The organism is Streptococcus oricebi (assembly GCF_017883985.1).
Taxonomy (GTDB): Bacteria; Bacillota; Bacilli; order Lactobacillales; family Streptococcaceae; genus Streptococcus; species Streptococcus oricebi.
This window is the reverse complement of the sequence record NZ_PRDG01000002.1, coordinates 114,734-230,076: the sequence shown is the minus strand read 5'-3', so window position 1 is coordinate 230,076 and position 115,343 is coordinate 114,734. Positions and strand designations below refer to the sequence as shown.

Genomic DNA, 115,343 nt, shown 5'->3' with positions numbered 1-115,343 from the left:
TAGACAATTTTAAGGTTTCTGTATAAAAATAGATAGCAAATAGGATACTATTAGATTTTAAGGAGGAAATCATGAAAAACATTTCTAAACTATCCTTAGTGGCTCTCCCACTTCTTTCCCTTTCCCTTCTAGCTGCTTGTGGTTCACAAAGCAGTAAGACCGAGCAATCGTCTTCTGAATCAAGCTCTAGCGTTTCTTCTTCATCTAGCTCAAGCTCAAGTAGCAAGAAGGATGCTTCCGTTAAGGTTGACGGCAATGGTGTTGAGGTCAATGCTGGAGACAGCGACAAGGATGCAAGCACTAGCACTAATGGCAACGGTGTCGATGTTAATGCTGGAGACACCAACGTTACCGCAAACGATGAAGGTGTGAATGTCAACGCCGGCGATACTAGCGTCAAGGTTGGTAGTGACGGTACTGTTGATGTCAATACTGGTCAATAAGCCTCATTTTCGATAAAACTAGAAAAAATTCCGTTAAATCAGTGATTTAACGGAATTTTTCTCTTTATTTTTCCTGACCCAATCAGGCTAGTAGCTGATGAACTTGGGACTTCTAGTCGTCAAGTTAGTTACTCTTTTTCTAAGTCCCAGTAGGTTTTTGCCCTTAGAAAAAGAGACTGACTAAGGTTAGAATGGCCAGGCCCCCTTGTTTAAGTAAAATCTTCGGATCACTGGTCCAGGCTCCATAGGCGGCCACAAGGATGATGTAGGCCATCAATAGGCCCAGCCAGATGGGATTGGGCTGGATGTAGAGGGCAATCAAGATCAGCAGGCCCAGAAGGCCATTATAGACCCCTTGATTTTTAAAGAGAGTATTGAGTGATTTTCTCTCTAGCTCGCTTTGCTCCATCCCAAAGACACGCGCTGTCGTCGCAGAGGCTGTGGCAAAGGTTTCCAAGTATAAAATATAGAAAAATTCTAAGGCGACCAAGGTCCCCAAAATAATGGTAAATAGTGACATATCTTCCTCCTAAAAACTTACCTGCCCAGTATAGCATATTTTTCTTTTGGCTGTCGAAAATCTTGCTCACAATCGGTCTTTAAGCCCCTTGAAATAGGGCCGTAGCAAAATCATGCATTTCCTTTTCATCTATGATAGAATCGTTAGTAGATGGAGGTATTTATGTTAAAATATGATTTAATCGTTATCGGCTTTGGAAAAGCTGGTAAAACCCTGGCAGCCAAAATGGCCACACTCGGCAAAAAGGTCGCCCTAGTTGAACGTAGCAAGGCCATGTATGGGGGAACCTGTATCAATATCGGTTGTCTGCCAACCAAGAGTCTCTATGTCTCTGCTGAAAGAGGACTTTCTTTTGAAGAGGCCATGAGCGAGAAAGATGCCATGACTAGCCGGCTCAACGCCAAAAACTATGGAGCAGTTACTGGGGCAACTGTCGATGTAATCGATGCCCAAGCCTCCTTTATTTCCAATAAGGTCCTAGAACTAAGGGCTGGTGATGAAGTCCAGCAAGCAAGCGCAGAAACTATCCTAATCAATACAGGAGCTGTTTCTAATCTTTTGCCAATTCCGGGTCTGGCTGACTCTAAAAATGTCTTTGACTCGACTGGTATTCAAAATCTAGACCAAGCACCGAAACGTCTGGGTATCCTGGGTGGGGGAAATATCGGTTTGGAATTTGCCGGTATTTATAACCAACTAGGAAGTCAAGTAACCGTCTTAGACGCCCTAGATGTCTTTTTACCTCGGGCAGAAGAGTCTATTGCCAGTCTAGCTAAACAATATCTAGAAGAAGATGGTATCGAAATCCGCCAAGGGATTCGGACCAAGCAAATCAAAAATGAGGGCGATGAGGTAGTCGTTGAGACCGAGACAGAAACCTTCCGCTTTGATGCCCTCCTGTATGCGACAGGTCGCAAGCCAAATGTTGAGCCCCTACACCTTGAAAATACAGATATTCAACTAAGCGAACGGGGAGCCATTCAGGTAGATGAGCACCTTGAAACATCTGTTCCTGGTGTCTTTGCTGCGGGAGATGTAAATGGTGGCTTGCAATTCACCTACATCTCCCTAGACGACTTTAGAATCCTCTTTAGCTATCTGGCTGGTGATGGCAGCTACACTCTCAAGGAAAGGAAAAATGTTCCTACGACCATGTTCCTCAATCCGCCACTGGCTCAAATCGGCTTGACCGAAAAGCAGGCACAGGAAGCTGGCCTACCTTATGCAGCCAAGGAAATCCCAGTAGCTGCTATGCCTCGAGGGCATGTCAATGCTGATTTGCGGGGAGCTTTCAAGGCTATTGTCAATACCGAAACCAAGGAAATTATCGGTGCAACTATTTTCTCTCAGGGGGCAGAGGAAATCATCAATATCATCACCGTAGCCATGGATAATCAGATTCCTTATACCTACTTTACTAAGCAAATCTTCACTCACCCTACCCTGGCTGAGAACCTCAACGATTTGTTTGCTATTTAAGATTTTTATAGAGAAGCGGGTCAGAAGTTATTTCTGACCTACTCTTTTTTACCTTCTTTTCCTGGAAAATTCGTTAACTTCCTAAAGAAAGTTCTACTAGGCTTAGAAGGGAAATTTAGTCTAAGAAAAACCAAGCAAAATAACAAAAAGTCAATTCTGACCTAGCTCCACCATAAAATTCTTCTAGCTTAATTTTATAGCTTATATTTATATATAATGCGCATTGGAAAGTTATTTGGGGAAATTCTTTGATTTTCTTGTCTTTGGGGGCTGTATTTAGCCTAATTTATGATAAAATAGGGCTAGCTTATTTTTTAATTGGAGAATCTTATGTCTGAACTATATGATATTACCATTATTGGCGGGGGGCCTGTCGGACTCTTTGCTACTTTTTATGCCCACCTCCGTCAAGCCAAGGTCAAGTTGATTGACTCCCTGCCCCAGCTAGGAGGCCAACCGGCTATTCTCTATCCCGAAAAGACGATTTTGGATATCCCTGCCTTTCCCCAGCTGACCGGCCAGGAATTAACCGAGCGCCTATTGGAGCAAATCAGTCAATTCGACACCAGCATCTGCCTCAATGAAACGGTCCTCCAACTGGAAAAAAAGGAAGACCACTTTATCATCAGTACAAACAAGGGCCAGCATTTCTCAAAAACCCTTATTATTGCTATGGGGGGCGGAGCCTTTAAGCCCCGACCCTTAGAACTAGAGGGAGCGGAAGGCTTCAGCAATATCCACTATCATGTCGCCAATATCCAGCAGTATGCCGGCCAAGAAATCCTTATCCTAGGGGGAGGAGACTCGGCTGTAGACTGGGCCTTGGCCTTTGAAAAGATTGCTCCGACCCATTTGATTCACCGCCGGGATAACTTTCGTGCCCTAGAGCATAGTGTAGAGGCCCTAAAGCAGTCCTCTGTCCAGCTACATACTCCCTACCTGCCTAGTCGCCTAGAAGGGCAAGGAGACCACGCCAGCCACTTGGAGATTAGTAGGGCCAAAAGCGGGGAAAGTCAAAGCTTGGCCTTTGACCACCTCTTTGTCAATTACGGCTTCAAATCCTCTGTCGGTAATCTAAAAAAATGGGGGCTGGAACTAGAACGCCATAAAATCAAGGTCAATAGCAAGCAGGAAAGTTCTGTGAGCGGAATCTATGCTATCGGTGACTGCTGTACCTATGAGGGCAAGATTGACTTGATTGCGACCGGCCTGGGTGAGGCTCCCACTGCTGTCAATCATGCCATCAACCAAATCTATCCCGATAAAAAAGTCCAGCCCAAGCATTCGACCAGCTTATAGGCTGATCTCAAAGCCAAGAAAAAGGAAACTAGTTACTTACCCTAGTTTCCTTTTAATTTTTAGATAATATAAGTAGGCTTAATCTTGTCTAAGGCATTGGCTCTCTGCCCTGAGCCTAGCTTGGGGCTCTGCCTTTTCAAACCTATATAAAAATGGTAAGGGCCAGCCAGTCTTTCTTTTCAGAAATAAGTCCTGGCCTCTTCCCATCTGTTTGAGGAGGTTGGGAGCTATCCTAAGCTCCTCCTTCTTTTTATCTACTTTTAGTTGAAAATGCTGGTCCGGTAATCATCGGTCAACTCTTGGTATTCCTGGAGCAGGGCCATTTTCAGTGAATTAACTCGAGAATTGCCCTGGGTGATGGTATTTGCTTCAAGGTCTTTCTTGACGGCCTGATCCATCAGATTTTGAATATCTTGATAAGAGCTGATCTGGTGGTCCTGGCCTTCCCAACGGATGTTAATAGCTTTGAGCGGTGTTTGACTAAAGCGCTCATAATGCTCCTGCATCAGGGCCTTCTTATAGGCGGTCAGGCTATTGTATTGGCCCTGGGTAATTTTTGAGACGATATAGTTGTCATTAAGCTCTTGCCCGGCCTCTTTGGCCTCCTTATAGTACTGGTTGGATACATAAGGAAGGAAGCCACCTTCATAACCCTTGGCTGCTAGGAGTTCAAAGGCCATACGCTTGAAGAGGAGGCCACCTGGTGAACCTGTCGCATTTTCACCTGAGGCATAGATTGGGGCCAGCATGCTGACCTGATTATAGACATTGCGGCCAATTTCTTTTTGCTCACCATAGTAGCGTTTGACAACTACTCCTTGCTCAATCAGATCGGCAACTGTCTGAAGATTGAGCTTGGACCATTCTTCCTCACTAAATGGTCTGAGGCGATTCTTAACATGGCGGCCATCTGCCAGGTCTTCTAGCTTATTAAACCAGCGCTTTTGGGCCTCCTTGCCACTATCAATCACACTCTTACCTTCGGCATAATCCAGCAGGTAAAGGAGGTCAAAGCGGCCTGCGAAATAAGTCTGCAAATCTGCTTGATTTTGGAAGCGATCATTGGACTTGTTGTGGATGCGCTTGGCCTGCTTACTCCAGTCCAAGATACTATTGAAGCCAAATTCTTGTTGGTTATGGCCCCAAGAGGACTGGAGCATACCTTGGGCAAACTCCTCGGCTCCTTCGCTATCCCGCCGACCATAGTTATTGAAATAGAAGCGTCCGTCGTAGTTGTGGACCATTTCATGGGTCCAGACAGAGGCATCATAGTCAGAGAGGATGTCTCCAACAATCATATTGACCCGGGAGCCCGTAGCATAGGCCTGGGCCCCATTAGGCTTGAAGTACTGGCTGATAGGGCCGAAGAACTCGCGGATAGACATGGCTGGTTGGTCTGGATTTTTGCCGTTTTGGCCAAATTCCCCATACCAGTTGTAGCCTGAATTTGGAATAACGTAGCCTCCCCAGGTTGGCAGGGCGCTGGTCTTGACCAGCTTTTCCTTGCTAGCAGCTGGTGCTAGGCGGTACCACATGTCCATGTGACTTTGTTGGCGGTCTGCCAAAAGCTTAATCCGTTCACGATAGGCCGTCTCACTCAAGTCACTATGCCTTTCTCGCATGCTAAAGGTGATGGTGGACATATTTGAAGTGATAAAGACCTGGCCCTTGTCCAGGGTCAAAAGCGGTAGAATGTAGGCTTGATAGGCTGAATCTTGCAAGCGATCATAGACCTTATAAGGAGCGTCAGCGACTTCCTTGGACGGCCGTTCTTCTTGGATTAGGTGGTCCTTGGTAGCTTCCCTGAACCAACTATAGGCATCCTGCTGGCTAAAGAGCTGGCGGTTATAGTCTAGGAAGGCCAGGAGGTCTTTTTGGCCAGTCACATCACTCAAATACCGCTGGTAGCCAGCAGGATTATTCTTAATCAAGAGATCTTGATACTTGCCCGAACCCAGCTCTACCAAGTAAGAAATCGGATCCTGCCCCTTGCCATAAAAGGCTGCCAAGTGGTTGGTGACCAGAGGACGGATATTGATTGGGCCAAATTGTAGGCGATAGAGGCGGTTGAGGTAGGTCAAGCCTAGAAGGAACTGGACCTTGTTTTCCTTGAGGTAGCTGACTAGGGCTTGGTCTAGCAGGGGATTATCCTGGGGCCGAGCACTAGAGGCATGGAGGAGCTCTTTGAGATAGTTGGCTAGCTGGGTCTTACTATCTGCGAATTGTTCATCTAGATAGAGGCGCTTTAGCTTGTCCTCCCGCTCCTTATCATTAGCCAGACCTAGACTTGCTGCTACTTGGTCCGAGTAAAGGTCCACACTAGTCAATTCTGGTAAGACTTGGTTGATAATCTGATTAAAGTCCTGGATAAACTGGTTAGGAGTGTAGAGTAGGTCAGTTCCCTTAATCTGGTATTCTTGCAGATTATCGGGTTTGTGGGCTTCTTTTTTGGTCAAATCAAGATAGTCGACTGTCTGGTCCTTATAGTGGAGGAGCAGGCGGTTGATATCCTTTTGCAAATCAGAAACGATTTCCTGGTCCTTCATGGGTAAAACTGAGATAAGTTCGGTCTGATAGAGCTTGCTGGACTTGTCTACTTTATTTCCATAATGGACTAGATACTCCTTGTTATAGAAAGGTAGGAGCTTTTCCATATTTGCATAGGCAATAGCCCGATCTGCCTGATAGGCTGGCAGGAGACTGTAATCTGTATCATGACGATTAGGGTCTAGCAGCTGGCTAGCTGTATCGGCCAAGCTGACCTTGATTCCCATAGCAGCAATCCGCTCCTGACTTTCTGCAGCAGTCAAAGCTTTTGGTGTCCAGTGTTGCTCAACCTTACCGCTAGCTTCTGGAGTCAGGGCCACATCGACCAAATCTCCACGAACAAAGGCCTCACCTAGGGCACCTGGGTCTCCATAAGCCTTAAAGCCATTTTGTACCTCAACTGCACTGACAACATTTTTCAGGCGACCATAGGTCCAGCTACTTGCTAGAATACCAGCTGTATAGCCTCCACTACCGCTATTTGTTACCCTACCCTTGACATAGGAATCAGAGATAATGGAGCGGGTCTTATAATCCGAGCTGGCTCCTCCAACCAAACCACCGGTCCGGTAGTTGTTATTATTAGGCTGATTGACCTGAATATCAATATCGGCAAAAGAATGGCTGACACTGCTGTTGGACTCTAGCTGGCCAATCAGACCCCCAACCGTTGAAGAACCTCCGGTATTAGCCGCTGCATCCAGCTTACCTGTAAAGGAGGCCTGGTCAATCCTAGTCTGGTCACTGGCCTTGAAAATCAAACCAGCCAGATTGCGGACAGCCTTGAGTTGCCCCTGGGCTGCAACATTGCTGATTTTTGCCCCACTTGCCTTTTGGGCCAGACTGGCTAGATTTTCCTGTCCCTTGATGTCCACCTCTTTCAGGGCCAAGTCGGTCACGCTCCCTCCCTTGATGTGGGCAAAGAGCGGAGCCTTGAGGCCAAAGATAGCATAGTTCTGTCCCTGATGTTGACCAGACAGGCTACCTGTAAAATCACTGGTGATATAGCTAGTTTGACCAGCTGGCAGAGCAAGGCTGGAGGCATCTAGATTGGCGGCTAGTTTAAAGTTACCGGCTGGATTGGCAGTAATCGCCTTGACTAGTTCAGAAAAGTTAGAATAGGCATTATCGACCGGAGCCAGGACCCGTTCGATATAGAAACGATGGGAACTTTGGTATTTTTTCCGCTCATTTTCCTGGACCAATTCAGCCAGACCAGCGGTTATTTGGAAGAACTGGCGACCATCTTTTTCAATTTCTTGAATGGCTGTAACCGGCAGCAAGACGTCCTTGAATCGATCGGCCTTGACCCGCACATAATAGTTGGACAAATCAGTTGGTGCCTGCTCTAGATTTGGTTGGCGGACAAACTGGTCCCCTTCCTTGCTGTAGAGCTCAACTCCCTTGACTTCCTTTAGCTCAATTTTCTTGTATTCCAAGTTGAAGTCTGGACCTGCCACCTGCTCCTCTACTGGGCCTTGCCCTAAATCATAGCTGATAAGGGCAGCTAACTGATAGTCTATAAAATAGTCTAGCCCATCTAGCAGGATTTCCTTTTGCTCCTTATCCAAGGTCAGCTCTCTAAGAAGCTGGCCAGCCTGATAGAGACGGAGCTTGATGGAAGTAAGGCTTTGATCCTTATCTACTAGCTGATAAGATAGGCGGACCTGGCGATTGTCTGGATCCTTGATGACCTGGATAAAGCTCAGACTTGGTTTGCCTTTTAGCTTACCGTCCAGGGCCTGCCGGGCGCTTTTCACTTGCTCAAGGGCTTGATTGATGTCAGCCTGCTGGGCTTGAGGGTCGTCTAAAAGCAACTGAGCAGCAGCCAAGGCCTGGTTGTAAGCCTCTTTCTTGGCCGAATCGGCCAGGCGGTAAGAGTCGCCCGTCTGAACCTGGTTTTTTAAGCCGAGCTCTGTTTCTAGGGCTGTCTTATCTACTACTCCGTCTAATTGGGCCTTGGCCTCTTGAATAGCCGCCACCAATTTATCTACCTGGGCTTGGTCTGTCAAAGACGCCTCTAACAAGGCTTGACCAGCCTGAAGAGCCTCATCATAGGCCTCCCTATCTTCTGACTTGTCCTGCAAGTAGCGGTTGGAAGCCTTGATTTGGTCGGCCTGGGCTAGTTCTTCTAGTAGGGCATCCAGCTTAAGGCTATCCTTACTTGGCTCAACTGGAGCATCCTTGGGTACAAAATCAGTCTGCTGAGCTCGTCCTACCTTAACGATTTCGGCCTGGGCTGGACGAACGACCTTGCTAGAAACTTCCTCGGTCTTTAGTAGTTGTCCCTCGGCCCAGTATTCCTGGCTCACAATCAAACGCTCACCAGCCTGACCGGTTTGAATGACTTGCTCAACTCCTAGGGGTAGATCATCACTAGGCACTTCCTGGCGCTCAAAGGCGATGGACTCTGTCCGGCTGACCTCCTTGATGTCCAGTTTGAGCTCTGGCTTTGGCTCTTCAACGGGAGCATCCTTGGGTACAAATTCTGTCTGCTGGCCCCGGCCTACCTTGACAATTTCAGCCTGGGCTGGACGGACGACCTTGCTAGCAACTTCTTCGGTCCTTAGTAGTTGCCCCTGGGACCAGTACTCCTTCATTTGAATCAGTCTCTCACCAGCCTGACCGGCTTGAATAACTTGCTCAACTCCTAGGGGTAGGTCATCACTAGGCACTTCCTGACGCTCAAAGGCGATGGACTCTGTCCGGCTAAGCTCTTTTACCTCCTCTTTGGCAGGTGGGGTAACTGGAAGACTAGGTTTTGGCTCCTCCTTACCCGCTTCCCTTGCTGACTCCTTGCTAGTGCTTTGAGCTAGGGCTAGTTGCTGGATTTGACTGCCCTTTAGGTAGCCCAGATATTGATAGTTTTCAATACTAGCTGGGGCAGGCAAGGAACTGCCAGGGGACAAATCAAAGCTTTGATTAAAGGCTGCCAAGGTCTGATTGCTGATGGCTAGGGCTGATGGTGATAGAAAGTAGGCCCCTGTTCCGGTCAAAACTAGGAAAGTAAGAGCCTTTTTGCCTCCCTTTTTCCCCTTGGCTAGAAAGACAATGAGGAGGGCTGCCCCCGATAGGGTCAAGAGGGAAGGTAAGAGTTTGGCCTCCCCGGTTTGAGGGAGTTGCTTGCCCTGATTGCTCCTAGCACTAGTGCTGAGCACTTGAGAAGAGCTTCCCTTAGGACGATAAATCAGGTAATAGGTCTCTTCCTTATCCCCCAAGTCCTGGGGCAGGCCATGGACTAGGAGGTCTTTTTCTGCCTGCGACAGTTCATCCTCTGCTACATATTTGTAGTGGATAGAAGGACTAGCTTGGTCGGCTGCAACTATTTCTGCTCCCGCTCCTCCCAAGACAAAAAAGGCTGCTATCGTTGTTGATACAAGCCCGACTGCTAATTTACGGAAAGCAAAAACCTGCTTTTTTTCCTTAAAACTTTTCATTTTAATCCCCTTTTAATTTCTAAAAACTCCTACTCTCATTGTACTCGATTATAGTATAATATTCAACTATTTCCGACATTTTTTTACTCAAAAATGTGTTTTTTCTATTCTGAAGGGAAAATTTCCTGCTTTTATGATAGACTAGACTTAATGAAAGCCAAGAATGGAGGAAACTATGGATATCAAAGTAATTGCGACCGATATGGATGGAACCTTTCTTAACTCCAAAAACGACTACCAACGCCAACGCTTTGCCCAGCTCTTTGTTAGATTAAAAGACAAACAGATTAAGTTTGTCCCCATCAGTGGCAACCAATACTACCAGATTCGCTCCTTCTTTCCCCAGCTAGACGAGCAAATGACTATTGTCGGTGAGAATGGAGCCTATATCGTCGAGGAAGGGCGCTTTATCAAGAGCTATCGCCTGCCCTTAAAGCTGGTCCGTATCATCCTGGACTACCTGATTTCCCATGGCCTTGAAAGGGAAATGATTCTCTGTGGTGAGAGAGCCTCCTATATCCTCAAAGATGTTCAGCCAAAGGCTCGGGACTTCTTTGCCATCTACTGCCAGCGCTTGGAGGATGTGGCTAGTTTCGACCAACTCCCCCAAGACCACTTCCTCAAATTTTCCTTCAATACACCACTAGATATTACCCAAAAGGTCATTGACGACCTCCACCAGGTCCTAGGCCAAGAAATCGAAGCCGTCACGACCGGTCATGGAAATATTGATATAATCGCGCGAGGGACCCATAAGGGCCGGGCCCTGTCCTATCTTTTAAAAAGGTGGGGCTATGGCCCTCAAAATCTGATGGCCTTTGGCGACAGCAATAATGACCTGCAAATGCTGGAGTTAGCTGATTATAGCTATGCCATGGCCAATGCTGACCCAGCCGCCCTAGCGACCGCTAAATTCCAAACAGCCAGCAATGACCAGGCAGGCGTGCTGGAAGCTATCGAAGCCTATCTAGATAGGCTAGAAAAAGATAAATCTTAAACATCAAACAAACTCCCCCTCTAGTCAGCAGACAAGGAGCCTGCAAACTAGAAGGGGAGTTTGTTTATTTAAAACTTAGGGTTCAAAATCCCAAATCAAGCCCAGCAAGGATTAGACTGGAGAGGCTTAGTACATGCTTCTCCCCGACTTGGTCTCTTCCACTTGCTGGATAGAGTCCCAGTGCTCGACGATTTTTCCCTCTTCATCAAAGCGGAAAAAATCCATGGTGACATATTCTCGATTATCAGGTGCACCCCAGACCTGGTGGGTATGGAGGGCTACCAAATCATCCTCAGCAATCGCTCGAACAAAATCGACCGACTTATCGGGGTATTCGCGCTGCATGCGCTCAAAATACGCTATAAACCCAGCCTTGCCATCCTCTACAACTGGATTGTGCTGGAGATAGCTATCACCAACATAGAGTTCTACTGCTTTTCTGGGGTTTCCCTCAAAAGCCGTTCTGTAAAATGCAATTGCTCTTTGCTTGTTTTGCTCTAATTTACTCATCATCTTTATCTTCCTTTTCTAAAACGACAACCACTTTTCCCTTAGTTTGCCCCGATTCAATGAGGGCATGGGCTTGGGGTACTTCTTTCAGTGAAAAAACATGGGCTGGTGCTACTGGCACCTGGTATTTATCAATATAAGCAAACATTTCATTTATTTTTTCCTGCGAGACATTACCAGAATAAAAAGTCGTCAGATAGACATTATTTGCCAGCTCAACGATGGGGTCGAATTCGTCCAAATACCATTGTCCACCCAGCTGGCCAACACTACAAAGAATCCCTTCTTCTTCCAAATGCTGGAGCGAATTTTTTATCGTTTTTGGTCCAACTAGTTCGAGAATTTTGGTAAAAGTTTGCTCTGTTTGTAGCTGACCATCTTTATCAAGTACCACTTGGCTATAGCCTGCTGACAAAAGCTGTTCTTCCTTTGCTTGATTTTGTGTGCTAGCCACCAGCACGAGGTCAGGAAAGCAGGCGCGCAAGAGCCTGACAAAAGTCATACCCGCCGCACTTGTCGCCGCTCGAACTAAAACACGGTCATCTTCTTTGATATGTAGATTCTTCATGGAGCCGTAGACCGTATAAAAACTCTCTGGCACCGCCGCCAAATCCGCCCAAGACAAATTGGTCTCCACAGGATAAATTTGGTGGTCAGGTAGAAGGACATATTCTGCATAGCTACCGTCAAAAGCCCGTCCCATTTCTCCCATGATAGAGACAATGGTCTGCTCCTTTGGAAAATGCTCGCTTTCAACGATTTCGCCCACACATTCAATCCCCAAAATACGGGGAAACTTCACTGAGGGCGACAATCCTTGACGAGTAAAAATTTCTGAACGATTGAGCCCAAAGCCTTTTACTTTAACCAAGGACCAACCTTTTTTCATGCTGGGAAGGGCAAGCTCTTTATACTCTAATACTTCTGGACCACCAGCCTGCGATACAAGAATAGCTTTCATAATCTTTCTTCTCTCATTTCTTCAATAAACCCTGCTTAGTCAGATACTCACGCGCAACTTTCTCGGCTGACTTCCCCTCAACCTTGACTTGGTAGTTCATCTCGCTCATCTGGCTAGCTGTGATTTTTCCAGCTAGCTTATTGAGAATTTTCTTCAACTCGGGGTGCTTTTTCAGCGTTTCTTGACGCAAAAGCGGTGCCCCTTGATAAGGAGGAAACAGCTGCTTGTCGTCTTCCAGTACCACCAAGTCGTATTGGCGCAACTCACTATCGGTCGAATAAGCGTCCGTAATCTGAATATCGCCCTTTTGAATAGCTTGATAGCGCAAGGCTGGCTCCATCGTCTTGGCTTCTAACTGCAAATGGTACTTGCTGAGCAAGCCCTTATTTCCGTCTTCACGGTCGTTAAATTCTAGCGTAAAACCAGCAGTCACTGTATTTTCTACTTTTTTCAAGTCGGAAATAGTTTTGAGACCCTGCTTTTCAGCAAAATCACGCTTGACCGCCACCGCATAGGTATTTTGATAGTCCATAGGCTGAAGTAGCGCCAGCTTATCTTGCTCTAAAATTCCCTCACGCGCCGCCTCATAGACCTGCTCCGGATTGTTGGAAACTTGCGGTGGTTTTTTAAGTAAGCTCGACGTTACCGTCCCCGTAAACTCGGGATAGATGTCAATGTCGCCCTTTTTCAAAGCCTCATAGAGAAAGCTAGTCTTACCAAAATTAGGTTTGGTCTCCACCGTCAAGTTTGAATTTTCCTCGATAAGGAGCTTGTACATATTGATAAGAATTTCAGGCTCGGGACCGAGCTTGCCTGCCACGACTAGCTTTTCCTTTTGCATATTTTGGAAAAGGGCTGGCGCGAAAGAGCCAGTAAGCCCCAATACCAAGACCAGAAAGGCAAGCAGAATTTGCTTGAGCCTAGCTTTTTCCAAAAACTTGATACCATAGTTAAAAAGAAGAGCCAGAGCGGCTGAAGACAGGGCCCCAATCAAAATCAGACTGCTATTATTGCGGTCAATTCCCAAAAGAATAAAGGAGCCCAAGCCTCCTGCCCCAATCAAGGCAGCCAGGGTGGCCGTTCCGATAATCATAACCGCCGCCGTCCGAATGCCCGACACGATGACCGGCAGGGCCAAAGCAAGCTCAAACTTTTTCAAACGCTCCCAACGGGTCATACCAAAGGCGGTTGCCGCCTCTATCAGATTGGGGTCAATTTGCCCTAGTCCTGTTACTGTATTTTGCAAAATAGGAAAGAGGGCATAGATGACCAGCGCCGTAATGGCTGGCGCAGCACCAATTCCCATGAAAGGAATGAGCAAGCCTAAGATAGCTAGGGAAGGTAAGGTTTGAAAAATTCCTGTCAGCTGCAAAACCACCTCTGACAAACGCTTGGAGCGATGCAGCCAGATACCCAAAGGCAGAGCGATGAGCATGGCAATTAACAGAGCTGCAAGAGAAAGCTGCAAATGCTGGAGCAGGGCTGCCCACCAGTCGCTTGAGCGCTCCTCAAAGGTGCTTAGTAAATCTTTCATCGGACTTCCTCCCCTTCAAATAAACTCTCAACAAAGGCATTCTTAGGCGCTTCCTTGATAGCGTCTGGCTTGTCACACTGAATCATCTGTCCCTGCGACAAAATGCAAATGCGGTCTGCCAAAGTCAGCGCTTCTTTCATATCATGAGTCACAAAAACAATGGTCAAACCTAATTTTTGATGCAGATCCTTGGTCAAGTCCTGCAACTGGCGCCGCGAAATCGGATCCAAGGCCGAAAAAGGCTCGTCCATTAAAAGAACTCTGGGCTGGGCAATGATGGCCCGCAGGATACCAATTCGCTGCTGCTCTCCACCCGAAAGCTCGCGCGGATAGCGATGCAGATATTTGGCCGGCTCTAGCCCAACCTGCTCCAACAAAAGCTTGGCCTCAGCCACACGCTTATCCTTGGTCCAACCCTTAAGCTCCGGGATGAGGGTGATATTTTCCTGGACTGTCAGATTGGGAAAGAGGGCGATTTGCTGGAGGACATAGCCGGTATTGAGGCGTAAATTTCGCAAGTCTTCCTGCTTAAGCTCCTGATTATCCAGCAAAATCTGTCCCTCACTCGGCTCAATCAAACGATTAAGCATTTTTAAGAGGGTAGTCTTCCCGCTACCACTAGGCCCAACCAGGACAAAAAACTCTCCGTCCTCAATGGTCAGCGATAGGGGAGCTAGGACCTGATTATCCCCATAATTTTTACTCACTTTTTCAAAGGTAATCATCGCTTTTTCCACCTTTCACTCTCTTCCACCTCCTGCAAATTCTGCAAGATTCGCTTCAAGTAGCCATCTACTTCTCTTTTTTCAGTCTCTGAAAAGCCCTTATAAAAAATACTATCCAAGAGCTGGCTAACATCCTGACCTACCTGCTGCTGGCTTTGCCCCAGCTCGGTCAAATCAATCAAACGCTTGCGCCGATCCTTGGGATGGGGGTAACAATAAACCAAGCCCTGCTCCTCAAGGCGCTTGAGCATGGCTGTCAAACTATTATTGGCTAGGCCAGTCCTCAAGGCCAAATCGGTCACAGTTAGGGGCCTTTCTAGCCACAGACTGGATAAAATCTTGCCCTGCTCAGCCGAGTAGAGGGCCCGCCCATCGGCGGCTAAGAGTCGATTAAAAAGGCGACCATTTAGCAGACGGATTTGCAGGGTCAGATAACCCCCATTTTCAAACTTCTCTTTCATCAACATCTCTTTCTATATAGAAATAATTCACTAACAATATTACCATATGGAAGTAATTTTTGCAAAAAAAAGAAGCCAGGTAAAATAACTGATGGACAGTCATTCTAGCTAGCTCCTTAACTCATTCGCTTTATAAATTATTTATCCAGGCTAAAGTATCGACTGGCCTTGAGATTTTTCATGGTCCAAAGAGCCAGAAAACTCAGGAGATAGAGGCCTGAAAGAAAGATCATTACCATGGAAGCACCCGATAAATCAAGGATTTTCCCGATAATAACCGAAGAAAAACCACCGATAGCCCTTCCCACATTTAAAATCACATTATTGGCTGTGGAGCGGATATGATGGGGATAAAGCCGGGTAATCATGGCCCCATAGCCAGCAAACATTCCGTTGACAAAGAAGCCGACAATGGCCCCGCCGACCAACATGGTCGTCATCGAATTTGCATATTGGAAAAGGAAAACGCAGACCGAAGAGGCCAAGAGGAAAATAGAATAAACCAGACGGGGACCCCACTTATCCAAAATCTGACCAAAGACCAACATCCCCAAACACATGCCCAAAATAGTTGAAACCATCCAAAGGGAAGAATCCTTGACCGAAATATGAAGACTGGTCTGCACAATAGTTGGCAGCCAATTCATCATTCCGAAATAACCGGCAATCTGGACCGTTGTCATAACCATCAGGGCCAGGGTCTGGGCTGCTAGGGCAGGACGATTAAAGAGCTGACTAATCTTGACCGGCTGACTGGTTTCCTCGGGGTCTTCTGGCCGACCAGACCGATCCCAAATCTGCTGATCATCAATAGCCAGCACCATCCAGATAACCAAAAGAATCGGGGCCAAACCAAAAAGATAGAGTCCTCGCCAGCCCAGGGCCGGAGCCAACCAACCAGCCAAAACAGCTGAACTAATGGCCCCAATCTGCCCGGCAATTCCATTTAAGGAAGAAATCTTACCCATCTTATCAGCCGGCACGATACCCGCCATGATGGCAATGGCTACCCCGTATTCACCACCGACTCCCATACCAGCGATAAAACGCAGTAAATAAAGATAGTAGATATTTTGAGTAAAATAAATCAAGCCCGTTGCCAGCGAGAAGATGAGAATGGTCCACTTAAAGACCTTGAATTTATGATAGCGGTCCGCTAGCAAACCAAAAATCAAACCACCAGCCAGCATACCTAGATTGGTAAAGGTCCCAATCCAACCCCCTGCTGTACTGGAAATCTCCAGGTCCTTGATGATGGACGACATAGAAAAGGCCAGAAACATCACATTTAAGTCATCTGTTCCTGAAGCGACAATCGCAGCGGTCAAGGTCCGCCAGTTATTCTTGTCTAAAGACAATTTTGACATAAGTTCCTCCTTAAGGGCAGCTCACAGACTGCCATTATTATTGAATACCCTTTAAAATCAAAAACTCAGAGCCAAGGCCCTGAGCTAAAAGTCTATAGCAAAATGAGAGGTTAGTCCAACTATCCCCAATTTTTCTGACTTTCATGCCTCACAGGACACGTTTAAAGCAATATTAACTGATATAAGTATAGAGGAGAAAGGAGCATTTGTCAAGAGCCTTGATAGCTTCAAAGCCCTGCTTGCTCCATTTTGAACCCTTCCGCCCTTTAAAGCTTCAATCCAAAACCTTCTCCCACTGCTTAATCCAGACTGAAAAGAACAAAATCCCCTGAGCTTCTGCTCAGGGGATGGATAGCCTTGACCATTAAATTAGGATTTATTTCTGATTTTTTTGACATTACGGTTCATCAAGTGCCTAGCAAGATGGCGATAAAATAAGGATTTAATGGGAGACAGTTCCTGCTGGTGCTCTTTTAGTAAATCATCTGGACAAGCATAAATACCAAAATCCTGATTGATTCCCTCACTTTGAATATAGGTATTATTTCTTTCAAAATCAATCACCGGATGATGAAAATCTTTGACAGCCATGCCATAACCACAAAAGGCACCCGAACAGCTAGCATTCGTCGCTTGAAGTTGCGAAAGATACTTTTTGTCTAAAATAAAGGCTTCTAACTCATACCAAACTCCATCCAAATCTACTTCTACCCAGCTGTGAAAAATATTTTGAGGAGCATTTTTATAGACAAAACCAGTCATCGCACCTTTTTGCAATTCCTTGTCAATGGTAAAGCCATGTATGCGACAGGGAATACCGACCCCACGAAGCAGTGCCATAAAAAGAGTTCCCTTGGTATTGCATTGTCCATAACCATCCGCCAATACTTTCGATGCTGAAATACTGTCATCAACATTATAACCAAAGAGAATCTCGTCACGAACAAAATTGTATATTTGCTGGATACGATTGTATTCATCCAGCATTTTCCACTGCCTATCATTTATCAGCTTTTGGATACTTGTAGCAGAAAAATCTAGCATAGGTGTTTCAAGTAAGTATTGTTGCATTCGCTCTTAACCTCACACATTCAAAGATTATGCCAGCTGCGTCCGTTCATGCCCCCACATGAAAGACTTGTCTTTCAAATTCTAGCTCAGGCATGGCTGCTTTTAAGTCAGCACCAATTCTTTCCAATGCCGCAAGCCGCATATCAACAGAAGTCTGGGCATTGCCCTGAATGACAAAGAGGGCGTTTTTGCTGGTTTCATCTAGCTTGTAATGCTCCGAGTCTCGGACATCCAACCAAGCCATAATGCCTTTTTGGTCCCGATAAACAAAGTCGGTCTCTGCCACATGCTTAGCATTGGAAGAAATGGGATAAAAAGTGTCTTCTTTTCCACAAAGGGTGACCGTCAGCGGAAAGGCTACCTTATCAAAGTCATGGGCCCCTATGGCAAGCAGAGAAGTCAGGGACTCCACATTATAAATATCCACGATACTATTGATACGAGGAAGGCTACCCCTGCGCTTGATATTTTTAATCAGGGCCAGGGCCGTCGGAGAATTTTTCTTGACACTTCGACCTACTTGGGCAATCATCTCCTGATAGCCCTCAATGGTCGGGTTAAGCTCCACATCTTCCAAGTTTACATTTAGCGCCCACTGCTCTTTTTCCTCTAGTTTTTGCTCAAATGTTTGGGGTAATTCGGTTTCTGGGTCAAGGTTTCTGGCAATCCCAAGCACTACATCCGTAACACCCAGCTCTGCCATACTCTTATCAAGCAAAAATTCCATGATAAAAGCCTCCTTTTTTTATTTAATTATAACATATTTGTTATATTTATTCACTCGAAAACAAATTACTAGACTAGGAAAGCTTAGATCTTCTCCAAGACTCCTACATTAGAAACACAAGTAGGCTATAACTGCAATGATTTCTCACTGTAGCCACAGCCTATTTTCTACTATACAGTTATAGTTTTACTTCTATTCCTATCCTTTCAAAAAATCGAACGCTGACTCCTTCCTTACTAACAATCAGAAATAATAGTCGTCATCATAGTTATCCCACTCATCATAATCTGGATAATTATACTCAAACTCTTTTAAAAGGGCCTTTATTAATTCTTCTCTGATCTGGTCATCACTTAAGCTCTTCACATAGGCAGTGACTTCATCGACCTTTTTCTGTCGGAACATGGTATAATCAGCTTCCCATTGCTGATAGCGCTCTTCTTTTTCACGTTCCTCCTCTTCCCATTCTGCAAGAACAGCATCTGCTTGTTCAGGGAAATGATAAAAATATAAGGCAACCATATGTTTACAAATCACTCGCCTACCTGCCGCAAATGGGCAAGTACAACTTGACTTTCTAGGATGGTTGATATTGATGACAACATTGTAAATATTGTCTTGCGAACCACTAACTTGCCCCTTACAAACACCAACCTCACTCTCTTCTCCACTTAGCACTGCCTTGCTTTGATAATAGCCCAATCCTCTACTAAAAGAAGCATTACTAGCTAAGTGAACCAGTTTTAAGTCATCCCAAATACTCATATAACGTCCTCCATTTATCCATTAATCTTCAAAAACTCTCGCTGCTAGAAGCCCAATAATTTTTGTATGGACTGACGGCAAACCACAGCCTTGCATCAAGGATTTTTAGTCCTCTCTCTCCAACACCCCTATACATTCCACATGATGTGTTTGCGGGAAGAGGTCAACGGGTTGGATTTTGCGGAGCTGGTAGCCCAGTTCTTGGTAGAGTTTGAGGTCGCGCGCCATGGTGGTGACATTGCAGGAAATGTAGGTGATTTTCTTAGGCGCCATCTCAACGCTGGCTCTGATAAAGCTCTCGGTCAAGCCTTTTCGCGGTGGGTCAACGATGATGACATCCGGCTGGATGCCTTGCTTTTGCCAGTCCTTCATGGCACTTTCTGCGCTGGCGCAAACATAATGGGCGTTGGTGATGCCGTTAAGTTCTGCATTACGCTGGCTATTTTTTACAGCCTCAGCCACCACTTCCACGCCATAGACCGCCTTGACCTGCTTGGCCAGAGACAGCCCGATGGTCCCGATACCCGAGTAGGCATCAAGGACCACACTATCTGCGGTCAAGTCTGAAAAGTCAATGGCCACCTGATAAAGCTGCTCTGCCATTTGAGTATTAACCTGGTAAAAGGCTGGCGCAGCAATCTCAAACTCATTGCCCAGCATGCTATCGGTGATAAAATCCTGCCCGTAAAGGGTACGAAATTCCTTACCAAAAATGGCATTGCCTGCTTGGTCGTTGATGTTTTGCATGACCGACTTAATGGTCGGAAATTGCTCCACTAGGCGCTCAATCAGCTGCTCCACGCGGAAAATCTTGGGACGGGTCGTCACCAAAATCAGCATCATTTCCCCGCTATAATACCCGCGCCTGACAACGATATTACGAATGAGCCCCGAGCGCTCTTTTTCATCGTAAGGCTTGAGGTCAAAGCGGCGCAAGAGGTCGCGTACTGCTAGAATAAGTGCATCAATTTCTGGCTGCTGGATATAGAAATCCTCAATTGGCAAGAGGTCATGGGAGTTCTTGCGAAAGAAACCCGTTTCCAGCTGACCCTGAACACGACGAACAGGCACCTGGGCCTTGTTGCGATAGTGAAAGGGTTGAGCCATACCCAGGGTTGGAGCGACTTCCACATCAGAAATCCCTGCAATTTTATAGAGGCTATCTGCCACCTGCTTTTGCTTAAACTTGAGTTGCTCTTCATAGGCTAGATGGCCCAAATCAGCAATCCCTGTCCGCAAATAAGCCACATCAAGGTTTTCCTTGCGATGGGGCGATTTTTTTAGCCATTCTTCTACCCTTCCGTAGGCAATCTTTTTATTGACCTTGAGTATCCGCATAAGGATTTTTTCCCCAGGCAGGGCATTTTCAATAAAAAAGACCAGACCCTGGGCCTTAGCAATTCCCAGACCTTCGTGACTCAAGTCAACAATTTCTACCTCCAAGAGGTCATTTTTTTTCAACATGATGGTGCTTCTTTCTAACTTTAATCCTATCCCTATTATACTTGATTTGTCGAATTTTACAAAGAATATTTTTTCTCGACAAAAGGATTGTTTTTACAAGCAGAGTCTGCTATACTAGATTTGAAAAGTTACAATCATGTTACAAAAAGGGAGAAAAAAATGTTTGATCATGAAAAGTTACAAAGGAGACGTCTGGCCTTAAACCTGAGGCCCAAGGATATTTATCTCATTTTAGGAATTAGTGCAGCCACCTACTCCTCCTGGGAGAGCGGGGCCCATGACCCTGATGAGAGCGAAATCCGAAAGTTGGAGTTGATTTTTGATGTGGAGCGGGATTATTTTATTGACAAGACCCACATTATCGGTGTATTTCCCAAGCTCACAGAGAAAAATAAAAAGCTGGTTCAGGACTATGCTTATCAACTCTATCTCAAGCAGGAAGAGGCCGAAACGTTGAAGCCTTAACCAGCCAAAAAGCCCACAAGTTCTTAACTTGTGGGCTTTTTCATGCTTATTTATCTTCTTACTTTTAACGCAGACCTAGCTGGGCTAGTTTATTCTTATAGGCCTCAAAGTCGACCAAGAGTCCTTGTCCACCGTACATATCAAAATCATCAACCCAGTCGCCATATTCGGGAACGGTTACCCGTTCAATCCCGTTTTTAGCGCTGGTAATGGTTGAGAGACCGTTGGTTAAAAGGAAGGTATAGGGAATGTTGGTCGAGGTCAGGCCAAAGACCTTACCCAGGGCTTCCGATCCGGTAAAGAGCTTGGTTGGATCCTTGACCTGCTGCAAGACAGCAGTCATGACCTCTTGCTGGCGCCGAGTCCGACCAAAGTCTCCCTCATCGTCCTTCCGGAAGCGGGCATAGTTGAGGAGGGTCCGGCCATCCATACGTTGCTGGCCAACCTTGATGGTTTGGTTGGGCACTACCCCGTCCTTCATATTGAGGTCATCAGGAACTTCTACCTCACTGACCGGCTCGCCATCAATGGTTGAGAATTTGGCATCCATGGCGACCCCGTTTGGAAAGAGGGTATCAATGGCTGTCGCAAAGGTTGAGAAGTCGACCATAGCATAGTATTTGATGTCAATATCAAAATTATCCTTGAGCATTTCGCGGACCAACTCTGCCCCCTGCTGCTTATTCTGCTCCCCGATGGTATAGGCAGAATTAAGCTTTTGGTCATAATAGGTATTGTAGCTATCTTCCTGGCTGACACCGTCAATATGGACTAGGGTATCCCGCATAAAGCTGACCATTTTAATCTTCTTATCCTTATTGCCGACATTGACCACCATAATGGTATCGGTCCTAGTTTCATCGGAAGTCTGACCAATCCGGCCATCCGTTCCCAAGATTAAAATATTAACCCCGTCCTTGGTATCTTGTCCATTGAAGGTCTCGACCTGGGCTGGTTTGGCATTGGGATTACTTGTGACCGAAAGCAGACCCTTGAGGAACATAAAGAGCATGCCCCCTAAGACTAGGAGTAAAAAGAGGCCGACCCATTTGAGGATTCGTTTGAGATTCCACTTCTTTTTTTTGCGCGGTCCTTGAGGTTTAGCGCCAAGCGGCTCCTGCTCCTTTTTAAGCGAGGTCTTGCGCCTAGCCTGACTCCTAGACTGGCGCTCAGGATACTTGGGAAGGCCCTCGTCTGTCAGTCCTGGCTGCTTTTTCAGCTGCTCCTTAGGGCTGGCTGGCCTAGCTGTTCTCGAAGAGCTAGTTGGGCCAATCTTGCCTTCTTTTTTTCTTAGTAGATAGTCGTATTCTTGTTTTTCACGATCATTTAGGTAATGATAATTTTTGTAAAGATAGTCAAGGCGTAGTTCCTCATGATGACTAAGGTTACCTGAATTTTTTGTCATATTTCCCCCAATATCTATGAAATGAGATAGACATCATATTGGCCGAGTACCTTATAGGAAATGCCGATGGTCTCTAGCTCCGCAAAGGCATACTGGACCAGCTCGGCTTGGCTATTATTGATGTCAATAATGAAAAAATATTCGCCCAAGGCCGTTTTTAAAGGCCGGCTTTCGATTTTCGTCAGGTCAATCCCCCGCCAGGCAAAGGTTGATAGGGCCTTATAGAGGGCCCCAGGTAGATTATTGGGCAGGGTCAAGGCCAGGGTAATCTTCCTCTCCTCCAAGGACAAGTCAAACGGTCTCTGTTCATGTCCCAATATCCAAAAGCGGGTGAAATTTTCAGCCATCTCCTGGATATCCTGGGCAATAACCTCTAGGCCATACTCCTCGGCTGCCGAATGGGGCGCAATGGCCGCATAAGGCTCCTCGGCATGCTCTGCTACAAAGCGGGCCGCATAGGCCGTACTGGCGGTAATTTCTAACTTGGCCTGGGGATAATGTTCCTCGATGTACTTCTTTCCCTGGGCCAGGGCTTGTGGGTGAGAAAAGACCCGTTCAATCTTTTTTTTAGGGCTAGTCGCCAGCAGTTGCTGCTTAATGGGCTGAACGATTTCAGCAATCGATTGAATTTCGGCCTGGTGAAAGAGATAGTCCAAGGTCTCATGGACACTCCCTTCAATCGAATTTTCCACTGGGACTACTGCATAGTCCACCTGGCCTGCCTCATAGGCCTTGATAACCTCAGTAATATTAGGGCAGGCCTTGAGCTCTCCTTGCGGAAAAGCCTTTTGGGCCACCTGGTGGGAAAAAGAGCCCTTGGGCCCTAAAAATGCTACAAACATTGAATCATCTCCGCTATTTCTTGAGGACTCTTATCAAGTACCTCAATAGTATGGGTTGCCACAGCCTCATAGAGGGCCTGGCGTTCCTCAAAAATCTTTTGAAATTCCTGCCGACTATGGTTTAAAAAGAGGGGACGTTTGGCTTCTTGATCTGCCTGCAAACGTTGATAGAGCCGGTCAAAGTCCAGCTTTAGAAAAATATTGCAGTCATTTTGGGCCAATAGTTGTCGGTTATAAGGAGCAAGAACAACCCCACCCCCTGTCGAAATGACTGGCACTTGTTGCTCCAGCAAATCCTGCAAGAGCTGGCTTTCGAGCCTGCGAAAGGCGGTCTCTCCCTCTTGAGCGAAAAAATCCTGTATGGGCTGGCCAATCTGCTCAGTCAGTAGGGCGTCCATGTCAGAAAAGTCAGGGTCTAACAGGTGCCCCAAGGTGGTCTTTCCGGCTCCCATAAAGCCTAACAGCACTTTAGTCATGCTTATTTAACCCTTCTAAATCTGTAAAGAAGCTAGGGTAGCTCGTGTTGATAGCCTCTGCCCGTTCTAAGTCCACCTCTCCCTCCTTGACCAAGAGGGCAGCAATGGCTGTCATCATACCGATTCGGTGGTCACCAAAGGTATTGACCCGAGCCCCATGCAGGGGAGTCTTGCCCTCGATAATCATTCCGTCAGCTGTAGGAGTAATCTTAGCTCCCATGGCATTTAGGGCGTCGGCCACCACCTGAATCCGGTCGGTTTCCTTGACCTTGAGTTCTTCTGCATCAGCAATTACCGTTTCGCCACTTGCCTGCGTAGCTAAGAGAGCAATAATCGGTAGCTCATCAATCAGGCGGGGAATAATTTCCCCCTTGATAAGAGTTCCCTTGAGCTCAGATGTCTCCACAGTGATACGGGCTGACTTGGCTACGGGGTCAATCTGGTCTAGGCTGATTTTGCCCCCCATGGCCTTAATCACATCTAAAATCCCTGTCCTGGTCTCGTTAATACCGACATTTTCTAGGACAATCTTAGAATGAGGGACAATCAAGCCAGCTACCAACCAAAAGGCTGCGCTGGAAATATCCCCTGGCACTCTTACCTCTTGGGCCTGGAAGGTCTGGCCTCCGCGAATCCGAATTTCCTTGCCAGAGACAGAAATCTGACCACCAAACTGCTGAATCATATCTTCTGTATGGTTGCGGGTCAGTTCCTTTTCTAAGATGACCGACTCTCCCTCTGTCTGCAAGGCCGCAAAAATCAGGGCTGACTTGACCTGGGCCGAGGCTACCGGTAGTTGGTAGTGAATGGGCTCTAGCTTTTTCTTCCCCCGCAATTTCAAAGGAGGAAGGTCTCGCTCGGTTTGTCCAGCTATCTCTGCCCCCATCTGTCTGAGGGGAATCGTCACCCTATCCATGGGCCGCTTGGATAGACTGTCATCACCGAACATCTCCACTGCAAAGTCCTGACCGGCCAAAAGGCCTGAAATTAAGCGAATCGACGTTCCTGAATTACCCATATCAAGAGGATTTTTAGGTGCCTTAAGACCAGAAAAGCCCCGGCCCTCAATCCTTACCACCTGACCGTCATCCTGAATATCCACACCTAGGTCCCGAAAGACCTGCATGGTAGAGAGGACATCTTCCCCCCGTAAAATATCATAAACCCTTGTTTCACCCTCAGCCAAACTTCCAAAAATAATGGAGCGATGACTGATTGACTTATCACCTGGAACCTTAAGGCGACCTTGAAGGCCCCTACTATTTGTCTGTAATTTCATGGAAAACCTCATCAATCGTATTGCTACTATTTTACCATAAAAATACATTTCCTGCTTAAAAGAAATGGAAGAGGGGATTATGACTATTCTTATGGTTGATTGGCTATGAAAATACTTCAACTCCTTGACATTATATATATATATATATAATAGAAGTATAAAAGTTTTAGGAGGCTTATTATGAAAAAGCTAAAAATTATTGCCCTTTTCTTATCTATCTTGTCTATCTTTATAATGAGTGCTTGCACCAATTATAAGACAGATAATTCAACTTCAACAAGTTCCCAATCTCAAAATGAGAAAAAGGAACAAAAAACATGGACTTATAGAGGAGTTAAATTCTCTGTTCCTGAGGATTGGGAGCATAAAGAATCCGATGACAAAGATACTAACTGGTTTTATCCTAGTTATGGAATGTTACAAATTCAAGCCAAAGAATTTGATGGAAACTTTGAAAGTGCTTTTGTAAGGCAGATCTTTAAAACGGGGCTAGAGTCGCATGAACGTATAATTACACGCATTTCAAACGAAAAAGAGACATCTATAAATGGTAAAACTTTCTTTATTTATGACTTTACTTATAAAGATGATAAAGATGCTAAAATGACTGGTAAAATGTTCGTCTTCACCCATAATCATCATTTATTTTCTTTTATGCTAGGAGCATATGATGACACAAACAAAGATTATTTGGAAGATTTTGAAACCTTATTTGATTCGATAACGCTTGAAAAAGCTGAAACAAACACTTCCTCCTCATCTTGGGAAAGTTCATCAGAAAGTAAAACAAAAAAAGAAAAAGCAAGTCCTTGGAATAAGGATACTATGACTTTGACTACCAGTGAAGGTATTTTAAAAATTGATAGAATTGAGAGAGCGAGCGATTATGAAGGTAAACCAACTATAAAGGTTTATTTCACTTTAACTAACAAATCCTCAAGAGAACAGTATGCTCAATTATTATACCTAAAAATGGTTAATGTTAAACAACTATCTGAAAATACATCAAATGATTTACAATATGCTATTTCATCATTTGATGACCAAGAAGATAACCACCTTCAAGACAATATCTTACCCAACGGAACAATATCTGGAGTTTATTCTTACAATTTAGAAGATGAGACGCATCCTGTAGTCTTTCAATTTGAAGAAAATTATAGTGCGGTTGCTCTATATACATATGATTTGCAATAGTCTATCGAATATTTTAGACTCCTCATATTCCGGTATTCTATTCAACTCTAAAAATCAAAGAAGTAGGCCACAGCCTACTTCTTTTAAATTCATCTAAATATTTTTTAATCCTAATTCAACAACTCATGCACAGGGTCAAAGATAATGCGCTCGATGTCCGACAAATAAATAGAAAGCTGTTGCTGCTTGGCAAAGAAGTCGGATAATACCGCATTGGCTTGGATTTTTTCACCGAAAGCCTGCATTTTTTCCTGCAATTCTGGCGTTGGCATTTGTCCTGTCTGGGCCATGACTTGTAGCTCACCTTGAAAGGCTAGGTAGTCGTCCAAGATTTGCTTGGCCTCACTATCTGCATCCACCGCTTTCTTGCTTTCAGCGACTGCTTGGTATTCTGGTAGCTCACGCAAACCACGCGCCAATTCATTGGCTAAATCATAAACATTTGACATCGTTTCCTCCTCAGTCTAAAAAGACTTGATATTTTGTATTTTCTCTTACTATTTTAGCAGATTTTTCTAAATCTTCACGGTTTTTAAAGGTAATTTGTAAAATTCCGTTGATGTCTTCCCGATTTTCCTCGTTGATTCGGATATTGACAATCGAAGTTCCTCTTAGTAACTCCAAAATTCCCAGGATAGCATCTTCTTCATCGGGAACATTGATAAAGATGTCGTAGAAACTATCCACACCAGCCCTTTTATGGATTTCCATGGCCTTGCGCAATTCCCGTCCATGATTGAAAAATTGCCAAATGGCCTCTTCATCTCCTCTTTGCAAAAGCTGGGCAACCTGGTCCAGGCGATTTTTAAAATCTTCCATCCGCTCAAGAATGGCTGCGCGATTGGTCAAGAGAATACTGGTCCACATGCCGGGCTCACTCTCGGCAATCCTGGTCATATCCCGAAAACCACCGGCTGCAAAATGCTGGGTCATGGGATGATCCTTACGATAGTGGCCGGCCTGCTCCATCAGGCTGGAAGCGAGGATATGAGGAAAATGACTAATCTGGCTAGTAACCAGGTCATGCTCGCCGGCCTCAAGCTCAATAAAGCGGGCCTTGAGACCTACTAGGACCTCCTTCATCTCCTCAATGGTTCCCGGCTGGGTCAAACTTGAAGGGCTAAAGATATAATAGGCATTTTCAAACAGGGTCACATCGGCTGCGATGGCACCCGATTTATGGCTCCCTGCCATGGGATGACCTCCCACAAAGCGGACTGGCCTATCCTGCAAGCAAGCCTCGGCCTCAGCTACAATCTGAGCCTTGGTCGAGCCCGCATCAGTAATCAAAACCTTATCCTTGAGCTCCAGCTGGGACAGGACCTCTAAAAAGTCCAGGGTCTGCTGGATGGGCAGGGCCAAAATGATGACATCAGCCAAGGGGGCAAAGGCCGCAAAATCGTCTGTCACAGCATGAACCATGCCCTCTTTAAGGGCGATGTCTCTGGACTCTTGACTCCGATTATAGGCCAGAATCTCATAGTCTGGCTGGCCCCTTTTAATAGCTAGGGCTAGGGAGGAACCAATCAAGCCTAGACCAGCAATATAAATGACTTTTTTGGGCATAATCCCTCCTTACTTGGGCTCCACAATAAAAGCTAGGACAATCGAAATGAGGATGATAAGGAGGACCAGGGCTGTAAAGCCCATATAGGTCTGGTCCTTAGTCTTAAAAAAGATAAAAAAGGTAGACAGAACACGAAAAATCGGGGTTAAAATCAGGATAAAAAGTCCCAGTAGCATCAGAGAAAGCCCGTCAAAAAGACCATGGCTGGTCAGATAAAGCAAGGGATTAAAAGCATCCAGGTCTTCCAGCTTAAGGGGAGCTTGATTACCCAAGAAAAAGATGGACAAGCCCACTAGCATCAAGACCAGGCTAAGGATAATCCCATTGCGCAGGATTTTTCCCATGACTAGCTCCAGTTGGTCCTTTTCTTCTTCCAAGAATTTATCTGTCATCGCATACCTCGCATAAACATCTGTAGGCCAGTCACCAGGAGAACCAGTAAGAAAATCCAGCGTAAAAGCTTGACTGGTAGATGGGGCATCAAGCGACTTCCTAGTAGGGAGCCTGCAAGCACCCCTAGGGCAATAGGAGTGACTAGAACCGGGTTAATCTGACCGATAAATAGGTAGAAAATAGCTGAGGCTGTGGCTGTAACTCCCATCATAAAGTTAGAGGTGGCCGAGCTAGCCTTGAGGGGCATTTTCATAACCGTATCTAAGGCCAAGACCTTAAAGGCACCAGCTCCAATTCCAAGCAGGGCCGACACGACCCCAGCAAAAAACATGACTGTCGAACCAGCTGCCACACGATCCACCTGATAGTCGACCTTCTGCCCCAGACCCTTATCATAGTAGGAAGCTGCTAGCTTGAGCTTTTGAGCCCAGGGGTCGGCCTTATGGTTGATGTCTGTCTCGGCTTTGGAGCGAATCTTCTGATACATATTAAAGGCCTGAAAAAGCATGAGGGCCCCATAGAGTAAAAAGAGAATCTGGGCATTGGTCACAACCGATAGCATGGCTCCTACAAAGGCGCCCAGGGTCGTGAAAATCTCTAGAAACATGGCTATCCGTAAATTGAGCATGTCGTCCTTGAGATAGGCCAAGGCAGAGCCCGAGCTAGTAGCCAGAACAGCGATAATCGAAGCCCCGACCGCATACTTAATGTCAACTCCAAAGGCCAGGGTCAGGACTGGTGTAATGACAATCCCGCCTCCCAGGCCCAAAAGCGAACCCAAGAGGCCCGCAAAAAGGCCGACCAGAAGCATGGTTAAGATATAGGTCCCCATCTAAAAGTCCTTTGTATAAGCCCGGTGGGCTTCCACCGCTGCCTTTAATTCCTCTAGATTATCAGAAGAAAACTTGTCTAAGATTTCGGTAGCCAGCACTGTAGCCACCACGCTCTCCATGACCACTCCTGCTGCTGGCAGGGCCGTAGGATCACTGCGTTCCACAGTCGCCTTATAGGGCTCATGACTCTCAATATCCACACTCATCAAGGGTTTGTAAAGGGTCGGAATCGGCTTCATTACGCCCCGAACGATAATCGGTTCACCGTTGGTCATCCCGCCCTCAAAGCCACCGAGATTATTGGTGCGACGGGTAAAGCCAGCCTCCTTGGACCAGAGAATCTCATCCATTACCTGGCTACCCTTGAGCGAGCCAACCTTGAAGCCCAGGCCAAATTCTACTCCCTTAAAAGCATTGATGGAGACGACCCCTTGGGCCAACTTAGCATCCAATTTTCTATCCCACTGGACAAAGGAGCCTAGACCGACAGGAACACCCCCGACAATGGTTTCAATCACCCCACCGATGGTGTCTCCATCCTTTTTAATCTGATCAATATAGGCCTTGATTTCTTCTTCCTGGTCGGGATTAACAATGGCTACTTGAGATTTTCTAGCTGCTTCCTTGATTTGAGCAATGCTAAGTCCGTCCTTAATCTCAATATCAATTCCCCCAAAGCGGACGATGTGGCTGGCCACTTCAAGACCGAGTTCTTCCAAGAGACGCTTGGCCACTGCTCCGACAGCCACCCGCATGGTTGTTTCCCGCGCGCTAGAACGCTCCAAGGAATTGCGCAGATCAGAAAAGCGGTATTTAATCCCGCCAACCAAGTCAGCATGACCAGGTCGAGGCTTGGTAATCTTACGCAGATTTTTCTTCTTTTCCTCAACGTCAGCCACATTCATGATTTCCAGCCATTTTTGATGGTCAAGATTGGTGACATTGAGGGTAATAGGTCCCCCCATGGTCAGACCATGACGGACACCCGAGGTAATCTCGACCTGATCGCTTTCAATCTTCATTCTGGCACCACGACCATAGCCACCTTGACGCCTTTTTAATTCGGCATTGATGTAGTCAGCTGTAAGAGGGAGTCCAGCTGGAACTCCCTCGATAATAGCGGTCAAGCGGGGGCCGTGCGACTCACCTGCTGTTAAATATCTCATTTTATCTCTCCAAATATTCTTTCATTTCTGTTAGGGGAAGTTGATGGATTTTGACTGAACCGATTTCAGGCACCAAAACTAGCTTGATGCTATTTCCCCGCGCCTTCTTATCATGGACTAGGGCCTGATAAAGGGCCTGGCTGTCCCAGGAATCATAGCTGACAGGGAGCTGAAATTTCTGACACATACGGACAATCTGGTCGGTCAGACCAGAACGGACCAAGCCCTTCTTTTCGGCAATCCGAGACACCTGGACCATACCTAGGGCTACTGCCTCTCCGTGCATGACCTGGCCATAACCAACTGAAGCCTCAATCGCATGGCCGATGGTATGACCGAAGTTTAGGTAGAGACGAACACCATTATCCAGCTCGTCTTCAACCACAAGTTTGCGCTTGACTTCACAGGAACGATAAATCAACTCTTCTGCCCGATCCAAGATGGACTCTGGGCTACCATCCATCTCCTCTAGCTCCTTCCAGAGTAAGACATCATCAATCAGACCATACTTGACGACCTCACCCATACCCTCGATAAGTTCTCGCTTGCCTAGAGTCGAAAGGACCTGCGGGTCAATCAAGACCCCATCTGGCTGGGCGAAGGTTCCAACCATGTTTTTAGCCCAAGGGGTATTGACCCCGGTCTTACCTCCAATGGAGGAGTCCACCTGGGCAGTTAGGCTGGTTGGAATCTGGACAAAGTGAAGGCCCCGCATATAGGTTGAAGCGACAAAACCGGCCAAATCACCGACCACACCGCCACCTAGGGCCAAAATGCCGTCACTTCTGGTTAGGCCGACCTTGACCAAAAATTCATAGACCTTATTGACAACCTTGAGGTTCTTACTGGCCTCTCCTTCTAAAAAGTCAAAAACATAGGTTTCAAAGCCTGCATCCTCCAAGCTCAACTTGACCTTTTCAGCATAAAGACTGGCTACATGGTTATCTGTGATAATCACGACCTTCTGGGGCTGCCATAGGCCAGCCAACCACTGACCAGCCTGGGCTAATGAATCCTTTTTAATGATAATATCATAGGGATGGTGGGGTAGATTTACAGTTAACTTCATAGGGGCTAGTCCCTCTCATTTCTCTTGATATTTTTTGCTTAATTCCTGCCAGATAAGTTGGGTCGGCATGGCTTGTCCCGTCCAGAGCTCAAAAGCACTGGCCGCCTGATAGAGCAGCATGCCCAGACCATTGACTGTTTTTAAACCTTGGGCCTTGGCCAGGCTCAAAAAGGGTGTTTCAAAGGGTTGGTAAATCACATCTGCCACTAGGAGTCCTTTGGGTAAGATTAAGTCGGAAGGAATGGGAAGGCTCCGGCCATCCATTCCTAGACTGGTCGCATTGACCAATAGCTGGGCTGAGGCTAATTCATCCTCTAGGTCTGCCCTATTCTCTATCGACTTTAGATGGATAGGAACTCCAGTTTCTTCTGCTATGGCGGTATATCTAGCTGCCATTCTCTCTAGAGAAGCTGACCGGCCAAAGACAGTGATGGCTCCGGCCCCATCTAAGGCTGCCTGGGCAATGATGGCGGTCGCTGCTCCTCCTGTTCCCAAAATCAGCATCTTCTGCTGCTGGATGGAAAAGTCAGCCAGGCTCCTAAAGAAGCCCCGACCGTCAGTGTTATGGCCAAGCAAGAGTCCGTCACGATTGATGACCGTATTGACCGCCCCAATCATGCGGGCTTCCGGACTGAGTTCATCTAAAAAAGGGATGACCGCCTGTTTATAGGGCATGGATAGATTGATTCCATACATATCATAGCGGCGAATATTGGCCACCGTCTGGGCCAGGTCTTGCTTCTCAATCTCCCAGGCCAGATAAACACCATTTATCCCCAGCCTCTCAAAGGCTAGATTATGGATAAAGGGGGAAATGCTGTGCTTGATTGGTTGAGCCACGACAGCCGCCAGACGAGTATGACCATCAATCCTCATCACTTAGAATCTCCTGAATTTTTTTCATATTGCTGAGGGACAGTTGGCCCGGAGCACTGGCCTCATCGAGGCTGGCAAAGGTCCAGCTAGAGCCAGTCAAGTCACCAACCAGGCGCGAATAGCGGCCCAGAGAGCCCATCGATACCGTCACATACTCTTGCTGGGGATTGAGGGTCTTAAAGCCTAGAGTGTAGTTCATCAAGTCCAGCACATCCTGCTCATTTTGAGCCAAAACGGAAACCTTGACCACCTTAGGTGTCAGACTGGTCAATTCGGATAGAATCTCCATCAAATCCTCTGGGGTCTCCTCAAAATTATGGTAGCTCAAAATCAGATTGGAAAATTCCAACATCTGCTCAAAGACCTGCTTATGAGAAAAATATTCAAAATCGATATAATCAGGCTGGTAGAGACTAGCAATTTCCTTGATGGTGCTGACATACTCTTCATCTGTCAACTGGATATGCCCCCCCTCCTTGCGAGAGCGAAGCGTAAAAATCAATTCCCACCCAGCAAACTTTTCAAAGATGGCCGGTGCAACGGTTAAAATATCTTCCTTGGCTAAATAGTCGGCCCTCCATTCAATCAAGTCCGCCTCTGCATAACGACTGGCGTCAATCTGCTGGACTTCTTCTAAACTTTTGGGCATGACAGGAACTACTAATCTCATTGGTTTACCTTAATTGTAAATACTTTTAAGTAATTACTACTTTCGTCTTTTTTATTGTAAGTGAAATCTGCTGGCAAGCCCCATTCCACAAGGAAATGATACTTGACTCCTGCAAATCCCTTATCGAGTTCTTTTTTAAACTTCTGGCGGGAGAGATTGGCGGCATTGGTACTAGCCACAATCAAGCCCCCTTCCGCTAAAATATCTAAAGCTTGGGCAATGAGCCGGTGGTAATCTTTGGCGACCGAAAAGGTCTCTTTCTTATTGCGAGCGAAGCTCGGAGGGTCCAGAATGATCAAATCATAAACCAGACCATGACGTTTGGCATACTTAAAGTAGGCAAAGACATCCATAACCACAAATTGATGATGATCAAGGCTGAGCCCATTTTCTAGAAAATGAGCCTGGGATAGGTCCCGACTACGCTTGGCCAAATCAACCGAAGTCGTCTCAAGGGCTCCCCCCATGGCTGCTGCCACAGAAAAGGCCGCCGTATAAGAAAACATATTGAGGACTCTTTTGCCAGTTGCCAGACCCTGACTTAGACTGGCCCGCACATCATGCTGGTCTAGAAAAATTCCAGTCATCAAACCGTCATTTAAAAAGACCGAATAGCGGATGCCATTTTCTAAAATCGTAAAAGATTCAGGGGCCGCTTGGCCGTATAAGTGGGCCGATTCATAAGCAGGCCCCTTAAAACGAATCTTTTCATAAGCTCCCAAAACTTCTGGGAAAACTGCACGAAAAGCTTGACTAATCTTTTCCCTTTGCTCAAAGACAAAGAGATTGTACCAGGAAAAGAGGGCATAGTCACCATAAAGATCCACGCTGAAACCTGCAAAGCCATCTCCCTCCTGATTAAAGAGGCGGTAGGCTGTTGTTCCCGCATCATCTCGGTAGGACTGGCGCTTGGCCTTGGCCTGCTCAAAGAGGGCCCTAAAAAAGGCTACATCCAAATCCAAGGCCTGCTTGGCAAAGACCCAGCCCACCCCCTTGTTTTGGGGAGACAGATAGGCCCGAGCCAGAAACTGACCCCTTTGGTCCATTAAATCAACCAGCTGATGGTCCAAGTCTAGGTGGGGAAAGTCCTTTTTTTCCAAAAGGAGCTGGCCCTTTTTAATCTTTTTTTCGGTGGCCAAACTGACCCTAAGCTTTTTCATAGTTCATATTATATCAAATATTTAGAATTATCTCAAAAAAATGACGACCCACTTCTTAATTTACCTATTCAATTAAAAATGTGATATACTTAGGAGAGAAAATTTTAGGAAATAAGACAAGGAAGTAGTTCTGTGAAAAAAATCGCTCGGAATTTACTCAATTTTATGAGTACAAGACTAGGGTTTGTCTTGACCTTACTAGTGGTCTACTGGCTAAAAACCATGTGGGCCTATGCCATTGATTTTAATTTAGACATTCAAGGTTTATACCAAGTATTTTTAGCCTTTATCAACCCCCTTCCCCTGGGCCTCCTTTTGATTGGACTCGCCCTTTACTTCAAACGTAGCAAGCTCTTTTATAGCGTCGCCATCCTCATCTATTTGCTCCTTTTTATCTGGCTGATTTCAAACGCCATTTACTATCGGGAGTTCAGTGACTTTGTGACGGTCAATACCATGCTAGCCTCCAGCAGTGTTTCAGCTGGCTTGGGCGAAGCCGCCCTAGAGCTCTTTCGTCCCTGGGATATCATCTACTTAATTGATATTCCCATCCTGGTTTACCTCTTTTATAAGAAGCAAATCCGTTTCGACCAAAGACCCTTCAACAAGCGGGCTAGCTTTGCCATTACTGCCCTATCAACCATGCTCTTTACGGCCAACCTCTTTCTAGCAGAAATTGACCGGCCCCAGCTCCTGACCCGCGGTTTCTCCAACTACTATGTTGTCCGAGCTTTGGGTCTTCCTGCCTTTTTAGGTTATAGCGGTAACCAAACCTACCAGGCCAATAAAGAACGCTCCAAGGCTTCAGCCGAGGATTTGAAACCTGTCGAAGACTATGTTAAGAGCCACTATGCAGCCCCTGACAAAAACTACTTTGGTATCGCCAAGGGCCGCAATGTCATCTACCTACATCTAGAGAGCTTCCAGCAGTTCCTGATTGACTATAAGCTCAAGGCCCAGGACAAGGAATATGAAGTGACCCCCTTTCTCAACTCACTCTACCATTCCAACTCGACCCTGGCCTTCTCCAATATCTTCAACCAGGTCAAGGCCGGTAAGACCTCTGATGCCGAAACCATGTTAGAAACCGGGCTTTTCGGGCTCAACCAAGGTTCCTTTATGGTCAACTACGGGGGAACCAATACCCAACAGGCGGCTCCCTTCATCCTCTCCAAGCAAGGTTATACCTCTGCGGTTTTCCATGGAAATGCAGGTAGCTTCTGGAATCGGAATACCACCTATAAACAATGGGGCTACAACTATTTCTTCGATCAGTCCTACTTCTCTAAACTAACCAGTCAAAACTCCTTCCAATATGGACTCAATGACAAGATTATGTTTAAGGACTCCATCAAGTATCTGGAACACTTGCAGCAGCCCTTCTATGCCAAGTACATCACCGTTTCCAACCACTATCCTTATACAACCAGCCTGATTGGAGATGAGATTGGTTTCCCTCAGGCGACTACCAAGGATGAAACCATCAACGGCTACTTCGCCACTGCCAATTACCTAGACTCTGCTGTCAAGTCCTTCTTTGACTATCTCAAGGCAGCCGGACTCTATGAAAATTCGATTATCGTGCTCTATGGGGACCATTATGGTATCTCTAACTCCCGCAATCCGGCTCTAGCCCCTTTACTAGGTAAGGATTCAGAGACCTGGTCAAGCTATGACAATGCCATGCTCCAGCGGGTGCCTTATATGGTAGTCGTCCCTGGCATGAACTCTGGTAAAATCATCGATACCTTTGGCGGACAAATCGATATTCTTCCAACCTTGGAACACCTCCTAGGTATCGACTCTAGCAAGTACCTCCAGGTCGGGCAAGACCTCCTTTCAGCCCAACACCAGCAGATTGTAACCTTCCGCTCAACCAATAATTTTGTGACACCCAAATATACTAGTTACAGCGGACGAATCTACAATACCCAGACTGGAGCTGAAATTACCAATCCTGATCCAACGACCCAAAAGGAACTCGAAGATGCCAGAAACGCAGCTAATAATCAGCTCAAAATGAGCGATACTGTCCAGACCGGCGATTTAATCCGCTTCTACCAGGGCAACGATTTGGGCAAGGTCAATTCCAAAGACTACTCCTACACCCATTCGCTCAAGGCCGAAGAAAAAATCGAAAAACAAAAAGGAGACCAGTCAACTAGCCTCTATAGCAAACGAGGAAATGTCTCAACCGCAGACCTCTTTGACTCTCCAAGCTACCGCGCCCTTCACCCCGAACAGTTTGAAACGACCAGTTCCCAAGAAGGCCAAGCAGACAGTAGCTCATCGAGCTCTTCAAGCTCCAGTCAAGAAAAGGCTGGCCCTTGATAGACTAAGTCCAATACAGAAGAACCAGAAGTTACAGTCCCCAGACTTGGCCTCAAAAAGCCAAGCTAGCAGGGTAGACCCGTTAACTGCTGGTTTTTCTTTTAACTTTCTTTCCTCTTTCTAACCATAACTTCAAGCCCGCCTTAGTAAAAAATCGGCTAATTTGAAATTTTTTCAAATTAAGGCTTGACATGGAACGCGTTCCAGCTGTTATTCTATTGATAGAAAAGAAGAAAGAGGTCATTTTGATGAAGATTAAACGTGTATTTTTAGATATGGACGGTACCCTACTAAATAGCCAGGGCCAGGTAAGCAAGAGAAATGCTAGACTGATTCGTCGGGCTAATTTACCAGTCACCCTGATTTCCGCTCGGGCTCCTATGGAAATGAGCCAAGCCATTGATACATTAGACTTGACGGATTTACAGGTCGGCTTTAATGGCGGACTAATCTATCGCCTAGAAAAAGGAAGAGTCCAACCCATCTACAGCCAGGTAATGGCCCAAAAGGATGTCCAATACCTGCTCAACTACATTCGCCAGCATTTCCCCCAGGTAAGCCTATCTTATTATGACCTAAATAACTGGTATTGTGATAAAATAGATGAAGGTATTCGTTACGAACACAGCTTGACCGGGCAAGGACCCACCTTTATCCAAGACGAAGCCCGCTTTCTCAAGGCTCCTATCAATATTTTTAAAATCATGATGATTTCCTTTGACCAAGAAGAAATTCAAGCCCTAGAAAGAACCTTGAGACAATTAGGAATGGCTAGCGTCAGCATTCAACGCTCCGGCAAGGCCTACCTCGAGATTACTCACATCAAGGCCAAAAAATCCGCTGGGCTGACCTATATCTTTGAAAAAGAAAAACTAAGTAAGGAAAACACTGCAGCCTTTGGTGACGGTCATAACGATCTTCCCATGTTAAATCGTGTAGCCTATCCAATCGTCATGAACAATGCCCTAGCTGAGATTAAAAAGGTAGCCTATCGGGTGACCAAGTCCAACGATGAGGACGGAGTCGGCTACGGTATCCAGAAATACCTCGTCAAAATCTAAGCTCTAGAAAGAAAGGAGGACCGCTCATGGCCAGTATCCGAGAAATTGCCAAACGGGCAGGAGTCGCTGTCGCCACAGTGTCTCGGGTCATCAATCATCATCCTCATGTAGCGGACGAGACCAGAAGCAAGGTCCAGGCAGTCATCGATAAACTGGGCTATGTACCCAACCAGATTGCAAGAGACCTCAGTCTTGGAAAAACCTATAAGATTGGTGTGGTCATTCCTCATACCCGCCACCCCTACTTTAACCACCTCATCGAGGGCCTCTTAGATGCAGCCAAGGATAGCGACTATCAACTAGTCTTTATGCCTTCTAATTATAGCGAGGAGCTTGAAAAAAGCTATCTGGGACAGCTCAGACGGCGGGCGATTGATGGTCTCATCTTTACCTCTCATGCCTTGAGCCTAGAGCAAATCGCTCACTATCACGACTACGGCCAAATCGTGATGACTGAGCCCCTGAATAAGGAAAGTCCCCTATCTAGCGCCTATATCGAACGCCTATCTGCCTATACCTCCCTATTTCAATCTTTTAAGAGCCAGGGATATGGGGAAGTCGTCCTCCTCTTTTCACGGAATAGTCCTATCTCTGCAACCTATCAAGAAGGCATCGCAGCCTACCAAGCTGTCTATGACAAGCAAGTTCCCAGAACTTTTGGAAAAATTGATAACTATCAAGACGGATACAGGCTAGCTCAAGAGCTTATCAAGACTTCCCAGACCCAGCTTATCTTGGCCACCAGCGATGATGTAGCTGCCGGTATCCAGCAAGCTTATTTGGACCAGAAGGCTCCCTTACCCAGCCTAATCGGTCAAGAAAATATGTTGACTAGCCAACTCTTGAAAATCCCCACCATTGACCACAAGGGCTATCAATTAGGAAAAATCCTTTTTGAGACCGCCCTATCCCAAGAGCGCCAAGAAACCAAACTAAGCTCCGAAATCATCTGGCGCTAAATTAAAAGAGCCGGCCCCAAGGGCTGGCCTTTTCATACCCCAGTCGCTCCAGTAGAAAGTCTCTTGTCAATAAGGATAAATTTTCTTTTAGTTTAAGCCCACTTTTTGGCTTGAGGAACAAGCTAGTTTGAGAGCCTACTCCTACCAATTCTGGACCCTAGATAAACCAAACTCATTGACAAAAAAGGGCTTTCATGCTATATTGGGAATAGGGATGATTATTTGTAATTAGAGGTCCCAAACTTCTAATTGCAAAATTAAAATATAAGGGGAGAATTATGGAAAAGTTTAAAGTTTTTGTCCTAGTCCTTCTGGGAGTAGCTATTTTGATTGCGGGTTTACCTGTCTTGGTGAAAAGTTCCCATATTCAAAAATATGAAAAAAGAGTTGAGAAAAAAATCCAACTCCTTAAGACTAACAAATACTTAGATATAAAACATAAGAGCTGAGAAATTCTCAGCTCTTATTTTCTTGTGGGGTTGGGGCCACCCCTTGGGATAGAAGTCATTATTCCCTCCCTTTATCACATTCTAATATTTTACAGTTTACCCTTTTTCCTGCTCTTTAGCAAGAAAAAACGGGACTGGAACAGAACTCATTCCTAAAAAGGAATCGTTCTTAGTCCCAATCTCGTTCTTGGCATATTTTATTTTACAATTTCAAAGACGCTGGCAGTTAGGTCTTCTACATAGAAGGGACGCTTGGTCCGGCTATTGCCGGCAATCAAGCGGAGCTTGTCTGCTTCTTCTAGATAGTAGGGAAGGCCTGACGCATTGAAAATGACTAGGTAGTCCCTTTCGTCTCTGATTTCAAAGATAACTAGGCCGCTATTGGTTTGGGCCGAGCGTACATAGACATGCTGGTAGATTTCTTCATAGGTCGGGTAGGAAAATTCCTTCCTACTGGTCTTGAGCTGGATGATTTGCCGGATAAAGTCCTTGCTGGCCTGGTTGGGTCCCAAGAGGTCCCAGTCGACCTGGTTGACTGCATCCGGTGCATTATAGCTGTTCATGGCCCGTGTCTTGTCTGCTTCTGTAAGCTGACCTTCTGGTCCAGTTGCTACTAGCTTGGTCCGCAGAAATTCTTGGCCGAGCTCGATAAAGGCCAGTCCTTGCATGAGGATATTCATGGCTGTTGCTAGCTCAACTCGCTTGGTCCTAGTGACTAGATCGTCATAGGGATGAAGCTCAGCTAGAAGGTCATGCAGGTTGTAGTTATCATGAGCTTCGACATAGTTGACCACCTGATTAGGCATCAGATAACTACCTAGCTCGCCGCTACCTAGAATGGCCTTGGCAATAATATTCTCGGTTCCCTGGCCACTGACAAAGCCTGCTTTGAGGCCACCAAAAACCTCGGCCCCCTTAATGGCATCCCGCTGATTATCATTGAAAAAGCCGATATCTAGCAGCTGGTAGGCATTGTCTTTTTTAGCCTTGTCTTGGGGCAAGAGACCACTACCCATATCCCAACCCTCGCCATAGGTCAGAATACGGGGATCAATCTTATCTAGCTGGTCGCGAATCATCTGCATGGTTTCAACATCGTGAATGCCCATCAAGTCAAAGCGGAAACCATCGACATTGTACTCCTCTACCCAGTAAAGGAGGGAGTCAATCATATACTTGCGGAACATCTCATGTTCGCTAGCTGTCTCACTACCAACACCGGTCCCATTTTGAAAGGAACCATCCAGATTCATCCGGTAATAATAGTCGGGAACAGTAGCCTGGAAAGGAGAATCGAAAGTCGAATAACTGTGATTATAGACAACATCTAAAATCACTCCAATCCCAGCATCGTGGTAGGCTTGAACCAGGGTTTTAAAGTCTCTGACTACTTGGCCTGGATCATCAACTTGACTGGAAAAGCTACTTTCGACCACATTATAATTTTGTGGATCATAGCCCCAGTTATAGGTGACCTGGCCATTCTCATCATAGTCCTTATGGCGATCAGCGACGGGCTGGAGCTGGATGTAGTTGACTCCTAGTTCCTTGATGTAGTCAAAGGTTGTCGCCTGACCAGCCTTATTTTTCGTCCCTTTTTGACAGGCCCCAAGAATGGTCCCTCTCAGTTGAGGATCAACTCCAGAAGTCTCGGATTGGCTAAAGTCACGCAGATGCATTTCATAAATAACCGCCTGGCAAGGGTTGTCCAAGCGCCAGGGAGCATCTGTTCCATGCTTGACCTGAAAACCGTCTAGCTCTCTGTCTTTAGGACTTAGAATGACTGAGCGTTTCCCATCGGCTGTAGCCGCATCACTATAAGGATCGCGACTGATGACCTCCTCATAGTCAAAGGTGAGACGATACTGGTAAGCCCGACCCTTTAAATCTTCCTGGACGGTCTTAGACCAGACTCCGATAGTATTATTTTTATGATAATAAGAGAAAATTTGTCCCCGCTCCAAGGGATAAACCTTCCAGATAGGGGCATTTTTGCTGCTATCCTTGTAGAGCAAGAGTTCTACCTTACTGGCTGTTGGAGCCCATAGTTTAAAGCTGGTCTCCTTTTCTTGATAGCGGTAGCCCAGCCAGTCCTGGTAGGCCCAATGGCGATCAAAATCCCGATAATGGAGGGCCATATCAAAGGCATGAGGATTGCGATGATAGTAAGCATGACTGGTCATAGCGGCCTGCTTGGAATAATAGACCTGGTCATCTCCTTCAATCAACCAAACCTCTGTTACCAGGTGGGCTGGCAATAAACGAATGGTATAGTCTACCGATTGGCTGGACCAGTCGGTCTTTTTCACAATCAAATGAACATAGTCCAAGGGGTGCTCACTCTGATAGGACAGGGTCCCACTCCGACCAAAATAGTCAAATTGGGCGAATTGGACTTCTCGCCCCAATTCGTCCTTCTGCCACTGCCACATATCATAGGGTTGATAATCCCCGGCATGATTGTGATAGTGGACTAAGACGCGATAGTTTAACATGTCATTTCTCCGCCTCCTTTATTTGTTTCCACTAGCCTGACCGTACTCCAAGGAAAGAGCGTCAGTGCTAATCTCCTCAACATTGGCAAAAAATTCCAGGTGATGGTGAAGCACTTCCAGTTCGACCGGAGTATCTCCCCCATACTCACCGTCCAAGTTGAGCATAAAAGGTGCCTTCTTATCTAAAATTTCTAGTTTTATTTTGCTGGTTTTTAAGTATTCAACATTGACATCTGTCACATGCTGGCCGCCCTTAAGGGCCTGAATCAAAAGACCTAGCATATCAAAAAGCTTGGCTGTCTTGACCAGGATAAGGGTAAATTTACCATCATCTAACTTAGCATCAGGGGCCAGCTTTTCAAAGCCGCCAATCGAGTTGGTTAAGGCCACAAAGACCAGGGAGACCCGACCTTCAAAGACTCCATGGTCATGGCTGACCCGAACCTTACGAAACTGTGAGCGGGGAAGCATTTCTGCCCCCTTGGCCACATAGGCAAAGTAGCCCAGCCGGGTCTTGACCTCACTGGGAACACTATAGGTCAACTCTGTCAAGGTCCCTGCCGCTGCAATATTGATAAAATACTTATGACCGTAGGCCCGACCAATATCCATGCGAATCCGTTGATCCTTAGCAATAATCTTGGCCGCTTCAATGGGATTGCCCATGGGAATTTTTAGGGCCCGAGCATAATCATTGGTGGTGCCGACTGGGATAAAGGCCAACTTGGGTCTAACCTCCAGGGGGGCAATGCCGTTGACCACCTCATTGATGGTCCCGTCTCCCCCTGCAGCAATGACTAAGTCAAAACCAGCCTGAGCGGCCCTGGCTGCCTCATTTCTAGCAGAAAAAGGCTCTGGGGTCGTTTGATAGGCAGAGGTTTCATAGCCGACATCTTCTAAGACATCCAGCACCTCAGCAATATTTTTCTTCATAATTTCCTGACCAGAGGTCGGGTTATAAATGAGCCTTGCTCTCTTTCTTACTTCCTTCATTGTCAATCCTTACAGGCTCTCCAGCCAAGCTTCGTCTCGAATCTCTAGTCCCAACTCTTGGGCCTTGCTTAATTTACTTCCGGCATCGGCCCCAGCGATAACGATATCTGTCTTTTTGGAAACACTGGAGGCGACATTGGCCCCTAGACTTTGGAGTTTTTCCTTGGCCTGGGCCCGGGTTAAATTCTCTAATTTTCCTGTTAAAACAAGGGTCTTGCCAGATAGGAGGGCATCTTCAGCCACCTTTTCACCCAGATAGGCTAGATTGACTCCTGCTTCCACTAGTTCAGCCAGCAAAATCTTTGAACCTTCCTGACTAAAGTAGGTCGCTAAACTCTCCGCAATCACTAGCCCCAAGCTGTCAATGGCTGCAATCTCTTCCGGCTTGGCCTGGGCTAACTTCTCTATATCGTGAAATTTTTCCAGCAAAATCCGACTGGCCTTGCTACCTACATGGCGAATCCCTAGACCAAAGAGGAGCCGCTCAGCCGAATTTTCCTTGGAGGCCTGAATGGCCTGATAGAGCTTGCTGGCAGACTTTTCCTTGAAGCCCTCTAATTGCAGGAGGTCGTCTGGGGTCAAGCGATAAATGCCAGCCACATCCTTGACCAAATTTTGGGCAAAGAGCTTTTCAACCACTGCTGGGCCTAGACCCGTAATATTCATAGCATCGCGACTGGCAAAATGAGTCAGCCCCTCCTTGATTTGAGCTGGACACAAGGGATTGATACAGCGAAGAGCTACCTCATCTTCAAAATGTATGAGCTCCTCTTGACAGCTAGGACAGGTCTTGGGAATGCTTAGCTTTTCCTGGGAAACTCGTTTACTTTCAACTACTCGCAAGACAGCAGGAATAATATCACCGGCCTTGTAAACAATCACCGTATCCTGCATGCGAATATCCTTTTCTGCGATATAGTCCACATTATGCAGAGTGGCCCGACTGACCCTTGTGCCAGCTAATTGGACAGGTGTCAAGTTGGCTGTCGGTGTCACCACTCCTGTCCGACCAACCGTCCAGTCAACGGATAAGAGTTGGGCTTCTTTTTCCTCAGCAGGAAACTTGTAGGCAATCGCCCACTTAGGAGCCTTTACGGTAAAGCCCAGCTCCTCTTGAATGGCCAAGTCATTAACCTTAATCACAATCCCGTCAATATCATAAGGGAGCTGGGGACGCAGAGCCTCAATCTCTTGGATAAAGTCCCAAACCTGGTCCATAGACTGGGCTAGGATATAGCGGTCATTGACCTGAAAACCTAGACTAGTCAAATGCTCTAAGACCCCTTCTTGACTTTCCTCGCTAGAAGGACTGGCCACCTGGTAGAGGAAGGTGGCTAAATTACGCTGGGCCACCACTCCAGTATCTAGCTGCCGCAAGGTCCCTGCCGCAGCATTGCGCGGATTGGCAAACTCTGCCTCTCCTTGCTCCTGGCGATAGCGATTGACAGCCTCAAAAGAGGAACGAGGCATATAGCACTCTCCTCTGACAGTCAGGTTGCTTGTTTCTGCTAGGGTCAGGGGAATGTCCTTGACCCGCTTGAGATTTTCTGTAATATTTTCACCGACTGAACCATCTCCTCGAGTGGCTCCGGCCACCAAGACCCCATTTTCATAGGTCAAAGAAATGGACAAACCATCAATCTTTAATTCACACAAGTAGGAAAGGTGAGGAAAATCCTTGCGGACGCGCCGATCAAAGTCCTCCAGCTCTTGACGTGAAAAAGCATCCTGCAAACTATAGAGCGGATACTGGTGTTGGTATTTTTCAAAACCTTCTAAAACCTTTCCCCCAACACGATGGGTCGGGCTGTCTGGTAAAATATCTTGCGGATAAGTAGCCTCTAGTTGAACGAGTTCTCGATAAAGCTGATCGTAGTCACTATCTGATACACTTGGAGCATCACTAGTATAGTATTCATAGGCGTAGCGATTGAGCAAAGCCACCAATTCGGACATTCTATCTTTCATAATATTATTGTATCATAAAAACTAAAAATCTTCTGCTTTTCTCTCTTCATTTAAGGAAAAAAAGCTGAGAAAATCCCAGCTTCATTTTGCTTCTATTTTTAATAAAAATTAAATCAGAACAAGACCTCCCAACCCTACTGGACCGGACTCTTATCCCTTACAAACTTCATTCTTTGAGTAGTTTAAGCTGCCTTGCAATTCGCTCCATCAGGAAACCACCAACCATTAGCGAAGCAAATTCACCCAGACCTGTCGTGAACCAGGTCAAAAGAAAAGGAAGCTTGCTTATGATATGCAATTCTAAAGCAATCGTAAACATGGATAGGGAAAAGAAAATCGCAAAGTAAAAGAAGGCCTTGTTAATCAGTCCATTAAAGAGATAGTCCTTCATATACCGTCTAAAGAGGAAGACTCCCAAAGATAGAAAGACCAAGGTCGAAGCCCCACCCACAAAAACATCTATCAGGCCAAAACTAAAAAAGTTGGCCAGCATACAACCCAAAGTCACCCCGATGATGTACTTGGGCCGATAAAAAGCCGTAAAATTCATCATCTCGGACACCCGAAACTGGTAGGCCCCAAAACTAAGAGCATTCAGGGGAGGGGTCAAGGTTAAAACCACATAAATCGCTGCTACAAGAGCAATCTGGGTCAAATCACGAACAGTAAAATTTTTCATTTTTTCTCCTTTAGCGGTCCTACCGCTTGTAATATGCTTGACGAAAGAAGCAAAGCGCCAAGGGCTAATTAAGATACAAAGGGCGTTAAGAAATCCGTATAAAAATAGGGAGCGCGACGCTGCTTCGATGAAGCAAGGCAAGCGAGTCTTTTTTACTAGGATTTTAGCCCGTGTTCAATTAACAAGATACAAAGCCCGTTAAGAAAGTCTCAGCAAAAATAGGAGATGGGACGAAGGAACTCCAGTTCCTAGGAGCATCTATCTTTTTTGCCAGACTTTTAGGGCGTGTTCGATTATTAAGATACAAAGGGCGTTCGCAGTCGCAATCAGTATCGGGAGGTAAACTCCTCGCTACTGAACGAAAATTCCTATGAGAATTTTCTATGCGCTGCATTAGCTCGAATTTCAAAAATTATCGTTTTGAAATTCTCACGTCAAAAAGCGACTAGAATTTTAGGAAACTTGACGAAGGTTCCCTAGAACCTAGGAAAGTTTATCTAAATTCCGAGCTTTTAGCCCGTGTTCAATTACAAGATACAAAGCCCTTTCACTGCCCTCTTATCTTGAACCTTAAATCTTAATTAGCTTTTTCAGTATAGCACAAAAAATCTAAAAAGTGGTAATATTGATGTTATAGTAATTTAAAGAGGAGTAGCAAGCAAGAGAAAAAACCTCTACGGGGCTTCTGGGGCGTTCTAGTGTAGGTAGCGAAAAAACACGCCTTAGCGTGCTTTATATATTTCTTTTCTATGTCCTACCTCTAGGGCTAAGATAAGCAGTTCTTCGTCTCGTATATCGCAAATTAAGCGATAACTACCGATACGGTAGCGCCATTCATTACTTCTGTCCCCAGTCAGACCTTTTCCATGTTGTCTAGGATTGTCAGTGTTTGCTATGTTTTTTTCAATCCAGGCAATAATAAGCCGTTGAATGCTCTTGTCTAGCTTTTTTATTTGCTTTTGCGCTCGCTTAGAAAGTTCTAGCTTATACATATCAAAGCCCTAGCTCTTTCTTAAAGTCATCAAAAGAAACGGTTTGAGGGTCTGCCTCATGCTCTGCTAGTGCCTCATGATATAGTTTTAAGTCTAGTTCGTTTTCTATCTGTTCAGCTAAAGCAGTCTTGAAAAGTTCTGATAAGGTCTTACCTGTTAGCCCGGCATAGCCCCTAAAAAATTCTTCTTCTTGTTGATTAAGCCTTAATGATATTGTAGCCATGTTTTTATACCTCACTTTCTATTCACCCTTTATGTACTACATTGTAGCACAATCGAAGTTGAAAAGTCAATACCTTGCTATAACCTAACCAAAATCTAGCCGTATTCTTGCCCTACTCCCTATAAGCACCTATAAAAGCATTTCTAGCGCCCTAGAGACCCTTAAAAGATACCTAAAGGCTTTTGCTCTCCCCCCTCTTTGATTTCCATGCTTTCCGCTACTTAAAAGCTACTCTAGCGTAAAAAGGGAAAATATGGTAGACTGAATTTATGAAAAAATACATTAAGAGTTTTTTTGACAATGAGGTTTTGTCCTACCTCTTTTTCGGGGTAGCGACGACTGGAGTTGCTATTGTCACGCGCTTGCTGGCTTATGAAGTAACCAGCGAGGAAATCTTCTCAACTATCTTGGGTAATGTCGCTGGAATCCTCTTTGCCTTTGCAACTAACGATACCATCGTTTTCAAACAAAAAAGACAGGGTTGGTTTGCCCGCCTCATCAAATTTACCACCGCCCGCTTGACCACTCTCTTTCTCGATGTCGCTTTGACTTTCGTTTTCGTAAAGACCTTTCCGGGTCTAATCGGCCAGTTCGTCAATAATGATATAAAAAAGGTCAACACCATCGAAACTTTTATTGCCCAAATTCTCATCATCGTCCTCAACTATGTTTTCAGTAAATTATTCGTTTTCAAAAATGACAAAAAAGAGCCCAAATGAGCTCTTTTTTTCTTACAGTTCTAAGCTTGGATTTTCCTTGGTCAAATGAGTAATTTCTCCTGTCAAACCAAAATAAGCTTGCAGGAGGTCCTGCATTTCTAGCATGGCTGCTTGGGCACGCTGGCCTTGCTCCTCATTGATAGCCTCAATCACCAGCACCGCCTCCTTGGTCTCCTCAGTCAGCATGGTTCTTTGGGCCTCCCGCCAATTCAAACAGCGACAAACCGCCCCAGCTTCATCATAATAAATAATTTCCTCTGGCAAGGCTGGCGCATCACTGTCAGCCCCTAGGGGAAAGAAAGGCTCGCCACCTTGGGCCTTGCCCAGATAGAGACCAGCTTGAATCTTGGCAAGATCCTCACCCCCACAAGGCACCGCATAAGACAGAGAAACGCTATTATAAATATCTACCAAAGGATTGATAGGGTGGAACTCCCGCTCCTGACTGACCCGCTTGAGTAGGGCCTCAATAGATGAACGCGCCCCCTTTTTGGTTTTGAACTTAGCAAAGGCCTGACGCCATTCTTGAATGACCTGGTTTTGCGTAAAAGGCTCCTCAGAAATAAAATCCTGGGCCCTCTTTGCCCCCTTAGCCAACAAGTCCTTAAAATAAGGGTCCTTACTTTCATCGACACGATTGTCCAAGCCCTTAACAATCAGCAAACTAATCTGCGCTTCCGGAAACAAAGCCCAGAAGTCTTGCTCGATTGTGATGTTCATGTTGCTACCTCTTCATATTTTCTTTTTTGTCCTTTTTTGACTCGCTCCCAGTCGCTGGTGACGTTTTCTCTGACTTTGGCTAGCATGCCCTCTATTAAAAATTTCAACTTATTCATCAAAGTTTACTTTAGAAGTGTCCCTGAACTCCTTACATAGTTTTCGTCAATATACATTATAATTTCACAAATTTTTGAAAGTAATTCACTATCCTTATGCGTTGATGTGAGCTCTTTTTGAATTTTTTTTAAAGAGCTGTAAATATAATCTAATTTATATAATTCCTTATGCAATCCCAATATTGAACTACATTCTTCTGCCAACCTTTTTTGTTTTTCATTTAATGCATTATTTGTAACTATTGCACCTGATTTATTTCTATAAAATAATTTGGAAAATTCTTTCGATAATGGATCTAAATTTTTAGGAAGTTCTTTCTCCTGCTTAGTCTTATTACAAATTGGACAAGCCAAAGCTAAATTTTTATAATTATCTCTTTCAAGAGGAAAGTTTTTCTGACTTTTTATATGTTCAATATGAAAAGGTTCACTAGTGTAGCTTGAACAACTCCAACCACAATAAACACATTGTCCTTTAAAATCTTTGATTAAAGTTTCTTTTAATAAAGAACGCTCACTTTCTTTTGAATATTGATATGTTATATCATCGCTTCTAACAGGAACCTTTTCATAACCTCTATAATCTTTTTTATACAGTTGCCTTATGTTTATCATTTATTTTATCCTTCGCTATAATTATCAATAATTTCATAAGCTTTCTTGATGAGTTCATTTAATTCTTTAGAAACTTCATCAGGTAATTCTCGAGAAGCTACAATTGAGAACTGGTCTTCTATCCTTCTTTCATTTTCCAAAACTTCAACTGAAAAGGTTTGGTCTGATTTTAATATATTGTTTACATCCGTTCTTTGCTTAATTATAGCTAGTCCTAATTCAATTTGCTCCTTCATATATTTCAACATTTCTTCAATTTCAGATTCATTCCCTTTTGAAAAAATCTTTTCACAACCCTTTAATTGACTGACATCCTGTTTATGAGAAGTATATATACACATAGGAAATAATGAGTTATGACTCTTAATTTTTTTCCATAACGCATTCGCATCAGCATATATATTACTTTGCTTTAAATCAAAATCAAGTATAATCCCACAGATTTTATTTGAAGCTAATTCTTTCAGAAATATCTCCTCAGATTCTTTATTGATTATTGAAAAGAACTCAACGCAGTACTGAGCATCTTCAAATTTTTTCCTTAATTTAGTATAAGAAGCTGCATATCGTGCTTCATCTTCATCATCAATAAAATAAATTTTTCTTACATTCATTATTTATCCTCCTCCCCCCGGAAGTATTAGTTCGATTTGAAAACCTCTTTCACCAACTTCAGAAAGTATCTTCTTATCCCCCTTTAAATTTGATAATACAGTAGCTAAAATCCACATTCCCATACCTGTACCTTCGTTGCTATACGTTATATATGGATTGAAAATAGAATTTTTATCCTCTATCTCACTACTTAAACCATTCCCATTATCTGAGTATAGTAACCGAATTCCTCTTTCATAAATTTCAAAATCCACACTGATTTTACAGTCACGTATATTTCGTGGCTTTTTGAAATTTTTAAAAGAATTTGTAATTAAATTCAAAAAAATACTATCTAATTGAGTTTCACTAGCTTTTATATATATTTTTTGTAAATCTGTACTTAAATTACTAAAATCCTTTTCTCCATTTATTAGGTATTCATAATTATTGAAATTATCTTTAACCGAATTGTCCCACCATTTAAATATTTTGGTTAAATATGCTACTAAATTTATATTTGTCTTTTTATCTCTAGTCGGATTATTTACGCTACTGTCAATAAAACCCAATATACTACTATTTTTGCTTTCTATAGCTTTAGAATAACTGTATAAATTATAGTCTTCTGGAAGTTCGTTAAAATTATATTTAAAATTATTTGAATAGTAATCTCCTATATCTATTAACACGCTAGGAATATTTTCAAAAAAAGATCTATCGTTTTTTATCTGATGAACAAATGTAGACATAACTATTCCTTGCGTCGCCATAGTTCTTAGCATATCACTCTCGCTAATTAAAGAATCTTTTTCTTCAATTGAAGTATCAGATAAAGAATATAATTCTAGAACTGTCTGCGGGTTTATAAGTTTTGTAAATTCGTTATCCTCAAATAGCGCTTTCTGATTTCCTTGATGTTTTTGTAAAAGTGTATCTATCTTTTTCTTTAGTTTTTTTCCTTGTTGACTGTTATATTTTATATCTGCAACTTCTTTTAGATATTCATTATACAAAATATGAAGATTGGAGCGAATACTTGAAAATTTTTTTATTATTTGTAAAATAATTTTTTCTAAATATATAAATTCTGTACTATTTTTTAATCCCTCTCTATTAGATTGATCCTCAAAAATTCCATTTTTGGCCTTAGTTATATTTATATATCCGTTCAATTGATTAGCCTGCATCATATAACTTGGGCGAGTAACTCCAGCAGGATTTTTTACACGCTCACTTTCGATGCCTAGCCAATCAAAACCTATCGTATCTACTTCACCATAAGGTCTGACTCTAAATCCATCTCTATATAATAATATTCCTGGCTCATATTCATTTTTATTTATATTCAATAACGGATCTTTTATAAACGGAGCCTTAGAACCACCCTTTCTTTGTTTGGTAAAGTAAATCACCCCATCAAAGTCTCCTATTGGTTTTTGAGGAATTTCATCATGAATAAATTCAGAAACTTTAATCTCTTCTTCAAAATAATAACGATTACGTTTCTTGTTCCCGTCAAAAATATGCTCTTTTATCTCATTAAATTTAGCCATTACAAAATCTGGTGGCAGTTGGTCAATATCTACTTCATCAAAAAAACCATCAAAAATTAACAAATCGTTTTCATGAGAATATGAAAATTCAATAGATGCATCTGTTTTAATATCTGATATAGAAGAAATGACTTCCTCTTCTTCACCAAAATAATGAAGTATGATATCAAAATCACCAGTGTCCAAAAGTTTCATTGGATTTTTAAGTTTAGCAAGACTTAATTTTAATAATGAATAATTTGTCCCTGATAACAGCTTATCTGATAGTAACCATTCATCCTTTAATTCTGTAGACGTTAAAATTGTACCGTGATTCTCAGGATTATTTAATCCCCTTTTTGAGTACTCAAGACTGAATTCCTCCTTTGATAATTGAATAATATCTATTTCTATAGAATCTAAAGAATTTCCAGTTATAAACTTATCCCAATTTATGACAAACTTATATGCTTTTTCTCCATCTGATGTTACAACCTGTGTTTTATTTCCCAGTCTACCAAGCGAAAGACGACCAATTCCCATAGAACCATTCATTACACGCTTAGTATTTTCTACTTCTTGGAAAGTAATATTTGTTTTTTTATCAGTTCCAAGCGTAAAAAAGACTTCTTGAATTGTGTCTAAGTCCATCCCCTTTCCATAATCTATTACTTCAATGTGTGTAGCTATTTTATCATTCTTGTTTTTAATTAGAGTATCTGAACCTTCTACAAAAATATCTACTCTTCCTGAAAAGGCATCATAACTATTTTTCACAAGTTCTAATATAGCACTTCGAAAGTCTAAGACATTATCTCTCCCCAAAAGATTTACTGTTCTTGCCGTTGATTTAAAATGAGTTTTGGTTAATACTTTTGCCATATGTAGTTACCTCTTTCTGTCAGAAGGGATAGGGATATATTTTAAGTCAGTGGTACTGATACTCCTATAACCTGAAGAATAATTTTTTGATACTTTTTCTAAATAATTAACAATTTCATTAGAATTCAAATATTCAACTAACTTTTCTATATCATATCTATTATCAGTCAATTTAATAGATATTCCCGACATTATAAAACCATTTTCTAAGATTTTAAATGCACTACCATTTAGAGAAGCAATCTTTGAAATAACTATCTTTTGTTCATCATAGCCACTAAATCCCTGAGTTCTTCCAAAATAAACACCGTATTTTTTTTGATACTCACTATTTAAAGTTTCTGAAAGGTACTTATATGTTAATGGTAATTTTTTGTCAATATTATCCATTCTCATATAAGTCTGATTGCTTTTTTTATATGGAAAAATTAAAAATCTATCATTACTAAAATCTGATATTCGTGTAACTTTTTTTAATGAGGACCTTTCTAACTCATATTCTACACCATTCTTTAAAATAATCACTTTATTTTTATACTGACGTACAATATCTTGACTATTTATAATAAAAACTTTATCATTCAAGGTAGCCAAGCCATTTCTAATTTCAGCTATTTCTGAAAGTTTCTTATGTTCTGAAACTTTTTTAAATAAGAAAGGGTGAGAATAAATCTCGTAATTTTCTTTAACTATCATCGAATACTCTTTTTGTTCTATTATATTTCTAAACTTATCTTTTAGATTTAGAACTTTATTACCTTTAGATAAAGCTGTTATAGCTGAGTAAGTCATTGCATTTTCAAAAAGTAATTCGTCATCAAAATCAATAATAGTTTCAATTAAATTATTATCAACTAAATATTTTACCATGGTGCGTGCGCCTCTGGCACGTATATAGCTATTAGGAGTTATATAAACAATTTTTCCTTTACCATTCCAAAGTTCCAAACCTATTTCAAAAAAATAATAATATAAATCATAGTTATACTTCATACAAAAATGACTATTTTCTTTCAAAAATTCAACATTCTTCTTTGTCATATTACGCCTTGAAACAAATGGTGGATTACTAATAACATATGAATACCTTGCAAATTCTCTAAGTATTCTCTTTTTTTGCAACAAAGCATCTAATTGTTTTATGTTCCAATTAACAGTCTCCTCAAAATACTGAGAAGTTAAATAATTTAATTTAGAAATACATTTATTAACAGCTTCTTTTCTTATGTCAAAACCTGCAACATTATTCTCTAAGAACGATATCAAAAATTTTGTTTCTTTATTACGATTATTTTCTAAGAAATTTAAAACAATATAATATAAAATGTGACCTTCTCCAACAGCAGGTTCTATAATGTTAAAATCAGTTGAATAATCAATATCTAATTGAGAAATCATTATATTTGCAAGATTTTCACTAGTATAAAAAATTCCGTTTTCTTTTATAAATTTTGTTTCTTTCAAATTATACCCCTTCTTAACAAAAATATAATTATTATACCTTTTTAACATATAAAACTAAAATTATTATACCACAACAAAGCACTTATTTTAGTTTTTTCAATTAAGTTACTAAGGAAAATTTATATATTTTTTATTTCTTCCTAGTCTTTTTCCATTTTTTAATGAAATTGTTTTGGCGACTTTCAAAGCCTTTTTCACAGGAGACTTGGTAACTGGCATTGAGAACAGCTCCGATGATGAGGAGTTTGGAGATAAAGATAAACCAGACCATGATGGCTAGGATAACGACTGAACCCAGCAGGCGGAAATCTTCCAGTCTTGTCATAAAGCTAGAAACATAGATGGCAAAGAGGTTGGATAGGCTGAGAAAGAGGATGAGAACTAGGCTAGCACCGGGTAGGACATAGCGGAGCTTGCTGATCCGGACATTGGGCAGGAGATAGTAAATCATGACCAAGGATAAAAAGAGGCTGAGATAGAGGCCAGGCTCGGTCTGCTCTAGCAAAAAGCGGTAAAAGTCCTGGTTAAAAGACCAAAATCGATGGAGGACTTGAAGGAGACTTCGGCCAAAGAGGGCCAGGAAAAAGCTAAAGGCTAGGACCAGCTGGAGGGCTAGGCTAATGATGAAAGAGAGCACCCTCCCCCAGATAAAGCCCCGTCCTTCTTCTGCTCCATAGGCCTTATTAAAGGCTTTTTGTAAGAGGGTCATGCTCTTAGAAAAGGTCCATAGGGCCGACAAGATAGACAAACTCAAAAGTCCAGTCGAAGGTCGACTAAAGACATCGCTAACAATTTGAGAGATGGGCTGATAGAAAGAAGCTGGTAGGATATTCTTTAAAAAGCCCAGGAGGTCTGTCAAATCAAGATTGAGATAAGGAAGGAGGTTGGCCAAAATCATCAGGACTGGAAAGATAGAAATCAAGAGATAGTAGGCCAGGGCAATACTGGTAAACTCGATTTCTGCTGACTGGTAGAGGCTGATGAAGGCCGAGATAAAGGGATGGGTCTTGATTTTTTCAAAATAATATTTCATGCTTGTAAATAGAAAAAGAGACTTGCCTTTCTGGTTTTACCATCACAGCAGACCAGACACGGAAGTCTCAGATAAAGGGCTAGCCAGAGATAAACAAGGCTAGACTGGTGCTGTCAGGTCCTAGTAGGTCCCTTCCTCACCTTGGCTAGTCAGGATAACTGGTCCCTCTTTTGTGATGACAAATTGGTGCTCGTACTGGCAGGATAGGCCACCGTCTAGGGTCTTGTGGGCCCAGCCGGTCTCCAGGTCAGTATCAATCTCCCAGGTTCCTGTTGAAATCATGGGCTCAATGGTCAAGACCATGCCTTCACGGAGGCGTAAGCCTCGGCCTGCTCGGCCATAATGGGGAACCATAGGCTCCTCGTGCATGGTTGGGCCGACTCCATGACCAACTAGGTCACGCACGACTCCATAGCCTTGACTTTCGGCATATTCCTGAATGGCTGCCCCGATGTCTCCGATACGGTTGCCAACTTGGGCAGCCTGAATTCCCCGATAGAGGCAGTCCTTGGTGACCTCCATGAGACGCTTAGTTTCTGGCGCTACTTGACCGACTGCATAGGCCCAGCAAGAGTCTGCTACTCCACCGCGGAAATTTTCGGTGTACTGTCTCATTTGGGCGACATTATTAAAGTCCAGTTTGGAGACATCTAGCTCCTTTTTATCGACTAGGCCGACCACCATATCCACCTTAAGTAAGTCTCCCTCTTGGAGCTTTTGGTGGCGAGGAAAGGCATGGGCTACTTCATCATTTAAGGAACAGCAGGTTGCATAGGGATAGTCCATGACACTTCCTTCTACCCCGATTTGCAAGGGGAGGGCATTGTCCTCTTTACAACGCTTGCGCACATATTCTTCGATTTCCCACATATCTAGGCCTGGCTTAATCAGCTCGCGCAAGCCCTGGTGAATGGAAGCTAGGAAATCTCCGCTCTTATCCATTAAGTCAATTTCACGTTGTGATTTTAAAGTAATCATGTCTACCTCTTTTTAGTTAATTTTTACGGTAATGGTTGCTCGAGCAACCACTTGTTTGCTTAGGAATATATCAAAGTCCAGGAGGGCCATCCGTCTAGAACGCCGGACCAATCTTGACTGGACTTCCAGGCTGTCATCTAACTGGACAGCTTGGAGAAAGTAGAGAGCCATCTGCTCAATCATCAGGCTCTTACCGCTAGCCCCCAGTAGTTGCTGGGTCTGGATACTGAGAATCTCAGTCAAAACACCATGGGACAGGACCCCGCTAGTGTCTAGCATAAAGGGCTCAACGACAAAGTGGAAGGACTTGTCCTTGCGGCTTATCTTTTGGGCGATTTGATCGCTAAAGGTCGGTAGGCTGGAGACCTGCTCCCGACTCATCCGATCCAGAATATCCCGGCGGGTAATGACCCCTAAAAGGGTCTGGTTATTTCTAACCACTGGAATCATTTCAAAGTCATCGGCTATCATTCGCTGGCTGATATTGGCAATAGTCGTGTTGAGGCCAGTAGTAAAAGGACTCTTGGTCATGACCTTGTCTAGGGTGGTATAGGGAGACTTGTCCCCTGCGTCCCTCATGGTCACCACACCGACCACCATCTGGTGCTGGTTAATAATCGGAAAGCGACTAAAGCGGCTCTTGCGCACCAGGTCCAGATAGTCCCGCACGGTATCGGTGTCCTTGAGAAAGCCATGTTCATGACTGGAGCGATAGACTTGCTCTACCGTTAAAATGTCCGTCTTAATCTGCATATTGGCCAGGGCCCGATTGATGAGGGTGGCTACGGTATAGGTGTCTTCCTTACTCCTTAGGACCGGAATTTGCTTTTTGTCTGCTAGGCTTAGGACCGACTCTGCTACCTCAAAACCACCGGTGATTAAGACAGCATTGCCATTGCGCAGGGCTAAAAGCTGGATTTCAGTCCGATCTCCGACGATAAGCAGGCCTCCCTCGGTCAGATGACGGCCGATATTCTGTTCAGTCATGGCCCCGATTGAAAACTTGCTAAATTCCTTGTCTAGACCTCTCTGACCAGCTAAAATCTGGCAGTTGGCAATCTCGGCAATCTCCTGGTAGGTCAAATGCTCCAAGACAACAGACTTGGACTTGACCCGAACAGTTCCACTGCGAGGACGGGTTTCCACCAAACCACGATTTTCAGCCTCCTTAATCGCTCGGTAGGCTGTCCCATCACTGACACCTAGGAAATTGGAAACGCTGCGCACGCTGACCCGTTTTCCGACAGGTAGGTTTTCTAGATAGGCTATAATCTCTTGGTGTTTACTCATGAAAATCCCCTCTCTCATAGCGAAACTCTAAGTAGTCTCGCATCTTTCGAGTATAACGATCGCTCCCCTTAAACTGCCGGTGGAGTGAAAATCCGGCCTTTTGGGCGACATGCTGACTGGCTCTATTTTCTTGGTGGGTGATGATGACCAGGCTTTTGAGACCAAATTCTCTAAAGGCTAGAAAGACGAGCTCCTTGACCGCCTCGGTCATCAAGCCCTGCCCCCAATAATTTTCTTGTAAAAAGTAGCCGATTTCTGCTTCTTTTTTGATTTCATCTAGTTTTTCAAACTTGATGGAGCCAATCATCTTTTGTGTGCTAGGCTCACAGATAGCCCAGATACCCAAGGGATTTTTCATAAAGTAATTAGCGATGACATACTGACTTTCCTCAATGCTGGACTGACTGGGAAAGATGAACTCTAAATTGCTAGGGTTGGAGGCTATCTGATAAAAATCGGCCGCATCCCAATAGGAAAAGGGACGTAAAATCAGGCGGTCCGTCTCAAAAAAAGCAAATTCGGCTAACTTGGTCCAGATATTCATAGACTTCCTTTTTAAAAAGAGACTGGGACAAAAGCTCCAGCCTAGGCATTTGCTTCTACAAGCGGCCTAGGAAAACCTTTGTTTCAGTCCTTCTGCTAAAATTGATTTAGCTTGCGATGTATCCATTGGAAAAATAAGGGCCAAAGACTCAGTCTTCTACCAGACGAATGTCGGCTCCCAACTGGGTCAATTTTTCAATGATATTGGAGTAGCCCCGCAGGATAAACTCAATATTGCTAATCTGGGTCTGGCCTTGGGCCAGAAGACCCGCAATGACTAGAGCTGCTCCTGCCCGCAGGTCGGTTGCCTTAACGGCTGCCCCCTGCAAGTCATTTGGTCCTTGATAGATAATCTTATTCTTATCCGTCTTGATTTGACCGCTCATCTTGGCCAACTCGGCTACATGGTTGACCCGTTTTTCATAGATGGTGTCGATGATGGTCCCTTGGCCCTTGGCTTTTAATAGAAGCGGGGTCAGGGGTTGTTGCAGGTCGGTCGCAAAGCCTGGATAAGGCGCCGTTTTGATATTGATTGCTTTTAGGTTTGCTTGCTCCTCCACATAGACACTGTCCTCAGAGACAGTCATGCGGACTCCCATTTCCTCCAATTTAGCAAGAAAACCTTCTAAGTGTTCGTAAAGGACATTATTGATTTGAATCCCCTTGCCGACTGCGGCGGCCAGGGCGATATAGGTCCCTGCCTCGATACGGTCAGGAATGACCTGGTGGCGGGTCCCATGGAGCTTGTCAACTCCTTCAATGGTAATAATGTCTGTTCCAGCTCCCCGAATGTGGGCCCCCATATTATTTAAGAGGGTGGCTACATCAATAATTTCGGGCTCGCGAGCTGCATTTTCAATAATGGTCCGACCCTTGGCCTTGACTGCAGCCAACATGGTATTGATAGTTGCTCCAACGCTGACCGTATCCATGTAGATGACTGCTCCATGGAGTCCAGCCTGGTCTGTAGCTAGGTGCATGGCATTGCCCTCATAGCTCATCTTAGCTCCCATGGCTTCAAAGGCCTTGAGGTGCAAATCAATGGGTCTTGGACCTAGGTCACAGCCTCCCGGTAGGCCGACCGTTGCTTGACCGAAACGCCCCAAGAGACTGCCATAGAAATAATAAGAGGCCCTTAGACTATTGATTTTCCCATAGGGCATGGGCATATTTTTCACCTGACTAGGGTCAATCTCCAGGCTATCCTCATAGCGCTTGACCTTGGCCCCCATGACCTCCATAATGTCAATCAGACTAGCCACATCAGAAATATCTGGGACTCCGTCCAAGGTGACCACTTCATCCGCCAGAATAATCGCTGGAATCAAGGCAACGACGCTATTTTTGGCACCACTAATGGTCACCTCTCCTTGTAAGGGGCGACCACCGTTAATTACGATTTTTTTCATCTTATTTCTCTTTCAAGCTTTTTCGTTCAAAGAATACTCTTTATTATACCACAGATAAGCTACCTTTCTCAACCTTTATTGGAAAATCCAGCTTTTCCGCTCCCTGTGTTCTATAAAAGAAGGGCTGGTCAAATAGCCTAGATTGTCCGATGGAGGACGAGACAAAAGTCTTTGACTTCTGAAACACATTCGGTTTATACGCTAGACGCAGTAGCCGCGTCAAAGATTCTTTCGCTTTACGCTTGCTTTATTCACAACCTCCAATAGTCTCCCAGACTATTGGAGCTGTCCCACTCTCATAAAAATATAGATAAAGACTCAAAATTATCGTTCTAGCTGACCTTTTTTCTGAGAATGGATAAAGCAACGCATAAAAAAACAGCAAACAAATAAACCACCCGCTAAGCGAGTGGTCATGATTCTAATCCTCTAGGGCTGCCTTCAAGGCCTCTACCTTATCCAGCCTTTCCCAAGGAAGGTCAATATCGGTCCGACCCATATGACCATAGGCCGCTGTCTGCCGATAAATCGGACGTTTCAAGTCTAGCATTTGAATAATTCCTGCTGGACGTAAGTCAAAAATCTGACGGACAGCCTGCTCTAGGCGACTTTCAGAAACCTTGCCTGTCCCAAATGTATCTACTCGAACTGATACCGGTTGAGCCACCCCGATTGCATAGGCCAGCTGAACCTCAACCTTTCTGGCCAAACCAGCAGCAACAATATTTTTAGCAATATAGCGGGCCGCATAAGAAGCCGAGCGGTCCACCTTGGTCGCGTCCTTCCCAGAAAAAGCACCTCCACCATGGCGGGCGTAACCCCCATAGGTATCAACAATAATCTTACGACCTGTCAAACCAGAGTCCCCTTGCGGACCTCCAATTACAAAACGACCGGTCGGATTGATAAAGAATTTAGTCTTTTCATCTAAATACTGGGCAGGAATGACCTGCTTAATCACCTGTTCAATCACATCTCGGTGGAGAGTTTCATTACTTACATCAGGATCATGCTGGGTAGAGACTACCACTGTATCCACGCGCACTGGGTGGTCATTTTCGTCATATTCGACCGTCACTTGCGATTTGGCATCCGGCCGCAGATAGCTTAGAACCCCTTCCTTACGAAGCTTGGCCAAACGATTGACCAACTTGTGACTGAGCGAGATAGGAAGTGGCATCAACTCTTCGGTCTCATCAATAGCAAAACCAAACATGAGCCCTTGGTCCCCTGCTCCAATCAAATCGAGCGGGTCCTGCTCCTGATTTCCCCGCACTTCCAGGGCCTCATTGACCCCTTGGGCAATATCTGGCGACTGCTCCACTAGAGACGGGTGAACCCCCACCGTTTCTGCACTAAAACCATAGGCAGTATCGGTATAGCCAATTTCAGCAATCGTATCCCTTACCAGACGGTTAATATCCACATAAGCAGTTGTTGAAATCTCACCAAAAATGTGGACCGACCCCGTATAAACAACCGTTTCAGCCGCCACATGGGCCTCTGGATCCTGAGCCAAAATAGCATCTAAAATAGCATCCGAAATTTGATCCGCAATCTTATCAGGATGCCCCTCTGATACAGACTCTGAGGTAAAAAGTTTCCGTTCAGACATATCTATGTCCCCCTTTTAATGTATTTTGTTAAAAAGTTACAAAGAACCGACTGAGCGAAGCGAGGGAGGTTCTTTGCGAAAACCTTTAGGTTTGAGCAAAGCTTCTAGCTGAGACCAACTGCATGACCTTTAGCTTTAAGCAAAGCTTTCTCCCCATTAACCCCAAAAATTTGAGCAAGTCACTCCAAAATCATCTTGAATAAAGGAAGTTCTTTGCCGGACTTTTAGTCCAAGCAAAGTCGCCAGCATAAACGCACTGCGAAAACCTTTAGCTTTAAGCAAAGCTTCTAGCTGAAACCAACTGCATAACCTTTAGCTTTAAGCAAAGCTTTCTCCCCATTAACCCCCAAAATTTGAGTAAGTCACTCCAAAATCACCGTGAATAAAGGAGGTTCTTTGCCGGACTTTTAGTCCGAGCAAAGTCGCTAGCATAAACGCACTGCGAAAACCTTTAGGTTTGAGCAAAGTTTTTCCTCATTTCTCACTTCTTCAGTCGCCTTTTCGGGACTCTTTTAACGCTTTCATTATAACACCTTTTCCCAAAAAAGGCAGAGAAAAACTAGAATTTTCTCTATTTTCTCATCTAAAACAAAAAGAGGCGACATTCCTGCCGCTTCTCATATAGAATTTAACGATAACGAATCGCCCTTCTAAAGCTTTTCCAAAGGCCGACATCATCGGTTTGGAGAATCAAGCTTGCATAGATACGGCCAACATAGGCGATAAAGGCTAAAGTAAAGGCCAAAAGCAAAAGCAATGATAGCCAAGCCTCCCCGCTAGAAGCGTAGCCATTGATGACCCTAAAGGGCATAAAGAAGGTCGAGATAAAAGGGATATAGGAGCCAATTTTCATAATAAGGGTATCTCCTATATTTCCTAAGCTAACAACACCGATAAAACCAAGCATGACTAGCATCATAACAGGCTGGATAGCCTTATTGGCGTCCTCGGCCCTAGTCACTAGCGAGCCGCAAAAAGCGGATAGGGCAACATAGATACAGAGTCCGACAACCACGAAAGCTAGGGTATTGAGAGAAAAAGCATTGGCTAATTGGCTCATAAAGTCTGGATGGGACTTGAGAATATTCTGGAAACTTGCTTGACCAGAAAATGCAAATAGGATAAGCAGGCCTCCGAGCAAATAAACCGCAAGGTGGGTCAAAATTACCCCAAAAATTCCTAAAAGACGTCCATAAAAGTATTGGGAGGCACGAATACTAGAAAAGACGACTTCCATGATTTTAGTCCCCTTTTCACTGGCCACCTCTTGCGCCGTCAAAGCAGAATAAGTCAACAAGATAAAGTAAAGCAAGACACTAAGCACCATAAAAGCTAAGGTCTGGATCGTCTTTTTATTTTCCTTGGCCTGGTTAATCTTTTCCGATAATTGTGGAGTCCTCGATAACTCCTGGACCTGCTCCTGCGATAAGCCGACCTGACTAATATTAAGCTGGCTCTGTACTTGATTGAGCTTGGCCCACAATTTTGTCTTAAGCGTTGGACTCATACCGGTATCACCATGATAGGTAGCCACAATTTGACTTTTCTGATTTGCTAATAAAACATAGCCACTGGCCTTTTTGTCTTTAACCGCCTTTTTAGCCTCCTGCTCCGTCTTATATGCTACAAAAGTCTCGTCATCTGAAAAGTTTGACAAGACCTGCTGGTCGTCACTAACAAGAGCAAGCTCATCCGATTTAAAATTTGACTTGGCAGTTAAATATCCAACTCCCCCTGATAAAGCAAACAAGAGGAAAGGGGACAAAACCATCATCAGAAAGCTCCAGGATTTGACATGGCGTAGGTAAATTTCCTTGGTAACAATCAACATTTGTTTCATACTTCCACCCCTGATTCTAATTTGAAAATTTCATCAATGGTCGGTGCTTGCTGGTCAAAGGTGGCGATATATTGCCCCTGGGTCAGCAAGTCAAATAGCTGGGAACCCGCCGTCTCGTCATCTAAAATCAAGCGCCAAGTGCCCTGCTTGGTTAAGCTGGCCTTGGTTACATGTGGCAGGGCCTCAAGCTCTGCCTGTGACAGCCTGCTTGATACAAAGAGGCGGGTTTTCCCATACTGATTTCTCACCTCTTGGACAGGGCCATTGACTACAACCTTGCCATCACGAATCATGACTACATCATCACAAAGTTCCTCTACATTAGTCATCACATGGTCAGAAAAGATAATAGTCGCTCCCCGCTCTTTTTCAGTCAAAATCACCTGCTTGAGCAATTCGGTATTGACCGGATCCAGGCCACTAAAAGGCTCATCAAGAATAATCAAATCTGGCTCATGGATAAGGGTGGTAATCAGCTGGACCTTCTGCTGGTTCCCCTTGGACAGACTCTTTATCTTATCCGTCAACTTCCCCTTGACCTGCAACCTATCCATCCAGTCCTGCAAACGCTCCTTGACCTGACTATTGGACAGCCCCTTGAGATTAGCCAGATAGCGGACCTGATCATAGACCGTCAACTTGGGCATCAGACTCCTCTCCTCTGGCAGATAACCAATCCGCCCATAGGTCGCCTGACTAACCTGCTCCTTGTCAAACTGAATCTGACCACTATAATCAATAAAACGAAGAATGCTATGGAAAATCGTTGTCTTCCCAGCACCATTTTTTCCAATCAAACCAAGAATTCGTCCAGGTTGAGCCACAAAATCAACACCGAACAAAACCTGCTTCTGACCAAAATTCTTTTGCAAATCTTGAATTTTAAGCATAATTACCTCCATAAGATACAAGGACGTTAAGAAAACGAGAGAAAAATAGGCGGCCGAACAGGAGTTGCACGCAACTCCGTAGTGAGACCCCCGCAAGGACAGCTAGTTTGGAGGCAAGCATGAGCGTCGCCTACAAACAGATGTCTACTGCGTCTTGAAGCCACAACTCTTTCGTTCGCGGCTTTCCGAGCTTTTAGCCTGTGTTCAGTTACATAAGATACGAGGCCGTTAACAGACGCAAGTAGTAACGGGAAGTGACCTCCCTTGCTCACAAAGCCCATCTGAAAATAATATATGTCGCATATATTTGACTTTCTATTTCATTATAAATGATTTTTGATAAAATTTCAACAAATTTTATCATTTCTCCTTTTTCTATTTTGAGACCAAAATAAAAAGCCATTGGCTGGCTTTTTACTACAAATTACATTTAGTCAATAAAGTTTCTACTTCTCTGAGAGCAACTGTATTCTCCGCTTGTTCAAAATAATCCATTGCTATCTGAAAATGTTCCTTGGCCAGCTGACGACGATTTTTCGCCAGTAAGACTTCTCCTAAGGCGCGATAGGCGCAAGCACGATTTACCAAATCATCAGTCAGCAAGGCTAAAGCCACATTTTCTTTCAACAGTTTGTAAGCAAGCCCTAGATGTCCCAGCTTAAATTGCAGATAGCCTCGCTCATAGAGATTAACTGACTTTTTTAGTCCATCGTCAGGAAAATGATTGTCAATTATCTGCGCTTCCTTTTCAAGCAAATTTTTAGCTATCTGAAAATCCTCTTCTTCTCGCGCCAGCATAGCCAACTGATGCAGTCCTATATGCTGGTGCTCCAAGTCCTGTTCAGCTAGAGCCCTATCATAATATTCATCTAAAAAAGCATGAGCAGCAGAATAATCTTTTTCTTCCAAAGCAAGATAAGATTGTAAATTGAGACTGCTAAAACTGGTCTCTCTTAGCTGGATAACTAGCTCCTTGGCTTCTTTATGTTTGCCTTCAAAAAGCGCCTGCCAAGCCCGCTCTAAAGCATCTTCTTTTATCATTCTTATCCTTCACTATCTCCTAATCTACCAAATCCGTCTGGCTAATCGCTTCCTTGACGGTTTCGAGTGGTAAGTGTACCAGCTCTACTTCCTTCTCCTGATAGAGATAGTTGGCATAGTCATCAATGCGGTATTGGTTAATGTAGACCACGCGTTTACAGCCGACCTGCAGGAGTTGCTTGGTACAGTTGAGGCAGGGAAAGTGGGTCACATAGGCTGTAAAGCCCTTGGGGACTCCTCGCTCTGCTCCTTGTAAAATCGCATTGACTTCAGCATGGAGGGTGCGGACACAATGGCCGTCAATCATCAGACAATCCTGATCGATACAGTGCTCTGTTCCGGAGACCGAGCCATTATAGCCGGTTGAGATAACCTTATTGCTCTTGACTAAAATTGCTCCTACCTTGGCACGCTTGCAGGTAGAACGGTTGGCGATGAGGAGGGCTTGGGCGGCAAAATACTCGTCCCAGGCTAGTCTACTTTGGCTCATATTTTCATCTTCCTTTCACTTTTTTCTTGCCGGTCTTTTCCTGAGAAAATAAGGGCAAACCTAGATCAGCAATCTTTTCGGCAGGCACTTTCATGCCCTCCTTAATCCACTTGGATAGGATAGAGACCATGGCCGAACTCCAAAAGGAACTCTTGTAGGCCGAGGCGTCTTTCTTGGAGCTATGCCGATTCCGCTTTTCTAAGAAATCATAGACGGCCTGGGTTAAGAGTTTTTCAAGATTGTAGTCAACTGCCAGACTAATCAACCTTGCCTCTTTCTTGGCCTCTCTTAGGAGGTAAATCCAGACCTGATAAAGCTCTGTGCGGAAGTTGTAGGCGGAAATCTTATTCATTATCTCATTGACGGTCTTTTTAAAGACCTCCTCCAAGATTTCTTCCTTAGAGGAATAGTTGCGATAAAAGGCAGCCCTGGATACTCCTGCTCGCTCAACCAATTCGGAGATGGTAATCTTGGCCAGCTCCTTTTTTTCCAGCAGCTGGAGCAGGGAAATCTCCAAGGACTCTCGCGTCAAGCGGTTGGACTCTTGATTGGATAGGGTTAAATTTTTCAATGATTTAGGGGAAATTTTCCGTTCGGACATAACATTTTCTTTCTACTTGTCTCAGCTGAATGTAATTGCTTTCAGGGAAAGACTTTTCATGATATAATTGTAAAAAAAGACTTAGGCTTTGTCAACGTTTTATTGCGCTTGACAAAGAGGGAGACATCATGACCTATAAAATTGTAAGTGATTCTGGTTCTGATTTTAAAGAACTAAGCCAACTAGCAGCCCAGGCTGAATTTGCCAGTGTTCCTCTGACTATCCAGGTAGGGGAGCAAGTTTTTGTAGATGATCAGAATCTAGATATTGACCAGATGATGCAGACCATGTATGCAACTACTAGTGCATCCAAGTCTGCCTGTCCTAGTCCCGATGACTATCTCAAGGCTTTTGAGGGAGCGGACCAACTCTTTGTCCTCACCTTGACCTCTACCCTATCAGGGAGCCATAATAGCGCCCAGCTAGCTAAAAAGCTCTATCTAGAAGAGCACCCTGAGGCCAAGATTCATGTTATTGATAGCCTATCGGCTGGTGGTGAGCTGGACTTGATTGTCCAAAAGCTTAATGACTTAATTGGTCAAGGCCTCTCCTTTGAAGAGATTGCCCAGGCTATTGATACCTATCAGACCAAGACCAAGCTCCTCTTTGTGCTAGCCAAGGTGGATAATCTGGTCAAGAACGGCCGGCTCAGCAAGCTTCTTGGAACGGTGGTTGGCCTCCTCAATATCCGCATGGTGGGAGAAGCCAGTCCTGAAGGAACCTTGGAACTGCTCCAAAAGGCTCGGGGCCATAAAAAATCCCTGACCGCTGCCTTTGATGAAATGCTCAAGGCCGGCTATGCAGGGGGCAAGGTCATCATGGCCCACCGGGAAAATACCAAATTCTGCCAGCAGTTAGCCGACTTGATTAAAGAAAAATTCCCAGCTGCTCCGATTCAAATTATCCCCACTTCTGGCCTCTGTAGCTTCTATGCCGAAGAGGGCGGGCTCTTAATGGGCTATGAAATTGCTTAAAACTTCTAACCTCCAAGGAAAGCCTTGGAGGTTTTTTGGAGTGAGACTAAGAACTATTCTTTTGGGGAAGAACTTCTATCCTAGTCCCTTTCTTCTTCAAACAAGCCTTCCAGTCTAGTTTATCCTGGTCCTGGGACTTACTGCTCTTTCTTATCCTGCCTGATTTTCTCTTGCTAAATCAAGGAAAATGGGTTACAATGGGCAAAAGAATCTGTAAGGGGACAGAAGATGACCAAAGCCAAGTACCAAATCATCATCGACAGCCTAAAGAAAGAGATGAAAGAGGGCAAGCTTAAGACAGGGGACAAGATCCCCTCCATTAGAAAACTAGCCCAGGACTTCCACTGTAGCAAGGACACCGCTCAAAAAGCCTTGATTGAGCTCAAGTATCAAAAGTATATCTATGCCGCTCCCAAGAGCGGCTACTATGTCTTGGAGCAAAAGGAGCTTCAAAAGGAGGACTTGGTTTTAAGTCTGACCGATGACCGCCACCAGGCCTATGAGGACTTCCGCCTCTGTGTCAACGAAGCCCTAATCGGTCGGGAAAACTACCTTTTCAACTACTACCCCCAGCAGGAGGGCCTGAAAGAATTGCGCCAGGCTGTCAGTAGACTTCTGCTAGATGCGGCTGTCTATACTTCCTGGCAGGAGGTGGTCATGACCGCAGGGACCCAGCAGGCCCTCTATATCCTATCCCAGATTGACTTTCCCAACCAGAAAAAGACCATCTTGGTCGAGCAACCTACCTACCATCGCATGAATGCCCTCCTAACCCAGCAAAAGCTCCCCTACCAAAGTATCCAGAGGACACCAGCAGGGATTGATTTGGCTGAATTAGAGCGCATTTTCCAAAGTCAGGAAATCAAGTTTTTCTATACCATTCCTCGCTTCCACTACCCCTTGGGACATTCTTATAGTCGCAGGGAAAAGGAGGAAATCTTAAGGCTGGCCCAGCTCTATGATGTCTATATTATCGAAGATGACTATTTGGGAGACTTTGATAGTAGGCGGGAGCTGACCTTCCACTATCTGGACCAGAGCCAGCATGTCCTCTATCTCAAGTCCTTTTCGACCAGCCTCTTTCCAGCCCTACGCATTACCGCCCTGCTCCTACCGGACCCAATCAAGACCCGTTTTATCGACTACAAGGCCTCGGTCGACTACGATAGCAACCTCATCATGCAAAAGGCCCTGGCTATCTATATCGATAACCTTATGTATGAAAAGAACCGTTCTGCCCTCTTGAAATTACAGGAGGAAAAAATGCTGGAAATGGAGCAAGTCCTAAAGAGCCAGCCCCTGCCCTTGGCAACCTCTGTCATTCACGATGGAATCCTGCTCGATTTGCGTTCTCTTCGCTCGGTCAGCAGTCTCAAGCATAGTGGCCTGGGCCTTGATTTCTTTGAAGATAGTTATCTAGCAGACTGCCCCTATCACTTTGCCAAGGTCAAATTTGAGAATTTAGACCAGGTCTGGCCCGGTTTGAAAAAATTACTAGCTAATCCAGAAAAGTTTAAAGAAAGCCCTCTAAAGTAGAAAAAAATCGCCTCAAGTAAAAGCAAATTTTCCTTAAGGCGATTTTTATTTCTATGTCTCTTAAAGCTAGGAACACTCAGCTTTAAATCCTCCACCATTGATAGAGGGACCAGTAGAGAATGTTAACTATCATAATCAAGGCTAGGGCAAGACCGATATAGGTTTCTAACTTCTGTCTGCCATTTAAGGACCACTTAGAGCGGGCAAAAAGGGGAAAGACTAGACTCAAGAGAAAGACCAGGCCCAAGCCAGCATAGATCATAAATTGCCAGCTTTCTGGCACGCCCAATGTAGTCAACATGACATAAGCCATATAGAGGAAGTTGAGACTAGCCGCTAAAATAGCTAGATAAATCAGGTTTTTCCAGACTGACCAGCTTGGTGTCTGCTCCAGCTTTTTCTTTTTTGAGAAATAAGAGAACAGCGAGAAAATTAGCCGAACAAGGGCATAGATGGTGGCCAAGAACCAGAGCAGGATAAGACCGTAATCACGGATTAAATCCCAGTTTGATAATTTAAAATAATCTCCTCCAATATCAGACACCCGCTCTTGACCATTTATCCGGTCAGCTATCCAATAATCTCCGACATTGTCCCGATTTAGGTAAAAAGTATACATATCCGAAAAATTATTGGCAATTTTCAAGGGACCCGTATGATAGCTTCTGGCCGCCCGATAAAAACCTTCTGTAAATCCTTGCTGTTCCTTTTCCAAAGAAACCTTTTCCCTTTTAGCAAAGACCAGTTGAGGAAGTCCATCAATATACTTGCTTTCAAAGCGCTGATTGACCGAAAGGACAACTGCTATTCCCGCTTCTAAATCTAACATAAGATTAGAGGAAAAACCGATAGTAACCCCATCATGATAGATTTGTTGGCTATTGTTAGCTGGGCCCCCATTCCACAGACCGTGGTGACTTCGGCTAATATCAGTCCCCGTCAAATGGCTACTTGCACTGTAAAATTCTATCCAAGTTTCTGGTCGTTCAAAAAGAGTTTTTCTTTGAAGCAGGGCTGAAGCAAAGGCCTTAAGGTCAGCTAGACTACTGATAGCCTGACCGGCTGGGTAGTCATAATAGCTAAACTTTCCTGGACCGATTAGGCGGCCTTGATTGTCATAAACCTTTTCTTCTCGACGTTTTTCTTGGACCCAAGAATTATCAGAATAATCCGGTAAAATAGCTGTCTTTTGCATATTTAGGGGGCGGAAGATATGTTGGTGCACATAATCTGCATAGGATTGGCCGCTGACACGCTCGACAATATGACCAGCTAGGGCCGTTCCAAAGTTTGAATAGGCTGTTACAGTTCCTGGTTCCCAGATTTGAGCAAGGGGCTGGTTGCGCAGATTTTTTCCAAGATTTTTATCCCCACCATAATGGAGTCCTACTTCATCAAAACCGGCTTGATGGTTCATCAAATCAAGCATGGTAATCGGCTTATCGTATTTTAGCCTGCCCTTGAAAAAATCCTTGGGTAGATATTCCCTAATATCCGCTTGGAGGTTGATTTTCCCCTCTTCCCATAGTTGCATCACGCTGACCCAGACTGTGATTTTGGTGACAGATCCCCATTCAAAGACAGACTGCTCATCAACAGCCAGCTTGTTTTCCTTATCTATATAGCCAAAATTGCCTTGATAAATGGTTTGCCCCTGGTCATTGATAATAGCTGTCGCTAGACCTGCGCTCGTCTCTTGATTTTTTTTATAATAAGCTTCGATTTTTTGCCCAATCTGACTATAAGGCGTACCCGAAGGAAGTTTTTCCTCGTCAGCCTGACCAAGTCGGACCAAGAAAAAGCAAGAAGCCAAGCAAAGACCGAAACCAAGTAGAAAGATAAAAATTCGTTTTTTCATCAGCAATCCTTTCTTATTAAAAAATAAACAAATATAGACGAAATGTCTAATAATTCGCTTTTATTATAACAAAATATAATTTTTTCGACAAACAAAAATAGCAGGACAGTCCTCTAAATTAGATAAGAAAAGAATAAAAGAAGCCAGCTAGTGCTGGCTTCTTTTATTCTTTCATCATTCCGGCCTGGAGTTGATACATCTTATAATAAGTAGCCTTGAGGGCTAGAAGTTCTGCGTGTTTTCCAGCCTCAATAATCTCTCCCTTATCTAGGACATAAATACAATCGGCATCCTGAATAGTAGATAGGCGGTGGGCGATGGCAATGGTTGTCCGGCCCTGACGCATCTTTTGGAGGGATTTCTGAATGACTTCTTCTGTTTCAGAGTCGATATTGGCTGTCGCCTCATCCAAGACCAGGATTTTAGGCTGACTGGCAATGGTCCGAGCAAAGGCCAGGAGCTGGCGCTGGCCACTTGAAAGGCTGGAGCCTTTTTCAGTGACCGGACTTTGGTAGCCGGCTGGTAATTTTTGGATAAAATCATGGGCATCGACAAAGCGGGCTGCCTCCTCAATCTCTGCTGAACTCAGCCTTTCTTGATACATCTGGATATTGGAAGCAATCGTCCCATGGTAGAGAAAGGGCTCCTGTAAGACCAGGCCTAGTTTCTGGCGCAATTCCTTATAGGAATAGTCCTTAATATCGACATCATCAATCAAAATCTGGCCCCGGTCAAACTCGTAGAAACGCAGGAAAAGATTGATAATCGAGGACTTGCCCGAACCTGTCGAACCGACAAAGGCAATGGTCTCTCCTGGGTTAACCTCAAAGGAAATATTTTTCAGAATATCCCTTTTACCATCATAGGAAAAACTGACATTCTTAAAGCTAACCTTACCGGCCTCAATCTCATGAGCAAGATTAGCCTGTGTGGGCTCATAGTCCCTTTCATCAATCAAATCAAAGACCCGCTCAGCGGCCACCATCGAGGTTTGGAGGACAGAGAAATTCTGGGTCACCTCTATCAGGGGATTAAAGAGCTGGTTGACATACTGGATAAAGGCATAGATTAGGCCGGCCGTAAAGCCTGCTTGCTGCCAGGTCAAACCAAAATAGGTCAAAATCAAGCCGTAAGCCAGGATTTTAAGGAGGGACATGGCTGGTCGCAGAAAGAGACTATCAACATCCAGGGAGCGATTGGCATAGGTCAAGTGCTCTTGGTTGATATTTTCAAATTCATCCAGGAGTCTTTTTTCCTGGCCAAATACCTGGATAATTCGCATACCCTCAATACTTTCGGACAGCTTGACATTCAAATCACTCAACTTTTGGCGGGTCATTTGGACTAGACGGTGGGAAATCCTTTGATAGACCAAGACCGTCACTAGCATGACTGGCAAAAAGAGGGAGATATAAAGACTGAGCTGCCAATTAAGAGTAAACATGGTAGATAGGGTCACCAGTAAAATCAGAAAGGAAGAAATAAAATTGGCAAAAATACTGCCAAACATATCCGCCACTGCCTGACTGTCATTGGTCAGCCGGGAGACCAAGGCCCCTGCTGCTGTCCGATCAAAATAGGACATACTCAGCTTTTCTAGATTGGCAAAGGCCTCCTGCCGCAAATCACGCACGATACTATGGGCCAACTTGGAAAAGGAATATTGACTTAGGAAAGTCAAGAGCACGCGCCCTAAAAAGAGCAGGTAGTAGGCCAATAAGAGGTAGTAACCCTGACTGAGCCTGCCCTTGGCAATAAAGTGATCGATATAAAAGCGGGCCAAAAGGGGCAAGAGAGTGGTGAAGAGGCTGGTCGTAAAGATAAAAGTCAGAGCCAAAAAGGCCAAGAATTTGTAGGCCCAGACATAGGCCAGGAGGCGGTTAAAGGTTTTTCTTTGCATCTTAATAGGCCTCCTTTAAGTCTGCTGCTAGCTCTTGACTACGATAGGTCCTGGCATACCAGCCTTCTTGGGCCAAGAGCTCCTCATGCCGGCCCCGCTCCTTGATGCGACCATCTTCTAGGACCAAAATCAAGTCCGCATGGACAATAGCAGATAGGCGGTGGGCTGTGATAATGGTCGTCTTGTTTTTCCGCTCGGCCTTGAGATTTTCTAAAATCAAGTGCTCGGTCCTAGCGTCCACAGCTGATAGGGAGTCATCAAGAATCAAGATATCGGGCTGGGTAACTAAGGCCCGACACATGGCCAGGCGCTGGCGTTGCCCCCCTGATAGCGAGACACCATGCTCACCCAGCATGGTATCAAATCCTGCTGGCATGGCCATAATATCCTCATAGAGCCCGCAGAGCTTGCTGACTTCAATCAGGGCCTCATCTGCCAAGTCCGGCCTAGCAAAGCGGATATTGTCCCGAATGGATAGGGCAAATAAAATTTGGTCTTGAGGAACATAGCCCATAAGCGAGCGCAAGTCCTTAAGGGCATAGTGGCTAATATCCTCTTGATTGAGATAAATAGCCCCATCTTTTAACTCCTCCTCTCTTAGGAGGAGGCGGAGGAGGCTGGTCTTGCCAGACCCGGTCGCTCCAACAATGCCCAAGGTTTGTCCCTGACTGATGGAAAAATGAATATCTGCTAGCGTGGTCTCTTCACCATAGCTAAAGCGTTTAATATCATAGGTCAAGGGGCCATTTTCGATTGGCTTCAAGGCTTGAGTAGGCTCGCTTATCTGACTTTGCTCGTCTAGGAGCTTTTCCAGTCGAGCATAGGACACGCTGCCCCGCTGGTAAACATTAAAGAGAAAACCTAGGGCCTGCAAGGGCCAAACCAGCATATCCAGATAGGTAATAAAGGTGACCAGATTTCCAATGGTAAATTGATTTTGGCTGATAAAAATGCCACCAAAAATCAGGGTTAAGAGATAGGAGAGGCCGATAAAGACCAAAACTAGGGGGTCATAGAGAGCATTGTATTTGCTGGCGACTATGTTTTTCCGAAAAACCTCCTGGTTAATCTTAGCAAAAGACTGGGTCTCTGCCTCTTGATAACCAAAGGACTTGGTAACCTTGATCCCAGAGACACTTTCCTGGACCTTATTATTCAAATCCGAAAAAGCCTCCTGGGCTGCCTTAAAACTCTGATGATTTTTTCGGCCGATTAGATTGGTCCCCCAAGCCATAAAGGGAAGGGGTAAAATGGCTAGCAGGGTCAAGCGCCAATCCAGCATGAAAAACATACTAAAGAGGGTCACCAAGGCGGTAATCGAGGCATCTACTGCCGACATGACACCGACACCAGCCACCCAGATGATGGCCGTAATGTCATTGGTTGCATGGGCCATCAAATCCCCTGTCCGATACTTTTGATAAAAAGAGGGGGACATCTTGGTAAAATGCTCAAAAAGCCGATAGCGTAAAATCTGCCCTAGATGGTTGGCCGTCCCGATGATGAACTTGCGCCATATATAACGCAAGCCGTACATGGCCAAGGCTGAAGCAAGCAATAAGGCCAGCTGATAGAGCAGGCCCTCTGTCTTTAGCTGGCCCCGATCCAGGCGGTCAATCACCTGCCCCATAATTCTTGGCGGCAAAAGATTGAGGACACTGACTAAGGATAGGGAGAGAATCCCTAGAATATAGGCCTTTTTCTCCAGCCGAAAAAACCAGCCTAACTTTTTGATTAAATCCATTTTTTCTCCACTTAAATCTACTAATAATCAAAGAAAATCAAAACCAGCCTTGCAAGGTCTAACTAGGCAGTCTTTCCCGCCTGGACCTCGTCTCTGATTTTGATTGCACAATATGACCATTATACACCTTTCACCCCAGGGGCTCAAGCAAAAGAACTGGCCCCCATCAGGTCAAAAGTCGGCTTTGAGAGGGATTGGAAAGGCAAACCTAGATAGACTAACCTGTACACCTTTAATCTGACCCGAGTTAATCGTTTTTGTAGAAGTTCCCATACTTAATTCTTCTCCTTTTCTTTTGGATGGGCTTTTCGCCACTCAATAAAGTCCGCATAACTCCCTATCGGAGTACGTTCTTCAGTCTGTCTGTCAGCCACATAGACGGCCGCGGAAAGAGGAAGTTTCTCCTGTCCTTGCGGCGCAAACCAATGGTTCATATCGTTAAAATATTCCTCATCACTGACATAGCCCCAGCGCGGAAAGACATAGGTTTTCCCCTCTTTCAAACGCTTGGTTACATCAGGATAGAGAGAGCCGAAGTTGGTTTGTTCGAGTTGGAAGGCTTTCTTATCATATTTATCAAAATAATGTCTGCCAGATACCCAATTAATTTCCAATCCCGCATTATCTGCTGTTAGACTGGCTAAATTGGAGTTTCTTATAGCATCATTTAAAACTCCCTCTTTATACCATCTTTGTATTGGAGAGGAGGACACATCTACCTTCTCTAATTTTTCTGTTTGCCAGTCTAGACGATGATAAGTAACATGATAGAAGTTATGTCGTCTCACACTCCGAATTAAAAGATACTCTTTACCATCAACCGTTCCATAATAATCTACAAAACTTCCATAAAGTCTATTACTGATTCCTACCTTCTCTAAAAGAGCATAAAGATTGATTTTTTTAGGCTTTGATGAGGGTTGTTTCAGATTATATACATTTATATAACTATAAGCCTCGGTATACCTAGTGCTAGTATCCTTTCCATTATAACGCTCTTTCCTTGGATTTGTAACTAGGATGTCCTGACCCACAAAAATATAACTCCCATTTTTTTCATTCTTATCTGTCACTGCAACATACTTATCATTTGCTATCAAATCTATTTTTTCAACTTTAGGACTACGAACATCGTAAATAGGTTGATTAGTCCTATACCAACTATAAAACATCATAAAAACACAAAATAGGAGAAATAATCCTAGAAGAACTAGAAAAATTTTAAATATTTTTTTCATCTCCTCCCTCCAATTATATCTAGCCGACTTCCTATTCTTTTTTTATCCTGCATGATTTGAGTAATCCTCTCTAATCTTTCTTTTTATCCGACTATTCTCCGACAAACTAAATTAGATATTTTAGTCTAGATAAAAAACCAAGCTTGCACTTAGTTTCTTACTTCTTCTTGGTCAGCTGAAAGCTGGTTGCCAAAAGCTCATAGATTTCCTGGTCGGACAAGCTATCGTCCAAGGGCAGACTGAGCCAGTATTTTTTATTCATATGAAAGGCTGGATAAATGCCCTTTTTCTCCAGAAGCTCGGCTACCTGGTCACTTTTAACATTTAAAACCTCAATCTTTCCCTGCTCCTGGGACTTGAACTTGGACCAATCCGTAGTCATAAAGAGACCATACCATTTCTTGGTCCCCTCGTGGCGCAAGACCCCTGCCTGACTGCTACTTTTGCGCTTGGACTTGGCCCAGAGATATTCTAGCTGGGCCTGGTATTTCTCTGCCACATGCTGGATGAGGCGCTCGCTCTGCTCATAGAGGAAATTTTTCTGTCTAAAGCAGTGCTTACGAATATCCAAAAAGACGGCCTGGCAGGCCTTTCGAACCTGGCCAACAAACTGGCCGGTCATTTGAGGCTGCTTGACCTGGATATACTCCTCCCCCGTCTCCAAATCCCAGACCTTAAAAGTTATTTGCTCCTCTTTTATCCTAAGCTCTAACTCAAAGGTCTGGTCCATTAGGGGACAGCGATAAAGAAAACTGTCCGCTTGCTCAACAAAACCATAGGGCAGGACTTGCTCGACTTGTAATTGGTAGTTATCAAATAGTTCTAACATACTTCTTTCTTCTTATCAGGGCTAGGGCTGACTAGTAAACCTTAAAAGACAATCCTGGTGCCATGGAGTTGCTGAATCCCCAGTTCTTGGGCAATCTGCTCTCGGTTGCCTAGATGAACACCGCCACCAACCAAAATTTCAATTCGGCCGTCTGCATAGGCTATCAACTCTTTTAGCCAGTCAAAATGGGCTTCGATAGGTTCTTCAGCAGGGCCTCCATGAGTCAAAATTCGCTGGACTCCATGCTGGCTGAGCCAGTCGATGGCCTCTAGTTGCTGATCCTTGGCCAGGCAATCAAAGGCCATATGGACGGTCATTTCCAGGCCCTGTCCAGCGCTAATCAAGCGTTTCAAGACATCCTTATCCAGCTCTCCTTCTTTGGTCAAGGCTCCAAAAACCAGGCCCTGACTAGAAGCCGCCTTGGCCTGATCAATATCTAAAAGCATGATTTCTGTCTCCAAGGCACTATAAACAAAATCTCCCCCGCGCGGGCGAATCATGGTCATGACCCTGGCATCATACTGGTCTGCCAAAAGGACTGCTCCCCTCATCACTCCATAGCTAGGGGTCGTTCCACCGACTGCCAGGTTGTCACAAAGCTCCACCCGGCCTGCTCCTGCTTCTAGGGCTTGTTCAATGAGGGGCAGATTTTCTGCACAAAATTCGTATAACATAAATCTCCTTTTAGATAAGATGGACTGGGGGTTAAGGGCTTCTTTACAAGTCGTTGGCGATTTTATTGATTTTTCTCAATCGATGGTTGACCCCACTCTTAGTCAAGGGCTTAGTGAGGGAGTCGGCCAGCTGTTGGATAGAATAGTCGGGATGTTGGATACGGAGTTGGGCTAGTTCTTGCAAGTCTAAGGGCAGATTTTCCAGACCCATCTCCTCTTCAATCTTGGCAATATTATTGATGGTTTTCATGCTGGCAGCCACTGTTCGAGCGATATTGGCTGTTTCAGCATTATTGGCTCGATTAAGGTCATTTCTGGCCTCCCGCAAGAGCTTGATAGACTCAAATTCCCGCATGGCCTCCATGGCTCCAATCACAATCAGAAAGTCCATGATGTCTTCGGCCCTTTGCAGGTAGGTAACCGTCCCTTTTTTTCTTTCAATGGTCTTGGCCGGCAAGAGAAATTGCTGCATCAGACTGGCCAAGTCCCTGGCATGGTCCGAATAGACTGATAGAATTTCCAGCTGGTACTTGCCCGAGTCGGGCTCTCTGATACTACCATTAGCCAAGAAAGCTCCACGCAGATAGGCCCGGCTAGCCTGGTCCTGGGATAAAATATCCTGGTCAATACCAGCCTCAATCCCAAAGAAGGAGTCGGCCAATCTTAAATCAGCCAAAATCTCCTCTACTCCCTGGTCCAGAAAAACCGTATAGACCCGGTTTTTACGCAGGTTGGTCTTTTGGTGATGGCGGATTTCCGACTTGGCCTGATAAAGAAGCAAGAGCAACTCGTAGATGTGGCGGGCAATCTTGGCATTTTCACTGGTAACCGATAAGCTCAAACCACTGGCAGAAAGGCCTAAGCTCCCCGACATCTTAATCAGGGCGGACAGTTCACTCTTATCTGCCTGGTTGAGGGTTAAAAGTTCTTCCTTGACCTTGATTGTAAAACTCATTTGCGCACCTGTATAATCTGCATCAGCTCGTCCACCACCAACTGGCCATCGTGAAAGGCTCCTCCGTCTTCTAGACGCAGAAAGTTGGAGGAAATAACTCTTGGCACCTGCTTGCGCAGGCCCTCGAAATCATGCTCAACCTGAACCAGATATTCATCAAACTGGTTGTAATCCATATAATCCTGGGGAACCTGGTCGATATTGACCAGGACCGTATCGATAAAAGCCTGACCCAGATGACTATGGAGGACCCGAACATGGTCGCTATCGCTAAAATGCTCCGTCTCCCCTCTCTGGGTCATGATATTGCAGACATAGGCAATCTCAGCCTCTGTCTCCAGTAAGGCCTGACCGATTTCTTCAATCATGAGATTGGGTAAAATCGAAGTGAAGAGTGAACCTGGACCTAAAACCACCATATCGCTTTCCAGAATAGTCCGGACAACCTTACGACTAGCCCTGGGCTTGTCTTCGTTATAGGTTTGCTTGACATAGACCCGCTCAATCATGCCCTGATAGTTAGCGATTTGGCTTTCGCCCACCACTTCTACCCCATCGGTAAAGACGGCATGCAGGGTCAGGGGCTGGTCGCTAGAGGGATATATTTTCCCTGTTGTATGGAAAAACTTGGTCAAGAGCTGCATGGCATTATAGGTAGAACCCTGCATTTCAGAAATCCCAGCAATGATTAGGTTCCCCAAGGGGTGGCCAGATAAGGGTCCGTCCCCGTCTGCAAAACGGTACTGAAAGACCTTTTCATAAAACTTGGGCATGTCAGATAGGGCAACCAGGACATTACGCAGGTCTCCTGGCGGGGTCAACTGCTGGATATTTTTCCGCAGCTCGCCCGAACTTCCACCATCATCAGCCACCGTAACGATGGCTGCAATATCCACATCCTTCTTGCGCAGGCTATCCAGAATGACCGAAATCCCAGTCCCTCCGCCAATGACAGCAATTTTGGGTCTCCTCATGAACGATTCACCGTTTCTTTCCGCCGGTCCTTGTCCCGGTGACTGGCATTGACTGGCCAGTTCTTAGCCAAATCATCAGCCAGACGCTGGCCAAAGGCCACGCTCCGGTGTTGCCCCCCTGTACAGCCGACAGCAATCGTCAGGACAGACTTGCCCTCCTTTTTATAACCCGGCAAAATCGGCTCAATCAAGCCTAGGAGGTGCTGGTAGAAGTTTTGCGATTCTGGGCTCTTCATCACATAATCATAGACCCCCTGATCCAGCCCTGTCTGATTACGTAGTTCAGGTTGATAGTAGGGATTAGGCAGGAAGCGCACATCAAAAACCAGGTCCGCATCTAAGGGCAGGCCGTACTTAAAGCCAAAGCTGACTACCTCAATCCGGAAGGACTCCTGACTACTATGATTAGAAAATTGCTCGGCAATAGCCTTACGCAAGCCCCTAGGGGTCAAGTCAGTCGTATCTACCACATTTTGACTCATATTTTTCAAGGGTGCTAAAAGTTCCCGCTCTAGCTTAATACCGTCCAAAATCCGACCATCTGCGGCCAGAGGATGGCTGCGGCGGGTCTCCTTATAGCGGGCAACCAATTCCTTGTCTGCCGCATCCAAAAAGAGAATCTTAAAGTCCAGACTGGGATTACTCTCCACCTCATCTAGGACCTGCTGAATTTCCGCAAAAAAGGAGCGGCTCCGCATATCCACCACCAAGGCTAGCTTATCATTGTCCTTGGTTGTCTCCAAAAGCTGTAAAAATTTAGGGACTAGGGCTGGCGGCATATTATCAATAGTAAAATAGCCCAAGTCCTCAAAAGACTGGATAGCCACTGTCTTTCCAGCCCCACTCATTCCAGTCACAATGACCAGATGCAGTTCTTTCTCTGCCATAGTATTCCTCCTTGATTTTAGAAAGGGAGTGACTTAAAATTCCCTACTAGGCCTTCTAAGCAATCTCACTCCCTCGGTTTCTTTCTCATCTTCCTAACTTAGTTCTGCAATCACTTCGATTTCGATTTTGACATCGCGAGGGAGGCGAGCCACCTCCACTGCCGAGCGAGCAGGAAATTCAGCTGAAAAGGCTGTTTGATAGACCTCATTAAAGGCCACAAAGTCATCCATATCACTCAAGAAACAGGTGGTTTTGACCACATGATCAAAGTCTGTTCCAGCCTCTGCCAAGATGGCTGAAATATTAGCCAAGACCTGCCGCGTCTGCTCCTCAATGGTCTCACCGACCACCTGACCAGTCTCTGGTGAGAGTGGAACCTGACCGCTAGCAAACAAGAGATTGCCTACGATTTTTCCCTGTACATAGGGACCGATTGCTGCGGGTGCCTTATCTGTATGAACTGTTTTTGCCATAGTAGTTGCTCCTTATCTTGATTATCCTTAAACCAGTCGCTAGCCGACTAGCTAGACTGGTCTTTTTCTGCTAATGCTTCTCGCTCCAAGCGCAATTTTCGCTTGGGATTGAGCTTATTGAAAAGTTCTTCTAACTTTTCAGCATTCCAAACATCGGCTGCTGAAACAAAATTTCCATCCTTGTCCTTAAAGGATATTGGTTTATCTCCCATTCCTGCCTCCTAGTCCACAAACTCAAACTCAAATTTGCCAATGCGGACCAAATCTCCGTCCTTGGCCCCACGCGCCCGCAAGGCCTCGTCCACACCCATTCCTCTCAACTGACGAGAGAACTTCATAATAGCTTCATCTCGGTCAAAGTTGGTCATGGTAAAGAGTTTTTCCAGCTTGTCGCCAGATAGGACCCAGGTCGCGTCATCATCACGCGAAATCTCAAAGCCAGGACCCTCCTCTTCAAAGCCATAGTAAACCTCTGTTTCCATATCCGCCTCGTCATAAAGTAGAAACTCTGGAGTCTTATCTAAGAGCTCAGCTGTAGCATCTAGCAGAGTATTCAAGCCCTTTTTGGTCAGGCTGGAAATGGGGAAAATAGCTGGGAGGTCGGCAAATTCATCATAGTTAGCTGCCAATTTTTCCTTGAAAATCTTGAGATTTTCAGCACTTTCTGGCATATCCATCTTATTGGCCACAATAATTTGGGGTCTCTCCATCAGCCTTAAATTATAGGACTCCAGCTCCTTATTGATAGCCAGGTAGTCCTCATAAGGATCACGACCCTCGCTAGCTGACATATCAAGTACATGCAGGATAACCCGGGTCCGCTCAATATGGCGCAGAAACTGGGTTCCCAGCCCCACCCCTTGACTAGCTCCTTCAATCAAACCTGGCAGGTCTGCTACCGCAAAGGATTGACCCGACTGGGTCCTGACCATACCGAGATTAGGTACAATGGTTGTAAAATGATAGGCCCCTATCTTGGGCTTGGCTGCGGTAATGACACTAAGGAGAGTTGATTTCCCAACCGAAGGAAAACCAACCAGCCCCACATCAGCCAAGACCTTGAGCTCTAAGAGCAGGTCCCGCTCCTGACCAGGTTCACCATTTTCAGAAATCTCTGGTGCTGGATTTTTAGGAGTGGCAAAGCGGATATTACCCCGACCACCACGACCACCACGAGCTACCGTAAACTTCTGACCATGTTCGACTAGGTCGGTAATAACCTTGCCTGTCTCTGCATCACGCACAGTCGTACCTTGGGGAACACGGACGATTAAATCCTCGGCCCCTCGACCATGCATGCCCTTGGTCATCCCTTTCTCTCCAGATGGGGCCTTAAAATGACGATTGTAACGAAAGTCCATCAAGGTCCGTAAACCCTCATCAACTAGAAAGATGACATCACCGCCACGACCACCGTCACCGCCCCAAGGACCACCATTGGGAACATACTTTTCACGACGAAAGGCTACCATGCCATCGCCACCACGACCAGCCTTGACCTGAATCTTGGCTGTATCTAAAAACATACTCATCTTATCCTGCTTTCTTTTTAAGAATCTGCTGTCATGAAAAAAGGAACAAAAGGCAAAGTATCCAACACACGACCTCTTGTCCCATTTTTTGGAATTGAATTTATCTTGTCAGGGCACCCAGAGCACTTGCAAAAATAGCACCGACCGTAACCAGTAGCATGATAATCACAACTACCAAGGTTAATTTCTCAAATCCTGTTTTCTTCCGATTTCCGTTATCTCCAAAAGCCACGCTTCTACCTCTACTCTTCTAATTTTAACTGAGAAAATCTGGCCCCTAAGGCCTTGACTTGTCTCAAATAAGATTACCCTTATTTTATCATGAAAAAGCTGATTTTTCAACTATTTGCGGTCAACTAGTCGGGCAAGGAAAGAAGAATGGGATAGCTCCAATAGTCCGGGAGACTAGTAGAACTTGCAGATAAAACAAGCCTAAAAAGTCAATCTTTTTTGTAAAATCACTTTTAATATATAGTCTCATTCCACCCTCTAATAAATAGGCTCTTCGTCATCATCATCCCATTCACGTTCACCGTAGATTTTGATGTATTCTTCACGACCTTTATCTAACTCGTCCCAAAGTGGTTCATCAATATCTTCCATAGTGAAAACTTCTTTAAGGCTCATGTCATTGGCTTCCTCGAAAGTCAAGGAAAGAATATCTTGATGTTTCTTTTGAAACTCCTCAACTGTTAGCCAAGTCGTCTTGTCATCTTCACTAATCTGACCGTCTAAAGCAGACGCGACTTCAATCGCCATAATGTACAAAGCCCGCTTATCAACTGTTAGAATATCTCGATGAGAAGACAAAATATGCAAAGCATCTCCCTTTTCACGATAATCGCTGATATAGGCTTTTTCAAATTCCATAAATATACTTTCTGAAACGAAAAAAGAATGCAGAGCTTTTATTGCCTCACTATCCCACTGTTTGTCACTAATCCATTTATCATAACAAAGTAAAATATAACAGTCTTCTTGCAACATTTCATCATTGCCTTCATGAGATAAACTTAACTCTTGCCCCTCTCTTGTCTCAAACCACATTTTGTGAGCAAGTTCTTCGTAACCAAAGTTAATCTTTTTTGTAAAATCACTTTTAATATATAGTCTCATGTTTCTTCTCCTATGACTTTAACCACTGAAAGGCTCTCCAGATATTATTAACCAATTCATCCAATTTCCCCTTACTTAAACTCTTGACTGCTGGATTTTTAAGTTTTTTTAGAGCCTGATAAATACTATCTTTATCTGTTATCTCTGATAATCTAATATGTCTTTTAAGCGGGGAACTTTTACCCCCGCCCGTTTGGATATGGATACTGTTACTATCTGGTTCGGCGTCTACCCTAATCTTGGATTTCCGACCGCCTACTCGTCCTTCTACTGGTCTCCCAAAGGTCTTACTAGTCGGTTTACTTGCCTTCCAATCATCGTGTCCTTTGGCAAAACTGATTTGCAACTGGGCATTGGCCGCGGCGATTTTAGAGAGGGCATCGTTAAGGGTAGCAGTACCGGTGGCAGTCAAGGTAGCCGATGTCGCAAAGCCTGCGGACGCAACCGCAGTGGCTGGGATGACCGCTGTTCCACCGGTTGGTAAGCCAAGAACAAGCCCTCCTGCTTCCACACCAGTACTACCGATACCTATCATAGCGCCGCTAATCACCTGAGCCAGTCCCGCCAAGATTTGTAGGGCATTCTCGCCCAGACTTTCCAAGAATTGGGCATTCTGCTCTTGCATCAGACGAACGGTATAGTCTTGGTCGTACTCTCCATTCTTATAAACTAGGTGCACCTGACCATTAGAAAAATCAACTGGGGCAACTGTGATGATATTGCCCTCATAATCAAACATTAAGGCTTGATTATAGGCCTCAATCAGAAGAGGCCAATCCTTGGCTGGCTTACCGTCTAGAAGAGCTAATAGCTCCTTCTGATAATAGACAGCGGCCTCATCTGATAACATGAGATTGCGACTGTTTTCTTTAATCAAGGATAGCTTGGGATCATTCCCCCGGTCATGGGTCTTAATCTCACTACCTCTGAGCTGGGTCAGCCAGTCCATATTGGTGCCATTGGTATAATAGTGCCCCTCTTCATCAAGACTGATATTGCTTAGGGCTAGCGCTCCCTGAACGGCTAAATTCAAGACCTGCAAACTATCAGTGAAATAGCGGGAAACATCATTGACAAACCAGGTTAGTTTTTCAATTTTGGTCTCTAGCTCACGAATATGTCTTTCTACATGAATTTTCAGTTCACCTAACGCATTTCCTTTGGAGAGATGAGCCTCCAGTCTACCTGTAAAAAGAGCCTGGGCCTGAGCTAAAAAATTGGCGTTTTCCGCTATCTCCTCTTCAATCTTGCTCAGTTGCTCCTTCTTGATTTTGAGCTGTTCTTTTAAGTTGTCCATATCCAGCGTCCCATACTCAGAAATGGTTGAGTCCGCATATTCATAGGATTTTAACTCAGTTTGAATATCATCAACCGCTTCTTGCAGTTTCTTAATAGCTGGAATAATCACTTCAGAAAAAAGTTCTCGCCCTGCGGTATAGGCTGCCCCCTTTAATTGGCCCGAATCTAAACTACTGAGCAGGTGGTCGCAACCACTGGCTAGCCGGTCTGTTATCTGATTGGCTAACTCAATATTATTTTTCATGGCCTGCATCAGATTTTGCGAATCGCTACTACTGTACTTTATTCCCACGGTAAATCATTCCTTTCCTTGATTAGTTTTTCACGACCCTCCTCTAGTGAGTGCCCCAAGCGCTCTTTGAGTTCAGCTAATTCAGCCAGACTCCTCTCTACATAGGCTCTCACCTTTTGAGCTAGATAGTGCTGCTCTTCCATGTCTCTGCCCTTGTGAACATGAGCTAATTCTCCGGCCTCTAGTAGAGCTCGTTCTTGCTTGGCCAAGTGGTCAAAGTCCCGATAAAAATTCTCTAGCGAGCGCTCACGTCGGCGCTTCAGACCAGCAAAATCGTCCTCTTTCCTCTCTAAATCAAGGATTTTTCGACTCAGTTTCTGTCTTTTTTCTTCATTTTTATCTTTCATGGTCTACTTCTCCCAGCGCTTGGACTCTTCCACATCACGCTTAGCCATAACTTGGGCAATCTCTGGAAATTTATTAGCCTGACTTAGGGTTGCCTGGCTAAAGTTGGCTACCGCTTCTAGCATGGTATTAGTCGTCTGACGGGCATTTTCCATACCGGCAATATCGCTAGAATAGGAAAATTCCACCCTTTGATTTTGTTTGCCTGTCGTATCAACCCCTACTAGTTCCTGAATTGCAGCTTGGGCTGCAACTGGGCTTGATTTAATCTGAGCCATATAAATCCTCTAAATCCATTATTTTTACTATTATAGCATTTTATCTAGCCCATCATTATAATAGACTGCAAAAGAGATAGAAAAAGGCTGAGAACGATTATTGTTCCAGCCTTTCTCTATCTAAATTCTTTCGTTAAAAATCCTAGTAAGACCGACCACCAAAGGCTGAGACCAGATTCTTATAGCTATAATCACTGGTATCGATCTTCCATTTTCCTTTGCTCTTGGTCAACTTCAAGAGATAACCTTCCTTATCTCCAACTGTATCAGTCGTTAAAGGAGTAGATTCAAACTTGCTAGGAGCTTGCTCCAAGATATATTTTTCAGCCGCCTTATAGGCATCTGAAAGATTGTTGTACTGACCTCTATTTTGCTCCACCCAACTAGAGAGAATATCACTAGTCTTAAGATTTGATACATCAATCACTTCGGGACGAACATAGACCTCTGCCTTATCTGGCAGATAAGACTTGATGGTATAGGTAATTTTGGCCCGCTTAGCATTCGCCTTCATATAAGCCTGAACAAAGGTTCTAGACTCTGCTTCTGATGGTTCATAGTAAGTGAACCAACTATCAAGGTTTTTGGCGAAGGCGGCTACATAGTCTTCACGTTCTTTTTCAATGTTGTTGCTAACTTTTAAATCATCCTTTTTCTTGCTGTCCTTCTTCTCGTCAGAGGAATCTTTAGAAGAATCTTTATCGGAAGATTTCTTTTCTTTATCAGCCAGAGCAACAATTTGGCCACCAGGATTTTCTACACTAACATTAGAAGCCTGTCCGCTAGCTTCACCATTCAAAAAGACTCCTTCAACAAACTTTTGAGTCACTTCCTTGGCCTGGTCAATGTTATCCTCATACTTAGAAGTATTTAGTTTGATTTCTAAGTCATTCTTCCCTTTACTTTTAGTATCGTAGGTAGTCGGAGTAAAGTGCAGCTCATACTTGGCCCCCTTTTCTACCTCATAAACGATATAACCACTGGTTGTTTTGCCCTTAGAAATAGTTTGATAGGATAGGGTTTTAAATTTGTCATCATCAGAATAAAGGCGAACGGGTTCAATCTTTTCATCATCAGAATCATAAAGAGCAAATTCAGTATTATTGATTTCTTGACTCTTCTTTGATTTGTTTTTAACCTCAACCTTTAGGGCCAGGTAGTCAGATTCAGCTGATTCATCTTGAGGCTTGACATAGAAACCTTCTTTGACTCTAAATTCAAACTCATTGTTACTAGCAGCCCCGTCTTGGCTAGCCTTCTTTGCACCACTGCTACAAGCAGCGAGAGTGGCTACTGCAAGAAAGGTTGCAGTGTACTTCAAAAATTTATTCATCTTTTGACTCCTTTTTTAAAGATAGGAATATTTTAACATATTTTGGACAGGCTGTAAATATTTTCTAAAGTTTTTGTAACTTTTGTGTAATTTGTTTGAATTTTAATAATTTTAATCAAAAACAATAATTGCTTTTATAAAATTGTTTAGAAAAGCAAAAAGATGATGGAGAGCAAGGTCTCCATCATCTAAAGGCATTTGAAAATCAAACACAGCCACAAGATTGGTCTTAAGAGCTAGGGCCCTGAAACCAGTCTCAATAGGCTAGACTCCTTCATATCAAGAAGGACTTCTGTTTGCTTTCTTATATTTGATTGACTTTTTCTGGTTTGCTTACTTGGTCCTGATAGAGGCTTCTGACTGCCTGAATGTCACTTTCCTGAATGGAATAATAGGAACCAGCAGCCTGCATGACCGATTCATTTTCATTGTGCTCTAGCCCGATGGCATGGCCCAATTCGTGCTCTGCTGTATTGACAATTCGCTCATAGGAATAGCCATACTGAGGATCCATGAGATAGTAGCTGTTGAGTCTGACCACTACATGACTAAAGCGTTTGGTTAAGAGATTGGTCTGGGACTCGGCCTCCCCAGCAGCAGTCACAGAACCATCATTCATTTCGCCGGCAATGATATTAGCAGTTGCCTTGTCATGAACAATCTGAAAACTAAAGGCTCCCGTTTGATTCCAGGCCTCAATAGCTGTCTGATAGGCTGCCTGAAAGGTGGGATTTTGAGTATCGATATAGATAGTCGCACTAGGATATTCCCAGCGAACGCCACTTTCCATCTTGGAATGCTCATCTGACAACTGATCGGTCAAACCTTGAACATTTTTAGTCAAGTCCGTATGAAGGCCCTGACTATCAAAAAATTGATCCAGGCGAGCCACTAAGCCCTGTAAGGCTTGCGAGACGCTTGCCTCCCGATTGGGGGTGGGGTTACTAAAATAAATAAAGGCTATAAAAAGCAGTAAGACCAATAAGGTCAGGCCCAACAAGCGCCAAATGACACGCCAGAAAAAGCCGATGATTTTAAAAATTAAACCCATACTTACCTCCTCTAGCTTGGGTGAATAAGGCATTATAAGTCTTTTGGCTTAAAGATTTCTAAAGCCAAAGTTTCCTTTTAGAAAAGTTGATAGAGAAAGAGGTAAAAAGAGCTGGGAAAGAGGCGACCTTACTAGATTTGGGAGTCATTATTGCAGCTTTTTTAAAAGCTTATGACAGGCGCTCTTCCAGTTTAAAATCAATAGGCAACCAGGCAAGAACTTTCTCCAATTCCTTATCCCAGTAGTACCATTCATGACGGCCATGATCAACCTTATATTCTAGCTGGAGACCTGCCTTTTTCAATTCCGCTACCGCATAGTTATTGGCCTCATAAAGGAAATCTTCCTGGCCACACCAGGCATAGAACTTGGTTTTCTTATCCGATTGGGCCACCATATTGGTCAGGGCGTGAGGATTGTCAGGACTCTCCCACTCTTTGATATCCCCGAAAATTCCCTGCCAGTAGGCAGGGCTTCCCATATCGGCATTTCCCAAATCCATTCCCTTAAAGGAAAGGACCCCTGATAAACTAGCCGCATGGGAGAAACGGTTGGTACTTAAGGCCAACTTAAAGGCCCCGTAGCCTCCCATAGAAAGGCCGGCGATAAAGGTTTTTTCACGCTTGCTAGACATATTAGGAAAGAAACGTTTGAGGGTATGGGGCAATTCCTTAGCAATGACATCAAAATAGGGATAACCATAGCGGGTGTTTGTATACCAGCCATTATGAGTATCTGGCATAACGACAATCAGATTGGTCTTGCGCACCAGTCGCTCCAGCGCCGTCAAACGTAGCCAGGTCGTATCCTTGCCTCCCATACCATGCAGGAGATAAAGAACGGGTATATCCTTAGAGTCTGGTTCTTCTACCCTCGCCGCATCGGGATAGAGAAGCTGGACAGACAGGTCTAAGTCCATTATTTTAGAATAATAAGTAATATCCATTAAGGCCATGGTTTCCTCCAAATCTAAGTAGAGAGGCTGACCTAGGTCAGCCTCTTTATTCACTTCCTTATCAAGACTCATCTCGCTAACTTGAGCGAAAGCAGTCCTTAACTTTTTACCAATCAGTAGGCAAACAAGAAAACAAACCGTCTATGGAGTCTCCTGCCCCTACTGCTTGCGCCTATTAACGTCCTCGTATCTTATTTTACTTCCATCACGACGGGGAGGATGGCTGGCCGGCGCTTGGTTTGTTCAAAGAGGTATTTGGCTAAATTGTCGCGCACTGCTCCTTTTAGTTCGCTCCAGTCGAAGTCTTTTTGGCCCAAGTAGTTTTCAACTGTGGTGTTAATCAATTCTGAGCTTTCCCTTAGGATATCCCGGCTCTTTTTAACATAGACAAAACCGCGGGTGTGGACCTTGGCCTTGGAGACGATTTTCTTTTCTTTTCTATTAACCGTAATGGCTACAATAAAGATACCGTCTTCTGACAGGACCTTGCGGTCACGCAGGACGATATTTCCGACATCACCAATGGCATTTCCGTCAATCATAACATCACCAGCAGGAATAGCCCCACCTGGAACAAAGTCACCCTTATCATACTCCATCACAGAGCCCCGCTTAGGAATAAAGATATTCTCTGGCAGCATACCGACTTCCATGGCTGCCCTGGCATGGGCATCAAGCTCACGATATTCCCCTTGAACAGGGAAGAGATACTTGGGTTGTAAGAGGTTAATCATGAGTTGTAGGTCACGCGCATTTCCATGACCGGACACGCGCAAGTGCTGGGTAATGAGCTTAACCACTCCTCCAGCCTGATAAATCATATTTTCAACCCGAGCCACGATAGCCTCCTTGGCAATCGATGGGGTAGTGACAATATAAATCAGGTCTCCCTCTTTAATCTCTACATAGCGGTGGCGACCGATTGACATCTTGCGCAAGCCATTGATGGGCTCACCCATACGACCTGTTTCAAGGATAATCAGCTCATGGTCCTCAAACTTGGCCATTTGTTTGGGCTTAATCAAGAGACGCTCATCAGCCAGGGAGAGCTTTTTCAGCCGAATCGCTGTTCTGACGATATTTTCCACATCAAAGCCAGTCAAGACTACTCGCCGGCCACTTTCAGCGGCAGCATCAAAGACCTGCTGGATTCGCGAAAGGTTGCTGGCTACTGCTGCCACAATGACCCGGCCTTCCCAGTCAGCGATTGTCTGACTGATTTCTTCACCGACCTCACTCTCACTTGCGACCTGCACATTGCTATCAGCATTAGCCGAATCGCTCAAGAGGGCTAGGACTCCTTCGCGGCCAATCTCTGCTAGGCGACTAAAGTCGGTCCGATAGGACTGGCTAGCAGCCTGGTCAAACTTAAAGTCTCCTGTATAGACGATATTACCGTCCTTGGTCTTGATGACCACACCCAAACTTTCGGGAATAGAGTGGGTGGTGCGGAAAAAGGAAACCAGGGTCTTGCCAAACTCAATCTCTGTATTTTCATCAATGACATGGAAGTCATTAAACTTCTTGACACTATCATTGTTTTTAACAAAAAGCTTGGCCAACTCAATGGTCAACTCTGATCCAAAAACAGGAACCTTGGCTTCGGCCAAGAGATAGGGCAGGGCCCCGATAGCGTCGGCATGGCCATGAGTCAAGAAGACCCCAGCGATTCGCTCCTTGTTTTCAAACAAATATTCCATATTGGGAATGACCACGTCTACCCCCAACTGCCCATTTTCTGGGTATTTCAAACCAGCGTCCAGGACAAAAATAGAATCATCTACCTCAGCAAGATAGAGATTTTTTCCATTTTCTCGAACGCCACCTAAAGCAACGATTTTGCTATTGCTCATTATTTCTCCTCATCTAAGATTAAGATACGAGACTTAAAGATTCTCGCTCAATTTATATTTTACTAACGGTCCTTGGAAATCCAAGTCGAATTACAGTCCTGCAAGAAACTTGCATGTCTAGATTATTATACTACTTTTCTAACTTTTTTTCAAAAAAGCTCCTAATTTTCCTGCTATAAAAAAAGCTCCTAGCATCTATTAAAAACGGATGCTAGGAGGATACCCATTTACTGATAAACAATGAAGCAATCAGATGATGTCATCTGAAAAAACAACTTACTTGATGATTGATTCAATCTTTAATAATTGTAAAGAATGATTTTCTTTGTAAATGTAATAAACGTCTTATCATGCAAAAGCGATGGCGATTGATGATTAAGGAAGGATGAAAACCATTAAAAAGCTTCTGTTCTTCTCGATTTGCTACCCTAGTGGCTACTAGTCCTACTCGGGAGAGTCTGCCCATACTGGTAGCAAGGCTTTCAATCGCCACAAGAGATTATCAGACTTAGATATTGATTAAATAATACCTCCGACTAAAAATAAAGTATCAGTAAATAGGGATTTGAGCGTTAGTTAATGAAGAATCTAGTGCTTACCGAGACCCATTGAAATCAGTCCTTTCTTCCTTATCTTTAATTTTATTCTACTCCTTTCACCAGAAAAAAGCAAGCGTTTACATTCAAAAAGACCTACTTTTTTTCTCTTTTTTCTCTAAAGAAAAATTCCTTATGTTGCGGGAGCAAGTTGCTTAACTAAGCGCTTAGAGGCTAGGCTTGCGCTAGGCCTTGGCTGGGCTAACAAAAGCCCTTTCGGGCATAAAAAAGAGGACCCTAGAACGGCCCCTCCTTCTTTATTCAAATAATTGATAGTAGTCGTTGATGGTCATCTTGGCCTTGTCTTTTGCGGCCAAGTCCTGGATAATGCGGCCTTCTTTCATAACAATCAAGCGATTGCCATACTTGAGGGCGTCCTCCATCTGGTGGGTAATCATGAGGGCAGTCAGTTGGTCTTGCTTGACAAATTCATCAGTCAGCTCCATTAAGGCTAGACTAGTCTTGGGATCCAAGGCGGCCGTATGCTCATCTAAAAGCAGGAGTTCTGGGCGCTTGAGGGTCGCCATCAGAAGGCTCAGGGCCTGTCTTTGTCCACCTGATAAAAATTCAATCGGCGTATCCAGATGTTTCTCCAGGCCATTGCCGATTTTGGCAATCAGGGTCTCAAACTCCTGGCGATAGCTATTGAGTTTTCTGGGAGTCAGGCCCCGCTTCTCTCCTCGGAACTTGGCAATCAGGAGATTTTCAGCCACAGTCATCCGGGGGGCTGTCCCCATCTTAGGATCCTGGAAGACCCGGGACAGGTACTTGGCCCTTTTTTCTGGTGAAAAATGAGTGACCTCTTCTCCGGCAATCCATACCGAACCACTGCTGAGAGGCAGGGTTCCTGCAATAACATTAAAGAGGGTTGACTTACCGGCACCATTTCCACCTAGGATGGTGATAAAGTCATGCTCATGAATTTCCAGAGAAACATTATCTAGAATAATCTTCTCTTGGCCCAGGCCATTGTCGACTAGCTTGCTGGCGTTTTTTAATTCTACAATTGCGGTCATTTGCTCCACTTGACTCCTTTAAAGAATTTATTTTTGAAGGTGGGAATCATGAGGCAAATGGCTAAAATCACAGCGCTAAAGAGGCGGAGATAGCTGGTATTAAAGCCAAGGGCAATCACTCCCCAGATGAGAAATTGGTAAAAGATTGAGCCGACAACAATGGTGATGAGGCGCTCGGTCAAGGTCAGACTCCTAAAGAGAACCTCTCCGATAATCAGACTGGCCAAGCCGACAACAATCACTCCAATCCCCCTGGAAACATCTGCATAGCCCTCTTGCTGGGCAATCAAGGCTCCTGCTAGGGCGATAACGCCATTTGAAAGGATCAAGCCCATCAGCTCCATCCGTCCGGTATCAATACCAAAACTTCTGGCCATATCTGGATTGTCCCCAGTTGCGATATAGGCCTGGCCCAGTTTGGTATCCAAAAAGAAGAGGAGGGCCAGGATAACCAGAACGACAAAAATCAAGCCTGTCAAGAGGTTATTCATATCATCTGAAAGGGGAAGAAAATCCTGAATCTGCTTGGTTCCTAAAAGGCCCAGATTGGCCTGCCCCATAATCATCAGCATAATTGAATGACAAGAGGTCATGACCAGGATACCCGATAAGAGGGTGGGGATTTTCCCCTTGGTATAGAGGAGCCCCGTTACTAGACCAGCTAGGCATCCAGCAAGGACGGCCAATAAGGTGGCCAGAAAGGGATTAACTCCCTTGACAATCAGGGTCGCTGCCACTGTTCCACCCAAGGGAAAGCTCCCTTCTGCGGTCATATCTGGAAAGTCTAAAATCCGAAAGGTCATAAAAATTCCCAGACCCAAGATGGCCCAAACTAGGCCTTGTGAAATAATCGAAAGAATCATCATCGTTCCTAACTTTTTTATAGAATAAGTCTATTTTACCAAAAAAAATCCTTACTTGGCTAGCCTTTTAGACCTAAAGGGGCCGAAAATTTCCCTAGACCTCAAATCTGACCAAGAAACCAGCTGGCTCTACTGGCCAATAGGGCTACTTAAACGTTCTTAATCGGCTAGTATTGAAGCAGCATCAAGATTAAGAGGAGGCCCAAGAGAGAGAGGCTGACCAGGAGGGTGGTCGCTTTGAGCCCTCTCTGGCTCTGCCAGTAGCCGGGCTTGCCGATTTGGTCGGTCAAGTCCCTAAAAAATCGCTGGCTTTCTCTGGGCTGGACACTGACTAGGATAATCAAGGTCAGGGCCAAAAGGATACTAGTAATAATCATCAGTTCTTGCATCTTATCTCCCTAATATACCAAGTAGGCTGACCACAAGGCCAATCAGAATGACTAAGCCCAGGAGCAACATAAAGAGCTTGTTGAGCTTTTGCCCCCTACTTTCTTTTTCCTCTTTCAGGGGTTGCTGTTTGAGTTGGTCCAGCTTTCCTTCGATTTGCTTGTAAAATAAATCCTTCTTAGTCATCTGCACCTCCTAGTAATTGCGCAAGGCTGGCCCTATAATCACTCAAGGGAATATCATTGGCCTTGCGACCTTGAGCGAGCAAGGCCTCCCTCATGCCTTCAAGGCCGGATAGGGCCAGGCGGATTCTTTGGACTAGCTCTTCTGGTCGGCTTTCAGAAAAAATATTCTCTGAGGCCAGATAGCGGGCATCATGTAGGCGCTCCTCAAAACCTAGCAGGAGGAGGTTGTTTTCAAAGGCCGTCCGAATGGCCCGATTGACTTCATTTCCCTGGTTGATATCCAGATAAATATCGGAGGCTTGAAAGATGTCCTTGACCTGGCTGGAACTAACGTTTTGGTAGAGGACCAGATTTTTATACTTGAGGAGACTCAAGAGTTGGGGGGACATCTCGGTCGGTGCGGCAATCCTAAAGGTCAGGTCTGGTAGATTTTTTAGCAGGTAGTCCAAATGGCTGATTTGGTCTGAATAGGTCAAAATCATGGCTGTTGGACGTAGGAAATTGTCCCGCTGGAATTGATAATGGTAGCCCAGGGGCAGAAGCTTCTCCCCATGCTGGTCTCCTAATAATTGGAGGGCCCGCTCATAGGTAGCCTTATCTGGAATGATAATTTTCTTGGCCCGCAGGTCCTGCTCTAAAATCAGCCGCATATTGCCTGGAAGCTCATCATAGAGGGGTTCCTGCCAAAAGAGGTAGTCCTGACCACTCTCGGCCGGTAAGGCGTAGGAGACAAAAAAGGAGGTAGACAGGGAATTAAAGAGGATATGGTCTAAGTTCAAATCCAACTGACGGAGGAAAAAGAGAAGAAAGTCAACCCGATTTTTAAAGAAGCGGCTAGCCTCTCCCTCCAAGGTCACTATCAAATCACCTGTCTGCATATTTTCGACAATTCTTTCCTGGCCATCTGCACTAAAATAGGTCTTGAGCATGGGCTGGCCCTGACTGGTATAGCTGGTCTGGGCAAAGCGGTTGCCGTAGCAATCATAGTGGTCACTCAAGCGAACCTGGTCCTTTTTATCTAGCCAATCCACCTGCTTGACCAGGCGAATCTGCTCCTGGTCCGCATAGTGAATCCGCCCCCGCTCCTGACCTAGACAGAGGATTCTCCCAGCCTGGCTGTCGGCAGTGATTTCCCAAAAAGGAGGGAGCTCTACCTGGTTAAAAAAGAGGGCTCCTGCTTGCTTTTTGGGCAGGTTTAAAAAATAGGTAAAAGGAGACAGGACCCCGTCTGGCAAGAAGCCGTCAGGCTCGATGACCACAGTTGGACAGTTAAAACCGGCGGCCTCTAGTGAAGCCTCCAAGTCCTTACTTTCTTGACTATAATAATCAAATAGTTTAAGCATCCAGAACCTCCTTTATCAGATTTGCCCAGAGCTCCTGGACCCGGCTGGTCAGGTAGTTTTGGGCCAGGTCATAGGATTTTTCCGACATGCTAGAGGCCTGATTTTCTTGGAAAAATTCAGTAATCTTTTGGGCAAAGGCTGAAACAATCTGCTCCTCGATATGGTCGGACGAGCTTTCTAGTAGATAGCCATTTTCTCTATCAAGGATAAAGCTTTGATTGCCATAGCGGACATCAAAACCAATCAGGGGCAGGCCAGAACCGATGGCCTCCATCAGGGTCAAACCAAAACCTTCACTGGTTGAGGCGGTCAAATAGAGCTGGTAGCGGGCATAAATCTGGGTCAGGTCGGCATGGCCCCTTAAATGGATAAAGGAGCCGGCCTGGCCTTTTTCAATCAACTGCTTCAGCTTGGCCTCTTCTCCACCGCTACCATAGATATCCAAGGTCAAGTCTGGCAGGGTCTTTTGGGCTTCAATCGTAGCCTTGACCAGCCAGTCCAGGTGCTTTTCGCTGGCCAGGCGCGAGGCGGTAATCATGGAGAAGGGCTGGCGCTCTTGGCTGGGCTGGAGGGCATCTAGGCTACCAACTGGAATCCGATAGACCTGGGGCTTCTTGCCGTAATAATGGGCAAACTGCTCCTCTAAAAGCTCTTTTTGCCCCTGGGTGGCTACGATAAAGAAGTCCACCTGGTCTGCATGGGTAAACTGGTAGTCATAGTAGTTGTTCCAGAGGATGTAGTCTTGGTTGCTGGCATTTGGACTAAAATGCTCAGCATGAATCACAACTCCTAGCTTGGCCTCCTGGGCCTCCTCAAAGACCACCTGGCCCAGGCCAGTTTCCCGGTCCAGCAAGACTAGGTCTGAAGGGGTCCAGTTAAGATCCTGCAAGAAGTAGCGGATAAACTCGGGCTTGCTGTAAAAAATCCGATCTGGAAAGCGAAAAATCTGCTCCTCTCCCTGGTCCACTAAGACCTCATAGGCTAGGCGACCATCTTCATGATAGAAGCGTCTCTGATAGACCTGGGCTTGATTGTCCTTGGGCGCAAAATACTCTGAAGCATAACGGACATAGGAAAAATAGTCCTTACGAATCAGCCGGCCTTGGGAAACATAGTCGACCTGCTCGACCAAATCCTTCCCCTCCTCCTTGAGGTAACAAGTGATAAAGAAGTCCTGCTGGGGGTAGAAATAGCGGACGATTTTTCCCTGCTCCTCCTTGGTCTCATACTGGCCCTCAATCGAGGATAGAACCTTATCCAAGCGGTAGCTAGTCGGAGCCAGCTTGACATCGGTAAAATGATTATAAAGCCAGATAACTTCCTCATCTTCAAAGCCAATATTCTGGGTCAGATGTTGGATATTGTCGGCCAGAATCAAATCGGTAAAAATAAATTTGGCTGGTTCTTTGAGACGGCGTAAGAGGCCTGCCCGATAGGCCTGGGCATACTCAACCCCGCTACTGGCCCAACCAATGCCTAAATTGATATTGTATATTGTCATAAATTCCTCATCTATGGGAAGTGCATCAGCAATTTTCCCTTGGGGCTTACTTCTAATTCGCTCATCAGCAGATTCTTAACTGCCTGCTGCTTGATTTTTTCCTGCATAAGGAGAAAGCCCTGGTAGGCCTCCTGATAATAGTCCAGCAGGGGATTTTTCTGGGAAAAATACTGGCTGGCCAGGGCCTGCCTGAGCTGTTGCAGGTAGTCCACCTGTTCAATCCAGTTTTCATCAATGGCCTTTAGGAGGGCCAAGCGCTGAAATTCTTGGTAGAGGCGTTCAGAGCCTAGACGCTGCCTTTTAAAGGCCAGCTCCTCTTGGACCAGGTCCATAAGCAAACTTAAGATAGCTTCAGGCGACTGCAAGTCCAACCTAGGCAAGCCCTGAGCATGAAAGCTGATATTTTCTAAAATATAGCGATAGAGCTGGGCCTGACTCTGGTAGGTCTGATTATAGGCAGCTTCTTTGAGGACCTCTTCTAAGACTTGCTCTACTTCTTGGTCCAGGCTCAGCTCTTGCTCCAGTAGCTCCTTGCGTTTTTTATAAACGAGTTGGCGCTGGATATTGAGACTTTGAGCATAGTCCAGAGTCAGCTTTCTAGCCTGCTTGGCCGCACTTTCACTGGCCCTTTGGGCCTTGGCTACTAAACGTCGATAACTTTTTTTCTTTAGGGGCTGGGGATTACTAGGTTGGCTGTCAATAGAATAACTCTCATAGCTCTTGCGGACCCAGTCTGGCCCCCATTTTTTCAGTAAATCATCCTCTAGAGAGACAAAGAATTTGCTGAGACCAGGATCTCCCTGACGACCTGCCCGGCCCCTGATTTGCAAGTCAATTCTCTGATTTTCCATGCGCTCGGTCCCGATAACCACCAAACCTCCCAGCTCGGCCACCCCTGGTCCTAACTTGATGTCGGTTCCCCGACCGGCCATGGAGGTGGCTACGGTCACTGCTCCTAGCTGGCCTGATTCGGCAATGATTTGGGCTTCCCGAGCTGCATTATTGGCATTGAGAAGATTGTGGGCTAGGCCCTCACGCAGGAGCAAGGCCGAGTAAATCTCGGACATCTCCACCGAGCCTGTGAAAATCAGGAGGGGATTGCCCTTGCTGTGGTAGTGCTTGATGTAGGATAGAGAGGCAAAGACCTTCTCGGGCAGGGTTTTATAGAGATTGTCGGCCAAGTCCCTACGAATGGGCTTGCGATTGCTGGGAATCTTGATGACCGACATAGAGTAGGTTTCCTTAAACTCTCTTTCGGCCACCTTGCCTGTCCCGGTCATACCGGCAATTTTCTGAAACAGCTTAAAGAGATTTTGATAGGTGATGGAGGCCATGGCCCTGGTTTCCTGGGTCAACTTGACATTTTCCTTGGCCTCAATGGCCTGGTGCTGGCCACCCTGGAGACGGGTCAGCTCCATCAAACGCCCAGTCGAGCGATCCAGCAAGACCACCTCCTGGTCCTTGACTCCCTGACGGACCACATAGTCCTTGTCCCTCTTATAGAGCTTGTGGGCCCGCAGGGCTAGATTGAGGTGGCGGACAATATCTTGATTGCCGGAGGCATAGAGATTATCCAGGCCCAAGAAAGCCTCGGCAGCCTGACAACCCTTGGAGGTCAGCCAGACTAACTGCTTTTCCTGGTTATACTTATAGTCCAAATCTTCTACCAGGGTCGCAACCAGCATAGCCATCATGCCATAGTAGTTGGACTGGACCCTGGGGGCTCCAGAGATAATCATGGGTGTTTGGGCCGAATCAAGCAAGACCGAGTCAATCTCATCAATAATGACATAATTGAAAAAAGGAAGGTACTGCTTGTCCTTGGAATCGGCTAGATTTTCAATCAAGTAGTCAAAACCCAGACCGCTATTGGTAGTATAGACAATATCCGACTGATAAATGGCCCTTTTACGCTCAGGAGTCAGCTCTTTATCCTGGTCGTCATTGACCGCACAGGCAATGCTTAAACCTAAAAAACGGTAGATAGGTCCCATTTCCTTGGCATCCCGCAAGGCCAGGTAGGAGTTGGTGGTGACTAGGATTACTCCCTTGCCTGTCAGGGCATTGAGGTAGAGGGGCATGGTCGCAGTTAGGGTCTTCCCCTCACCCGTCGCCATTTCAGCCACCTGGCCCTGGTGGAGGGCAATGGCTCCTAAAACCTGGACATCATAGGGAAAGAGGCCCAGGACCCGCTTAGCCACCTCGCGCACCACCGCATAGGCTTCGGGCAAGAGGCTGTCTAAGTCCTGGCCTTGCTTGAGTCTGTCCCTAAATTCCTGAGTCTTAGCCTGCAAGTCCTGATCAGACAGGCCTGCCATGGTCTTTCGGTAGCCATTCACCTTTTTTAAAAGGGCTCGTAATTTACGTAAATGAAACTGGTTTTTTAACATCAATCTCCCTATTCCTCTGCTGGTCTTTGTTCAGAAATTTCCAGGTAGTGAAAGTCAAAGGATTCTAATCCGGCGCTGAGGAGCTGGACTCGGTAGCTGTAAGCTTCTGTCGGATAGGTAAAGTCCAGGCGCTCTCCCCGCTCAATCAACTGGCCCACTTCTTCCTCATAGCGATTATAAAATATCAGCTTGAGAAAGACCCCCTGGGCCGGATAGGTCGTCATCTTGCGAGTCAGCGAATAGGTCCGCCCCCTTTTTAAAAGAGGCAAGGCTGGCTGAATCCGGTCCCTCTGAAAATTCCAAGCAGAGGACCACTCATGAATGATTTGGCCTGAGGCCATGAGGGGATTCTCAAAAAAGACATGGTCCCTGGCCCGATAAATAACGGTCGAGCCAAATAAGTAAGAATAGCGGCCAGCATCTCCAAAGCTGGTCCCCCGAAATTCACCCCAGTAAATGGGCTTATGCTTGGCAATCTGCATCAGTCTTTTCTCCCAAATTTTTCTCTCAATAGCATTTTATAATAGTTGACAAACCAGCTAATAGTGGAGCTGTCATCGTCATTGTGGCGGCCTGAAGTTCCCTTGCTGACCACCCTGGCTTTCTTGACCTCTAGGGCCTGGACCAGGTCCTGAAAGGCGGTCGGATCATAGTCCTCCTCCTTCATATAGGAAAGAGCAAAGGTGGTCTGCCTAAAGTCAGCCGCCTCAAACTTCTGCCAAAAGCGCTGGTTAAGCTCCTCGACCTCCTTTTTCCCCTTGCCACCCGTATGGCGATGCAAGACGTCAAAGGCAGTTGGAAAGACTCGGGGCAGTAAGAGCCGGCCCCGCTCAGCAATCGTTCCTAGATTGGCCAAGGGCTTGGATAAGACAATCCCTGCCGGCTTGAAATCTGCCCCATAGTACATGGCTCCATAGGTGCCCATGGAAATGCCGGATAAGATAAGCTCCTGCTCGCTAAAGCCCAGTAAATCAAGGTGGTCCTGAATGACCTGCTTGATACCTGTCTCTAACTCCTGGCTCCCCAGATAAAAGAGGCCTCCGTCCACTCGGGGGTCGGAAAAGAGGAGAAAGGGCATGCCCAAGGACCTCATCATTCCAAAACCTTCAAAACCCTCGGCCCGGCGATAACCGGAAAAGTAAACAGCCAAGGGGGGCTTAAAGTCCCCTGGATAAAAGAAGTAATTGATTTCTTGGCGCTTTGAATCCTTTAAAATCTGTCCACCCAGAACATACTTCCCAAACTGGTAGCGGGTCAAGCGCTGGTGGAGGGCCCCAATCCGAATACGACCCTGGCCCTTGGCCTCTAAGCTAATGCCCAAGTAGGAGGTGAAATCATGGTCCAAGACCAGGGCCTGCTCCATCTCCTCTTCACTAAAGACCCGCTCCTCAACTACCGTTGCGGTGGAGCCTTCAGCGATAGACTTGACCCTGAGCTGAATCTGGCAGCTTGCTTCTTTCTGGTATTCCAGCCACAGCTCAACCGGATTAAAGCGGTTGGCCACAATATTGTACTTCCAGGAAACCAAGGGACTAAAGTCCTCCCCATAGGCTCCCTCCAGCTCCAAATCCTCATAACCATTATAACAAATTCTCCCCTTAAAGGCCGGCTGAACTAGGGCGTCAATAGGTGTCAACTTGTCCCCGTATTGACCCCGAAAAAGGGCCTTGGCCAGGAGGCGAAGGATTTCCTCTGGGTCTGACAAATCCACTGCCTGGGCGCAGAAACGTTTGAGAAAGAAGGCAGCCTCCTTGCTCGGAGCGGCTTGTTTCTCTTCATAAAAAATCGTGTAGGGGGTTAGCTGGTCTTCTAGCTCTTGCAAGTCCAGCAGGTAGTTCAAGTCGTCCAGAATAATCGCATCAAATCTAGCGATTTTATACATCTGCATGACCTTTTTAATGGCTAGACTGGAGCCCGGCCAGAAAAAGTGCCAGGCCATATTTTCCGGCAGACTAAACTCCCGACTCCAATCACTAAGCCCCACCTGTAGAATATTCAGTTTAGCGGCCATGCTCCACCTCCCCTAGCCAGGTCTGCCAGCGCTCAATCAACTGCTGTCCTGTATGCTGGGCAATTTTATCTATGGAATAGACCAAAGCCTGGTTCCAATTCTTTAACCCCTCTAAGTAGTAGTTAGCTACCTGGGGTAGCTCTGCTATTTCTGATAAGATATAACCATTTTCCAGATGGCTGACATATTCGGAAGCAACCAGATTGATTTGGGGAAGACCGGCTGAAATTCCAGCCAGCTGGGTGTAGAGATGGGGTTCTTGATTTAAGTCAACAATCAAGCGACTGTACTCCAACTCCTGAATCAGGCTCAACTCATCTGTGATGTTTTTGACTTCCAGACGATAGACGATTTCCTGATTTTCCTCTAATTGGTTTTCCGACTGGGGATTTTTACTGGCTTTCTTGATAAAGTCCTCTGGCTTTAGATAGTCCTCGATTAACTCCCAAACCTTGGCCTCAACCCGTTTTAAACCCTCTTCCTGGCCATTGTAAACAGCTAGGACAAGCTCGGTCAGGGGATTTTGCCCGACAAACTGCAAGATTTTAAAGAGGGCATATTCGTTTAAGATTTGATTTAAGTCCAGCTGGTAGTAAATTTTAGACTCCTTGCGCCGCTGGCTCAAGCCCAGCTGCAAGCGACTGTCAAAGGAGGGACTGTGGTGAAATTTAGCCTTAGCAGCTGGAAAATGTTCATTCAAGCCGGCCAAGAGGTCCTTGCGGTCCGTCAAGACCAAGTCCGCCCGTTCTATAAGAGCGCCTAATTGATCCAGCTCTTCTAGCCGATTGCGGTCCACAAAAAAGCTAAGAATTTTAGCAGCCTCTGGGGGGAAAAGATTAAACAAGGCCTCCTGGTGATTGGGGTGAGCAGCTAGAATAAAGTTAGACTCAGCCAACTGCAAACCAGCCAAATGGTCAGCCAATCTTTCAAAAATCAAGTCCTCCCAAGACTGGTAGCTAGGGGCCTTAAAATCGGTCTGATAGCGGGGATTGATGACCAGAGCATGGGGAGATTTGCCGTCCTCATACCTGCGAAAACGCCAGTCCCCTTGGGGATTGAGATAGTCCTGGTGACTGAGTCGGTCTCCATCATAATAGAGAATACTAGAAACAAAGCCCCGATCGTCTAAGAGCTGGACCTGGCTAAGGCTTTGATTTTCAAAAAATTTAAGCTGGCTGATAAAGCCCTCCTGCCCAAACTCGATATGAGCATAGAGCTGGTCTTGCCGATAGACCATGACCAGGAAAGGAGTATAGATAAAGTCGCAATCGCTAGGCCAGGAAAAATCCTTAATCTGCAAGACCTGCATCTGGTCCGACTGGATATCCTGGAGGTCATCAAAGACCGAGTAAACTTTCGTCTCATAGATGTCTTGGCGATGTAAAAAATAGCGGAGCTGGGGCATATAGGCCAAAAGCAAGATTTGGCCCTGGCCCAGCTCCTGCAAAATCCTGAGCTGGTGAATACTATCATCAAATTCGAGGCGCTGGACGGTCCGGTACCAGGGGAGCAAGTCCATCTGCCAGGCCCGCTCCTGACCATACCAGGCCGGAATAACATAATACATACAGTCTCCTAAAAAAATCTACGGTAGTTCTCATTTAGTCGAATCGCCCCTATCTCTTCTTGTAGGCTCAAGACCATACCCAAAAAGATAAGGAAAATTCCCGGAATCATACTGATTCTTAAAAAGGCCGGATCCTTCAAAAGCAAGAGCATGGGCAGGCCCGTTAAAAGCAAGAGATAGCAAGAGCCAAAGACAGCCAAACGCAGGGTAATTCCATTGATGTAGCGGCTGGTTGCCCGACCGGGATAGACCCCCTCGATATAGTCCCCACTCTCCTGCATCTGCTTGGCAATCTCCTCGCCGCTGACATTGACAAAGGCAAAGCCCAGCCCCAAAAGAAAGATGGTCAGCAAATAAAGCAGCAACCAGGCGGGCTGGCCCATGGACAGGGCTAGATTGGCTCCTCGTAAAAAGGAACTCTGCGGGAAGAAAATCAGGGCCAAAAAGAGCAGGTATTGGGGAATGCTGACCAGGGTCATGGCATACATGACGGGCATCCCCCCAGCAGGATTGGGCTTAATATCCAGATAGGAATACTTCTTGAAACGATTATGAATCATCAGCTTATTGACCGGAATCCGATACTTGCCATGCTCCATGAGGAGGGCCAAATACAGATAAAGCAAGGCCAAAAGCAGGAGGCCCAAGATCCAGGCCCAGCCCAGTCCCAAGTCCTGCATTGATTGGAGCAGGTCCTGGGGCAAATAAGCCAGAATACTGGTCATCAAAATCGTCAATGAGCCCCCCAGGCCCAGGGCCGAGTTCAAATCACTCAGCCAGATAAGAAAGAAAGTACCAGCCACCAAGAGGCTCGTATGTAAAAGCAGGAGCAAGAGGCGGTTAGGCCCCTTTTGCACAGGTAGGCTCAGGGCCACAACCAGGGCCTGAATCAAGGCCACAACGAGAGTCAAATACATCTGCCTGCGCCCCGCTACTTCTGCCGCCAGAGCTTTTAGACCCAGCTTTTTAGAAAAGCTAAACATCTGCCAGAGCAGCAAGGCCGACATATAAGGCGAGAGGCCGACCGACAAGAAGGACATGCTCCGAAGATTTCCCCCAGTCAGGGCGGCTGAAAACTCCAGGCTAGGAGCCAGCTGAGTCAGGACCAGTTTTTTATCCAGGTCCAAAAAAGGAAGACTAAGCTTACTTCCCACAATATAAAGGAGGATAAAAGTCACCATCCAAAGAAATTTAACCAGCAAGGGACTTGCAAGAAATTTTCGCACACCTGCTCCTTTCTAAACCATCTCTATTTCAAAATCGGTCACAATTAAGTTTAACTATCAACAGATAAACAAATGTAACCAGTGTTGCATTAAATCTATTTAAACATATATATAAATGCGATTGTCGTCAAATTAAAGTTATTTAAAAATATAAATAAATGTAATCGTCGCCGAATCAACCTATTCAAGAATTTATAAATATGCTCGCTATCAAATTAAATCCATTTGTGCTAAATATACCTTCGTTAGAAACATATAATTGTATGCATCGACTAGCAAATCCAATATCCTTGAAAGACTTATATAGGGCCTATCCATAATCCCAGCCCTCTTTTAAGAGCTAGCTCAAAACCTGCATAACCGCATCCAGCAAGACCTTTTTACTAAAGTAGCCCTCTTTTAAGAGGAAGGCAAAGGAGCGCACCCGCTCCACCATTTGCCCATAGTCCTCTGGGCTAGTCTGATTAACCAGCTGACTAGCCTGGGCCAGGTCATGGACGATATAGCCGAGTCTCTGCTCCTCAATCAGGGAAGCATTGGACAGATAAGGCGGGACCAAGACCGGAATCCCGGCTGCCAGATAGGTGGCCACCTTATGGGAGATATTGAGGCTGTAATAGTCTGGCTCCTCTTGGGGGTCTTGTTCGACTCCCCAGACCAGCCCAAAGCCCCCTTGAGCCAGCTCCAACAAAAGCTCCGCCCGGCTCTTCCAGCCCCGATAGGAAAGATTAGGCCTTGCTCCCTCTTCTGCTGCCTGCGAAAAGATGGTCAAGGGAGTCTCATAATTCCAGTTAGCCAGATGGGGAAAACGCTCAATGCTCCCAGCAAAATAAATCTGCTTCTTAAAGGCAGCCTGGGCCAGGCTCAAATCATGGGGATGGTCCCACATGTGCTGAATAAGGACCTTTTCGACCTCCAGGCCCTCAGCCACCAGCCTCTGCCGCATCCCTTCTGACGGGACAATCAGCAGGTCCGAATAGTTATACATCTGGATGTATTCTGGCATCAGATAGTAGTTGGACTCAAACATCAGGGGTGGCACATCATGGATAAAGGTAATGATTTTAGCCTCTAAAACCTTTAACTTCTCCAAAAAGGCCCGATCCAGCTCTCGACCATTCCAAGTTGGGGCCTGATAGATGACCACATCTCCATAGCCCACACTGGCCAAAATCCCGTCCAAGCGACTGTTGAGCTCGCCCGGACTATCACTATAAATATTATAAAAATAAAAACTCAGTTCATTAAAGCCCAAGCTCTTAGCAAACTTGGTCACATCATTTTGGGCAATCAGGGCTGTGCTTTCGCCAGCCATCCCGTATAAATTGGTAATATGTACTCTCATCTTTTCAACTTCTATTGTTTATTGGACTGGGTCTAAATTAGCTTCAGCCAAGTCCTGGGCCGCTAGGGCAAATTCTTTAGTACCGCCTAAAGGTCAGACAAATCCAGCAGGATTTCCTCTTCATAGGTCTGGTCCTCTACCAGGTCAATATCCTGATCAAAATTATGCTCGGCCGTATGCTTATGGCTTAACTTAACCTTATGCTTGGCCTGCATCTGGAACCACTCATACTCCGAGTCGATATGGCCCAAGTCTAGGACCCGATAGCCCTCCTTAGCCAAATCAAAGGCCAAAAGTTTAGCAGTCGGCCCCAACATGGCTAGAATCAGACGCTCCTGGCCTTCTTTTCTAACGGCTTCCTTGATTTCTTCCAGTTTACTAAAGGCATTGCGAGCCGGGCAGATAATCCGAGCGATTGATTTGGCCCCTGCAAATAAATCATTGCCCACGCCCGAGCGGGAATGTCGTCCCTCCACCAAGAGCAGGTCCTGGTCCTGCCAGATTTGTTTGAGCTTGGCAAAGTAGCTGGCCGCAGGCCCCTTATCCTCCAAGTCCATATAGGGTCTGGAGATAAAGGTCGAACCATACCAGGGCGCCCGACAAACTTCCTGATAGAGGCTTCCATACTGGGCCAAATGACCCCGCCAAAAATCCTGGGCTGACTGGTTATAACGCTCCAAATCTTCAAATACATCAGACAGGCAAATCAGAAAATCATCCTCCTGGGGCCGGCCTAGTAGCTCCTTTAAGCGCCCAGCCAGCTCCGGTTCATAGTCCTGATAGGGAATGCTCCTACCTGCAATCAAATCAATCTCCCCGTCACCATAGCGGGCCAGTGAAGGCTTCTTGGCCAAGATATAGTCCAGGGTTTCTGCAATCCCCCGCACCTTGGGCCAGAAGTGGCTGACTAGGCCAGCTCGCTTAGCGATGGACTCTGCCAGCAAGTCTGGCCGCTCATCAGCAAAGATTTCTTGGCCCTGCTGGCCATGGGCCCGCCCAGCAAAGGCTAGGACCGGTTTACCCAGCTCTCTAAAGCGCTGGACAATCCCGCCAACCTCTTCTCCCGCATTGATATCAAGTAAGATGTGACTTTCTTCCACCAGAAAGTCCAGCAGGTTGGACAGGCCTGCAATATCCGAGCAGACACTAACATTATCATAGACCAAGAGCCTAGCAATCTGGTCTGAAACCACGACCGGTGCCGCCAGATAAAAATGACAATCAGGCAGAGCCCTAATCAAGCTCTCTACATGGAGCAGGTCGGCCGAGTAGGTGTAGACCAGGCAGGCAAAAGAACGAGTCCTTTGCCCCAGCAAGAGCTCAGCTTGGAGCCTAGCAGTCTTTCTAGTCAAGTCCTGCCAATCCAGCTGACGGTAGTACCACCAAACCTCGCGGTAGATAGACTGGGTAAAGTCCCGCCAAGGCTTGCGCTCCGTCAGATAATGGATAATAGCCGGAAACTCCTGATAAGAAAAAGTTTTCGGGGCAAACATGGTATGCAGACTAATAGCATTATAGGTGAAGTCCAGCTCCAACCAGCGGTCCTTAAAGACCAAGTTTAAAATACTCTGGTCCGCCGCAGCCACCTCTTGGTGCAGTTGGCTGGTCAAATCAAGTAACTGCTGGGTAATCTTCTCTTGCTTCCAGCGGGCATTGTTAATCAGCATAACTCCCGCATTAAAAATTTCCTCACCAAAATAGACCCGTCCGCCCAAATCACGGACAGCAGCCAAGGGATAGGCACCCAAGTTAGTCTCAAAGAGCGGAGTCAAATCAGCTGTCACCACCAAGTCACAGTCCAGATAAAGGACCCTGTCCTCCTCCACAAAGTCAGGGATAAAATAGCGCAGAAAGACCGTATAACTGATATTGGTCTTATAAGTTTTCAAGACATCGGCATTGACCCTGGCATTGATGATTTCCGAGCCTAGAGGTGCCAACTTCTGATTGACATAGCGGAACCACTCGGTCGGAAAGTCAGCATTTAGCAGGTAAAAACGGACTCCATGATTATGACTGGAGATTGACTTAATGGTCGTTAAAACCTGGTCCTGATAGGCATAGTTGGCTGCAAGAGCAATGGCCTTGGGAGCCAACTTTTCTACCGGCTGAAAATCCTTCAGGGCTTGAGCCAGGGCCTGAGGCTCATCATCAGCAAATAAAAACTGGGGAAGGTCTTCCATTTCAAAGGAAGCAAAAGCAAAAATCGGTTTGCCCGCCTGACTAAAGAAGTCCAGTAATTTCCCCTGCTGGCCGGCATGCAGCTGCAAGTAAAGCTGACAAGAGGCAGCCAACTGCTCCAGGGAAGCATCAACTATTTCAGGGTAGAGGGAAACATTACCATAGCTAGCTAGCCCCAGCAAAAAGTCACCCATAGCTGTATAGGCTGCAATATGAAAATGACATTGGGGACTAGCCTCAATCAAGTCCTTGATGTGTAGCAAATCTTGAGTATTGGTCAAAATCAAACAGTCCAAGTCTGCCTCAGACTCCTGCTGCTCAAGTTCATAAAGACCCTCATGATGTTGGACAATCTGACCCAAGTCCAGGTCATGATAGATCCACCAGAGCTTGCGATAGCGATAGGCTGTCAGACTATTCCAGGGCTTGCGGTAGGTAGTATAGTGAATAATCAGGGGCTCCTTTTCCTCCTCAAACTGTTGCTGCCAACCACTATAAAAGGCTACCAAATCATGACCAACCTGTAAATTATAGGTCTTATCCAACTCTAACCAATCCTGGGCCAGGACCTGATTTAAGACCGTCTGGTCTCCATTAAAGTCCGCTAGCTTGCCCGCTTCCAAGTCAAGCATGACCTTCTGGGTCGCAGCCATCAAGCGCCTACCCAAATCCTGCCTCTTCCAAGCCTCATTATCAATCAGCAAGACCCCAGCATTAAAGCCAGTCCCATTGGCATCTCTAACCGCTCCGATTAGCCTACCTTTTAGGTCCAGGTTAAAGAGGGAGTCCAGTTCTCCTCTGACCAGCAAATCGCTATCCAAATAGAGGACCCGCTTTTCCTTGATGTAAGTAGGAATCAAATAGCGGGCATAAGTCAGAAGACTGATGTGGTCCTGGGTCTGCCAGCTAGGATCCAAGTCCTCAGCCTTGATTGGCACATTTATCAAGTCACTATCTAACTTGCGGGCCAGCTGGCGCAAACTCACAAACCAGTCGGGAGCAATCCCCTGCTGCAAGACATAAATCTTAACCGCCCGATTATGGAACAAAATCGACTTAATGGCCGTCGCCAACTGCTCCTGAAAGGCCCTATCTCCTGCTAATACAATCCTTATCATCTATCCACCTAAAACGCTTCTCTTTAATACTAGTCTGAACCTACAAGTAGCCAGTCTCCCTTGCTTTGACCTGCTCCCTTATGACCACCTGTTTTTGAAAAAATCCAGACAAATTCTTCTATAGTGTATTATATAAAATATTCCCCTAAAAAGCTAGCTCTTATCAAAAGTTAACAAATACTTACAAACATTTTTTCAAAATCCCCATCAAGCCCCCCTTCTAAGCAGTTCCTTCCTCTATTTTTTGCTTACTGAAAATGCCAAGAAAAAAACCATTAAAAGGCTCCTTGAAGGCTACCTCTTAATGGTAAAAACTTATTTCAAAATTTCTTGGGTCTTGGCATAGTTGGCTTCGACCGCTTCTTTTTCAGCCTTCCACCAGTCTTCATGGTCGCTGTACCACTTAATGGTTTCTTCTAGTCCGGCTTCAAAGTTGGTAAATTCAGGCTTCCAACCCAGCTCATCGCGGAGCTTGGTCGCATCGATCGCATAGCGCAAATCGTGTCCAGCCCGGTCGGTCACATGGTCATAGGCATCAGCTGGCTGACCCATTTTCTCAAGAATCAACTCCAAGACTTCCTTGTTATTCTTTTCACCGTCAGCCCCAATCAGGTAGGTTTCTCCGATTTGACCCTTGGTCAAAATCGCCCAAACCCCTGATGAATGGTCGTTGGTGTGAATCCAGTCGCGGACATTCTTGCCTTCACCGTAAAGTTTTGGCTTGATACCGCTCAGGATATTGGTGATTTGACGCGGGATAAACTTCTCGATGTGTTGGTAGGGACCATAGTTATTTGAACAGTTAGAAATAGTCGCCTTAATACCGAAAGAGCGTACCCAGGCCTTGACAATCAAGTCAGAAGCTGCCTTGGTTGATGAATAAGGTGAGCTTGGATTGTACTTGGTTTCTGGTGTGAACTTCTCACCTGGGCCCTCACCATGACCTGGCAAGTCTTCTCGCAAGGGAAGGTCGCCATAAACCTCATCGGTCGATACATGGTGGAAGCGAATATCGTACTTGCGGGCCGCTTCTAAGAGGGTATAGGTCCCGATAAAGTTGGTATGGATAAAGGGACTAGGGTCATTGAGCGAGTTGTCATTGTGGCTTTCAGCCGCATAGTGGACAATGGCATCAGCCTGGCTGGCTAAACGGTCTACCACTTCTGCATCCGCAATGTCAGCAACCACTAGCTCTACACGGTCACCCAAGATTTCCTCGATATTGGCCCGATTACCCGCATAGGTCAACTTGTCCAAGACCGTGATATGAACATCTGGAAAGTTATTATATACATAATGAACGAAGTTTGAGCCGATAAAACCAGCCCCACCCGTTACGATGATTTTCTTGTATTCAGTCAATCTTTTTCTCCTATCTTCTAATCTAGCGCTGATTAAGCTAGTTTTTTCTAGAGCATATCCTCTGTCAACGGTACTACGTCTTTCAAATAAGGATGATTTTTATCAGCCTCAGAAACCTCGGCCTGCTCTAAATTCTCCCATTTAATGTCAAGGCTTGGATCGGCATAGTTGACAAAGGCGTATTTAGGCTTTAATTCTAGCGCCCAGTAGTCATTGACCAGGTAGCTATAAGAAACCGTATCAGACAAGACCTGAAAACCATTAGCCACACCGCGCGGAACGAAAATTCCCTTGCTGGCGTCAATCACTGTTTGATAGGTATTACCAAAAGTCTCTCCGGCCCGCAAGTCCACCCAGGTCCCTAAGACCTTACCGCCATCTGCGACAGAGATATACTTGTCCCAAGGCTCAGCATGCAAGCCCCGCAGGACATTTTTACGGGAAAAGCTGACATTGTTTTGCAGTTTTCCTGCGGCAAAAAAGCTTTCAGGAAAGCCCAGAGGCAACATTTTTTCCTTTTGAAAATTTTCCTTAAACCAGCCCCGATTGTCGCCGTGAACGGGAATATCAAATTCCAATAAACCCGGAATAGCCTCAATCTTGCGGGCTGCTAATTCTTTTCCAAAAAAGTTTTCTGTCATTTATTCCTCTCCAATCAAACGCAAGAGATAGCGACCATACTCATTTTTCTTGAGCGGTTGCGCTAGCTTATGCACCTCTTCTTTTGTGATATAGCCCATACGATAGGCGATTTCTTCCAGATTGGCCACTTGCAGATTTTGCATGCGTTGCACCGTTTCGATATACTGGGCTGCTTCAAGCAAGCTTTCATGCGTTCCAGTATCCAGCCAAGCAAAACCACGACCCATAAGCTCGACAGACAAATCACCCCGCTCTAGGTAAGCCTTGTTGACATCGGTAATTTCCAGCTCACCACGCGCACTTGGCTTGATGTTCTTGGCAATCTCTACCACATCATTATCGTAGAAGTAAAGACCAGTCACCGCATAGTTTGAGCGAGGTTGCTCTGGCTTTTCCTCAATCGAAATGGCATTCATATTCTCATCAAATTCAACCACACCAAAGCGCTCTGGGTCCTTGACTTGATAGCCAAAAACAGTCGCACCGCTTTCTTTTGTTGCGGCCTTTTGTAGCATACCGCTGAGGCCCGGACCATAATAAATATTGTCCCCTAAAATCAAAGCAACATGGTCATCGCCGATAAATTCCTCACCGATGATAAAGGCCTGGGCCAGTCCATCTGGACTTGGTTGCTCCGCATAAGAGAGCCTAATACCAAACTCAGAACCATCCCCTAAAAGGTCCTCAAAACGAGGCAGGTCAGTCGGAGTTGAGATAATCAAAATATCCTTAATCCCCGCTAACATCAGGGTTGATAATGGATAGTAAATCATCGGTTTGTCATAAACCGGCATCAGTTGTTTAGAAGCAGCCCTAGTCAAAGGATACAAACGTGTACCAGAACCGCCCGCAAGAATAATACCTTTCATAATGTGAAAGCCTTTCAATTATTATAGTATCTTCATTCTATCATTTTTTAAGCAGAATGTCATTAGGAAAAGAGCAAGCCCCTGGCCCAAAAAGTATTTTAGTCTGGACATTCGATTATACTTTATTTACATAGCGCGCGACAGGATAATTCTCTGGCTCAAGCAACAAATCCTCTCCCAGCACCATCTGGGCTAATTGCTGGCCAATCAAGGGCCCGGTCGTCAGGCCTGATGAGCCTAGACCGCTAGCTGCATAGAGATTGGGACTGGCCGGAACTTGTCCAAAAAAGGGGGAAAAGTCGCTGGTATAGGCCCGCGTTCCCACACGCTCCGCAAGCACTTCTCCTTCTTTCAAGGCTGGAAAATAGGTTTGAGCCTCTTCTTCCAATTGATCCAGCAAGACCTTATCCACCGTCAAGTCAAAGCCTTGTTCATTTTCATGGGTGGCTCCGACGCTGACCTTGCCTGCGCCAAAGGGAATAATATCCAGCTCACCCTCTGGCATGATAACGGGATAGTCGTCAGTAGTCAGAGAAAGCTGATAATCTCGCAACTGGCCCTTTTGGGGTCGCACATCTACCTCATAGCCCAAGGGAGCCAATACTTCTCCCAACCAAGCCCCGCAAGAGAGAATAACCGTATCAAAGACTTGTCCATCAATGATATAGTCCGTCCCCTGTTGTTCGAGTCCAACCTTTTTAGAGTAGACCTTAACACCGCTGGCTGCTAGCAAGGTCTGGGTCAAAAGAGCCCCGTCCACCCTGGCTCCACCAGAAGCATAGAGTAGGCGCTCGAAGCCCTGCAAATCTGGAATAGTTTCCTCCACCTGAGAGCGCTTGAGGATTTGCAGGTCCCCAATCAAGGGCGACTCCGCCCGTCTTTCCAAGGCCAATTCATAGAGTTCAGCCAACTTTTCCTCATTTTTCTTGAGCAGATAGACCCCCGTCTGCTGGTAAAAGTCCGCAGAATAACCGGCCTGCTCCAGGTCCGCTAGCAGGGTCTGGTAAAAGTCCGCTCCTAGTCGAGCCATTTTGTACCAGGCCTTATTGCGCCTTTTGGAAAACCAAGGGCTGATGATACCTGCGGCCGCCTTGGTCGCTTGACCCTTGCCCTCATCAAAAACAGTCACTGCCAAATCAGGCGCCTGACTCAAGTAATAGGCTGCCGTTGCACCGACAATCCCTGCACCAACGATTGCTACTTTCTTCATATTCTAGCTTCCTTAAATTTCCTGAAAGGGCTTGGTTGAAGCCTGACTAGCTAGCACTTCCACAGGCCAGTTTTCCTCTCTAGCCCAAGCCCCTAGTTTCTGGGCCAATTTCTCTACAAATAAAACCTCAATATAATGACCCGGATCCAAGGCCAAGAGCCCCTCGGACAGCATTTCCTGGGCCGTATGGTAGTAAATATCCCCTGTAAGATAGAGCTGGGCTCCCTTTTGAATAACATCAGGATAAAAGGACTGGCCGCTCCCGCCACAGATAGCTATCCGCTCAATCACGCGCTCCAAATCAGCCTTATCATAAGCCACCAAACGCAGACTGTCCAGTCCAAAGGCCCGCTTGACCTGGGCCGCAAATTCTCCCACAGTCTGGGGGGCAATATCTCCTACCCGGCCAATCCCATAGCCCGGCTGGGTCTCCTTGAGATAGACTGGATTTTTAATTTCCAAAAGCTGGCAAAACCAGTCATTGAGACCATTCTCAACCACATCAATATTGGTATGGCTGACATAAACCCCAATATCCTGCTTGACCAAGTCCAGCAGGATTTTATTTTGCGCCCTATCTGCCACCAGGTCCTTGAGGGGACGAAAGATTGGAGCATGCTTGACAATGATCAGGTCAACCTGCTTTTCGATAGCCTCAGCCACCGTCTGCTCCCTGATGTCCAAGGCCAGCATAACCCGCTTGACTTCTTTATTCAGACTACCAATTTGCAGACCTGAAATATCGCCCTCCATGGACAAGTCCTGGGGGCAAAATTCCTCATAACGCTTGATTAAATCACTTACTAACATGGAGCACCTCCTCAATTTCTCCTATTTTTTGACTAAGAGCAGAGCGCTCTGACTGGTGCTGGCTAGGAATTTTAGCCAGGGCCCCTTTGAGCTTGGTTAGCTCCAAGGTCCAGCGCTTCTGAAAGACCGGACTTTTTTCTAGTAGCAGGCAAGGGCCAAAGCGCACTTGTTTTTGGTTCAGCCTAGTCTGGCCCGGCTCAGCCACTATAATCTCATAAAATTTCCCAGCCTCTTCCAAAATATCCTCTGCCACTATCTCAAAGCCCAGCGCTTCAAGGCAGCTACGCAGCTCATCCTGACCATTATTGGGCTGTAAAATAAGGCGGTTTAAACCCGAAAGGCGGTCTCTTCCCTGCCTCAAAATATCTGAAATCAGGCGACCTCCCATTCCAGCGATAACCAGTGTATCAAGCTGGTCTTCTTCCTCCAGAGCCGCTAAACCATTGGCCAAGCGGACCTCAATCTGCTGGGTCAGTCCTTCTTCCTGGACATTCTTTTGGGCCGACTCAAAGGGACCGGCCACTACCTCTCCAGCCACTGCAAACTGGATTTTCCCCTGTCCCACCAAATAGATGGGTAGGTAGGCATGGTCGCTCCCCACATCTAAAAGCCTAGCCCCTTGGGGCACAAAGCTAGCCACTCTCGCCAAACGCTGAGAAATCATCTTCATCTCTATTTACCCATTCCTCTTTTAAAACTCGTCATCAAAAGACCCCTTCCTTAAAAATCAAAAGCCAAACCCTGTGAAAACTTCCTGGCCCAGCCTAGCCAACCAAGGAAGTACAGAGCAAGTAGGCTCTCACAACAAGACCGCAAGCAAGCAGCTAGCTAGATAGCCCCCTTGTCTAACAAAGCCCGACCTTCCCTTAGAAATAGCAAATCTTTCCTCCTAGTATACCATTTTAGCGGCTATAAAAAAAGACTAGGTCTCCCAGATTGAGACCTAGCCTGCTTTCAAAATACTTTTCTCTTACAATGCAGGTAAAGATAAACCAACTATTCCCTCCAGAGGTCCAGCGCCTTACGGAAGTCATCCGTAACCTTGACATTCTGGGGATTGGCCGCCTCACGCTCGGCCCGCTTGGCCTCAACCTGGGCTAGGCTAGTAATTCCTTCTCGCCGCCAATTTCTAAGAATGGCCTGGATATACTTCCAGTTGGGCTTGCCATTAAAGACAGCCTCCCGCAGGGCTTCCTTAATCAGGTCTGGATTGGTCTTATCTTCCTGCAAGGTCTTGGTCAAGTCCTCAATCTCAAAAGGAGTCAAAAGTCTGCCTAGCTCCTGCTGAAAGACCTCAACCAGCTCTTTTAAGCTATTAGATGGAGCTTGAGGAGCCTGGGGTTTGCCCGTTTCCTGTAAGACTTGATCTAACCGCTCCAGGGCAGGAGAGGCATCAAAAATCGTCTCAATCTCGCCGTTTAGCTCAATGGTCTTGTACTGCAAGAGCCCTTTTTCTGTCAACTGGGACATGGAGCGATTGACTTCAGAGATGGTCTTGCCCAGACTTTGGGCAATCTGGTTGGGACTGATTTCCTCTAGCGAGGTCGTATTTTGCAAATAGAAAAATTGCCAGACGAGAAAGTCCTCGCTGGAGTCAAAAATTTCCTGAAAATGAAAAAGCAGGGCACTTGGTAAAACCAAGTTGCCAGCTTTAAAAGATGCTAAATATGTCATGGTACCTCTTATAAATAAGCAAAGAAGGACGCGTCATTTTCGGGACTTTCCCAGTCAAATGGCGTTTCTTGATAGACAGCATAGTTAATCCAATTATTAAAGAAGAGGGCAGCAGCTAAATTCCAGCGCAAGCTTGGGCGATTTTGGGGATTATTTCCTGGGAAATAATGCTCTGGCAACTGAGGAGCAAGACCCGCTGTCAAGTCTCTCTCATACTCCTTGGCCAGGGTATCCCGGTCGTACTCCAAATGGCCAAAGCTATAAACCTCCCGCAAGTCTCGACTGGCAAGGATAGACAGGCCCACTTCGGCCCCTTCTGCCAAAATCTCCAGATTGGTCTGGCGGACAACATCCTCCTTCAGGACCTGGGTATGGCGAGAATGAGGGGCTAAAAATTCATCATCAAAACCTCGGAAAAGGAGGCTTTTTTTCTGGGGGCTAGTCTGATAGTAGACCCCTGATAGCTTCTTGGGTAAGGGGCACTTATCCACCCCATAGCGGGCATAGAGGCCTGCCTGAGCCCCCCAGCAGATATGGAGGGTCGAATAAACATGACTCTTGGACCAGGCAATCACCCGGCAAAACTCCTGCCAGTAGTCCACCTCTTCAAAGGCCAGATTTTCTACCGGAGCCCCGGTGATAATCAAACCGTCAAAATAGCGACTTTCTACCTCCTCAAAGGTCTTATAGAAGGTCTCCATATACTCTGCTCTTGTCGTCTTGGACTTGTGCGAGGTCATGTAGAGAAAGTCAATATTGACCTGGAGGGGGCTATTGGAAAGGAGGCGCAAAAGCTGGGTTTCTGTAATCATCTTCTGGGGCATGAGATTTAAGACCAGAATATTTAAGGGCCGAATATCCTGATGTTCCGCCCGATCTTGGTCCATGACAAAGATATTTTCAGAACTTAAAATCTCAACAGCTGGTAGTTTTTTATCAATCTTAATCGGCATCGAGCTATCTCCTTGGTATCTTTACCCCATTATACTGTAAGGAGATATAGTTTTCAATTATAGTTTTTCTCGAACCAGATATAGTTTCAAGCTATATCTAATAGTGCATTAAGACCTTGTAATCGTAGTCACCGATAGCTTCTCTACCCTTGAGCTCGTCCAGCTCAATCAAGAAGGCACAACCAGCAACCACGCCACCCAGACGCTCAATCATCTCAATGGTCGCCTTGACCGTCCCACCAGTAGCCAGTAAATCATCCACAATCAAGACCCTCTGACCAGGCTGGATAGAGTCGGCGTGCATGGTCAAGGTATCTAGACCATACTCTTTTTCATAGTCGGCACTGATGACCTCTCTTGGCAATTTGCCTGGCTTACGGACAGGCGCAAAACCAATTCCCAACTCGTAGGCCACTGGACAACCAACGATGAAGCCACGCGCTTCTGGTCCGACAATCATGTCGATTTTTTTATCGGTCGCATATTGAACAATCTCCCTGACCGCATAGCTATAAGCATTGCCATCAGCCATCAGCGGGCTAATATCGCGGAAGGTAATCCCTTCCTGTGGGTAGTCTTCAATCGTAGCAATATAATCTTTTAAATCCATATTTTTTCTTTCTCTTATAAAATTTTTTACTCCCTATTATACCACGTTTTAAGGGAATGTAAAAGAAAGAGCTAGGAATTATTCCGCTCTATACGGCATCATTTCGCTTTCGCCTTCTTGTATATCAATATTTCTTTCATAGAGTGTCTCTAATACTTTATCGTTGGGATAATCTCTATGAGCAACTATCTTCAGTAATGGCAAACTATTGTTTATAAAAGTAGCCCGCTCTATCTGCAAAAGATAATCAGCCAATTCCTGAGATTTTCCTTGTTCAATATATTTTACTTTCTTTGGAACTACAACAAGAAGATAAGTATTTTTCTCTACCCTAGGATAAACTTTTATATCCTGAACACTGATACTAGTTATATCTGACATTTTTTGTTTTACTGTAGAAGAATTTACTACTTCTTTAAATTTAGAGATACCTTTTGAATAGTCTTTTGTTTCTCTTATAAAAAAACTTTGGAATAGGATAAGAAATAACAGCATATACGGGACTAAAATATAAAAATTCTTGCACAATGATTTTAGAATTTCATCTATTTTCTTCTTCAAAGAGTTATTTATTTTAGCTTTTTTATTTTCCGTTTTCTTTTTACTAAGTATTGCCAATCCAAACAATACTACGTAGAAACATATAAGAAACAAAATGATAGTTAGAAAAATTTTATACTGGACTAGCTGTACTAAAACAATAAATTTTTGCTCTAGCAAATAATAAAGGAGCGGTTTATAGATAATCGAAATAAAAAATATTGACACAGCCATAATATAAAAAAACAGAGGTGCGAAATGTTCAAAAGTATAATTTAGTTCATCTGAAATCTTATCTTCTACATCTTTGGGACCTTTTAAGAGGGCAATAATTTTATCAAACATAGCTCCAAAAATAAATGATACTAGTGATAAAATATCTCGTATGTTATTTCCATAAAATATAAATAAGAAAAAAATAACTGTTATGGCAATACTTCCAGTTAAAATTTTCCTAAGTCCAGTATCTATTTTACTACTATTCGATGGTTCTTTGTCATTATCTTCCTTTTTAAAATATTTATTTTGATTTTTTTTAGAAAAGAATTTTCTAATTTGCCAAGCTATTTTTAGCAAGAAAAACATAGAACAATACATAAAATAATATATTATAGATA

The 115,343-nt window shown here is 45.2% G+C and carries 103 protein-coding genes, 2 pseudogenes and 1 riboswitch (1 of these 106 cut by a window edge); of the genes and pseudogenes, 13 read left to right on the top strand and 92 right to left on the bottom strand.

Features of this window, described 5'->3' with window-relative positions:
• Positions 1 to 71: 71 nt before the first annotated feature.
• The gene (locus C4K46_RS03750) at positions 72 to 443 is read left to right on the top strand and encodes a hypothetical protein (RefSeq protein ID WP_209627546.1); all 372 of its coding nucleotides are present in this window, start codon (positions 72 to 74) and stop codon (positions 441 to 443) included.
• Positions 444 to 606: 163 nt separating this feature from the next.
• Here C4K46_RS03750 and C4K46_RS03745 read toward each other — a convergent pair whose 3' ends face one another.
• On the bottom strand, positions 607 to 963 hold the full coding sequence (locus tag C4K46_RS03745) for a DUF1304 domain-containing protein (RefSeq protein WP_209627545.1): 357 nt from the start codon (positions 961 to 963) through the stop codon (positions 607 to 609).
• A gap of 162 nt (positions 964 to 1,125) precedes the next feature.
• Here C4K46_RS03745 and C4K46_RS03740 point away from each other — a divergent pair, with 162 nt between their 5' ends.
• Positions 1,126 to 2,442: an FAD-containing oxidoreductase gene (locus C4K46_RS03740; protein ID WP_209627544.1), complete on the top strand. Its 1,317-nt coding sequence runs from the start codon at positions 1,126 to 1,128 to the stop codon at positions 2,440 to 2,442.
• A gap of 330 nt (positions 2,443 to 2,772) precedes the next feature.
• Entirely contained in the window at positions 2,773 to 3,741 is a 969-nt protein-coding gene (locus C4K46_RS03735) for an NAD(P)/FAD-dependent oxidoreductase (protein WP_209627543.1), read from the top strand.
• A 260-nt stretch (positions 3,742 to 4,001) separates the two neighbouring features.
• Here the strand turns inward: C4K46_RS03735 and C4K46_RS03730 are convergent, their stop codons facing one another.
• Positions 4,002 to 9,725, bottom strand: coding sequence for a ZmpA/ZmpB/ZmpC family metallo-endopeptidase (locus C4K46_RS03730; RefSeq protein ID WP_209627542.1), 5,724 nt, complete (start codon positions 9,723 to 9,725; stop codon positions 4,002 to 4,004).
• Positions 9,726 to 9,900: 175 nt separating this feature from the next.
• Between C4K46_RS03730 and C4K46_RS03725 the strand changes: the two genes are divergently transcribed.
• Positions 9,901 to 10,722: a Cof-type HAD-IIB family hydrolase gene (locus C4K46_RS03725; RefSeq protein ID WP_209627541.1), complete on the top strand. Its 822-nt coding sequence runs from the start codon at positions 9,901 to 9,903 to the stop codon at positions 10,720 to 10,722.
• A 126-nt stretch (positions 10,723 to 10,848) separates the two neighbouring features.
• Here C4K46_RS03725 and C4K46_RS03720 read toward each other — a convergent pair whose 3' ends face one another.
• From C4K46_RS03720 to rlmD, 10 genes are all read right to left on the bottom strand, one after another.
• On the bottom strand, positions 10,849 to 11,235 hold the full coding sequence (locus C4K46_RS03720) for a nuclear transport factor 2 family protein (protein ID WP_245335124.1): 387 nt from the start codon (positions 11,233 to 11,235) through the stop codon (positions 10,849 to 10,851).
• Complete coding sequence (locus C4K46_RS03715; RefSeq protein WP_209627540.1) at positions 11,225 to 12,193, bottom strand: zinc-binding dehydrogenase; 969 nt, start codon at positions 12,191 to 12,193, stop codon at positions 11,225 to 11,227. The genes C4K46_RS03720 and C4K46_RS03715 overlap by 11 nt, the downstream gene beginning before the upstream one ends.
• Positions 12,194 to 12,206: 13 nt before the next feature.
• Positions 12,207 to 13,727, bottom strand: a complete 1,521-nt coding sequence (locus tag C4K46_RS03710; RefSeq protein WP_209627539.1) for an ABC transporter permease/substrate-binding protein — start codon at positions 13,725 to 13,727, stop codon at positions 12,207 to 12,209.
• Positions 13,724 to 14,452 carry an ABC transporter ATP-binding protein gene (locus C4K46_RS03705; protein WP_209627783.1) on the bottom strand — a complete coding sequence of 243 codons (729 nt, stop codon included), beginning with the start codon at positions 14,450 to 14,452 and terminating at the stop codon, positions 13,724 to 13,726. Before C4K46_RS03705 ends, C4K46_RS03710 begins: the two co-directional genes overlap by 4 nt.
• Positions 14,449 to 14,913 (bottom strand): MarR family winged helix-turn-helix transcriptional regulator, encoded by a 465-nt coding sequence (locus C4K46_RS03700; protein WP_209627538.1) that lies wholly within the window; start codon positions 14,911 to 14,913, stop codon positions 14,449 to 14,451. The genes C4K46_RS03705 and C4K46_RS03700 overlap by 4 nt, the downstream gene beginning before the upstream one ends.
• 137 nt (positions 14,914 to 15,050) lie before the next feature.
• Entirely contained in the window at positions 15,051 to 16,280 is a 1,230-nt protein-coding gene (locus C4K46_RS03695) for an MFS transporter (RefSeq protein ID WP_209627537.1), read from the bottom strand.
• A 369-nt stretch (positions 16,281 to 16,649) separates the two neighbouring features.
• Positions 16,650 to 17,351: a transglutaminase-like domain-containing protein gene (locus tag C4K46_RS03690; protein WP_209627536.1), complete on the bottom strand. Its 702-nt coding sequence runs from the start codon at positions 17,349 to 17,351 to the stop codon at positions 16,650 to 16,652.
• Positions 17,352 to 17,397: 46 nt separating this feature from the next.
• Positions 17,398 to 18,078 carry a B3/B4 domain-containing protein gene (locus tag C4K46_RS03685; RefSeq protein WP_209627535.1) on the bottom strand — a complete coding sequence of 227 codons (681 nt, stop codon included), beginning with the start codon at positions 18,076 to 18,078 and terminating at the stop codon, positions 17,398 to 17,400.
• Positions 18,079 to 18,321: 243 nt separating this feature from the next.
• Positions 18,322 to 18,843: an SWIM zinc finger family protein gene (locus C4K46_RS03680; RefSeq protein ID WP_209627533.1), complete on the bottom strand. Its 522-nt coding sequence runs from the start codon at positions 18,841 to 18,843 to the stop codon at positions 18,322 to 18,324.
• Positions 18,844 to 18,948: 105 nt separating this feature from the next.
• Entirely contained in the window at positions 18,949 to 20,307 is a 1,359-nt protein-coding gene (gene rlmD, locus C4K46_RS03675) for a 23S rRNA (uracil(1939)-C(5))-methyltransferase RlmD (protein WP_209627531.1), read from the bottom strand.
• 159 nt (positions 20,308 to 20,466) lie between these two features.
• On the opposite strand from rlmD, the gene C4K46_RS03670 reads away from it, so the two are divergent.
• Positions 20,467 to 20,772, top strand: coding sequence for a helix-turn-helix domain-containing protein (locus tag C4K46_RS03670; protein ID WP_209627529.1), 306 nt, complete (start codon positions 20,467 to 20,469; stop codon positions 20,770 to 20,772).
• A 64-nt stretch (positions 20,773 to 20,836) separates the two neighbouring features.
• On the opposite strand, the pseudogene C4K46_RS03665 reads toward C4K46_RS03670, so the two are convergent.
• The 5 genes and pseudogenes from C4K46_RS03665 to aroA form a co-directional block, all read right to left on the bottom strand.
• Positions 20,837 to 21,850 (bottom strand): annotated as a pseudogene (locus tag C4K46_RS03665) (LCP family protein); the annotation flags it as partial.
• A 191-nt stretch (positions 21,851 to 22,041) separates the two neighbouring features.
• A pseudogene (locus C4K46_RS10710) lies at positions 22,042 to 22,177 on the bottom strand (LCP family protein); the annotation flags it as partial.
• A 14-nt stretch (positions 22,178 to 22,191) separates the two neighbouring features.
• Positions 22,192 to 23,019, bottom strand: a complete 828-nt coding sequence (gene pheA / locus C4K46_RS03660) for a prephenate dehydratase (protein WP_209627525.1) — start codon at positions 23,017 to 23,019, stop codon at positions 22,192 to 22,194.
• On the bottom strand, positions 23,010 to 23,495 hold the full coding sequence (locus C4K46_RS03655) for a shikimate kinase (RefSeq protein WP_209627523.1): 486 nt from the start codon (positions 23,493 to 23,495) through the stop codon (positions 23,010 to 23,012). Before C4K46_RS03655 ends, pheA begins: the two co-directional genes overlap by 10 nt.
• Entirely contained in the window at positions 23,488 to 24,774 is a 1,287-nt protein-coding gene (gene aroA / locus C4K46_RS03650) for a 3-phosphoshikimate 1-carboxyvinyltransferase (protein WP_209627521.1), read from the bottom strand. Before aroA ends, C4K46_RS03655 begins: the two co-directional genes overlap by 8 nt.
• 180 nt (positions 24,775 to 24,954) lie before the next feature.
• On the opposite strand from aroA, the gene C4K46_RS03645 reads away from it, so the two are divergent.
• On the top strand, positions 24,955 to 25,971 hold the full coding sequence (locus C4K46_RS03645; RefSeq protein ID WP_209627519.1) for a DUF5067 domain-containing protein: 1,017 nt from the start codon (positions 24,955 to 24,957) through the stop codon (positions 25,969 to 25,971).
• A gap of 110 nt (positions 25,972 to 26,081) precedes the next feature.
• On the opposite strand, the gene C4K46_RS03640 is transcribed toward C4K46_RS03645, so the two are convergent.
• From C4K46_RS03640 to C4K46_RS03600, 9 genes are read right to left on the bottom strand one after another with little or no spacing between them, the layout of a single operon-like run.
• Positions 26,082 to 26,420, bottom strand: coding sequence for a YlbF/YmcA family competence regulator (locus C4K46_RS03640; protein ID WP_209627517.1), 339 nt, complete (start codon positions 26,418 to 26,420; stop codon positions 26,082 to 26,084).
• A gap of 10 nt (positions 26,421 to 26,430) precedes the next feature.
• On the bottom strand, positions 26,431 to 27,537 hold the full coding sequence (locus C4K46_RS03635) for a prephenate dehydrogenase (protein WP_209627515.1): 1,107 nt from the start codon (positions 27,535 to 27,537) through the stop codon (positions 26,431 to 26,433).
• A gap of 9 nt (positions 27,538 to 27,546) precedes the next feature.
• Complete coding sequence (locus C4K46_RS03630) at positions 27,547 to 27,930, bottom strand: DUF1634 domain-containing protein (protein ID WP_209627513.1); 384 nt, start codon at positions 27,928 to 27,930, stop codon at positions 27,547 to 27,549.
• Positions 27,927 to 28,763, bottom strand: coding sequence for a sulfite exporter TauE/SafE family protein (locus C4K46_RS03625; RefSeq protein ID WP_209627511.1), 837 nt, complete (start codon positions 28,761 to 28,763; stop codon positions 27,927 to 27,929). Before C4K46_RS03625 ends, C4K46_RS03630 begins: the two co-directional genes overlap by 4 nt.
• The gene (gene aroC, locus C4K46_RS03620; RefSeq protein WP_209627509.1) at positions 28,764 to 29,930 is read right to left on the bottom strand and encodes a chorismate synthase; all 1,167 of its coding nucleotides are present in this window, start codon (positions 29,928 to 29,930) and stop codon (positions 28,764 to 28,766) included. It abuts the gene before it with no gap.
• A gap of 1 nt (position 29,931) precedes the next feature.
• Complete coding sequence (gene aroB, locus C4K46_RS03615; RefSeq protein ID WP_209627507.1) at positions 29,932 to 30,999, bottom strand: 3-dehydroquinate synthase; 1,068 nt, start codon at positions 30,997 to 30,999, stop codon at positions 29,932 to 29,934.
• Between the two features lie 15 nt (positions 31,000 to 31,014).
• On the bottom strand, positions 31,015 to 31,875 hold the full coding sequence (locus C4K46_RS03610; protein ID WP_209627782.1) for a shikimate dehydrogenase: 861 nt from the start codon (positions 31,873 to 31,875) through the stop codon (positions 31,015 to 31,017).
• Entirely contained in the window at positions 31,865 to 32,545 is a 681-nt protein-coding gene (aroD, locus tag C4K46_RS03605; RefSeq protein ID WP_209627505.1) for a type I 3-dehydroquinate dehydratase, read from the bottom strand. The genes C4K46_RS03610 and aroD overlap by 11 nt, the downstream gene beginning before the upstream one ends.
• Complete coding sequence (locus tag C4K46_RS03600) at positions 32,542 to 33,705, bottom strand: class I SAM-dependent rRNA methyltransferase (protein WP_209627503.1); 1,164 nt, start codon at positions 33,703 to 33,705, stop codon at positions 32,542 to 32,544. The genes aroD and C4K46_RS03600 overlap by 4 nt, the downstream gene beginning before the upstream one ends.
• A 132-nt stretch (positions 33,706 to 33,837) precedes the next feature.
• On the opposite strand from C4K46_RS03600, the gene C4K46_RS03595 reads away from it, so the two are divergent.
• The 4 genes from C4K46_RS03595 (at position 33,838) to C4K46_RS03580 (ending at position 38,505) form a co-directional block, all read left to right on the top strand.
• Positions 33,838 to 36,036, top strand: coding sequence for an LTA synthase family protein (locus C4K46_RS03595; RefSeq protein WP_209627502.1), 2,199 nt, complete (start codon positions 33,838 to 33,840; stop codon positions 36,034 to 36,036).
• 248 nt (positions 36,037 to 36,284) lie between these two features.
• Positions 36,285 to 37,097, top strand: a complete 813-nt coding sequence (locus C4K46_RS03590) for an HAD family hydrolase (RefSeq protein WP_209627500.1) — start codon at positions 36,285 to 36,287, stop codon at positions 37,095 to 37,097.
• Positions 37,098 to 37,123: 26 nt separating this feature from the next.
• Positions 37,124 to 38,056, top strand: coding sequence for a LacI family DNA-binding transcriptional regulator (locus tag C4K46_RS03585; RefSeq protein ID WP_209627498.1), 933 nt, complete (start codon positions 37,124 to 37,126; stop codon positions 38,054 to 38,056).
• 278 nt (positions 38,057 to 38,334) lie between these two features.
• On the top strand, positions 38,335 to 38,505 hold the full coding sequence (locus tag C4K46_RS03580; protein WP_209627496.1) for a hypothetical protein: 171 nt from the start codon (positions 38,335 to 38,337) through the stop codon (positions 38,503 to 38,505).
• Between the two features lie 197 nt (positions 38,506 to 38,702).
• Here C4K46_RS03580 and pulA read toward each other — a convergent pair whose 3' ends face one another.
• From pulA to relB, 6 genes are all read right to left on the bottom strand, one after another.
• A complete protein-coding gene (pulA, locus tag C4K46_RS03575) occupies positions 38,703 to 41,000 on the bottom strand; it encodes a type I pullulanase (RefSeq protein ID WP_209627495.1) in 2,298 nt (765 codons plus the stop codon).
• Between the two features lie 18 nt (positions 41,001 to 41,018).
• Positions 41,019 to 41,993, bottom strand: a complete 975-nt coding sequence (locus C4K46_RS03570; protein WP_209627493.1) for a diacylglycerol kinase family lipid kinase — start codon at positions 41,991 to 41,993, stop codon at positions 41,019 to 41,021.
• A gap of 9 nt (positions 41,994 to 42,002) precedes the next feature.
• Positions 42,003 to 43,961 (bottom strand): NAD-dependent DNA ligase LigA, encoded by a 1,959-nt coding sequence (gene ligA, locus C4K46_RS03565; protein ID WP_209627491.1) that lies wholly within the window; start codon positions 43,959 to 43,961, stop codon positions 42,003 to 42,005.
• 166 nt (positions 43,962 to 44,127) lie between these two features.
• On the bottom strand, positions 44,128 to 44,640 hold the full coding sequence (locus C4K46_RS03560) for a QueT transporter family protein (protein WP_209627489.1): 513 nt from the start codon (positions 44,638 to 44,640) through the stop codon (positions 44,128 to 44,130).
• Positions 44,638 to 44,741: riboswitch (PreQ1 riboswitch) on the bottom strand. It overlaps the preceding gene by 3 nt.
• Before the next feature lie 621 nt (positions 44,742 to 45,362).
• Entirely contained in the window at positions 45,363 to 45,632 is a 270-nt protein-coding gene (locus C4K46_RS03555) for a type II toxin-antitoxin system RelE family toxin (protein ID WP_209627487.1), read from the bottom strand.
• 1 nt (position 45,633) lies between these two features.
• Entirely contained in the window at positions 45,634 to 45,855 is a 222-nt protein-coding gene (gene relB / locus C4K46_RS03550; RefSeq protein ID WP_209627485.1) for a type II toxin-antitoxin system RelB family antitoxin, read from the bottom strand.
• A 269-nt stretch (positions 45,856 to 46,124) separates the two neighbouring features.
• Here relB and C4K46_RS03545 point away from each other — a divergent pair, with 269 nt between their 5' ends.
• Entirely contained in the window at positions 46,125 to 46,574 is a 450-nt protein-coding gene (locus C4K46_RS03545) for a GtrA family protein (protein ID WP_209627483.1), read from the top strand.
• A gap of 12 nt (positions 46,575 to 46,586) precedes the next feature.
• On the opposite strand, the gene C4K46_RS03540 is transcribed toward C4K46_RS03545, so the two are convergent.
• The 16 genes from C4K46_RS03540 to C4K46_RS03465 form a co-directional block, all read right to left on the bottom strand.
• The gene (locus tag C4K46_RS03540) at positions 46,587 to 47,294 is read right to left on the bottom strand and encodes a B3/B4 domain-containing protein (RefSeq protein WP_209627481.1); all 708 of its coding nucleotides are present in this window, start codon (positions 47,292 to 47,294) and stop codon (positions 46,587 to 46,589) included.
• Between the two features lie 122 nt (positions 47,295 to 47,416).
• The gene (locus C4K46_RS03535; RefSeq protein WP_209627479.1) at positions 47,417 to 48,025 is read right to left on the bottom strand and encodes an HNH endonuclease; all 609 of its coding nucleotides are present in this window, start codon (positions 48,023 to 48,025) and stop codon (positions 47,417 to 47,419) included.
• Between the two features lie 5 nt (positions 48,026 to 48,030).
• Entirely contained in the window at positions 48,031 to 48,639 is a 609-nt protein-coding gene (locus C4K46_RS03530; RefSeq protein ID WP_209627477.1) for a hypothetical protein, read from the bottom strand.
• Positions 48,640 to 48,642: 3 nt separating this feature from the next.
• On the bottom strand, positions 48,643 to 51,036 hold the full coding sequence (locus tag C4K46_RS03525) for an ATP-binding protein (RefSeq protein ID WP_209627475.1): 2,394 nt from the start codon (positions 51,034 to 51,036) through the stop codon (positions 48,643 to 48,645).
• A gap of 6 nt (positions 51,037 to 51,042) precedes the next feature.
• Positions 51,043 to 52,500: an Eco57I restriction-modification methylase domain-containing protein gene (locus C4K46_RS03520; RefSeq protein WP_245335123.1), complete on the bottom strand. Its 1,458-nt coding sequence runs from the start codon at positions 52,498 to 52,500 to the stop codon at positions 51,043 to 51,045.
• A gap of 130 nt (positions 52,501 to 52,630) precedes the next feature.
• Positions 52,631 to 53,533 (bottom strand): YihY/virulence factor BrkB family protein, encoded by a 903-nt coding sequence (locus C4K46_RS03515; protein WP_209627471.1) that lies wholly within the window; start codon positions 53,531 to 53,533, stop codon positions 52,631 to 52,633.
• 120 nt (positions 53,534 to 53,653) lie between these two features.
• Entirely contained in the window at positions 53,654 to 54,511 is an 858-nt protein-coding gene (locus tag C4K46_RS03510; RefSeq protein WP_209627469.1) for a methionyl aminopeptidase, read from the bottom strand.
• Positions 54,512 to 54,523: 12 nt separating this feature from the next.
• Positions 54,524 to 55,801: a CBS-HotDog domain-containing transcription factor SpxR gene (gene spxR / locus C4K46_RS03505; RefSeq protein ID WP_209627467.1), complete on the bottom strand. Its 1,278-nt coding sequence runs from the start codon at positions 55,799 to 55,801 to the stop codon at positions 54,524 to 54,526.
• Positions 55,794 to 56,345, bottom strand: a complete 552-nt coding sequence (locus C4K46_RS03500; protein ID WP_209627465.1) for a GNAT family N-acetyltransferase — start codon at positions 56,343 to 56,345, stop codon at positions 55,794 to 55,796. Before C4K46_RS03500 ends, spxR begins: the two co-directional genes overlap by 8 nt.
• Before the next feature lie 148 nt (positions 56,346 to 56,493).
• On the bottom strand, positions 56,494 to 57,753 hold the full coding sequence (locus C4K46_RS03495; RefSeq protein ID WP_209627463.1) for a UDP-N-acetylglucosamine 1-carboxyvinyltransferase: 1,260 nt from the start codon (positions 57,751 to 57,753) through the stop codon (positions 56,494 to 56,496).
• Between the two features lie 421 nt (positions 57,754 to 58,174).
• Complete coding sequence (gene metK / locus C4K46_RS03490; protein WP_209627461.1) at positions 58,175 to 59,368, bottom strand: methionine adenosyltransferase; 1,194 nt, start codon at positions 59,366 to 59,368, stop codon at positions 58,175 to 58,177.
• A 628-nt stretch (positions 59,369 to 59,996) separates the two neighbouring features.
• Positions 59,997 to 61,208, bottom strand: a complete 1,212-nt coding sequence (locus C4K46_RS03485; RefSeq protein WP_209627459.1) for an ABC transporter permease — start codon at positions 61,206 to 61,208, stop codon at positions 59,997 to 59,999.
• Positions 61,205 to 62,098: an ABC transporter ATP-binding protein gene (locus C4K46_RS03480; RefSeq protein ID WP_209627457.1), complete on the bottom strand. Its 894-nt coding sequence runs from the start codon at positions 62,096 to 62,098 to the stop codon at positions 61,205 to 61,207. The genes C4K46_RS03485 and C4K46_RS03480 overlap by 4 nt, the downstream gene beginning before the upstream one ends.
• A gap of 417 nt (positions 62,099 to 62,515) precedes the next feature.
• Positions 62,516 to 63,139, bottom strand: coding sequence for a hypothetical protein (locus tag C4K46_RS03475; protein WP_245335122.1), 624 nt, complete (start codon positions 63,137 to 63,139; stop codon positions 62,516 to 62,518).
• A 19-nt stretch (positions 63,140 to 63,158) separates the two neighbouring features.
• On the bottom strand, positions 63,159 to 63,629 hold the full coding sequence (locus C4K46_RS03470; RefSeq protein ID WP_209627455.1) for a deoxycytidylate deaminase: 471 nt from the start codon (positions 63,627 to 63,629) through the stop codon (positions 63,159 to 63,161).
• A 4-nt stretch (positions 63,630 to 63,633) separates the two neighbouring features.
• Entirely contained in the window at positions 63,634 to 64,230 is a 597-nt protein-coding gene (locus C4K46_RS03465) for a TetR/AcrR family transcriptional regulator (RefSeq protein WP_209627453.1), read from the bottom strand.
• A gap of 128 nt (positions 64,231 to 64,358) precedes the next feature.
• On the opposite strand from C4K46_RS03465, the gene C4K46_RS03460 reads away from it, so the two are divergent.
• The gene (locus tag C4K46_RS03460) at positions 64,359 to 65,204 is read left to right on the top strand and encodes a DegV family protein (protein ID WP_209627451.1); all 846 of its coding nucleotides are present in this window, start codon (positions 64,359 to 64,361) and stop codon (positions 65,202 to 65,204) included.
• Between the two features lie 228 nt (positions 65,205 to 65,432).
• Positions 65,433 to 66,740, top strand: coding sequence for an aminotransferase-like domain-containing protein (locus tag C4K46_RS03455; RefSeq protein WP_209627449.1), 1,308 nt, complete (start codon positions 65,433 to 65,435; stop codon positions 66,738 to 66,740).
• Between the two features lie 82 nt (positions 66,741 to 66,822).
• On the opposite strand, the gene C4K46_RS03450 is transcribed toward C4K46_RS03455, so the two are convergent.
• The 44 genes from C4K46_RS03450 to C4K46_RS03235 form a co-directional block, all read right to left on the bottom strand.
• Complete coding sequence (locus C4K46_RS03450; RefSeq protein ID WP_209627447.1) at positions 66,823 to 68,598, bottom strand: serine hydrolase domain-containing protein; 1,776 nt, start codon at positions 68,596 to 68,598, stop codon at positions 66,823 to 66,825.
• Between the two features lie 163 nt (positions 68,599 to 68,761).
• Complete coding sequence (locus tag C4K46_RS03445) at positions 68,762 to 70,498, bottom strand: ABC transporter ATP-binding protein (RefSeq protein ID WP_209627445.1); 1,737 nt, start codon at positions 70,496 to 70,498, stop codon at positions 68,762 to 68,764.
• A 1-nt stretch (position 70,499) separates the two neighbouring features.
• Entirely contained in the window at positions 70,500 to 72,242 is a 1,743-nt protein-coding gene (locus tag C4K46_RS03440) for an ABC transporter ATP-binding protein (protein ID WP_209627443.1), read from the bottom strand.
• Between the two features lie 275 nt (positions 72,243 to 72,517).
• On the bottom strand, positions 72,518 to 73,480 hold the full coding sequence (locus C4K46_RS03435) for a hypothetical protein (RefSeq protein ID WP_209627441.1): 963 nt from the start codon (positions 73,478 to 73,480) through the stop codon (positions 72,518 to 72,520).
• A gap of 157 nt (positions 73,481 to 73,637) precedes the next feature.
• Positions 73,638 to 74,309, bottom strand: coding sequence for an MmcQ/YjbR family DNA-binding protein (locus C4K46_RS03430; protein ID WP_209627439.1), 672 nt, complete (start codon positions 74,307 to 74,309; stop codon positions 73,638 to 73,640).
• A 41-nt stretch (positions 74,310 to 74,350) separates the two neighbouring features.
• Positions 74,351 to 74,983: a copper homeostasis protein CutC gene (locus C4K46_RS03425; protein ID WP_209627437.1), complete on the bottom strand. Its 633-nt coding sequence runs from the start codon at positions 74,981 to 74,983 to the stop codon at positions 74,351 to 74,353.
• A 43-nt stretch (positions 74,984 to 75,026) separates the two neighbouring features.
• Positions 75,027 to 75,938: a DNA-binding protein WhiA gene (gene whiA / locus C4K46_RS03420; RefSeq protein WP_209627435.1), complete on the bottom strand. Its 912-nt coding sequence runs from the start codon at positions 75,936 to 75,938 to the stop codon at positions 75,027 to 75,029.
• A complete protein-coding gene (locus C4K46_RS03415; RefSeq protein ID WP_209627433.1) occupies positions 75,935 to 76,912 on the bottom strand; it encodes a YvcK family protein in 978 nt (325 codons plus the stop codon). The genes whiA and C4K46_RS03415 overlap by 4 nt, the downstream gene beginning before the upstream one ends.
• Positions 76,909 to 77,799, bottom strand: a complete 891-nt coding sequence (rapZ, locus tag C4K46_RS03410; protein ID WP_209627429.1) for an RNase adapter RapZ — start codon at positions 77,797 to 77,799, stop codon at positions 76,909 to 76,911. The genes C4K46_RS03415 and rapZ overlap by 4 nt, the downstream gene beginning before the upstream one ends.
• 93 nt (positions 77,800 to 77,892) lie before the next feature.
• Positions 77,893 to 78,273, bottom strand: a complete 381-nt coding sequence (locus tag C4K46_RS03405) for a RidA family protein (protein WP_209627427.1) — start codon at positions 78,271 to 78,273, stop codon at positions 77,893 to 77,895.
• Positions 78,274 to 78,320: 47 nt separating this feature from the next.
• Positions 78,321 to 78,485 carry a hypothetical protein gene (locus C4K46_RS03400; protein WP_209627425.1) on the bottom strand — a complete coding sequence of 55 codons (165 nt, stop codon included), beginning with the start codon at positions 78,483 to 78,485 and terminating at the stop codon, positions 78,321 to 78,323.
• 9 nt (positions 78,486 to 78,494) lie between these two features.
• Positions 78,495 to 79,805, bottom strand: coding sequence for a GTPase ObgE (obgE, locus tag C4K46_RS03395; RefSeq protein WP_209627423.1), 1,311 nt, complete (start codon positions 79,803 to 79,805; stop codon positions 78,495 to 78,497).
• Positions 79,806 to 79,905: 100 nt separating this feature from the next.
• The gene (locus tag C4K46_RS03390) at positions 79,906 to 80,037 is read right to left on the bottom strand and encodes a DUF4044 domain-containing protein (protein WP_209627421.1); all 132 of its coding nucleotides are present in this window, start codon (positions 80,035 to 80,037) and stop codon (positions 79,906 to 79,908) included.
• A 257-nt stretch (positions 80,038 to 80,294) separates the two neighbouring features.
• Positions 80,295 to 80,921, bottom strand: a complete 627-nt coding sequence (locus tag C4K46_RS03385) for a hypothetical protein (RefSeq protein WP_209627419.1) — start codon at positions 80,919 to 80,921, stop codon at positions 80,295 to 80,297.
• A 10-nt stretch (positions 80,922 to 80,931) separates the two neighbouring features.
• A complete protein-coding gene (locus tag C4K46_RS03380; RefSeq protein ID WP_209627417.1) occupies positions 80,932 to 82,512 on the bottom strand; it encodes a virulence protein in 1,581 nt (526 codons plus the stop codon).
• Positions 82,503 to 82,859: a cingulin gene (locus C4K46_RS03375; protein ID WP_209627415.1), complete on the bottom strand. Its 357-nt coding sequence runs from the start codon at positions 82,857 to 82,859 to the stop codon at positions 82,503 to 82,505. Before C4K46_RS03375 ends, C4K46_RS03380 begins: the two co-directional genes overlap by 10 nt.
• Before the next feature lie 3 nt (positions 82,860 to 82,862).
• Positions 82,863 to 83,135 carry a TIGR04197 family type VII secretion effector gene (locus C4K46_RS03370; RefSeq protein WP_209627413.1) on the bottom strand — a complete coding sequence of 91 codons (273 nt, stop codon included), beginning with the start codon at positions 83,133 to 83,135 and terminating at the stop codon, positions 82,863 to 82,865.
• Between the two features lie 142 nt (positions 83,136 to 83,277).
• Positions 83,278 to 84,468 (bottom strand): DUF4352 domain-containing protein, encoded by a 1,191-nt coding sequence (locus C4K46_RS03365; RefSeq protein ID WP_209627412.1) that lies wholly within the window; start codon positions 84,466 to 84,468, stop codon positions 83,278 to 83,280.
• A 304-nt stretch (positions 84,469 to 84,772) separates the two neighbouring features.
• Positions 84,773 to 85,519: a matrixin family metalloprotease gene (locus C4K46_RS03360; RefSeq protein WP_209627410.1), complete on the bottom strand. Its 747-nt coding sequence runs from the start codon at positions 85,517 to 85,519 to the stop codon at positions 84,773 to 84,775.
• Positions 85,520 to 85,688: 169 nt separating this feature from the next.
• Positions 85,689 to 86,474, bottom strand: a complete 786-nt coding sequence (locus C4K46_RS03355) for an alpha/beta hydrolase (RefSeq protein WP_209627780.1) — start codon at positions 86,472 to 86,474, stop codon at positions 85,689 to 85,691.
• 191 nt (positions 86,475 to 86,665) lie between these two features.
• Positions 86,666 to 88,327, bottom strand: a complete 1,662-nt coding sequence (locus C4K46_RS03350; RefSeq protein WP_209627407.1) for a ribonuclease J — start codon at positions 88,325 to 88,327, stop codon at positions 86,666 to 86,668.
• Between the two features lie 853 nt (positions 88,328 to 89,180).
• Positions 89,181 to 89,939, bottom strand: a complete 759-nt coding sequence (locus C4K46_RS03345; protein ID WP_209627404.1) for an ABC transporter ATP-binding protein — start codon at positions 89,937 to 89,939, stop codon at positions 89,181 to 89,183.
• Positions 89,936 to 90,802, bottom strand: a complete 867-nt coding sequence (locus tag C4K46_RS03340) for an ABC transporter permease (protein WP_209627779.1) — start codon at positions 90,800 to 90,802, stop codon at positions 89,936 to 89,938. Before C4K46_RS03340 ends, C4K46_RS03345 begins: the two co-directional genes overlap by 4 nt.
• A gap of 167 nt (positions 90,803 to 90,969) precedes the next feature.
• A complete protein-coding gene (gene asp5, locus C4K46_RS03335) occupies positions 90,970 to 91,191 on the bottom strand; it encodes an accessory Sec system protein Asp5 (RefSeq protein WP_209627402.1) in 222 nt (73 codons plus the stop codon).
• 1 nt (position 91,192) lies between these two features.
• Positions 91,193 to 91,375 carry an accessory Sec system protein Asp4 gene (gene asp4 / locus C4K46_RS03330; RefSeq protein WP_209627400.1) on the bottom strand — a complete coding sequence of 61 codons (183 nt, stop codon included), beginning with the start codon at positions 91,373 to 91,375 and terminating at the stop codon, positions 91,193 to 91,195.
• Entirely contained in the window at positions 91,368 to 92,717 is a 1,350-nt protein-coding gene (gene gtfB, locus C4K46_RS03325) for an accessory Sec system glycosylation chaperone GtfB (protein ID WP_209627398.1), read from the bottom strand. Before gtfB ends, asp4 begins: the two co-directional genes overlap by 8 nt.
• Positions 92,710 to 94,218: an accessory Sec system glycosyltransferase GtfA gene (gene gtfA, locus C4K46_RS03320; RefSeq protein ID WP_209627396.1), complete on the bottom strand. Its 1,509-nt coding sequence runs from the start codon at positions 94,216 to 94,218 to the stop codon at positions 92,710 to 92,712. Before gtfA ends, gtfB begins: the two co-directional genes overlap by 8 nt.
• An 11-nt stretch (positions 94,219 to 94,229) precedes the next feature.
• A complete protein-coding gene (gene secA2 / locus C4K46_RS03315; protein WP_209627394.1) occupies positions 94,230 to 96,608 on the bottom strand; it encodes an accessory Sec system translocase SecA2 in 2,379 nt (792 codons plus the stop codon).
• A gap of 8 nt (positions 96,609 to 96,616) precedes the next feature.
• Positions 96,617 to 97,090 carry an accessory Sec system protein Asp3 gene (gene asp3 / locus C4K46_RS03310; protein ID WP_209627392.1) on the bottom strand — a complete coding sequence of 158 codons (474 nt, stop codon included), beginning with the start codon at positions 97,088 to 97,090 and terminating at the stop codon, positions 96,617 to 96,619.
• A complete protein-coding gene (gene asp2, locus C4K46_RS03305; RefSeq protein WP_209627390.1) occupies positions 97,090 to 98,619 on the bottom strand; it encodes an accessory Sec system protein Asp2 in 1,530 nt (509 codons plus the stop codon). Before asp2 ends, asp3 begins: the two co-directional genes overlap by 1 nt.
• Positions 98,609 to 100,186, bottom strand: coding sequence for an accessory Sec system protein Asp1 (asp1, locus tag C4K46_RS03300; protein ID WP_209627389.1), 1,578 nt, complete (start codon positions 100,184 to 100,186; stop codon positions 98,609 to 98,611). The genes asp2 and asp1 overlap by 11 nt, the downstream gene beginning before the upstream one ends.
• An 8-nt stretch (positions 100,187 to 100,194) precedes the next feature.
• A complete protein-coding gene (gene secY2 / locus C4K46_RS03295) occupies positions 100,195 to 101,412 on the bottom strand; it encodes an accessory Sec system protein translocase subunit SecY2 (RefSeq protein ID WP_209627387.1) in 1,218 nt (405 codons plus the stop codon).
• Between the two features lie 340 nt (positions 101,413 to 101,752).
• On the bottom strand, positions 101,753 to 102,757 hold the full coding sequence (locus C4K46_RS03290; protein ID WP_209627386.1) for a sugar transferase: 1,005 nt from the start codon (positions 102,755 to 102,757) through the stop codon (positions 101,753 to 101,755).
• Positions 102,758 to 102,843: 86 nt separating this feature from the next.
• Positions 102,844 to 106,056: an SP_1767 family glycosyltransferase gene (locus C4K46_RS03285; RefSeq protein ID WP_209627384.1), complete on the bottom strand. Its 3,213-nt coding sequence runs from the start codon at positions 106,054 to 106,056 to the stop codon at positions 102,844 to 102,846.
• 315 nt (positions 106,057 to 106,371) lie between these two features.
• The gene (gene rfbB / locus C4K46_RS03280) at positions 106,372 to 107,418 is read right to left on the bottom strand and encodes a dTDP-glucose 4,6-dehydratase (protein WP_209627382.1); all 1,047 of its coding nucleotides are present in this window, start codon (positions 107,416 to 107,418) and stop codon (positions 106,372 to 106,374) included.
• A 47-nt stretch (positions 107,419 to 107,465) separates the two neighbouring features.
• Complete coding sequence (locus C4K46_RS03275) at positions 107,466 to 108,059, bottom strand: dTDP-4-dehydrorhamnose 3,5-epimerase family protein (protein ID WP_209627380.1); 594 nt, start codon at positions 108,057 to 108,059, stop codon at positions 107,466 to 107,468.
• A complete protein-coding gene (rfbA, locus tag C4K46_RS03270) occupies positions 108,060 to 108,929 on the bottom strand; it encodes a glucose-1-phosphate thymidylyltransferase RfbA (protein WP_209627378.1) in 870 nt (289 codons plus the stop codon).
• A 115-nt stretch (positions 108,930 to 109,044) separates the two neighbouring features.
• Positions 109,045 to 110,139 carry an NAD(P)/FAD-dependent oxidoreductase gene (locus C4K46_RS03265; RefSeq protein WP_209627377.1) on the bottom strand — a complete coding sequence of 365 codons (1,095 nt, stop codon included), beginning with the start codon at positions 110,137 to 110,139 and terminating at the stop codon, positions 109,045 to 109,047.
• 12 nt (positions 110,140 to 110,151) lie between these two features.
• On the bottom strand, positions 110,152 to 110,949 hold the full coding sequence (locus C4K46_RS03260; RefSeq protein ID WP_209627375.1) for a Nif3-like dinuclear metal center hexameric protein: 798 nt from the start codon (positions 110,947 to 110,949) through the stop codon (positions 110,152 to 110,154).
• On the bottom strand, positions 110,936 to 111,613 hold the full coding sequence (locus C4K46_RS03255; protein WP_338059778.1) for a tRNA (adenine(22)-N(1))-methyltransferase: 678 nt from the start codon (positions 111,611 to 111,613) through the stop codon (positions 110,936 to 110,938). Before C4K46_RS03255 ends, C4K46_RS03260 begins: the two co-directional genes overlap by 14 nt.
• A gap of 332 nt (positions 111,614 to 111,945) precedes the next feature.
• Entirely contained in the window at positions 111,946 to 112,623 is a 678-nt protein-coding gene (locus C4K46_RS03250) for a DnaD domain-containing protein (protein WP_209627366.1), read from the bottom strand.
• An 8-nt stretch (positions 112,624 to 112,631) separates the two neighbouring features.
• Positions 112,632 to 113,576, bottom strand: coding sequence for a homoserine O-acetyltransferase MetA (metA, locus tag C4K46_RS03245; RefSeq protein WP_209627364.1), 945 nt, complete (start codon positions 113,574 to 113,576; stop codon positions 112,632 to 112,634).
• A 97-nt stretch (positions 113,577 to 113,673) separates the two neighbouring features.
• A complete protein-coding gene (locus C4K46_RS03240) occupies positions 113,674 to 114,186 on the bottom strand; it encodes an adenine phosphoribosyltransferase (protein WP_209627362.1) in 513 nt (170 codons plus the stop codon).
• A gap of 78 nt (positions 114,187 to 114,264) precedes the next feature.
• Positions 114,265 to 115,343, bottom strand: the 3' portion of a protein-coding gene (locus C4K46_RS03235) for a hypothetical protein (protein ID WP_209627360.1). Its footprint extends 199 nt past the window's final position; the window shows 1,079 of its 1,278 coding nt (coding positions 200-1,278); its start codon lies beyond the right edge, outside the window; its stop codon occupies positions 114,265 to 114,267.

What these genes read in the sequence shown, in the direction of transcription:
- C4K46_RS03750 (WP_209627546.1), top strand. Translation starts at nt 72, where the DNA reads ATGAAAAACATTTCTAAACTATCCTTAGTGGCTCTCCCACTTCTTTCC.
- C4K46_RS03745 (WP_209627545.1), bottom strand. Translation starts at nt 963, where the DNA reads ATGTCACTATTTACCATTATTTTGGGGACCTTGGTCGCCTTAGAATTT.
- C4K46_RS03740 (WP_209627544.1), top strand. Translation starts at nt 1,126, where the DNA reads ATGTTAAAATATGATTTAATCGTTATCGGCTTTGGAAAAGCTGGTAAA.
- C4K46_RS03735 (WP_209627543.1), top strand. Translation starts at nt 2,773, where the DNA reads ATGTCTGAACTATATGATATTACCATTATTGGCGGGGGGCCTGTCGGA.
- C4K46_RS03730 (WP_209627542.1), bottom strand. Translation starts at nt 9,725, where the DNA reads ATGAAAAGTTTTAAGGAAAAAAAGCAGGTTTTTGCTTTCCGTAAATTA.
- C4K46_RS03725 (WP_209627541.1), top strand. Translation starts at nt 9,901, where the DNA reads ATGGATATCAAAGTAATTGCGACCGATATGGATGGAACCTTTCTTAAC.
- C4K46_RS03720 (WP_245335124.1), bottom strand. Translation starts at nt 11,235, where the DNA reads ATGATGAGTAAATTAGAGCAAAACAAGCAAAGAGCAATTGCATTTTAC.
- C4K46_RS03715 (WP_209627540.1), bottom strand. Translation starts at nt 12,193, where the DNA reads ATGAAAGCTATTCTTGTATCGCAGGCTGGTGGTCCAGAAGTATTAGAG.
- C4K46_RS03710 (WP_209627539.1), bottom strand. Translation starts at nt 13,727, where the DNA reads ATGAAAGATTTACTAAGCACCTTTGAGGAGCGCTCAAGCGACTGGTGG.
- C4K46_RS03705 (WP_209627783.1), bottom strand. Translation starts at nt 14,452, where the DNA reads ATGATTACCTTTGAAAAAGTGAGTAAAAATTATGGGGATAATCAGGTC.
- C4K46_RS03700 (WP_209627538.1), bottom strand. Translation starts at nt 14,913, where the DNA reads ATGAAAGAGAAGTTTGAAAATGGGGGTTATCTGACCCTGCAAATCCGT.
- C4K46_RS03695 (WP_209627537.1), bottom strand. Translation starts at nt 16,280, where the DNA reads ATGTCAAAATTGTCTTTAGACAAGAATAACTGGCGGACCTTGACCGCT.
- C4K46_RS03690 (WP_209627536.1), bottom strand. Translation starts at nt 17,351, where the DNA reads ATGCAACAATACTTACTTGAAACACCTATGCTAGATTTTTCTGCTACA.
- C4K46_RS03685 (WP_209627535.1), bottom strand. Translation starts at nt 18,078, where the DNA reads ATGGAATTTTTGCTTGATAAGAGTATGGCAGAGCTGGGTGTTACGGAT.
- C4K46_RS03680 (WP_209627533.1), bottom strand. Translation starts at nt 18,843, where the DNA reads ATGAGTATTTGGGATGACTTAAAACTGGTTCACTTAGCTAGTAATGCT.
- rlmD (WP_209627531.1), bottom strand. Translation starts at nt 20,307, where the DNA reads ATGTTGAAAAAAAATGACCTCTTGGAGGTAGAAATTGTTGACTTGAGT.
- C4K46_RS03670 (WP_209627529.1), top strand. Translation starts at nt 20,467, where the DNA reads ATGTTTGATCATGAAAAGTTACAAAGGAGACGTCTGGCCTTAAACCTG.
- pheA (WP_209627525.1), bottom strand. Translation starts at nt 23,019, where the DNA reads ATGTTTGTAGCATTTTTAGGGCCCAAGGGCTCTTTTTCCCACCAGGTG.
- C4K46_RS03655 (WP_209627523.1), bottom strand. Translation starts at nt 23,495, where the DNA reads ATGACTAAAGTGCTGTTAGGCTTTATGGGAGCCGGAAAGACCACCTTG.
- aroA (WP_209627521.1), bottom strand. Translation starts at nt 24,774, where the DNA reads ATGAAATTACAGACAAATAGTAGGGGCCTTCAAGGTCGCCTTAAGGTT.
- C4K46_RS03645 (WP_209627519.1), top strand. Translation starts at nt 24,955, where the DNA reads ATGAAAAAGCTAAAAATTATTGCCCTTTTCTTATCTATCTTGTCTATC.
- C4K46_RS03640 (WP_209627517.1), bottom strand. Translation starts at nt 26,420, where the DNA reads ATGTCAAATGTTTATGATTTAGCCAATGAATTGGCGCGTGGTTTGCGT.
- C4K46_RS03635 (WP_209627515.1), bottom strand. Translation starts at nt 27,537, where the DNA reads ATGCCCAAAAAAGTCATTTATATTGCTGGTCTAGGCTTGATTGGTTCC.
- C4K46_RS03630 (WP_209627513.1), bottom strand. Translation starts at nt 27,930, where the DNA reads ATGACAGATAAATTCTTGGAAGAAGAAAAGGACCAACTGGAGCTAGTC.
- C4K46_RS03625 (WP_209627511.1), bottom strand. Translation starts at nt 28,763, where the DNA reads ATGGGGACCTATATCTTAACCATGCTTCTGGTCGGCCTTTTTGCGGGC.
- aroC (WP_209627509.1), bottom strand. Translation starts at nt 29,930, where the DNA reads ATGAGATATTTAACAGCAGGTGAGTCGCACGGCCCCCGCTTGACCGCT.
- aroB (WP_209627507.1), bottom strand. Translation starts at nt 30,999, where the DNA reads ATGAAGTTAACTGTAAATCTACCCCACCATCCCTATGATATTATCATT.
- C4K46_RS03610 (WP_209627782.1), bottom strand. Translation starts at nt 31,875, where the DNA reads ATGAGGATTGATGGTCATACTCGTCTGGCGGCTGTCGTGGCTCAACCA.
- aroD (WP_209627505.1), bottom strand. Translation starts at nt 32,545, where the DNA reads ATGAGATTAGTAGTTCCTGTCATGCCCAAAAGTTTAGAAGAAGTCCAG.
- C4K46_RS03600 (WP_209627503.1), bottom strand. Translation starts at nt 33,705, where the DNA reads ATGAAAAAGCTTAGGGTCAGTTTGGCCACCGAAAAAAAGATTAAAAAG.
- C4K46_RS03590 (WP_209627500.1), top strand. Translation starts at nt 36,285, where the DNA reads ATGAAGATTAAACGTGTATTTTTAGATATGGACGGTACCCTACTAAAT.
- C4K46_RS03585 (WP_209627498.1), top strand. Translation starts at nt 37,124, where the DNA reads ATGGCCAGTATCCGAGAAATTGCCAAACGGGCAGGAGTCGCTGTCGCC.
- C4K46_RS03580 (WP_209627496.1), top strand. Translation starts at nt 38,335, where the DNA reads ATGGAAAAGTTTAAAGTTTTTGTCCTAGTCCTTCTGGGAGTAGCTATT.
- pulA (WP_209627495.1), bottom strand. Translation starts at nt 41,000, where the DNA reads ATGTTAAACTATCGCGTCTTAGTCCACTATCACAATCATGCCGGGGAT.
- C4K46_RS03570 (WP_209627493.1), bottom strand. Translation starts at nt 41,993, where the DNA reads ATGAAGGAAGTAAGAAAGAGAGCAAGGCTCATTTATAACCCGACCTCT.
- ligA (WP_209627491.1), bottom strand. Translation starts at nt 43,961, where the DNA reads ATGAAAGATAGAATGTCCGAATTGGTGGCTTTGCTCAATCGCTACGCC.
- C4K46_RS03560 (WP_209627489.1), bottom strand. Translation starts at nt 44,640, where the DNA reads ATGAAAAATTTTACTGTTCGTGATTTGACCCAGATTGCTCTTGTAGCA.
- C4K46_RS03555 (WP_209627487.1), bottom strand. Translation starts at nt 45,632, where the DNA reads ATGTATAAGCTAGAACTTTCTAAGCGAGCGCAAAAGCAAATAAAAAAG.
- relB (WP_209627485.1), bottom strand. Translation starts at nt 45,855, where the DNA reads ATGGCTACAATATCATTAAGGCTTAATCAACAAGAAGAAGAATTTTTT.
- C4K46_RS03545 (WP_209627483.1), top strand. Translation starts at nt 46,125, where the DNA reads ATGAAAAAATACATTAAGAGTTTTTTTGACAATGAGGTTTTGTCCTAC.
- C4K46_RS03540 (WP_209627481.1), bottom strand. Translation starts at nt 47,294, where the DNA reads ATGAACATCACAATCGAGCAAGACTTCTGGGCTTTGTTTCCGGAAGCG.
- C4K46_RS03535 (WP_209627479.1), bottom strand. Translation starts at nt 48,025, where the DNA reads ATGATAAACATAAGGCAACTGTATAAAAAAGATTATAGAGGTTATGAA.
- C4K46_RS03530 (WP_209627477.1), bottom strand. Translation starts at nt 48,639, where the DNA reads ATGAATGTAAGAAAAATTTATTTTATTGATGATGAAGATGAAGCACGA.
- C4K46_RS03525 (WP_209627475.1), bottom strand. Translation starts at nt 51,036, where the DNA reads ATGGCAAAAGTATTAACCAAAACTCATTTTAAATCAACGGCAAGAACA.
- C4K46_RS03515 (WP_209627471.1), bottom strand. Translation starts at nt 53,533, where the DNA reads ATGAAATATTATTTTGAAAAAATCAAGACCCATCCCTTTATCTCGGCC.
- C4K46_RS03510 (WP_209627469.1), bottom strand. Translation starts at nt 54,511, where the DNA reads ATGATTACTTTAAAATCACAACGTGAAATTGACTTAATGGATAAGAGC.
- spxR (WP_209627467.1), bottom strand. Translation starts at nt 55,801, where the DNA reads ATGAGTAAACACCAAGAGATTATAGCCTATCTAGAAAACCTACCTGTC.
- C4K46_RS03500 (WP_209627465.1), bottom strand. Translation starts at nt 56,345, where the DNA reads ATGAATATCTGGACCAAGTTAGCCGAATTTGCTTTTTTTGAGACGGAC.
- C4K46_RS03495 (WP_209627463.1), bottom strand. Translation starts at nt 57,753, where the DNA reads ATGAAAAAAATCGTAATTAACGGTGGTCGCCCCTTACAAGGAGAGGTG.
- metK (WP_209627461.1), bottom strand. Translation starts at nt 59,368, where the DNA reads ATGTCTGAACGGAAACTTTTTACCTCAGAGTCTGTATCAGAGGGGCAT.
- C4K46_RS03485 (WP_209627459.1), bottom strand. Translation starts at nt 61,208, where the DNA reads ATGAAACAAATGTTGATTGTTACCAAGGAAATTTACCTACGCCATGTC.
- C4K46_RS03480 (WP_209627457.1), bottom strand. Translation starts at nt 62,098, where the DNA reads ATGCTTAAAATTCAAGATTTGCAAAAGAATTTTGGTCAGAAGCAGGTT.
- C4K46_RS03475 (WP_245335122.1), bottom strand. Translation starts at nt 63,139, where the DNA reads ATGATAAAAGAAGATGCTTTAGAGCGGGCTTGGCAGGCGCTTTTTGAA.
- C4K46_RS03470 (WP_209627455.1), bottom strand. Translation starts at nt 63,629, where the DNA reads ATGAGCCAAAGTAGACTAGCCTGGGACGAGTATTTTGCCGCCCAAGCC.
- C4K46_RS03465 (WP_209627453.1), bottom strand. Translation starts at nt 64,230, where the DNA reads ATGTCCGAACGGAAAATTTCCCCTAAATCATTGAAAAATTTAACCCTA.
- C4K46_RS03460 (WP_209627451.1), top strand. Translation starts at nt 64,359, where the DNA reads ATGACCTATAAAATTGTAAGTGATTCTGGTTCTGATTTTAAAGAACTA.
- C4K46_RS03455 (WP_209627449.1), top strand. Translation starts at nt 65,433, where the DNA reads ATGACCAAAGCCAAGTACCAAATCATCATCGACAGCCTAAAGAAAGAG.
- C4K46_RS03450 (WP_209627447.1), bottom strand. Translation starts at nt 68,598, where the DNA reads ATGAAAAAACGAATTTTTATCTTTCTACTTGGTTTCGGTCTTTGCTTG.
- C4K46_RS03445 (WP_209627445.1), bottom strand. Translation starts at nt 70,498, where the DNA reads ATGCAAAGAAAAACCTTTAACCGCCTCCTGGCCTATGTCTGGGCCTAC.
- C4K46_RS03440 (WP_209627443.1), bottom strand. Translation starts at nt 72,242, where the DNA reads ATGGATTTAATCAAAAAGTTAGGCTGGTTTTTTCGGCTGGAGAAAAAG.
- C4K46_RS03435 (WP_209627441.1), bottom strand. Translation starts at nt 73,480, where the DNA reads ATGAAAAAAATATTTAAAATTTTTCTAGTTCTTCTAGGATTATTTCTC.
- C4K46_RS03430 (WP_209627439.1), bottom strand. Translation starts at nt 74,309, where the DNA reads ATGTTAGAACTATTTGATAACTACCAATTACAAGTCGAGCAAGTCCTG.
- C4K46_RS03425 (WP_209627437.1), bottom strand. Translation starts at nt 74,983, where the DNA reads ATGTTATACGAATTTTGTGCAGAAAATCTGCCCCTCATTGAACAAGCC.
- whiA (WP_209627435.1), bottom strand. Translation starts at nt 75,938, where the DNA reads ATGAGTTTTACAATCAAGGTCAAGGAAGAACTTTTAACCCTCAACCAG.
- C4K46_RS03415 (WP_209627433.1), bottom strand. Translation starts at nt 76,912, where the DNA reads ATGAGGAGACCCAAAATTGCTGTCATTGGCGGAGGGACTGGGATTTCG.
- rapZ (WP_209627429.1), bottom strand. Translation starts at nt 77,799, where the DNA reads ATGGCAGAGAAAGAACTGCATCTGGTCATTGTGACTGGAATGAGTGGG.
- C4K46_RS03405 (WP_209627427.1), bottom strand. Translation starts at nt 78,273, where the DNA reads ATGGCAAAAACAGTTCATACAGATAAGGCACCCGCAGCAATCGGTCCC.
- C4K46_RS03400 (WP_209627425.1), bottom strand. Translation starts at nt 78,485, where the DNA reads ATGGGAGATAAACCAATATCCTTTAAGGACAAGGATGGAAATTTTGTT.
- obgE (WP_209627423.1), bottom strand. Translation starts at nt 79,805, where the DNA reads ATGAGTATGTTTTTAGATACAGCCAAGATTCAGGTCAAGGCTGGTCGT.
- C4K46_RS03385 (WP_209627419.1), bottom strand. Translation starts at nt 80,921, where the DNA reads ATGAGACTATATATTAAAAGTGATTTTACAAAAAAGATTAACTTTGGT.
- C4K46_RS03375 (WP_209627415.1), bottom strand. Translation starts at nt 82,859, where the DNA reads ATGAAAGATAAAAATGAAGAAAAAAGACAGAAACTGAGTCGAAAAATC.
- C4K46_RS03370 (WP_209627413.1), bottom strand. Translation starts at nt 83,135, where the DNA reads ATGGCTCAGATTAAATCAAGCCCAGTTGCAGCCCAAGCTGCAATTCAG.
- C4K46_RS03365 (WP_209627412.1), bottom strand. Translation starts at nt 84,468, where the DNA reads ATGAATAAATTTTTGAAGTACACTGCAACCTTTCTTGCAGTAGCCACT.
- C4K46_RS03360 (WP_209627410.1), bottom strand. Translation starts at nt 85,519, where the DNA reads ATGGGTTTAATTTTTAAAATCATCGGCTTTTTCTGGCGTGTCATTTGG.
- C4K46_RS03355 (WP_209627780.1), bottom strand. Translation starts at nt 86,474, where the DNA reads ATGGCCTTAATGGATATTACTTATTATTCTAAAATAATGGACTTAGAC.
- C4K46_RS03350 (WP_209627407.1), bottom strand. Translation starts at nt 88,327, where the DNA reads ATGAGCAATAGCAAAATCGTTGCTTTAGGTGGCGTTCGAGAAAATGGA.
- C4K46_RS03345 (WP_209627404.1), bottom strand. Translation starts at nt 89,939, where the DNA reads ATGACCGCAATTGTAGAATTAAAAAACGCCAGCAAGCTAGTCGACAAT.
- C4K46_RS03340 (WP_209627779.1), bottom strand. Translation starts at nt 90,802, where the DNA reads ATGATTCTTTCGATTATTTCACAAGGCCTAGTTTGGGCCATCTTGGGT.
- asp5 (WP_209627402.1), bottom strand. Translation starts at nt 91,191, where the DNA reads ATGCAAGAACTGATGATTATTACTAGTATCCTTTTGGCCCTGACCTTG.
- asp4 (WP_209627400.1), bottom strand. Translation starts at nt 91,375, where the DNA reads ATGACTAAGAAGGATTTATTTTACAAGCAAATCGAAGGAAAGCTGGAC.
- gtfB (WP_209627398.1), bottom strand. Translation starts at nt 92,717, where the DNA reads ATGCTTAAACTATTTGATTATTATAGTCAAGAAAGTAAGGACTTGGAG.
- gtfA (WP_209627396.1), bottom strand. Translation starts at nt 94,218, where the DNA reads ATGACAATATACAATATCAATTTAGGCATTGGTTGGGCCAGTAGCGGG.
- secA2 (WP_209627394.1), bottom strand. Translation starts at nt 96,608, where the DNA reads ATGTTAAAAAACCAGTTTCATTTACGTAAATTACGAGCCCTTTTAAAA.
- asp3 (WP_209627392.1), bottom strand. Translation starts at nt 97,090, where the DNA reads ATGCAGATTGCCAAGCATAAGCCCATTTACTGGGGTGAATTTCGGGGG.
- asp2 (WP_209627390.1), bottom strand. Translation starts at nt 98,619, where the DNA reads ATGGCCGCTAAACTGAATATTCTACAGGTGGGGCTTAGTGATTGGAGT.
- asp1 (WP_209627389.1), bottom strand. Translation starts at nt 100,186, where the DNA reads ATGTATTATGTTATTCCGGCCTGGTATGGTCAGGAGCGGGCCTGGCAG.
- C4K46_RS03290 (WP_209627386.1), bottom strand. Translation starts at nt 102,757, where the DNA reads ATGAGAGTACATATTACCAATTTATACGGGATGGCTGGCGAAAGCACA.
- C4K46_RS03285 (WP_209627384.1), bottom strand. Translation starts at nt 106,056, where the DNA reads ATGATAAGGATTGTATTAGCAGGAGATAGGGCCTTTCAGGAGCAGTTG.
- C4K46_RS03275 (WP_209627380.1), bottom strand. Translation starts at nt 108,059, where the DNA reads ATGACAGAAAACTTTTTTGGAAAAGAATTAGCAGCCCGCAAGATTGAG.
- rfbA (WP_209627378.1), bottom strand. Translation starts at nt 108,929, where the DNA reads ATGAAAGGTATTATTCTTGCGGGCGGTTCTGGTACACGTTTGTATCCT.
- C4K46_RS03265 (WP_209627377.1), bottom strand. Translation starts at nt 110,139, where the DNA reads ATGAAGAAAGTAGCAATCGTTGGTGCAGGGATTGTCGGTGCAACGGCA.
- C4K46_RS03260 (WP_209627375.1), bottom strand. Translation starts at nt 110,949, where the DNA reads ATGTTAGTAAGTGATTTAATCAAGCGTTATGAGGAATTTTGCCCCCAG.
- C4K46_RS03255 (WP_338059778.1), bottom strand. Translation starts at nt 111,613, where the DNA reads ATGATTTCTCAGCGTTTGGCGAGAGTGGCTAGCTTTGTGCCCCAAGGG.
- C4K46_RS03250 (WP_209627366.1), bottom strand. Translation starts at nt 112,623, where the DNA reads ATGACATATTTAGCATCTTTTAAAGCTGGCAACTTGGTTTTACCAAGT.
- metA (WP_209627364.1), bottom strand. Translation starts at nt 113,576, where the DNA reads ATGCCGATTAAGATTGATAAAAAACTACCAGCTGTTGAGATTTTAAGT.
- C4K46_RS03240 (WP_209627362.1), bottom strand. Translation starts at nt 114,186, where the DNA reads ATGGATTTAAAAGATTATATTGCTACGATTGAAGACTACCCACAGGAA.